The organism is Uliginosibacterium sp. 31-16, from assembly GCF_030730865.1.
Taxonomy (GTDB): Bacteria; Pseudomonadota; Gammaproteobacteria; order Burkholderiales; family Rhodocyclaceae; genus Uliginosibacterium.
The window spans coordinates 342565-457907 of the sequence record NZ_JAVALZ010000001.1; the positions used below are offsets into that span (position 1 = coordinate 342565).

Sequence of the window (115343 nt, forward strand, 5' to 3'; positions counted from 1 at the left end):
CGCGGCATCATCTGGAGCACGGTGAAGTCGATCAGGCCAGGGCACTCTACGCCGAGGTGCTGGCCGGCGGCCAGTACGACAGCAGCACGCTGATGATGATTTCGGGCGACCTCGGTAACAACGGCCAGGTGCCGCTGATCCTCGAGCTTGTTGGCCCGGCCTTCGACGAGAAGAAACACGACCCGATGGCAGGGCTGAACCTGCTGCGCGCTTACCAGCATCTGGGCAAGGCAGACGAAGGCGAAGCCCTGCTCGGCCGGATGTATGCGCTAGGCCACGCGCCGATCAAGCAGCATCTCAATCAATTCGCGCAGGCCTTTCAGGAAATGCGCAAGCAAGCCGCGCAAGGCACGCCCATCGATCCGGCCGAATTGAAGATCACCACACTGGCGATCACCCAACCGATCTGGCACTACGGCCTGCGCAATGCCGATTGGCTCTTCGCGCAGAAACCGGAAGGCGCGCCCGAAGTAGGCTTCTTCGCCCTCTCGAAAATGCCGGATGGCTCCGAGCGCGCGGAATCACAGCGCGAAGACGATCTGGGGCGCTACACCCGCGCCATTCCGCTGTATCTGGCAGAAGCCGCGCATTACTGGAGCGACTACGCGGCCTCGACCTACATCCTCGTAGTGGAAGGCGGCGGCCCGATCCTCACCGCCGGTGAAACGGATGGCAATGCGCTCTTCGACATCGTGCCGCCGACCATGAAGTATTTCGTGACCGGTGAGCTGGGTTGCCGCGGCGAAGGCGAAGCCGCCAGCTGGCAGATTTCCCTGAGCCTGTGGGACTGCGCAACGCGCAAGCAACAGGCAACGGAGAGCGGTCACGCTACGAACGCAGAACTGGGCTCACTGGTGCTGAAACTGGAGCAGCGCCTGATGGCGCGCATCGGCCTGAAACGCGAACAGCCCCTGGACGAGTTCTACCTGCACCCGACAGCGGAAGTGTTGGCGCCCTACCTCACAGAGCTGGGCCAGGCCTTCATGCTTACCCTGGCCGCCAACAAGCACATGCCCACCTCGGAAATGTGGGGCGAGCGCGCCATGCTGGAATGGCCACTCAACATGGCCCTGCACTGGCCCAGCGTCGAGGTGCCGAAGCTGATGTATCTCTCGGGGCTGGGCAAAGCGTTGGACTACGGCTCAGGCGTGCTGCCCGAATACAAGGAGCGCAGCCTGCAACTGCTCAAAGACGCACAAGAGGTCAGCAGCACTGCAGCCAGACTGGCCCCGCTGGTCTGGCGGGTCTTCGGCATGCAGGATGAGCTCGACACCCACCGGAAGACGCTGCCAGCCGATACTACCCCCGCGTATCGAGCATGGCTTGAGCGCGTCATGGAAATATGATCATGAGCGAATTGCTGAAAATCGGGTTGGGCGGCCTGTTTTCTTTCGCCGGAGCGCTTCTCGCCGTTGTGGTTGGGCGAAGCTTGAGCGCGGATTAGAACTGATACTGGACAAAGCCGCTGCCGGTGACTTGAAAGCCATAAAATTCATTGCGGAAACGCTGGACGGCAAGCCCGGCTAACAAACAGAAAGCAAGCCTCGACCGCTCAACACCGCCCCACAGCGCGCGCTAGATTAGCGCACCCGGAGTTTTCGGACGCCTTAAAGGCGCCCCCCAGCGCAGCAATGCCGCCTCCGGATAACTACCGAAATTCCCCGAATTTGCTTACAAAGTGCTTACACGAGCCCAGAAAAGCAAAAGGCCAACTCCGAAGAATTGGCCTAAGTGCTTGAATCAGTTGGTGGTGATGGGCGGAGTCGAACCGCCGACCTATGGGTTATGAATCCATCGCTCTAACCATCTGAGCTACATCACCTCCGAAGAGCCGGCGATTATAGTGAGGCTTTGATGGCGGGTCAATCTCTTCGAAGCAGAATTTCCTTGCCCCCAACAAGGCCAAAGCACCGTCAATTCATGCACTTGGGCGGCTTTGAATTGACTTTGAAAGGTTGATCATCGACCATGCAGGCCTTCCCTGATCCCTTGGTTTTTCTGGAAAACACCATGAAAACACTGCTGCGCATCGTGTTGAGTCTGGCTTTTCTGCTGGTTTCGTCGGTTTACGCTCAGTATTCCGGTCCGGTACGCCCGATCCCGGCCAATGCCCCCAAGGCCAAGATGTATGTGGAAAGCGAGCGCGTGCTGAACCTGAATGGCCGCGCGTTTTCGCTGGCGCCCGGCGGACAGATCCTCAACGAGAAGAACATGATCACGCTTACTTCGGCGTTGAGCGATACCTACACCGTGCGCGTGAAGTTCGATAACCAGTTGCAGATCCAGCGGGTGTGGATCCTCACCGTGGCCGAAAACGAGGTGGATGCACCGAAGCTGTCGGGCGATCCGTCATTCTGGGACTGGCTGTTCTCCTGGTTCTGATCCTCCCATTCCCCGTTTCCCGCAAGGAAACGGGGTGTTTCAAGAAGCGACAATTTGATGAAGAAGCTGTACATCCGCACCTTCGGGTGCCAGATGAACGAGTACGACTCGGACAAGATGGCCGACGTGCTCGCCGCCGGTGAAGAACTGGTCAAGACCGACAATCCCGAAGAAGCCGACGTGATCCTCTTCAACACCTGCTCGGTGCGCGAGAAGGCGCAGGAGAAGGTGTTCCACGATCTCGGCCGTGTCAAGCACCTGAAGCAAATCAACCCGAAACTGATCATCGGCGTGGGCGGCTGCGTGGCCTCGCAGGAAGGCGAGGCGATCATCGCTCGCGCACCGTACGTCGACGTGGTCTTCGGCCCGCAGACCCTGCATCGCCTGCCCGAGCTGATCGCCGCCAAGCGCGAGTCCGGCAAGTCGCAGGTGGACATCAGCTTCCCCGAGAACGAGAAGTTCGACGCCCTGCCCCCGGCGCGCGTTGATGGCGCTTCGGCATTCGTGTCGATCATGGAAGGCTGCTCGAAGTTCTGCACCTACTGCATCGTGCCCTATACGCGCGGTGACGAAATTTACCGCCCGCTGGGCGATGTGCTGGCTGAAATCGCCGGCCTGACGGAGCAGGGCGTGCGCGAAATCACCCTGCTCGGGCAGAACGTGAATGCCTGGCGCGCGCCGGTGGAGCCGGGTTCGGACGAGATGGCGGACTTTGCCTTCCTGCTCGAATGCGTACATGAAATTCCGGGCGTGGAGCGCATCCGCTACACCACCTCGCATCCGCGCGAAATGACTCAGCGCGTGTTCGATGCCTACGCGAAGCTGCCCAAGCTGGTCTCGCACCTGCATCTGCCGGTGCAGTCCGGTTCGGATCGCGTGCTGGCGGCCATGAAACGGGGCTACACGATCCTCGAATACAAGTCGGTGGTGCGCAAGCTGCGCGCGGCGCGGCCGGATCTGTCGCTGTCGACCGACTTCATCGTCGGCTTCCCCGGCGAGACCGAGGCCGATTTCGAGGCCACCATGAAGCTCATCGACGAGATCGGTTTCGACGCATCCTTCAGCTTCGTATTCAGCCGCCGCCCCGGCACCCCGGCGGCGGAAATGCATGACGACACGCAGGAGAAGCTCAAGCTGGAACGCCTCGCCCGCCTGCAGAAACGCATCGACGAACTGGCCTCGGAAGTCAGCGCCAGCATGGTCGGTAGCACCCAGCGCGTGCTGGTCGAAGGCCGCTCGAAGAAGGATCCGGGCGAGCTGGCCGCGCGCACCGACAACAATCGCGTGGTGAACTTCAAGGGCAACCCGCGCCAGATCGGTCACTTCATCAACGTGAAGATCACCGCGGCGCTGCCGCATTCGCTACGAGGCGAGGTGGAGATTGCTGAATAGGATGCCTGTAGACCTGCGCCCGGTGGCCATCTTCGGGCTATGTGCCCTGCTGGCCGCTTGCGCAGCCGCTCCGCAACAGCCCTCCCTGAAGAAGCCCGCGGCAAGCGGCTCTACGAGCAGCGCCCAGATGGTGGCGATGCCGGCACCGGCCGCCAGTGCATCCGCTCCGGCAACACCGGCCCCCGCCAATCCGAACCTCAAGCCCTACGCCGAAGTCATCAAGGACTTCACCCGCCTGCCTGGCTACCTGACGGTGTACAAGAAGGATGAGCGCTACCTCCTGGAACTGAAGGAAAGCGACTTCGGGCGCCCCTTCTTCTTCACCACCCAGCGCACTCACGGCATCGGCGAACGCGGCCTGTGGGGCGGGCTGATGCTGGAATCCGGCGTGGGCAGCTTCGTGCGCTACTCGGATCGCGTCCACTGGATTGAACGCAACACCGCTTACGTGGCTCCGCACAATGCGCCGCTGCAACACGCACTGGCCAGCGCATTCTCGGACAGCCTGCGCGGCAGCGCCGCCATCCTCAGCCAGCCACACCCTGCAAGCCGCGCGATTCTGGTGGACCTGAACACACTCGTCCTTACCGACTTTTCCGGCACCGCCACCCTGCTGCAGGGGGCCTATCGCCAGCCTTACCAGTTTGATCGCAGCAACACGCTGATCCAGCAAGCGCGCAGCGAACCGGCTGAAACCAGTGTAGAGATCCGTGCCCACTACGCGGCCGGAGCACTGGCCATTCCGACGCCGGGCCAGCCCGTGCAGCCCGGTGTGCCGAGCACGCTGCCCGACCCGCGCAGCATGTTCTTCGGCTTCACCCTGAGCTTCTCGCCCCTGCCGGAGCCGATGGCCGCGCGCAATGCCGACCCGCGCGTGGGCTACTTCAACACCCCGCGGCGCAACTTCGACAACGACTTTGATGCCTCGAACCGCGAGCACCTGATCCACCGCTGGCGCCTGGAAAAGCAAGACCCGGAAGCCGCCTTGTCGGAGCCAAAACAGCCGATCACCTACTGGCTGGATCGCAACGTGCCCGAACGCTACCGCGAATCCGTCCAGCGCGGCATCCTGGCCTGGAACCCGGCCTTCGAACGCATCGGTTTCAAGAACGCCATCGTCGTGAAACAGCAGCCGGACGACGCCCCCTGGCAAGGTAGCGAACGCAGCTACGCCACCGTCAAATGGTATCTGGGCACCGACAACGGCGTGGCCATCGGCCCGTCACTGGTTGACCCGCGCAGCGGCGAGATTCTGGATGCCGATGTCGTGATCAGCGATTTCTGGACCCGCGGTCCGCGTCATCAGGCCGTGCACGACATCCTGCCGCGCAGCCAGGCTCACGGCACCGAAGCAGACGACTGCCAGTTTGCCGCCAGCGCTTTTGCTGAAATGCAGCAGGCGCTGGATCTGCGCGTGGCACGTGGCGAAATCGCCCCGGACGGCCCCGAAGCGGAAGCCTTCGTGCAGGATGCACTGGCCGCCGTGGTCACCCACGAGATCGGCCACACCCTGGGCCTGACTCACAACTTCCGCGCCTCCTCGGCCTACAGCCTGGCCCAGCTGCGCGACCCGGCCTTCGTGGCCAAGAACGGCATCGCCGCCTCGGTGATGGATTACGTCCCCTACAACGTGCCGGCCAAGGGGCAGACCACCACCGACTACATGCAGAAGCTGATTGGCCCCTACGACTACTGGGCCATCGAGTATGGCTACAAGCCACTGCCCGCCGATACCGAACGTGCGGCACTGGGCGAGATCGCCTCTCGCGCCACAAACGACCCCTTCCTCGCCTACGGCAATGATGGCGACGCCGGCAGTCAGGACGGCAACCTGCTCACCGCCGGCATCGACCCGGCCACCGGCCGCTTCGACCTTGGCAACGACCCGGTCGCCTATTTCCAGCAACGCCTGCAGCTGAGTCATGAACTGTGGGCCGCTCTGGCACAGCGCCCGCCGAGCGGGCGCAGCGACGAAGCAGCCGATGCCCGCGCCACCGTGGTCCGCAGTCTGAGCATGCTGGCGGGCGCTGCGGGCAACGCCGCGCGCAATATCGGCGGTGTTCGCGTCACCCGTCACACCTCGCCAGCCAGCCGCGCGGTGTTCAGCCCGCTGCCGGCAAGCACCCAGCGCGCCACGCTGGCAGCCCTGTCGCAGGGCTTCTTCCAGCCTTCCAGCTTCCGTCTGGACCCGGCCTTGCTGCGCCGCCTCGCCCCCAACGCGCTGGATGGCAGCAGCCTCGAGCCCCAGCTGCCAATGCTCGGGCTGGTCCTGCAAAGCCAGAGCAGCGTGCTGGATCTGCTGTTCTCCGACCGCATCAGCGCCCGCCTGCTGGAAGCCGAGCTGACCACCCCTGCCGCCGAGCGCTTCCGCCTCGCCGAACTGACCAGCACGCTGCGTCAGGATGTGTGGGCCGAACTCAGGAGTGGCGCGGACATCCCGCTGATGCGTCGCAACCTGCAGCGCGCTTACCTGACGCGGATGACCGGGCAGATCCTGCGTGCCAACCCGGCCACCCCTGCAGACGCGCGCGCACTGGCCCGCTTCGAGGCATCTGCCCTGCAAGCCTCGCTGCGCGCGGCTCTCCAGAAGGGGGGGCTGGAAACCGAGACCCGCGCCCACCTGCAGGAGAGTCTCGCCACCCTGGACGAAGCCCTGCGCGCCCCGCTGCTGCGCCAGACCCCCTGAGGCAGCAGCGCGACGGCTCCGGGCCGGCAGCATGATTTTGCGGCTTGCTCCGCGCAGCGCGGAGGGTGACAATCGGCGCCTTGCCGGCTCCGCCATGCGGGGGCGTACCGAATCCTGTAGCGCTGTTTTCAATTCCGGGGACTCTCATGACCATGAAAAAACTGACTGCCGTGCTGGCCGCCTCGCTCGCTGCCGGCCTCCTGCTCACCGCCTGTGGCAAGAAGGACGAAGCTGCGCCCGAAGCCGCCGCCTCCGCGCCTGTTGCCGCCAGCAAGATCATCATCGGCCTGGACGACAACTTCCCGCCCATGGGCTTCCGTGACGAGAAGAACGAACTGGTCGGTTTCGACATCGATCTGGCCCGCGAAGCGGCCAAACGCATCGGCGCCGAAGTGGAATTCAAGCCCATCGACTGGAATGCCAAGGAAGCCGAACTCTCCGGCCACCGCATCGATGCGCTGTGGAACGGTCTGACCATCACCGAAGAGCGCAAGGCCAACATCGCCTTCACCACGCCCTATCTGGAAAACCGTCAGATCATCGTCGTCACCGCCAAGTCGCCGATCAAGACCAAGGCCGATCTGAAGGGCAAGGTTGTCGGCGTGCAGGATGGCAGCAGCGCCGTGGAAGCCGTCGGCAAGGACGAAGCCACCGCCAAGTCACTCAAGGAACTGAAGAAATTCGGCGACAACGTGACCGCCCTGATGGATCTGACCGCAGGCCGTCTGGATGCACTGGTGGTCGACGAAGTCACGGGCCGCTACTACACCACCAAGAAGCCCGGCGAGTATGTCGTGCTCGAAGAACACTTCGGCACCGAAGAATATGGCGTCGGCGTGCGCAAGGACGATGCCGATCTGCTCGCAAAACTGAACAAGGCGCTCGCCGACATGAAGCAGGACGGCAGCGCCGCGAAGATCGCCACCCAGTGGTTTGGCGCCAATATCGTCAAATAATCAGGGCCTTGCCCACCCTCCATTCGCGCTGAATGCAGCATCTGCACCCAGCGCGAACGACTTGCCAGCCGACCCTTAGCGGTCGGCTGTGTTTTGCAGACTGAACCAAACGGAACAATGGATTACATCTTCTCCATCCTCGGCCCGCTTATTACCGGTACCGGTGTCACGCTCAAGATGTTTCTGGTGACCATCGTGCTCGCCGTACCGCTGGGCCTGGCCCTGGCGCTCGCCCGCATCTCGCACTGGCCCTTGCTCAGCGGGCTGGTCAATGCCTACATCTGGCTCATGCGCGGCACGCCGCTGATGCTGCAGATGCTGTTCATCTACTTCGCCCTGCCCTTTGTGCCGGTGGTCGGCATCCGCCTGCCGGACTTCCCGGCGGCCGTGGTGGCCTTCGTGCTGAACTACGCAGCTTACTTCGCCGAGATCTTCCGCGCCGGCATCCAGTCCATCGACCGCGGCCAGTACGAAGGCGCCAAGGTGCTGGGGCTGACCTACGCCCAGACCATGCGCCGCATCGTGCTGCCACAAATGGTCCGGCGCATCCTGCCACCGGTGTCCAACGAAACCATCACGCTGGTCAAGGACACCTCGCTGATCTACGTGCTGGCCATGAACGATCTGCTGCGCGCCGCGCGCGGCATCGTCCAGCGCGATTTCACCACTACCCCCTTCATCGTGGCCGCCGCCTTCTATCTAGCCATGACCCTGGTTCTCACCTGGGGCTTCCAGTACCTCGAAAAGCGCTACGACGTTCATGATCAATAATCCGCCCATGATGAATAAGCCGATGATCAAGGCCGAAGGCCTGCACAAGCGCTTCGGTCACAACGAAGTGCTCAAGGGCGTGTCTCTGGAAATGGGCAAGGGCGAAGTCATCGCCGTGATCGGCCCGTCCGGCTCCGGCAAGAGCACCTTCCTGCGCTGCCTGAACCATCTGGAAACCATCAACAGCGGGCGCATCGAGATCGAGGGAGAAGTCCTCGCCAGCACCGACACTGCGGGTCATTGCCAGTACGCCCCGGATGCTGACGTACGCCGCATCTGCCGCAAGATGGGCATGGTGTTCCAGCACTTCAACCTGTTCCCGCACCTCACCGTGCTGCAGAACATCATTGAGGCGCCAATCACCGTGAAGGGCGTGAAGCGCGAGGAAATCGTGCCGGTAGCTGAAGAGCTGCTGCGCAAGGTAGGCCTGCTTGCCAAACGCGACAGCTACCCGGCGCGCCTCTCCGGCGGACAGAAGCAGCGCGTGGCGATTGCTCGTGCGCTGGCGATGGAGCCGGACATCATGCTCTTCGACGAGCCGACCTCGGCACTCGACCCGGAGCTCACCGGTGAAGTGCTGCGCAGCATGCGCCAGCTGGCCGAGGAACACATGACCATGCTGGTCGTCACCCACGAAATGGGCTTCGCCCGTGAAGTCGCCCAGCGCGTGATCTTCATGGACCACGGCGAGATTGTGGAAGAACGCCCGGCAGCCGAGTTTTTCGCCAGTCCGGCGCATCCCCGCAGTCGCGCGTTTCTGGATAACATGCTCTAGATTCGCCGTTCCGGCACTCACGCCCATTCCGCTATCGTGGCCACTTCCGACAAGATATCGCCTGCAAAACCGCGCTCCCTGCAATTGTCGCTGGAGCCGGTCGACAATACCCGCCTTGCCAATCTGTGCGGCACCCTGGACGAAAACCTGCGCCAGATCGAAGCCGCCTACGACGTGGCCATCTCCCGCCGCGGCGAGCACCTGACCGTGCGCGGCGATGCGGCCCAGATCAACATTGCCCGCAACGCCCTGCAGGCGTTCTACAAGCGCGCCGAGCAGCACCTCACGGTGGAAGACATCCAGCTTGGCCTGATCGAACTCGCCAAGCGCGACGAGACCAGCCCGGCCGCACCCACGCTGCTCACCCGCCGCGCCGACCTGCACGGCCGCACGCCGCGCCAGAACGAATACCTGCGCGCCATCCAGTCGCACGACATCACCTTCGGCCTCGGCCCTGCCGGCACCGGCAAGACCTATCTGGCGGTGGCCTGCGCGGTGGATGCGTTCGAGCGCGAGCAGGTGCAGCGCATCATCCTGACGCGCCCGGCGGTGGAGGCCGGTGAGCGTCTGGGGTTCCTGCCCGGTGATCTGGCGCAGAAGGTCGACCCCTACCTGCGCCCGCTCTACGACGCGCTCTACGATCTGATGGGCTTCGACCGCGTGGCCAAGATGTTCGAGCGCCAGTGCATCGAAATCGCCCCGCTGGCCTTCATGCGCGGCCGCACCCTGTCGAATGCTTTCATCATTCTCGACGAAGCACAGAACACCACACCGGAACAGATGAAGATGTTCCTCACCCGCATCGGCATCGGCTCACGCGCCGTGGTTACCGGCGATCTGACCCAGATCGACCTGCCGCGCGGCCACAAGAGCGGCTTGCTCGACGCCGTACGCACCCTGGGTGATGTGCGCGGCATCGCCTACACCCGCTTCGCCAAGGAAGACGTGGTGCGCCACCCGCTGGTCGCGCGCATCGTCGACGCTTACGAACGTGCCGCTTCCGGCCTGAGCGGCGCCAGCAACAACGAGGAGTCCTGAACGATGAAAGCCATGATTCTCGCCGCCGGCCGCGGCGAACGCATGCGCCCGCTGACCGATCTGTGCCCCAAACCATTGCTCAGCGTGGGCGGAAAACCCCTGATCGTGTGGCACATCGAACGCCTGGCACGCGCCGGCATCCACGAAATCGTGATCAACCATGCGCATCTGGGCCACAAGATCGAAGAGACTCTCGGCCGGGGCGCCGAGTGGGGCGTACAGATCGATTACTCGGCAGAGGACAAAGCCCTGGAAACCGCCGGCGGCATCGCCAACGCCCTCCCGCTGCTCGGCGACGCACCTTTCCTGGTGGTCAATGGTGACGTGTATTGCGAACTGGATTACGGCATCTTCTGTGCCCGCGCGGTCACCCGCATGACCCAGGGCAACCTCGCCCATCTGGCGCTGGTCGACAACCCGCCACACCACCCGCAGGGCGATTTCGTGCTGGACGCCAGCGGCCGCATCTCGCGCGACGGCGGCTCGCTGCTGACCTTCTCCGGCATTGGTGCTTACCGTCCCGAAATGTTCCGCAACATCGAGCCCGGCAGCAAGGCCAGACTGGCGCCCCTGCTGTTTGGTGCCATCGATGCCGGACGTCTGACCGGTCAGCACTATCAGGGGCGCTGGGAAGACGTTGGCACGCCTGAACGTCTGAGCGCACTGGATGTCGAATTGAAGACCAAGGCCTGAACGCCAGCCAGCAAGAGCCGCGTCTGTCACTCCTGCGAAAAAAACCTGACACACAATATTCCGATGACATTCGACCCGAAACCTTTCGCCGCCCGCCGTGCCCGTCTCGCTGAACAGCTTCGTTCAGCAGGGGGTGGCGTCGCCGTCATCCCTACCGCGCCTGAACGCGTCCGCAACCGCGACAGTGACTACCCCTATCGCCATGACAGCTACTTCCATTACCTCACCGGCTTCACCGAGCCGGAAGCGGTGCTGGTGCTGATTGCCGGCGAAGCGGAAACGAAAAGCATCCTGTTTTGCCGCGCCAAGCACGAAGAACGCGAGGTCTGGGACGGCTTCCGTTACGGTCCTGCCGCAGCCGGCGAACGCATCGGCGCCGACGAAGCCTGGCCCAACGAAGAGCTCGCAGAACGCCTGCCCAAACTGCTCGGCGACCAGCCCGCGTTGTGGTACTCGCTGGGCCACGACTCCGGCTGGGATGCTCGCATCATGGAGGCACTGAATTCCGTACGTGCCAGCGTGCGCAGCGGCATTGCCGCGCCCGCCGACATTCGCGACGTGCGTGTGCCGCTCGATGAGATGCGCATCTTCAAGGACGCCAGCGAGATCGCCCTGATGCGTCGCGCCGCGGAAATCACCGCCGCCGCCCACCGCCGCGCCATGCAGGCCACCCGGCCGGGGCGCATGGAATACGAGATCGAGGCCGAACTGCTGCACGAATTCCGCCGCAGCGGCAGCCAGTTTCCAGCCTACACCAGCATCGTCGCAGGTGGCACGAATGCCTGTGTGCTGCACTACAACGACAACAACCAGCTCCTGCGCGATGGCGAACTGCTATTGATCGACGCTGGCTGCGAACTCGACAGCTACGCCGCCGACATCACCCGCACATTTCCGGTCAATGGCCGCTTCGAAGGCGCCGCCCGCGAGGTGTACGCACTGGTGCTCGCCGCGCAGAAAGCAGCCATCGCGGCTTGCCACATCGGCAGCAATTTCAACTCCCCGCACGACGCGGCCGTACAGATCCTGGCGCAGGGCATGCTGGATCTGAAGCTGCTCAGCGGCAGCCTCGACGAAGTCATCGAAACCGGAGCCTTCCGCCGCTTCTACATGCACCGCACCAGCCATTGGCTGGGGCTGGACGTACACGATGCCGGTGAATACAAGCACATGGGGCGCTGGCGCGATCTGGAGCCCGGCATGGTGCTGACCATCGAGCCCGGCTGCTACATCCGCCCGGCCGATGACGTACCTGAAGCCTTCTGGAATATCGGCGTGCGCATTGAAGACGACGTGCTGATCACCGCCAACCGTCCAGACGTACTGACCAGCGCAGCGCCGAAGTGCATCAAGGACATCGAGGCCTGCATGGCCGAGGCCCAAGGCTGAATGCCATGAACCATCCGGCCGACGACATCGCCATCATCGGCGCCGGTCCGCTCGGGCTGGCCACGGCGCTGGCACTCGCCCGTCGCGGCCACACACCGCAAATTTTCGACGCCCGGTCCGCCGCAGCCAGCCAGACCGACAGCCGCATCCTCGCGCTCTCGCAAGGCAGTCGCGACCTGCTCGAACTGCTCGGCGCCTGGCCGGCTGCACAGGCCACGCCAATCCGGCGTATCCTCGTCTCGCAGCAGGGTCACTTCGGCCAGACCCATCTGGACGTCACCGAGCAGCGCGTGGCCGCGCTCGGCTACGTCGTTCCAGCCCGCCATCTGACCGCAGCCTTGCAGGCAAGCGCCCGCGCCTGGGGCCTCCGCGTAGCTTATGACACACGCGCCAAGCTGCAGCACGCAGACTCCACTCAGGCCAGTCTGCAAATCACCCATGCCGACGCCAGCCTGCACGAAGTGCGGACCAGCCTGATCGCCCACTGCGAAGGCCACATTCCGGATGCCGAAGTCGCGCTCAGCCGCGACTACGACCAGCACGCCCTGCTCTGCCGCGCCACCCCCGCCACACCCCACGAAAACCTCGCACACGAACGCTTCACTCCCCAAGGGCCTCTGGCCCTGCTGCCCCACGGCAGCGACTACGCCGTCGTGTGGACCGTGTCCGCCGCCCGCGCTGACGCCCTGATGAGCGCGCCGGACACCGAATGGCTGGCACAGATCCAGGCCGCCATCGGCCCGCATATCCAGCTCACGAACATCAGCGAGCGTGCGCGCCACCCGCTCGGCCTGCGCATGCGCAGTCAGACCACCGGACCGCGTTGCGTATGGCTGGGCAACGCTGCCCAGACCCTCCACCCCGTAGCCGGCCAGGGTTTCAATCTGGCGCTGCGCGACGCCTGGGAACTCGCCGACACCCTGACCGGCGCCGCCGACCCTGGCGCGCCGGATCTGCTCGCCCGCTACGCCCGGCGCCGCCAGCCCGACCGCCAGGGAGCAGCCCGCTTCACCGACCTGCTCGTCCGCAGCTTCTCCAACGACCAGCCCCTGCTCGCTGCTGCACGCGGCGCAGGCCTGCTGGCCCTGGACGCCCTGCCGCCCTTGCGCGGTTTTGTGGCGCGACGGATGATTTACGGAGCACGAAACTTTTAAGGATTGAGCGCATCACGTGTCGCAGGAGCGACCTCTGGCCGCGCGCGCTTGGCACTCCTTGCCAAGCCAACGCGTGTATCCATAGCACTTAGACAACATTCAGCATGATCAGCCAGCGCTCACTCCATTTTTTTGCTCTCGGAATCCTTTTGGTTTTTCATGTGCTTGCTGCAAAGGCCACCAGCACACAGTCAGACTTGATCGGCGTCTGGCACAGCTCGCTTGGCAAACAGCGCATCGTTGCTTGCTGGGATAGCTCAGGGGGTATTTATTACCCCCTGAACAAACCCGTCGGTGTTTCTTTCTCTGCCTCAGATGAAACTGACCGGATCTGGGTGGAGAACAGCAGCGCGCAAACCCCGGACGGGGCAGGAATTTCGTGGGAATTCGAAAAGATCGCAAATGGCAGGATTTCCGGCGCCCGCAAGATCCAGGGCAAGACAGAAGCCATCCACCTGACCCGTGTGCAAACCACCATCAAGGGCAAAGAGACTCAAGAGGACTGCAGATTTCCCGGCAGCAGCACCAGACTGTACGACGCCTTCAACGCGCCACGCCTGAATGCCGCGGTCATTAAATCGGGGGGATTAGCCACTTTCATGGGGAAGCCCTACAAAGCAATCACTGCACTAAACGGCGAAGTTGCCTCGGTCGAGTTGCTCGGTGGCGATAGCACCGTGAACACGGGCAACGAGGCTCTACGCAAGGAATTCATGAATAACATTGTTTTAAGCTTCGCTTGTCGTGATGACGGCTCAGATCGTTCTTACTCTCAGAGCAAGGTTCGTCTGCGCTTCTGGAATGCAGATTGGCTATCCTGGTCATCACACGGCGCAGACTATTGTGGTGGCCCTCATCCTTCTTTTGGTTTTGTCACCAAAACAATCGATTTGCACACTGGGCAAGAAATCAACCTCTGGAACTGGCTTCGTCTGGTCAAGAAGCAAGACAGACACCCCGGCCAGATCTGCGAGTTTTTGAAAAATCGCTGCCTTCCAGAAAAGCTTGGCAGACTTGTCAGAAGAGCAAAGGGATCTTACGAAGACAGGTCCTGCAAGGACGGGGACTTTCACGACATGGTGGATGGTGGTTACACGATCGGGATCAACGAGCGTGGCCTCGCCTTCATCCCGGATCTGGCCGAGCCGGACCGCGGCATGCGTCCCTGCTATGCCCGCTACACCATCCCGTTTTCAGACTTGCAGCCATACCTGACCGAAGCCGGACTGGCAGCAGTCGGCCGAATCCTTAATCTTTGATCACATAACCATACAAGGTGCGCACGACGCCCCCTACCAACCATGAACCTCCACCTCCTGCGCATCTTCGCCGCCGTCGTCGAACAGAAAAGCTTCTCGCGTGCCGCCGAGGTGCAGGGCGTGAGCCAGCCGGCAGTCTCCAAGGCGGTGCGCGAACTGGAAGACCAGTTGCAGGTGGTGCTGCTGGAGCGCGGCGGGCGTTCATTCCGCCCCTCGGAAGCCGGGCAGATGCTCTACAAGTACGCGCGCGGGATCTTCGCGATGGAACGCGCGGCAGTCGAGGCAGTGCAGGCCTACTCCGAACTGGAGCGCGGCAACCTGACCATCGGCGCCTCGACAACGATTGCCGCATACTGGTTGCCGAAGTACATCGCAGAGTTTTCCGGCCAGCATCCGGGCGTGACGGTGCGCCTGCTCTCGGGCAACACGAAGCAGGTGGCGCAATGGCTGCTTGATTGCGACGTGGATGTGGCACTGGTTGAAGGCAGCATTGATGACGAACGCCTGGAAATCCGTCCCTGGCGTCGTGAGCGCATGCTCATCGTGGCTGCAGCCAAGACCTTCCCCGCCGGCCGCAAGCAGCGCGCGGCCGATCTGTCTTCGCAGCTTTGGCTGCTGCGCGAGCCCGGTTCGGGCAGCCGCTCGGTCGTCGAACGCGAAATGGAGCGGCTGGAGATCAAACCCGTCCGCACGCTGGAGGCCGGCAGCAACGAGATCATCGTGCAGATGGCTGCTGCCGGGCTGGGGCTGGGGCTGGTGCCCGAAGTCGCCGCCGCTGACGCTCTGGCGCTGGGCCGGATACAGATCATTGAACTCGCCGAAGGCGAAATCAGCCGCGAACTGTATCGTCTGCGCCTGCCGCGCCGTCCGATCAGTCAGGGCGCCCTGGCCTTTGAAGCGATGATTGGCTGAAAAAACAGGCCCCGTCAGCCCACCGCGACAAAGCAATACTCGTTCGGAGACGGGATTCAGTTCCTGGATGCAGGCTCAGACGGCCTGCGACAAATTGCTTGTCGCTCCGCGACTTTCCATTCGACCAAAAGGGCGAATTGCCCCTGCTGTGTTGCGACGCGTATGCTTGCAGCAATACTCCACATCCTTGATGCCGAAGCCACTTTTTCTCTTGGCTTGCAGGTAAAAACCAAAGCCATGGATAGATCATGCAGGAGGGTTCCAGCATGCAGGACAACAGCACACCCAGCGACACCGAGCACACTCAATACATGCAAGCCAAGGACCTCCTCGCCAGAGGATGTCTCGCGGATGCTGCTGATGTTCTCGCTTCACTGGTCCTAGCCGGTACGGAGCTACCTGATCCTTACTATGAACTGGGGCTGCTCGCCGCCGACCAGAACGACGACGAAACAGCGACTTCGCTCCTTGCCATCTGCCTGGAGAAATCGCCCCAGCACTTCCCGGCCAGACGCATCCTCGCCCGCATCCATGCCCGACAGCAGCGCTTCGATGCTGCGCTTGCTGCAATGAGCCCGATATTGCGATCTCCGCCTGTCGCCTCCGAGGACTACAACCTTGTTCGCGAGCTATTGGGTGACGCGCCAGAAATCACTCCCGTCACCTGGATCCGGCTAGTGCAGGACCTGAAGACGCTTTCACCCAAGCAGCGCCAGGCGCTTGATGAAGCCAGCAACCTGCAGGCCCGGATCGCCACACTGACCGAAGAAAATGACCGGGCGCTGAGCACGCTGGATTCGGTCAGGAACCTGCTGAGCGCGTCTGCCAGCGAAAATACAGGTCACGAGTCCTTTGATTCCATCAGATCGCTCCTGGACAGCAGCCCCCCTGACAGGAATGCAACGGATAGATTTGCACCACATTTCTGCATTCTTCCCTGGAGACATCTGAATCTGAAAGAAAACGGAAGTGTCCGGATTTGCTGTCAGGGCCCAGAACTGAAAGACGCACACGGCAACGCGCTGACGCTCTACGAACACTCGGTCATGGAAATATGGAACTCGCCAAGCATGAGGCTCGTCCGCAGCGCCATGCTCTCGGGAATCCGCGTTCCGGAATGCCGGAAATGCTGGGTCGTGGAAGATCATGGGGGGATCAGCAGGCGGATCGAAACGAATAACACCATTCCGGATCCCGGCGTGGTCTTTCGACAATTGAAACAGCAATCAGAAGCCAGCATGTTCCAATGCAGCGAGCCTCCATCGGAATATCAACTCGACATGGGAACAGCCTGCAACCTGAAATGCAGAACGTGCTCCAGCATTTCGAGCTCGAAGATCGCCTCGGATCCTGTCAATCGCAAATGGGAGGAAAGCGGTAATTTCAATACGGAACTGATCGGCCCAAACGGATACACGCTGATTCAATTGCCGGAAGATCACCCTCGTGATCCGGTTCGTTTTGGAACACAACGTGCCTGGTACGAAGACGACAAGTTCCTGTTTGATGAATTGCTGGCACAACCGGAAAAAATCAGATGCCTGCACGTGATTGGCGGCGAACCGCTGGCCGTAAAGAAATTCCTGCCGGTCATCCAGCATCTGAAGAACAAAGGGGCCCCGAGAAACACCACGATCGCCATCACGACCAATGGAACAATCCTCAACAAGCCTCTGATCGAAGCCATGGAGGGTTTTGGATTGACGTCGGTCTCCCTGAGTTTTGACGGGATTGGTGATCAATTCGAATACATACGCTATCCCGGCAAATGGCATGACTTCGTCAGTAATCTCGACCAGTACAAGAAGATGAACGTACTCCTGTCGGCCATTCCAACATTTCATGCCTATAACGCACTGAACTTTGCTGATCTTCTGCGCTTTTGCGACACTCATGGCATCCGGTCGATTTTCAACCCTCTGCGAAATCCAGGCTTCCTCGCGGCAACGGTACTCCCCCCCACTGCACGTAAAGTGGCGGCCCAAAGACTGCGAGACTATGCAGGAGAAACCTGCGTTGCAACCAGCCGGAGTCAGGCGGAAATGCTGATCAATGAACTCGAATCAGCGGGCGAGGCATTTGATCCAGCCAGATTCCGGAAATTCATGTTGTTCACCAACGATCTGGACGCCGCAAGGCGCAACCGCTTCGAAGATACCTATGCCGAGTTGATCGGCTTGTTTGCGCAGGACAGCATTACATGGACACAAGAAACACTTCACGCGAGCTCGTGTGAAATCGACCCGGCTTCAGGTCACATGGCATAGGCAGGCCTGAGGCGCGCACATACCCGGAGACGCCATCCCCGGCTTACCATTTCCGGCAGATCATCGCCGAGACTGCTTCCCTGAATAATCGGCCAGAAAGACGCCTGCTGAGCCGCGCCCAGCCTGCATCTCCAGCCGGCCTTGCCGGAGAGCGCCGGTGCACGCGACTCCGCACGCAGCTTCATGTTTCTTTACACAACAGAAAAAGTAGCGCAACCCATGACGCCTAAAGTCCACCCTGCCAGATCCGGCACAGACCAAGGAAACATCATGGAAAACAATCAGGACTCCTCCGGCAAATCCTGCTGCAACTCTGAAAAATCGCGTTGCGGCAGCAAACGTTGCTGCGTCGGCAAGGCACTGGGCGCACTCGTCGTGCTCGGGCTGGTCGCCAGTGTCGCTTACTGCGCAGGCTCCCGTCAGGCGTCTGCCCGCGTCAGCGCAGTGCCCGGTACAACACTGGCGGCGCAAGCAGATCAGGACAACGTGCCGACGCTGAAACCCTGATGACGCCAATGCTGCTCTTCGGGCACCATGCGCTCTTGCGGAACACCCCCGACCGGACCGAGAGCATGAGCGAACAGATATTGGTGATCGACGACGACAGCGCGCTGGCTGCCATGCTTGGCGAGTACCTCGGACAGCGCGGGCTTGCCGTCAGCGTGGCCAGCACGCTGGCGCAAGGCGAGGCACTGCTGGCTACGCAGCATTTCGATGCGCTGATCCTGGATGGCATGCTGCCGGATGGCGATGGCTTCGACCTGTGTCGCAGCTTGCGCCAGCGCAGCAGCCTGCCGATCCTGATGCTCACCGCACGCGGTGAGGAGATCGATCGCATCGTGGGTCTGGAGCTGGGAGCCGATGACTATCTGCCCAAACCCTTCAATCCGCGCGAACTGCTGGCCCGCCTGCGCTCTCTGCTGCGCCGCTCGCAGCTTGGTGCCATGGCGCCCGGCGAAAGCCTGCGCTTCGGCCGGCTGGAACTGGATCGTGGCGCGGTCGAGGCGCGTCTGGACGGTCACCCCCTCACCCTGACAGCCCATCAGTTCGCCCTGCTGTGGGCGCTCGCCAGCCACGCCGGACGCGTACTCAGTCGCGAGACGCTGCTTGAGCTGGCTCGTGGCGATGCGCTGGAAAATTTCGACCGTTCCATCGACGTGCATATCTCACGCATCCGCGCCGAGATTGAAGATGATCCGCGTGAGCCCCGCCGCATCGTTACCGTGCGCGGCGCCGGCTATGTGTTTGCCCAGCGTCAGGACGACAGCGCATGAAGAAGCCCTGGCCCTGGAAAAGCAGCCTCTGTGACACACAGGACCTGAAGAACCGCTGCGACTGGCGGGCACGTCACCGCGAATGGCATGAGCATCGCAAGCAGCATCGCCATTACATGCACAACCGCCTGTACCGGCAGATCTATCTGAGCTTCATGGCGGTGGTGTTGCTGGTCGGCATCCTCGCTGCGGCAACGGGCTGGCTGGCTGGCGACCGTGGCTCGCGCCCGCTGGATCAGAACACCCGGGCCCTGCTTATCCGCTTGCTGCCTGCCGAGGCCACAGCACAGACACTGAGCGCGACGCTGGGCGAAATCGCCAGCATCATGCATGGCGCGGTGGGGCTCTATACGCCGACAGGCGTTGCCATCGCACGCTCCGGCGACGCCCTGCCGCTGCATCTGGAGGCAGCGCAACTCGCCACCCCCAGCCTCACCCTGCCAGACGGACGCCTGCTGCTGCTGGAATGGGGGCAACGCGCTCACGTTCTTTTCGTGGCCTGGCTGCTGATCTGCTCACTGCTGATTGCGCTGGCCACCTGGCCGGTGGCACGTCGCCTGTCCCGACGCATCGAGCGTTTGCAGCAGCAGGCGGATGTATGGGGTGAAGGGCATTTGTCCGTACGCATGGAGATTGATGGCTGCGACGAAATCGCCGAACTGGCGATCCGCTTCAACCAGGCAGCCGAACGCGTCGAAGCACTGGTGAACGGGCAGCGCGCCATGCTCGCGTCGGCCTCGCACGAGTTGCGCTCGCCGCTGGCGCGCATCCGCATGGCCACCAGCCTGCTCGGTGACGAGCGCCCGGACCTGCAGGATCAGATCGCACGCGACATTGCCGAGCTGGATGCCCTGATCAGTGAACTGCTGCTCGCCAGCCGCCTGTCCAGCGACGCCCCGGCGCTGCGCCGGGAAGATGTCGACCTGCTCGGTCTGGCTGCCGAGGAAGCCCGCCGGGTCGGCGCGGAAGTGTCGGGCGAAGCCATCCTGCTGCAGGCCGATGCACGCCTGCTGCGCCACCTGCTGCGCAATCTGCTGGAGAACGCTCGCCGCCATGGCGCGGGCACGCCCATCCAGATCACGCTGCAACGCAGTGGCGACACGGTGGTGCTGCAGGTCTGCGATCACGGTCCCGGGGTACCCGAGAGCGAGCGCGAGAAAATCTTTGAGCCCTTCTACCGCCTGCCCGGCAGCGCCGAGACCGGTGAGGGCGCAGGCTACGGTCTGGCACTGGTGCGGCGCATCGCCCGCCTGCATGGCGGCGACGTCGCATGCCTGCCGCGCGACACAAACGGCGCCTGCTTCGAGACCCGGCTTCCGCTGCACTGACTCTCCGCAAAGCCGCTTCTGGCGGACATCTGCAGCAAGCATGCGCGCTCAGCCAATACTGTAGCGCTTCTCCGGCACGCCTTCTTGCAGCGCCAATATCCACGCCCCTGAGCACCTTGCTAGCACAAATGCGCACCCTTGGCCTGCGGTTTTCCCCGAATCGACCGTTAACAAGTCAAGGACCATGCTCCACCTGAGCACGCCTCGCTAGTCCGGCGCCAAGCTCTGCGCCCTGCAACAAGGAGAAAATCAATGGCGTCCCCGACAAAACCGGTTGCTTACCTGACGCGTGAGCTGGCAGGCGGCAATACACCGGAACTGATGTTCGAGGGCATCCAGGAGGCCACCCGCAAGCACGGCCAGAATCTGGTCGTGTTCCGTGGCGGCCAGCTGGGCAAGGACCCCGGCTCGGTCATCTATGATCTGATCAATGCCAGCTACCACGGGGTCATCACCTGGGCCTCGTCTGACAATGATGAATTCACCAGCCGGTATTACACGCGTTACGGCAAGGTGCCCGTCGTCACGCTGACCCTGCAGATCCCGCCGCTCCCGGTCGTGACCACCGACAGCTACGCCGGCATGCGTGCGCTGATCGAGCACATGATCACGGTGCATCACAAGAAGAAGATCGCCTTCGTGCGCGGCCCGGAAAGCCATGTGCTGGCGCGGGAGCGCGTGCAGGCCTATCTCGACGTGTTGAAGGAGAATGGCCTGCCGGTCAACGAGCAGCTCCTTTCGCCCTGCGGCAGTTGGGACAAGGGGCGCGGCAGCGAGATGGTGACACTGTTCCTGGACGAACGCCGGCTCGTGCCCGGCCAGGACATCGACGCGCTGATCTGCGTGAATGACAACATCGCCATCGGCGCACTGGATGCGCTGCAGAAACGCGGCGTCCGCGTGCCCGAAGATCTGGCCGTCACCGGTTGCAATGACAGCATCGACGCCAGAGCCACGATGCCCCCCATCACCACCATCGGCTTCCCCAACGACGAGCAGATCGCCGCAGCGCTGGATCTGGTCAATCAGACAGCGTCGGGACAAAAACCGGCAGAGATGACGAAGCTGTCAGGTCGGATCGTCATCGGCCAATCCTGCGGCTGCCCCTCGCATCGCGTCGGGCTGGCAACTTCCGGTCCGACCTCGACGGGCCAGGTGCCCCGTCTGGGCCAACGCTTGGGGCAGACCCTGCAGGCGTTCCTGCCCACCAGCAGAAAGGGCATCGCACTCGCGATGCGGGACGCAATTCTCGAACATCTGGATGGATCACGGCTGCGGCAGGATGTATTGCTGGCTGTCGCAGAAAAGATGCTCGCCGCGTTTCACGAAGAGCTTGGCTGGGGCGGTCAGCGCGGTGCGTTCAAGGCTGCGATGACAGAGGCCGTCAAGACCTTCAGCGCAGAGCGGGTAACGATCGACTTTCTGCATGATTACATCTCGATCATGCGCCGGCGCAGCCTGCCCTCGCTGCGCCGTCGGGCACGTCTGCTCAAGGCCGAGGACATCTGGGCACAAGGCCGCGTCATGCTGAGCGAAGAGGCCAGCCGGCTGCGCCTGGCGTCCAACCTGAAATCCGCCGCACAGGAACGTGCCGTCAGCCAGCTCGGCGCCAAACTCGTCACCACACAGGACACGGCCTCGATCATCAAGCTCGTGCAACAGGATCTGCCCAAGCTGGGCATACCATTGTTCTATCTGGCGCTGTACGACTATGAGCAGGGCGGCGACCGCAAGAAGATCCCGGAACGCCTCAAGGTGCTCACGGCCTACGATGCCACAGGAACCCTGAAATTCGACGGCAAGCAGGCACTCTTCGCGGCAGACGCGCTGATCCCGGCCATCGTCTCGAAGGGTAACAACTGCCCGACCCTTGTGGTGCAGCCCCTCCACTCCAACGACACCCAGCTCGGGCTGGCCATCTTCGGGGTTGGTCCGAGCGATGGCGCCGTGTATGACTCGATCAAGATCCAGCTCTCCAGCGCGCTGTACGGCATGCTGCTGCGCGAGACCCTGCGCGACACGCTGCTCGTCATGGAGGAGAAGGTGGCCGAAGTGGCCGTCAATTCCGAGAAGATCAACCTGAGCGTGCAGGGTGGCTCCACGGCGATGGAGGGTGTGGCGATCAACATCCGCGCGATCTCGCACAACATCCGCGAGGTCCTGCAGGTTGTCAGCAGCGCAGTCACGCTGACCCAGGAAGCCAGCAGCGAAATAGCCACCCTGAACGCGCAGTCGCTCGAAATCAGCAAGATCCTCGGGCTGATCGGCGAGATCGCCAAACGCACCAACCTGCTGGCCCTGAATGCCTCCATTGAGGCCGCCCGTGCAGGGGATGCCGGGCGCGGCTTTGCCGTCGTCGCCGACGAAGTCAAATCGCTGGCGCTGACCACCGCCCAGTCCTCCGAAAGCATCCGCAGCATGATCGGCAACGTGCAGGAGAACACGAAACTGGTGGCATCTTCGATGAACGGAATCAACGAGATCATGAAGAATATCTCCCGTCTCTCGGAAGCCACCTCTGAGGCTGTCGCCGAACAGGAAACCTCGACCAACGACGTGTCCAACACCCTGATCGAATCCGCCCGCGGCACCAGCATGATCGCCGGCGTGCTGGCGGAGATCGACCTGATCGGCAGGAGCGCTGCAAACATCTGAACACCGGACCACTCTGCATGCCACACGGGCAGGACGTTCTTCAGACGCCTGCCCGGCAAGCCTTGCCGTTACAATCGCGGCATGTCATCGCCCCTTCTCCGCCTCATCCTGGCTAGCTTCGCCAGCCTGACACTCTGCGCTCACGCCGCCCTGCCCGACCCCGTCGCCCGCGCAGTGCGCGAAGCCGGTCTGCCGCCGGAATCCGTCGGCCTGTGGATCGCACCAGCCGCCGGGGGTGAGCCCACCCTGCTGCACAACGCCAATACGCTGATGAACCCGGCCTCGGTGATGAAACTCATCACCAGCTATGCCGCGCTCGATCAGCTCGGCCCGGCCTACACCTGGAAAACCGGCGCAGTGCTGCGCGGCCCGCTGCAGGATGGAGTGCTCGATGGCGATCTGGCGATAATCGGCAGCGGCGACCCGTCGCTCACCTGGGATCGTCTCGGTCAGTGGCTACGCGACTGGCGTTCGCGCGGGTTGCGGCAGATCCGCGGCAATATCGTCATCGATGCCAGCCTGATCCCCGCCGCGCCCGTCAGCGCGCCTTTCGATGAAGCCCAGCACCGCGCCTACAATGCCCAGCCGGACGCCTTCCTCGTCAATTTCGGCGCCCTCTCCCTGCGCCTCACACCAACGTTCATCAACGGCCCCGTCGGCGCCGAAGTGCTCACGCCCGCAGCCCCGCTGCGCATCGTCAACCGCCTGCGCAGCAGCAACGGTGCCTGCACCGACTGGCGCTCCGCACTGCGCGGCAGCTTCGTGCCGGAAAGCAACGGCAAGGACAAAGGCATGGTTCTCACGCTGGACGGCCGCCTCTCAGTCAGCTGCGGCGAGCGCCAGCTCAACCTCAAGGTCGACGACAGCCTGCGCTGGGCCAGCCTCGTGATCCGTGCTCAATGGCAGGAGCTCGGCGGATCGTGGTCCGGCGACGCCGTGCGCGGCAGCGTGCCGGTCGGCCTTGTGCCTTTCTCCACCTGGGAGTCGCAAACCCTGCCCGAAGTGCTGCGCGACATGAACAAATGGTCCAACAACGTCATGGCGCGCCAGATTTTCCTAGCCCTTGGCGCCGACGGCGGAGCACAGGGCAGTGACAAGAGCCTCGCCCGCCTGCAGGCATGGATGCCCGCCCAGGGTCTGGACGCCACGCAATGGATCGTCGAGAACGGCTCCGGGCTTTCGCGCAACGAGCGCAGCACCGCCGCCCAGCTCGGCACGCTATTGAGAAGCGCCTGGCGCAGCCCGCGCATGCCCGAATTCGTTATGGGCCTGCCGGTGATCGGCAAGGACGGCACCATGCGCTCGCGCCTGATCGACACCCCGCTTGCCGGACGCGGCTACGTCAAAACCGGCACCCTCGACGGCGTGAAAAGTGCCGCCGGCTATGTGCTCGACGCGCAAGGCAACTGGCAGGCCTTCGCCCTGATCCTCAACCATCCGAAAGCGCCGGGCGCCGAAGCGGTGGTGGAAGCCGTGCTGCGCGGAATCTACGGGATGCAATAGGCCCGGCCCCAGCATCGGCCAGGAGAGCCTGAAGATCCGCGCCCCGCCTTGCTCTCCAGCCAGCATCCCGAAGAGCCTTGCTGCGCGCGGCTCTTCAGAGCACTCCGACACACGTTCCGTCAGCCACATTTGCCCTGCGCCGTGCCACATGCGATCCTGCTCACCACACGGCCAGACCGGCCCCAACACGCGAAAGACACCGCCATGACCCACAACCCGTATCAGGCCCCGGATGCCCGCCTTGATGATCCGGTCATCGTCGCGCAACCCCGGCCCGCAGCGATCTCGCTGGCCTGCCGGATTTTCTGGGTAGTGCTGGCGCTCGGGCTGGTGTCGCTGCTGCCCGCGATCCGCGGCGAATGGTGGCTGGTGCCGGAGGTGGAAGAAACCGGCGTAGAAGGAGCCGCCGAGATGATGCTGATCGGCATGAGCGTATTCGTCCTGATCGCCTCGGCAAGCTACGCGCTCCTCACCTGGCTGATCAGCCGGCGCCACAACTGGGCCCGCTGGACCATGCTCGCCTATCTGGCCTTCGGCTGGTATGTCACGACCGGCGAGCTGTCGCACACCTTCTCCACGGCGCCACTGGCGGGTGCGCTGGACCTGCTGTGCCTGCTGGCCGAAGTCTGGGCCGCCGGCCTGCTGTTCTTCGGCACCGGCGCACGCTGGTTCAAACCCTCCGGCGCGCCCTGAACGGCGGCGGCCAGGCCTGCAGGGCGTGGCCGCGATCACTCGCCTGTCCTCACCGTCACCTCATTGCGCCACGCCCCCGATGCCCTTCACCAATCTTGGTCTTGCCCCCGCCCTGCTGAACGCGCTCGCCGAGCGTGAATTCACCGCCCCCACCGCCATCCAGGCCGCCGCCATTCCAGCCGCCCTGCGCGGGGAGGACATTCTCGGCTCCGCGCCCACCGGCTCGGGCAAGAGCCTCGCCTTTGCCCTGCCCATCCTGCAGCAGCTCGCCGGCCTCAAACGTAAATCCATTTACGGCGCGGCACGCCGCACGCATGCCCTGATCCTCGCCCCGACCCGCGAACTGGCCATCCAGACCGGTGAAGTGCTCAAGGAATTTTCCGCGCATCTGGCCGAACCGGTGAAGGTCGTCGTCGCCTTCGGCGGTGTCTCGCTCAACCCGCAAATGATGGCGCTGCGCGGTGGCGCGGATATTGTCGTGGCCACACCCGGCCGCCTGCTGGATCTCATCGACCACAATGCCCTCAGCATCAGTACGATTGCCACGCTGGTGCTGGACGAAGCCGACCGCCTGCTCGACGCCGGTTTTGCCGACGAGCTGCAGCGCCTTCTGGCCCTGCTCCCCGCCCAACGCCAGACCCTGCTCTTCTCCGCCACCCTGCCGCCCGCCGTCGAAGCACTGGCCGACGCCTTGCAGCGCACACCGACGCGCATCGCCCAGGCTGCGGACGCACCGGAAATCGACCAGCACGCCCTCACCGTCGACGCCCGCACGCGCACCCAGCTTTTGCTGCACCTGATTAAACAAGAAGGCTGGACCCGCGTGCTGGTTTTCGTTGCCACCAAATATGCCTGCGAACTCGTCGCCGACAAGCTCGCCCGGCGCGGCATCCATGCAGCCCCGCTACACGGCGAACTGAGCCAGGGTACCCGCAGCGAAACCCTGGCCGCCTTCAAGGCCGGGCACCTGCATGTACTCGTCGCCACCGACGTGGCCGCACGCGGGCTGGACATCGCCCGCCTGCCAGTGGTCATCAACTACGACCTGCCGCGCGCCGCCGCCGACTACGCCCACCGCATCGGCCGCACCGGCCGCGCCGGCGAACCGGGGCTTGCCATCAGCTTCATCAGCGCCGACACCGAAGCCCACTTCCGCCTGATCGAAAAGCGCATGGGCATCCAGCTGGAACGCGAATACATCGACGGCTTCGAACCCACCGAGCACCCCCAGCCCGGCGCAGCGACCGGCGGCGTGAAAGGCAAACGCAAGAGCAAGAAGGACAAGCTGCGCGAGGCGGCCGCTGCAGCCCGCGACGTAGCGTAGTGTTTTGAGGGCCGATGGCTGAGGAACGGCTCCCGGCGCGGCTCTTCGGACAGGCCCTCTGCAGGGCAAGGCGGGAAGAGGCTCTGCAGGCAATGCCTTGCACAGGATGCGTTGCCGATGTCGAATGCGTACAATCGGCCAGGAACGGCCCCTTAGGGGATGCGCCGAAAGCGGACATTCGTAGGGTGCAATAACCGAAGGGCATTGCACCGAATGGTTACGGAAAACAAACTTGCGCACCGGAAATCGCACCAATATCCGGTGCAATGCGCTAACGCTTATTGCACCCTACGTGCTGAGCGAAGCGAACTGCGCCGAATGAATACTCGCCGCAAGATAATGATTGTTTGGGTTGCTGTCCGGCCCCACGAAGGGAGGCGGGCCTGTTGTTTCGAGTTTTGACATGCGGCGCAGTTCGCTTCGCTCAGTGCGCCCTACTTTTTATTACGCCGTACGCGGTGAGGAACGGCTCCCGGCGCGGCTCTTCGGGCAGGCACTCTGCAGGGCAAGGCGGGAAGCGACTCTGCAGGCAATGTCTTGCGCAGGATGCGTTGCCCATGTCGAATGCGTACAATCGGCCAAGGACCAACGATCACGGATGTGCAACCAGAAGCGACGTTCGTAGGGTGCAATAACCGAAGGGGATTGCACCGAATGGTTACGGCAAACAAACTTGCGCACCGAAAATCGCACCAATATCCGGTGCAATGCGCTAACGCTTATTGCACCCTACGTGCTTGTTGTTTCGAGTTTTGGCATGCGGCGCAGTTCGCTTCGCTCAGTGTGCCCTACTTTTTATTACGCCGTACGCGGTGACTCTTTAGGCACCTACAGCGACAACTACAATGCGTATACCAATAGCAGCACTCATTATCTTTGGAATAATAGTATTCCTCATCACAGGCTTCTGGCCCACGGTGGTAAGTCACACTTTTGGCCAAACAACCTGGGGTCTTTATTCAAGGGAATTCTTTGAGAACGTACTCGTCGAAGCTCATGGCGCAGCCATAGATCTTTTCGTAGTTGGCGTTGTTATGTATTGGTTTGAGAAGCGCAGAGCCGAGGCGGACACAATCAAATCACACATGAATGCGCTGGCAGACCTTCGCTTCTACCGAGGCGCTGACGCTTCGTATCGCCTCCTGGGTGAAATGAAACGTCTTATTGAACTTGGCGTCAGCTCATTTCAGCTCCCCGAAGCAGCGCTCAATAACGTGGAAATTTCAGACCTAACCTTGAAAGGCTCAAACCTTCGCGCTGCCAATTTTGCCAACACTACGTTGACCAGAGTTACGGTTGAGAACTGCGAATGTGATGCAGCCATATTCGCTGGCTCGCGCTTTCAGCACGTAACGCTTCGGAACGTAAAGATTCGCCGCGCGAAATTTCAGGATGCCCGACTCAACGGGTGCGACTTTTCAAATTGCGAACTCCAAAGAGCCGACTTCACTAACGCCGATCTGCGTAGCGCAATTTTCCGGGGAGTTGACTGCCAAGGAGTTACGTTCAAGAACGCTGATCTTCGCAGCGCAAACTTCATCGGAGCAAAAAACCTCAGCCCGGAAGCATTTAAAGACGCGAGAAACAACAAGCATGTCAAGCTGTGACATCCACTTGGCTCAGCGTATAACGGCAGGGGAATCGAACCACCTGTCCAGGTTGCCCCGTTTCATCAAGAGGTTGCCCTCCATCAACAGCACCAGCCCGTTGACTTACAAGCTTAGCACGCCTGCAGAGTGCTCAGACAGCGAACAGAAGGCATGCTTGTTCTCGCACACCTTCGAACCTGTCCCCAGCCTAACTGGGCTGGTCAAGCGGACGCTGCTTACCTTGGGCGTTAAATCGTCCGATTTCCAAAAGTCTGACCGTCCGCTCTGGGTCAAATTCAGACTGTCCCATAAGCACGCCAGACAACAAAAAGCCCGCTACAAAGAGCGGGCTTTTTGTTGTCCAGATCAGGTAGAAATCACGAGCGGTAATCCGCATTGATCTTCACGTAGTCATACGAAAAGTCACAGGTCCACACCGTCGCCGCTGCGGCGCCGCGCGCAAGATCGGCACGCACGGTGATTTCGGCGCTCTTCATGATGCGCGCGCCGGCTTCTTCGACGTAGCTGGCAGCACGGCCACCCTTTTCGGCGACCAGCACCTCTTCCTTGCCATCGCCCAGCCACACGCGCAAGGCGCTCACGTCCAGATCCATCACGCCGGCATAGCCGATGGCGGCGAGGATGCGGCCGAGGTTGGGGTCGGAGGCGAAGAAGGCGGTCTTGACCAGCGGCGAGTGCGCCACGGCGTAGGCGATCTGGCGGCATTCGTCGCGGCTCTTGCCGCCTTCGATGACGATGCTCATGAACTTGGTAGCGCCTTCGCCGTCGCGCACGATGGCCTGGGCCAGCCAGATCGACAGATCGACCACGGCAGCGCGCAACGCTTTGTAATCGGCGGAAGCGGCATCGGTGATGGCCGGCGCACCGGAAGCGCCCGTGGCGATCAGGATGAAACTGTCATTGGTGGAGGTATCGCCATCGACGGTGATGCTATTGAAAGACAAGTCAGCCGCTTCCTTCACCAGCGCATTCAACAGCGGCTGGGCCACGTCGGCATCGGTGGCGAGGAAACCAAGCATGGTCGCCATGTTCGGCTTGATCATGCCGGCGCCCTTGCTCATGCCGGTCAGCGTCACGGTCCTGCCACCGATCTGGACCTGGCGCGAGGCGCACTTGGGCTGGGTGTCGGTGGTCATGATGGCGTGGCAGGCCTCATACCAGCCATCGCTCTTCAACGCGGCTTTGGCAGCGGGCAAGCCCGCCACGAGTTTGTCGACGGTGAGGTGTTCGAGAATCACGCCGGTGGAAAACGGCAGCACCTCGCTGGCCGACACGCCGAGCGCTGCAGCCACTGCGTCGCAGCTGGCACGTGCGTTGGCAATGCCCAGCTGGCCGGTGCCGGCGTTCGCAATGCCGGTATTGATAACCAGTGCGCGGATCGGGCTGGCCGCCAGATGTTCCTTGCAGACCGTAACGGGAGCGGCACAGAAACGGTTCTGCGTGAACACGCCCGCCACGCGGCTGCCGGGGGCGAGCTCGATCAGCGTAAGGTCGCGCCGGTTGAGCTTGCGGATCGCCGCCTCGGCCGTACCCAGACGCACGCCGGCAACCGGCAGGAGTTGATCGGCAAGAGGCAGGGGCAGATTCACGGGCATGGCGCTTCCTTGAGAGGCTTGGAGGGAAGCGCGGATTTTACGGCATTGGCGCGATCACGATGTGGTCTACATGCCCGACGCGAAACAGCCCCGCTCAAGGCCGACCGGTTTTGCGGCAAGCGATGCTACTTCTTGAGTCCCGTCCCACCGGCAGCCACGTACTCGAAGCACAAGGTGGCTTGCTGGACGAAGTGGAGAAAGCCTTGCCAGGTTTCCTCATCGGGAGGATTGCTCGGCTGACGGTCGGCGTAGAAGAAACCGATGACCCGCCCGCCGGCACGCACGGGAGCGAGCATGCCGTCGTACCGGCCGGTCACGGCCACCAGCCGGTCGATGCGGATGCCCTCCGGCGCCTCTCCACGCAGCCAGAAGGTCGCGGATTTTGCGAACATCACGCCAACGATGTCGCCCGCGCGGTTATCCAGTGCGAAACTGAAATGGGCGGCAAGCTTTTCCGCATCGCGCCCGAGCGCGAGTTTGCCGAGAACCTTCGTACGGTCTGCGCTTTGCAAGGCGAACACCGCCCGGCTCATGCCCAGCCCGCGATAGATGCCTTCGAGCACAAGCTGCAGCACTTCGTTGAGGCTGGGCTTGGTAGCCAGCAGCATCGAGAGGTCGCGCAGGATCTTGAGTTGCAACAAGGGGTCGGGCGTCGGATCGGCGACCTCGGCGACCTCGGCGTCGATATCCACCAGCCCGCCTTCCGGTGGCACCGGAATCAGGCGCGCAGCAGCCTCGGCACCAAAATGCGCGGCCACGCGCGCGGCTTCCGCCGCGTTATGTGTCAGCTCTCCGGTGATTTCCTTGAGTGGCCTACCGGTGAAATCGGCGTAGGTTTCCAGCGCAATGCGTGCCTCGGGCGTGTCCCAGCCCCCCTCCACCGCTTTGGCCAGGCGGTAGCCCTGCAGGATGGCCAGTTCGTCATCACTGGGGTGAGCGTGTCCCTCTGCGGCGGCGATCACCATCGGCCCCAGCTGCCACTCCTTGGCCAGAGCGGCGGTCAGATGGCGCAGGCGGAAACCGATGATTTCCATCTGCAGGTCTTCGGGCTTTTCGTCAGGTCGTTCGCACATGGCCTTATCCAGTGCGATGGCCTGTTTGCCACCAAAGCACCAGAAAGCCATCTCGCCCACCTGACCGAGCAGGGTGGCTATGAACACTTCTTCGGCGGCCTTGCTACCTTTGGCAATGGCGGCAGTGCGGGCCTGCACGGCGGCATGGAAGCAACGCGCCATCTCCGCCACCACGCGCTCGCGCAGGCCGCTGGCCAGCAGGGCGTCAACGAGATGGATGGACAGCACGATCTGGCCGACCAGATCGAAACCCAGCACCACGATTGCACGGCTGACCGTGCTGACATGCTGGCGGCCGGGGTTGAAAACCACGCTGTTGGCGAGCTTGAGGACTTTCGCAGTCAGCGCGGCATCCTGCAGGATGACGCGCGAGAGACGACTGGCAGAGGCGGAGTCGTCCTCGGTCACGCTGCGCACCTCCTGCACGGTGCGGCCGAAAACCGGCATGTCGCGGTCCCGGATGCGCGCAATCCAGTCCTGCAAATCTGCCCGTCCCTGCTCGTCTGCCACGCTGTGCTCCCGCTCGTTTAGCTGTACTGCAGGTTCTACGGCGGATTCAGGGCCGCCTTGAGGCTTCAGGTCCCCCTGAATTGCAGCGTTTTGTGTCGTGCGTCACACATGCTCTCCGGCCAGCACGCATGCCCGGAGAGCCGCACCCGGCAACCCTCTTCAGGCAGGCATGCTGCAGATCAGCCATGGTAGAGGCTCTTCACGGAGGCATCCCGCAGACATCCGCCAGATGCGGCTCTCCAGCCCCCTGCCGGGCAACAATCAGATCACCACCCGGCTACCCATTTCCACCACGCGAGCCGTCGGCAGATGGAAGAAATTCGCCGCGCTGGAGGCGTTGCGGAACAGGAACTCGAACAGACGTTCGCGCCACAGCGCCATGCCGCGCACCTCGCTGGCCGGCAGGATGGTTTCGCGATTAAGGAAGTAGGACACCTGCTGTGGGTCAAACGCCAGCCCCTGCTCGGCGCAGCGGGTCAGCGCGGTCGGCAGGTCAGGCTCCTCCATGAAGCCGAAACGCACGAAGACACGCGAGAAGGAGTTGCCCAGACGCTGGACTTCGACCCGGTCCTCGATGGGCACACGCGGCACCGATTCGATGATCACGCTGACGAAAACCGTACGCTCATGCAGCACCAGATTGTGTTTCAGGTTGTGCAGCAAGGAGCTGGGCATCTGCTCGGCACGCGGGTTGAGAAACAGGGCGGTGTGCGGGACCCGGTGGATCGGTTCGGAATCGAGGATGCGGGCAAAGGTTTCCAGCGGCACCGTATCGGCCCGCTGCGCCTCGGCCAGCAACTGGCGCCCGCGTCGCCAGGTGAACAGGGTCACGCTGAGCAGCCCGCCAAAGACCAGCGGGAACCAGCCGCCATCGGCGATTTTCAGGCCGTTTGAGGCGAGAAAGACCAGCTCGATGCCGAACAGGGGAATGAAGATCAGCCCGCAAACCAGCGGCGGCCACTGCCAGTCGCGCAGCGCCACCGAGAAGGCCAGCGCGCTGGTGACCAGCATGGTCAGGGTTACGGCAATCCCGTAGGCCGCCGCCAGACTGCTGGAAGAGCGGAAGCCGATCACGGTCAGCAGCACGAAGACCAGCAGCATCCAGTTCACGAACGGCAGGTAGATCTGGCCCATCTGCGCGCCGGAGGTGTGCTTCACGGCCATGCGCGGGCAGAAGCCGAGCTGGATCAGCTGCAGCGAAACCGAATACGCGCCGGTAATCAGGGCCTGCGAGGCAATCACCGTCGCCAGGGTCGCAATCGCCACCATCGGATAAAGCGCCCAGCCCGGCACCGCCAGGTAGAAGGGATTCGCGGCGGCCGCCGGATCGCTGATCAGCAGGGCACCCTGCCCCAGATAGTTGAGCAGCAGACTCGGCAAGACGAGGCCGAGCCAGCCGTAGCGGATCGGCTTGACGCCGAAGTGCCCCATGTCGGCGTACAGCGCCTCGCCCCCGGTCATGGTCAGGAACACCGCCCCCATGGCGAAGAAGGCCAGCTTCGGGCTGTGCAGCGCAAAGCTGATCGCATGGTGCGGCGAGAGTGCCTCCAGCACCTGCGGATGCGCCACGATGCTGCGCACGCCGATTGCCGCCAGACACAGGAACCAGACAATCACGAAGTAGCCGAAGAAGCCGCCGATGCGCGCCGTGCCATGGTGCTGCACGAGGAACAGGGCGATCAGGATGCCCAGCGTGATCGGCACGACATAGGGCTGGAAGGCGGGGGTGGCCACCTCCAGCCCTTCGACCGCAGAGAGCACCGAAATCGCCGGCGTGATGATGCCGTCACCATAGAACAGCGAGGCGCCGAAGATCCCCAGCGCGATCGCCACGGTTTTCTTGCGCGGCGTATCGGCTGCGCGGGAGAGCACGCGCGCCATCAGCGCCACCACGCCGCCCTCGCCGTGATTGTCGGCACGCAGCACGATCAGCACATACTTGAAGGTCACGATGATCAAGAGGCTCCACACGATCAGCGAGAGCACGCCGAACACGTTCTCCGGCGTCACTGGCAGGGCGTGATGACTGGCGGGATTGAAGGCCTCCTTCAGCGCGTACAGCGGGCTGGTGCCGATATCACCATACACCACGCCGAGCGCGGCCAGCATGAGTTTCGGAAGCGCTTGCGCCGAGGCGCCGTGGGAACTGCTCATGGAATTCTCCGCAAGGGATCAGATCACGAACCGGTAGCCCGTACCGGTTTCGGTGACGAAGTGGCGCGGGCGCGCCGGATCGATTTCCAGCTTGTGTCGCAGATGGCCGACGTAGATGCGCAGGTAATGGGCGCTGTCCACAAAGCTCGGCCCCCATACCTCGCGCAACAGCTGGCGGTGCGTCAGCACCTTGCCCTGCCCGGCAATCATGGCGCAGAGCAGGCGGTATTCAATCGGCGTGAGATGCAGCGCCTCGCCCGCCCGACTGACCCGCCGATGCGCAAAATCCACCTCGACATCACCGAAGCGCAGTACCGGCGTTTCAATGCGCCCGCCCCGGCGCAACAGGGCACGCACCCGCGCCAGCAACTCGCCGCGGGAAAAGGGTTTGATCAGGTAATCATCCGCGCCGGCGTCCAGCGCCTCGATCTTGTCGCGCTCCTGGCTGCGCGCCGAGAGCACCAGCACCGGCAGGCTGCTCCAGGCACGCAGCTCACCGATGAACTGTTTGCCATCGCCATCCGGCAGGCCGAGGTCCAGCACGATCAGCTGCGGGCATTCCGCTGCCAGCAGCTCGCGAGCCTCCGCCATCGAGCCCGCCGCCACGCTGCGCAAGGGCAAGCTGTGCAAGGCATCACAGAGCAGGCTGCGGATCTGCGGCTCATCCTCCAGCACCAGAGCCAGCGGCAACTCATTCATGTGCATCTCCTTCGCCATCCAGCTGCGGAGGTTCTCCGCGTGGCAGGGTGAAAGCAAAGCAGGCGCCGCCTTCCTCACGGTTGGCCGCACTGAGCACGCCACCATGTGCCTCGACGATGATCCTGCAGATCGACAGCCCCAGCCCGAGCCCCGGCACCGAAGCCACGCCCTCGCCGCGCACGAATGGCTCGAACAGCTGCGCCACGGCGGCGGCCGGCAGGCCGGCACCAGCATCCGTCACGCTGACCCGCACGGCATCCGCCTGCAGGGCGGCTTCAATCCGGATCGGTCCGTCTGGCGGGCTGAACTTGGCAGCGTTTTCAAGCAGATTGCAGAGCACCCGCTCGATCAGCACGGCATCGAACTCCAGCAAGGGCAGCTCAGCCGGCAGGTCGATCTCCAGCCGGTGCGTGGCCAGCCGCTCGCCCAGATGGGCGATGGCGGCACCGACGATTTCTTCCAGCGATTGCCAGTCGCGCCGCAAGGCCAGGCGGCTCGATTGCAGGCGCGCCATGTCGAGCAGATTGTTGACCAACTCGCTCATGCGCATGGCCTGCTCGCGCAGCGCGAGGGTCAGCGTGCGAGCCGCCTCGCCCTGTGCATCGAGCAAGGCATCCGCCTGACCGACCATGATCGTCAGAGGAGTGCGCACGTCATGCGACAGGGCCGAGAGAATAGTGCTGCGCAAACGCTCACGCTCCATGTCCAGCGTGGCCTGCTGGGCAACCCTGACGTAATGCAGACGCTCCAGGGCAATCGCCACCAGCAAGGCCACCGCGCCCAGCTGGCGTCGCAGCGCCCTGCCAAGGCTCGCCTCGGGCAGCGAAACCGCCAGCACCCCGCGCCGGCGCATCGGCGCATCCAGCGGCAGGAGCAGCAAACGATGGCCACTGCGCAGCAGGTCTTCCTGTTCATGCACCTGACCGTCGCGCAGCACGGTTTCGACCAGCGCCGGAATCAGGCATTGCCCGGCTGCTGGCAGCACGGCCGCTGCCGCTTCACTGGCCGGACTCAGGCAGCGCACTTGCTCGCTGGAGCTGACCCACCACAACTCGGCCAGCCCGCCAACCTCCTCGCGCATGAAAGCGGCCAGCAGTGTCTGCACCTGGCTCATGTCGATGGCACCGGCCAGCTCACGGGCCAGTTCGTACTGGCGCGTGGCATTGCGCTCTCCCGCCGCAGCCTCTTCGGCCTGCTGCCGCAGCCGGGCCATCAGCTCGGCCAGCAGCAGCCCGACCAGCAGCATCACCGCAAAGGTCAGCAGGTACTGCACATCGCCTACGGCGAAGGACAGGCGCGGCGGCACATGGAAATAATCAAAGGCCAGCACCCCGAGCAGGGCACACCAGGCGGCCGGTCCGCGCGCAAAACGCAGGGCCACGCCCACCACCAGCAGAAGGTAGAGCATGACCAGATTGGAAGGCTCGACCCAGGCCAGCAGCGGGCCCGCCAGCGCCGTGAGCAACGCCACCCCGAGGGTGGCGGTCAGATAGCCGGTGAGTGCGCCGGACCAGTGATTGGCGGGAGAAGGAACGCGAGTATCCATGCCCGGCAGCTTAGCCGCCGGGATGTAAAAAAGTTGCAGAAATTCAGCGCTGCAAATGTGCCAGCTCGCGCCTCGCGTATCCCGCCGCAGACTCGTAGCCCACATCGAAGAGGCGTTCGAGGTTGCTGCGCGACCAGTCGAACACATCAGGCAACTCTTCCGCCGGAATGCCCTCGATGAGCGGCACCGGGTGCACGCAGTTGAGCTTCGGATACTTCTCCATGTGCTCGGCGATGAAGAGCTTGAGGTCGTCGCGCGCAATCTCGATCAGCGGCGTGAGGATGGACATGACCCAGGCGTCGTAAAGGTCGCGCGGCGGGCGCAGGAGTTCTTCGGCACCGAGAATGTCGAGCACCACGATCTCTTCCAGATCGGCGTGGTGACTCAGCAGGCTCTTGAAGTTGAGGCAATCCAGCGCAGCGCCTTCGATGTAGAGCCCGTCATCAATCTCGGTCGGCGGGTACAGGAAGGGGAAGGACAGCGCAGCCTGCAGATGCTTCGCAGTGAGCTGCGCCTTGCCGAAATCCTCCATGTGCTGCGTGCGCAGGTTGAAGGCGTTGACGTAGAACTCGGGGGCTATCGCCGGAATCGCCGCAAAGTCGATGACCTGCTCGGCAAAGGGCAGGTGGGCGCACAGCCCCAGCGACTCGGCCGTCAGGTCGCTCGGGCAGGCCGTGGCGAGCACCAGCTCCGCCGAATCCTTGACGAACTGGCTCACCGGATCAGTGGCCTGCCAGTTCATCAACTGCTGGATGAAGGGGTTAAGCCCCAGCGCGCGACGATACAGGTCGGCCATCGCGCCAGGCTTGTTGAACACCTTGTAGTTGACCGGGAACTGATCGTAGAGCGGATCAGCGATGCCCATTTCCTTGAGCCCGATCAGCGTGGCTACCGGATCGCCATTCTTCGGGGCGCAATACATCAGCCCCAGCAGAGCACCAGCGCCGGCGGTGGAGATCACGTCGAACTCCAGGCCCAGCTCGTGAAAGGCGACCAGCGCGCCTGCAATGAGGGTGGCGTTCGGCGCGCCACCGCTGATGATCAGTGCGTTGCGGGGCGCATCAGGCTTCTTCGCGCGGGTGACCATGGCTGAACCTCCTGCGTTACACTCAGACTGGCAGCATAGAAGAATATCCTGCCCCTGTTCCGGCGCCTGCCCCATCGTTCGGGCGCCCTCTCCGAACTCGATCTGGAAACACCCCGCATGCAGTGGCCCGCCGATTTCAGCCCCGTGTTTGCCCCGCCCGTTGCCGATGCCGGACTCCTGTTCGCCTTCATCGGCGAGGAGTTACTGCTCTGCCCGGAGAGCCGCCTGCCATCTGCCTCACAGCTCACCCCTCTTGGCGAGCCGCACGCAGCTTTCGTCTTCGGGCAGCTTGCCGGCAAACCCTGTGTGCTGGCGGCTTGGCAGGCAGGCACAGAGCCGCCGCCGGACCTGCACGTCATCAGCGTGCGGCATGTCTTCGATCTGCTGCCGGCTGGCCACTGGAGTCTGGCGGCACGCGCCAAACAGATGCTGGGCTGGGATCTGGCCACCCGCTTTTGCGGCGCCTGCGGCAGCCCGACCCAGGCCATGGACGGCGAGCCGGCCAAACTGTGTCCGGCCTGCGGCCAGCGCAGCTACCCGCAGATTGCGCCGGCAATCATGTGTCTGGTCCGTCGCGACAGGCAACTGCTGCTGGCGCGCTCGGCGCATTTTCGCCCCGGCATGTACAGTGCGCTGGCCGGTTTCGTGGAGGCTGGCGAAAGTGTGGAAGCCTGTGTGCACCGCGAGGTTTTCGAGGAAACCGGCATCCGGGTGCACAACCTGCGCTGGTTCGCCAGCCAGCCCTGGCCTTTCCCGCAATCGCTGATGCTGGCATTTCACGCCGACTACGCCAGTGGCGAGATCGTGCCGCAACCCGGGGAAATCGAAGACGCACAGTGGTTCAGCCTCGACGCCTTGCCAGAGCTGCCTTCCGCCGTCAGCATCGCTTCGCGCCTGATCGCCGCCGGCATCGCCGAACTGCGCCAGACACCGGATTAATTTGAGCCGACCGCACAACTTTGTTGCAGATTGACAGCACCAGGACTTGCCGACCAGCGGTAGCCAGTGCATTCTGCGCGCTATTGCCCGAAAACCTGAGGGCGCTTCCTACTGTCGATTTTGCGAGAGCTGTCATGCCAATCCGAACCCTGCTGTCTCTGCTGACCACCCTTGCCCTGTGCTGCGCCAGCCTGTCCGTTCAGGCTGTAGAGCTCAAGGGCTGGCTGCGCGAATCCGCCGAATACCCGCAACATCAAGGCCTGCTGCATTTCTTCGAGCGCCTCAAGGCCAACACCCAGGGTCGCTACACCGGCCGGGTGCTGTGCTGCGAAGAGCTCGGTCAGCAGAAAGATGTCATTCCCAAGTTCAAGAACGGCGAGGTCGACGTCGTACTGTTTTTCTCATCGGCACTGACTGCTGATGTACCTGAAATGGCCGTATTCAGCCTGCCGTTCATCTTCCGCAACCCGGAGCACATGATGTCGGTGCTCAACGGCGAGGCCGGTCAGGACATGCAGGAACTGCTGCAGAAAAAAGGCTACACCGTACTCGCCTGGTATGACGGCGGCTCCCGCTCGTTCTACTCGCGCAACAAGACGCTGGCTTACGCCTCGGACTTCAAGGGTCAGAAGATCCGCGTCCCCAACAAGCAGGACATGATCTCGATGGTCAAGGCACTCGGGGCGGAGCCTTCGACGCTGGCCTTCGACAAGCTGCCGACCGCCCTCAAGAGCGGCGAGCTGGACATCGCTGAAAACGATTTCACCTCTTACTACACTTCCGAGCACTACAAGGTGGCGCCCTACTACACCTTCAGCCACCACACCGTGCAGCCAATCGCCGTGCTCATCTCAGCCAAGCGCTGGGCCAGCCTGAGCGATGCGGACAAGTCCGCATTCCGCCTCTCGGCTCAGGAATCCGCCGTGCAGGCGGCCAAGATCCGCGCCCAGCGCGATGCCGAGATCCGCGCCAAACTGGACAAGGCCGGCGTGAAATTCAGCGAATTCCGGGGAGCGACCACCACCATTTCGCTGATGAAGTCGACCTACGAGCCTGTCATCGTCAGCCCGAAGGCCACCGAACTGATGGTCAAGATCATGACCGGCACGCGCAGCAAGGCCGCCGACTGATCATTCCTCCACCGCCCGGTGCCCGGAAATCGCGGCACCGGCGGTTTTCGCCAGCCGGCTCAGCCACAGCAAGGAACTGGCGGAAACCAGCGCGATCACAATGAATGCCGGCGGGAAATCTGCCGCCACAACGGCCGTATGCCCCTGCAGGAAATTCGAGCCCTGCAGGGCGAAAGCCCCCACAGTCACCCCCATCCCCGCCGCCAGTTGCTGGATCACGCTGGCCAGACTGGTCGCCTGACTCATCTGCGGCTTGTCGATATCCGCATACGCCAACGCATTCAGGCTGGTGAATTGCAGTGAGCGGAAACAGCCGCCGATCAGCAGCGCCGCAATGATCAGGGCATGCGGCGTATGCGCCGTGAACAGGCCGATCAGCAGTAGTGACAAGGCGGCGGCCACTGCATTCCAGATCAGTACACGACGAAAGCCATAGCGCTGCAGGATGTTCGCCGCAATGGTTTTCATGAACAGCGCGCCAGCCGCCGAAGCGCAGGTCAGCAGGCCGGATTCAAACGAGTTCAGGCCGAAGCCCAGCTGCAGGAACAGCGGCAGCAGGAAGGGAATCGCGCCGATACCGATGCGGAAAAAGAAACCCGCCACCACACCCGTGCTGAAAGTCTGGATCTGCAGCAAATTCAGGTTCAGCAGCGGATGGAGCTTGTCCCGCGCGGTCCACACATAGGCGCCGACCATTGCGGCGCCCGCCACTATGCACACCAGCGAGACAGGCAGTGAAACCAGATGCCGCCCGGCCGTGGCCAGCCCGAGCATCAGCGAAGACAGCCCCAGCGCAGAGAGAAGAAAGCCGCTCCAGTCCAGCGGCAGCGCCACGTCCTCGCGCAGGTTCTCGATGTGCCGCCCCGCCATCACCAGGCCAATGATGCTGATCGGGATGTTGATGAAGAAGATCCAGCGCCAGTGAAAATAGGTGCTGATGAAGCCACCCAGTGGCGGTCCGATCACCGGCCCGATCAGCGCGGGGATCGTCAGGTAGCTGAGAGCTCGCACCATCTCGGCCTTGCTGGTGCTGCGCAAGACCACCAGCCGCCCCACCGGCACCATCATCGCCCCGCCCATCCCCTGCACGAAACGCGCCGCAACGAAACCGGTCAGCGAGCCCGACAGCGCGCACAGGATCGAGCCCCCCATGAATACGCAGATGGCCGAGCGAAACACCGTGCGCGAGCCGAAACGATCCGACATCCAGCCACTGATCGGAATGAATACGGCCAGGCTCAAGAGGTAGGAGGTCAGCGCCAGCTTCAGTGCAATCGGGTCTTCATGCAGATCGCGTGCAATCGTTGGCAAGGAAGTGGCAATCACCGTCGAGTCCATGTTCTCCATGAACAGGGCACAGGCAACAATCAACGGGATGAGGATGTGTTTCGGAATGCGCGGCAGCACGGACGGAGCGAAAGCGGCAAAGACCACAGTGTGCCGCAGAACACTGGGTGGCGGCTCAAGGTTTAACCCAGGCTTACGAAATACCGCCCCTCTCCTCCGTCCTTCTCCCATTGCACAGGCGACGGGAGTCATCGTGCCGGTGACGCTTTGCGGAGGTCAGCACCACTGCACACGTAACGGGGGTGGTCGATTCCAGCACCATCGAGACCGTCTTTGCAGTTGGCATCAATGCCAATCCGGGCACCGATGGTACATGTCACAATTACCGGCAATTTTATTGTCGTGGTTTGGCTGACTCTGCAGGAGACGAGCGCTCAATGGAAACACGCAAGGGGAATTTCTGGAGACCTCGCTGGCAGCACGTGTGGCGTACGGCCCTGATTGGCTTGCTGGGAATGCTGTGTGCGAGTCATGCCTTCGGTGCCGCGCCGATGGCAAGGCATGGCGAAATCGATCTGCGTGCCCTGGAGACGGACCAAGGCGCAGTTGCTCCGCTCAGCGGAGAGTGGGAGTTCTACTGGCAGCAGCTACTCACGCCGGAGGATTTTTCTGCAGACCGGACACCACCCAGCGCAAGCAAGCTGCACGTACCGCAGCGGTGGAGCAAGACAACGCTCCAGGATCAGGCCGGCTCCGGGCGCGGTCATGCAACCTACCGTCTGCGCATCTTGCCACCGCCGGAGGCACAGGCCCTGACGCTGCAATTGCCGGAAATACAGGAGGCCTATGCGCTGTGGGTAGACGGACGAATGCTGGCGCAGGCCGGAACGGTGGGCGTCGACATGGCATCGGAAAAGGTCGGCAGCCCCGAGATACGGATGGTCACGTTTGCCAGCCACGGCACACCGGTCGAACTCGTACTGCAGACATCCAGCCATCATTACTCTGACGGTGGCATGGGCTCGGCCATCCGGCTCGGTGCGCCAGAAGTTCTGGCGAAATCCCAGATGCTGCACTGGGGTGCGGGGCTGGCGGTCGCGGCAGCTCTGCTGGTGATGTTCCTGTATCACCTGGCCTTGTTCATCTCACGTCGCAGCAACCCGGCGCCACTTTTTCTGGGCATCTATTGCCTGCTGCGGGCGATCAATACGCTGTGCTCCGGCACCAGTGACTGGAGCATCTGGCTGCTGTTCCCGGAGGCGGACGGCGCGCTGATCGACACGCTTGGCATGGCCTGCCTGCTAGGCTCCATGCCGTTGCTGCAAGCCTTCTTCAACAGCCTGTTTCCTGCCGAATTCCCGCGCAAGTGGATGCTCGTCCTTGTCGTCACAGGCATGATCCTTACCGGCTTTGGCGCATACACCGACTTCAACTCTGCAAGCATGCTGGGGATGGCTGTCTATATGGCCATCGTGGTGGGGTACTCCATCTTCAACCTGATTCGGGCCTGGCGTGTAAAGCGTGTCGGCGCCCTGCTTTTGCTGAGTGGCTATGTGCTGCTAGGCCTGAGCGCCGTGAATGATTTCCTGAACGGTTATCACATCATCCAGTCAATGCCGATGGCGCCGATTGCGACTCTGGCGTTCATCCTCTGCCAGTCGTTTGCATTGGCACGCTGGTTTTCGATGGCGCTCACCTCGGTGGAAAAACTGTCAGGCCAACTGGAACTGCAGAACACGGCCTTGCAGGACGAAATGGCCGAGCGCGCCCGTCTGGAACGGGAAATCGAGCGGGTGAGCGACGAAGAGCGGCGCGCAATCAGTCGGGCGCTGCATGACGGTCTGTGCCAGGAACTGACCGCTGCCCGCCTGCATTGCAGCTTGTTGCAGCCATCGGACAATGCGCAAACCGCCCGGATTGAACTCGGCCGCCTGTCTGCATTGCTGGGCCGCGCTGTTGATCAGGCTTATGAACTGTCGCGTGGTCTGTGGCCCGTGGAAAACGATACTCACAATCTGGCTCACGCGCTGGAGGAGTTGGCTGAAAAGGCTCGGGCCCTGCACCGTCTGGAGATATCGGTTCGCTGCGAAGCGGCCTGCGTAGCCTGCAGCAACGACAAAGCCACAAACATCTATCACATCGCGAAAGAAGCACTCCAGAACATCACCAAACACGCGCATGCGCACAAGGTAAATATCGTGCTTGAAGGCTCTCTCGCGACACGTAGCCTGACCCTGCAGATCGAGGATGACGGCATCGGTCCAAATACACGAAAATCTTCACCCGGCGGGCTGGGTACCCGGATCATGGCGCACCGCGCCAGCATGATGGGCGGACACCTGACGGTTTCTGAGCGCCCCGGAGGGGGCACGCTGGTACGCCTGAGCATCGCCTGCGCTACAGGCAACATTCAACAGGAAGAAATTTGCTGCCCATGCCGGCCTGCCGTCGAATACACCTGAGTCCCTGAGGCGACGTACGCATCTTCGTTGCCTATACCCTTCTTTCGATCCAACCGTGTTTGCGCCTGGCGCGGAAGCACCAGGCGGAGCGATCTGTCCCCAGGAGTTCCGCTGCGGCTGCGCACTTCCGCCTCTACAATCCCATCCATGCGACGCTCACACTCCAGCACCCTGCCCGAACCGGCCAAGCCCGGCGAACTCCACGCCCTGAATACCTTGCGCAGCCTGTTGCCCTATCTGTGGCAATGGCGCATGCGGATTGCACTGGCGCTGAGTTGCCTGATCGCGGCGAAGATCGCCAATGTGTGGGTACCGCTGATCTTCAAGCACATCGTTGATGCCCTGGCGATCACGCCGGCGCAGGCGGTGATCGTCGTGCCGGCAGCACTGTTGCTGGCCTACGGTGTGCTGCGCTTTTCGACCTCGCTGTTTACCGAGTTGCGCGAAATCCTGTTCGCCCGTGTCACTCAGGAGTGTGTACGGCGCATCGCGCTGGGCGTGTTCGAACACCTGCATGCGCTATCCCTGCGTTTTCATCTGGAGCGCCAGACCGGTGGCTTGTCGCGCGACATCGAGCGTGGCACACGCTCGGTCAATTCACTGATCAACTTCGCCATCTACAGCATCCTGCCGACGCTGGTGGAAATCTCGCTGGTGATGGGCGTGCTGCTGGTGAAATACGAGGCGATCTACGCGCTGATCACCGCCATCACGCTCAGCGCCTACATCGTCTTTACCTTCAAGGTCACCAACTGGCGTACCGCCCTGCGGCGCGAGGCCAATGAGCTGGACTCGTCCGCCAACGCGCGCGCCATCGATGCGCTGATCAATTACGAGACGGTGAAGTACTTCAACAATGAGAGCTGGGAGGCTCATCGTTACGACGAGAAGCTGCAGGCCTGGAGCAAGGCTCAGGTGCGCAACCAGATTTCCTTGTCACTGCTGAACATGGGTCAGGCCGCGATCATCGCCGCCGGCGTCACCGCCATGATGTGGCAGGCCGCCAGTGGCGTGGCCAGCGGCAAGATGAGCCTGGGCGACATCGTGCTGGTGAATGCCTTCCTGATTCAGCTCTACGCGCCGCTGAATTTCCTCGGTGTGCTCTATCGCGAAATCCGCCAGTCGCTGACCGATATCGAGCGCATGTTCGGCCTGATGCGCACCGAACGCGAAGTGGCCGATGCGGCCGACGCCCGCGAGCTCACCGCCGGGCCGATGAGCCTCAGCTTCGACGCGGTCAGTTTCGCCTACGATCAGCGCCGGCAGGTGCTGACCGATGTTTCACTGAGCGTACCGCCGGGCCATACGCTCGCCGTGGTCGGCCATTCCGGCGGCGGCAAATCGACGCTGGCCCGCCTCGTCTTCCGTTTCTACGACGTCAGCACTGGCGCAATCCGCATCAACGGCACGGATATCCGCCAGATCAGCCAGCACAGTCTGCGCCGGGCGATCGGCATCGTGCCGCAGGACACCGTGCTGTTCAACGACAGCATTTACTACAACATCCTCTACGGCCGCCCGGACGCGAGCCACGCAGAGGTGATCGCCGCCGCTCAGGCCGCCCAGCTGCACGACTTCATCAGCCGCCTGCCGGATGGCTACGACACCAAGGTCGGCGAGCGCGGGCTGAAGCTATCCGGCGGCGAGAAGCAGCGCGTGGCGATTGCCCGTACCCTGCTCAAGAACCCGAGCATCCTGGTTTTCGACGAGGCGACCTCGGCTCTCGACTCGCGCACCGAGCAAGCCATCCAGGCCCAGCTCGAAGCCGCCGCGCGCGGGCGCACCGCACTGATCATCGCCCACCGCCTGTCGACAGTAATGAACGCCGACGAGATTGTGGTGCTGGAACAAGGCCGCGTCATCGAGCGCGGCAGTCACGCCGCCCTGCTCGCCGCAGAGGGCGCTTATGCGCAGATGTGGCGGCTGCAGCAGCAGGAACGCGCGGAGGACTGAAGGCGGCAAGAGGGCCCCGATTTTTCAGTCCGGATGCCGGCCATGAGCCGCGCCCATAAAGGGTTTTCAGCCCCCTCGCCTCAAAACCATTGCCAGACAAGGCGCTACAGCATGTCTGCCTGAAGAGGCCCGCCAGATGCGGGTCTCCACGACACGCCACTCTGCATCCGGAACGCAGGACTGCCGCCACAGGCGGTCCGGATGCTATCCTGCTCCCCACTTTTCAAGCTTTCCTTGACGCCATGACAGCCTATTCCCGCCCCGAATTCGAGTCCCGCATTGTCGCCCCGCAGGATCTCGCCCGCCGCATCGCCGAATTGCCCCGCCCGCTGGTGTTCACCAACGGCTGCTTCGACATCATCCATCGCGGCCACGTGACCTATCTGGCCCAGGCCCGCGCGCTGGGTGCCTCGATGATCGTGGCCTTGAATACCGATGCATCAGTGAAGCGCCAGGGCAAGGGCGACGACCGTCCGATCAACACGCAGGAAGATCGTGCCGCCGTGATGGCCGCGCTGCGCTGCGCGGACATGGTGACCTGGTTCGACGAAGACACGCCCATCGAACGCATCCTCGAATGCAGGCCGGATATTCTGGTCAAGGGAGGCGACTGGCCAGTAGAGAAGATCGTTGGCTACACCGAAGTGCTCGGCTGGGGTGGCAGCGTTCATTCGATTCCCTTCGAGGTGGATCGCTCGACCACCGCTCTGCTCGGCAAGATCCGCTCGCTGTAACCATGCGGGCGCGGCTCGCGCCCCCGGCTCCCTGGAAAAACAGACACGCGTTGCGCCCTGCCAACACGAAAAACAATCGAACTTGGCAGGGCCGTGCGAGCAGCGTAGATTCGTGTTTCCGGTTACATCCACATGGGTTACACCATGGTCCAAAGGAGGAGTCGCGTGAAGATACAACAATCGAGTCTGGCTATCGCCGTCCTGTCCACCATCCTGCTGGCAGGCTGCGCCACGTCGCTGGAAGGCCCGATCGCCGCCAGCACCGCCAAGCGCCCGCAACTGAGTGCAGATCAGGCCGCCGGCCACACCATGGCTGCCTATTTCGCCAAGGGCGGCAATATCGAGGCGCTGGAAGCGGACCCGTGGGATCCGGTCAAGAACGGCATTGGCGACGTCGCCAAACTCAAACCCACCTTCACCGTTGCCGCAGACGGCAGTGGCACCCACAAGACCGTGCAGGCCGCGATTGACGCGGTGGGCAAGGCCGGCGGTGAGCGCGTTTATATCCTCGTCAAACCGGGCATCTACCGCGAACAGGTGTGCATGAAAGACACCGCTCCGGTCACCCTGTATGGCCTGAGCAGCGACCCGACCAAGGTCGTGATCGTCAATAACATCGGCGCCGGCACCAAGAAGGACAAGGATGTCACCGCCAATGCCTGCGAAGGCCGCAAGGGCGCAGACACCTACGGCACCAGCGGCAGCACCACCTTCCTCGCCTACGCGGATGGGTTCCAGGCAAAGAACCTGACGTTCTCGAACGACTACGACGAGAGCGTCAACCCGAAGAGCGGCACCCAGGCCGTCGCCCTGAATACGCGTGGCGACAAGGTGATCCTGGAAAACGTGCGTCTGCTCGGCAATCAGGACACGCTGATGATGAAGTCGCTGAACGTAGGGGCCATTGCCCGCGCCTATGTGACCAACAGCTACATCGAGGGTGATGTGGACTTCGTGTTCAGCCGCGCACTGGCCGTGTTTGACAAGGTGGAGTTCAAATCCCTGACCAACCGCGAAGGTTCGGAAGGCGGCTTCGTCTTCGCTCCCAGCCACCCGCAGAATTACGCATACGGCTTCCTGGTGACCAACTCGAAATTCACCTCGGACGCCAACAAGGATGGCAAGAAAATCAGCCTCGGCCGCGCCTGGGATGATAGCGGTGGTGTCTACACCGCCAAGGATGGCAGCAAGTTCATGCCCAACGGCATGGTCGTGATCCGCAGTTCGTACATTGGCGCTCACATTGATACCGAGTCGCCATGGAACAAAGCCGCCTCGACCAACCGTCCGTTTGATTCGGAAAAGGCCCAGACCGTGAAGTTCGGCAAGGAAGACGCCACCTTCCCGGCCAACCGCCTGTTCGAGTTCCGCAACTCGGGCCCGGGGGCTGCAGCAAAGTAAAGATCAGTTGCATCCGGAAGGGGCCTGCGGGCCCCTTTTTCATGCCCATTCGTTTTTTCCTTATTCCCGATCACAGCACATACAATTCAGCCATATTCCACTCAAGGAGAGCCCGCATGAAGATCGCTGCCAATGTCACCGACCTGATCGGCAACACCCCGCTGGTTCAGTTGAACCGCCTCACCGCTGGCATTGATGGCCGCGTGCTGGCCAAGCTGGAGTTCTTCAACCCGGCACACAGCGTGAAGGACCGCATCGCGGCCGCCATGATCGAAGCCGCCGAGAAGGCCGGCAAGATCGGTCCGGATACGATTGTGCTGGAGCCCACCTCAGGGAACACCGGCATCGGACTGGCCATGGTCTGTGCTGCCAAGGGCTACAAGTGCGCCTTCGTCATGCCCGAGACCATGAGTCGCGAGCGCCGCCTGCTGCTGAAAGCCTACGGCGCCGAACTGATTCTGACCCCCGGTCCGGAAGGCATGCCCGGCGCCATCAAGCGTGCAAATGATCTGGCCGCCAGCGATGCGCGCTACTTCATCCCGCAGCAATTCGAGAACCCGGCCAATCCGGAAATCCACCGCCACACCACGGCCGAGGAAATCTGGCGCGACACCGACGGCACGGTCGACCTCTTTGTGGCCGGCGTCGGCACCGGCGGCACGGTAACCGGAGTGGGTGAAGCGCTCAAGGCCAGGAAGCCCGGGCTGAAAGTTTTTGCCGTCGAGCCCGAGTCCAGTCCGGTACTGTCTGGCGGCGCACGCGGTCCGCACCCGATCCAGGGGATCGGCGCAGGCTTCGTGCCGGCAATCCTGAACACTACGATCTATGACGAAGTGATCCGCGTGAGCAACGCCGAAACCTTCGACATCGCCCGTCGCATGGCGACCGAAGAAGGTCTGCTGGTCGGCATTTCCAGCGGTGCGGCAGTTGCGGCCGCGCTGGCCATCGCGCGTCGCCCCGAGAATGCCGGCAAGACGACGGTGGTCATCATCCCGAGCTTTGGCGAACGCTATCTTTCAACACCGCTGTTCGAGCACCTCGCGGTCTGATCTGCCGCAAGCACGAAGAACGAGGGCGCTGCGGCGCCCTCTTCTTTTTTGCTCAGGCAGCCTACAATTCCGCATCGTTTCAGGAATCCTGCCTCATGCCTTTCGACTTTGACACTCCGCCCGACCGCAGCCAGTCCGACAGCATCAAATGGCGCCGCTATGCCAATCAGGATGTGCTTCCCCTGTGGGTTGCCGACATGGATTTCGCAGCCCCGCCCGCCGTACTGGCAGCGCTGCAGGAGCGCATCGCTCACGGCGTGCTGGGCTACGCTCACCCTTGGCCCTCCTTGCTGGATGCGGTAGTGGAAGGAATTGCCCGTGATCACGCCTGGCATATTGAGAAGGAGTGGATCGTCTGGCTGCCAGGCGTGGTGCAGGGCTTCAACCTCGCCTGCCGGCTGGCGGGGGAGCCCGGCGATGGCGTGCTGACCTTCCCGCCGATCTATCCGCCGATGCTGCTGGCGCCGGACAACCAGCAGCGTCGTCTGGTGCGCAGCAATCTGGTCCTCGCCGGTGGTCGCTGGGAATATGACTGGGACGGGCTGGATGCCTTGCTCGAAACCCAGCGCGCGCGCCTGCTCCTGCTGTGCAACCCGCACAATCCGGTCGGCCGGACCTGGTCGCGTGAAGAGCTCACGCGGCTGGCCTGGCATGCCGAGAAGCACGACTGGCTGATCTGCTCGGATGACATTCACTGCGGTCTGGTCATCGACCCGACCCAGCGCTATGTGCCGATAGCCTCTCTCGACGAGGCGGTGGCCCAGCGCACCATCACCCTGATGGCGCCCTCTAAAACCTGGAACATTCCGGCCCTCAGCAGCGCCTTCGCCATCATCCCGAACGCCAGTCTGCGCAAGCAGTATGTTGCCGCCGGGCGCGGGCTGTTGCCGGATGTGAACGTTCTGGGTCTGACCGCGACCGAGGCCGCCTACCGCAGCGGAGCCCCCTGGCGCGATGCCCTGCTGCCCTACCTGCTCGGCAATGCCCGGCGTGTTCAGGAAGTCATCAACGCGCTGCCTGGCCTGAGTTGCACGGCCGTGGAGGCCACCTATCTGGCCTGGATTGATTGCCGCAGCCTGAATCAGGCCAGCCCGCAGAAGTTTTTCGAGCAGCACGGTGTCGGCCTCTCGGATGGCCGCGATTTCGGCATGGACGGCTTCGTGCGTCTGAATTTCGGCTGCAGCCGTGAGTTGCTTGAGGAAGCCTTGCGCCGCATCAGCCTGGCAGTACTCGCCGCGCAGGCGGGCTGAACCACCCTCCCTGAAGAGCCTCACCCAGCCTTACTCTTCAAGGCGTCACGGCGCTCAGGCAATCCGGATGAGGCTTACGCCACGGGCAGGCTGAAGAGGCACGCCACACGCGGCTCTTCAGGCAAGGGGCAGAAAAAAACGGCGACCCAAGTCGCCGTTCGTTTCCACTGCATACCCCCGGATCAGGCGCGCACGCGTCGCTGCATCTGCATCAGGCGGGCCTGGATATACCCCTTGAGCTCGCGGAAGGGAATCGGTTTCCCGTAGATCAGTACATCTTCCGGCAAACCGCCCTGCTCTTCGATGTCATCCACCGACAAGCCGGTCACCACGATGATGTCCATGTGTGCAAGCTGCGGATCAGCACGCAGGCGGCGGATCATCGCAAACCCATCCAGATCCGGCATCATCAGGTCAGCCACGAGCAGATCCGGTGCGCTGCGGCCAATTTCCATCAAGCCTTCAAAACCGGAGGACACGATCTTCACCTGGATCGGCATGTCCCAGGTTGCCACGGTCTTCTCGTAGAGCGCCTGCATCAGGCGATCATCTTCAGCAATCAGCACACGCAAGGTCGTGGGTGCCGGCTGAGCGGGCGCGGGCGTTCCGGTCTGGCGCTTGCGCAGGAAGGACTCGACGGAACTGACACGAATGCGGCGATGACCGCCGGTGGTTTTCCAGGCATCCAGCAGACCGTTTTCCACCATCTGCTGCACAGTGCCCAGCGAAACGCCGAGCATTTGCGCGGCATCGCTGGTGCTACAGAATTCACGATCCGGCTTGGCGCCGGCCAGGACTGCGTCAGACATGCAAGAACCCCGTAGTTTGAAAACTGACGCCACGGCAGGACGCCACCTTTCCCATCATGGCGCAGTCATGCGCTGAGCCTTTGGTTTTACACATTGTAACGCATGGCTGACACGCACAGGCGGGCGATTGGCCCAACGGAACCGGAGCCGGCCACTCATGAGAGATCGGCTCCGGCAGAGTCGAGAGGGGTCAGAACGGGATGTCGTCGTCGAAATCACCAAAGCCGCCGGAGGCCGGAGCGGACTGCGGCTGAGACTGTGCCGGGGCTTGCTGTGGCCGGCTACGCGGAGCCTGTTGCTGGAAGTCCCCGCCGCGTGACTGGTTGTAGTCATCACCGCCACGCGCACCGCCGCCGTCGCCCCCTTCACGCGAACCCAGCATCTGCATCTGGTCCGCACGGATTTCAGTCGTGTACTGCTCGACACCCTCCTTGTTGGTCCACTTGCGGGTCCGCAGGCTGCCCTCGATGTAGACCGGACGGCCTTTCTTCAGGTACTGCCCGGCGATTTCTGCCAGACGGCCATTGAAGACCACACGATGCCATTCAGTAGCCTCTTTTTTCTCGCCGGTCTGCTTGTCCTTCCACGTATCCGTGGTGGCTACAGTGATCGTGCAGAACGCATCACCGCTCGGGGCATAACGCGTTTCCGGGTCCTTGCCGAGATTGCCGACGATGATGACTTTATTGACAGAGGCCATGCTCTTGCTCCTAGATGAAAGTTGCAGCGCTGCTCTTGCGATATGTTCAGCGCCGATTCGGGTACGAGCCGCCACCCGACAGGGGAACGGCAGGCGTGATGCTACCTTGCGCCGGCCATTTGCGTAAGACGGCTGCAGACGAATAGTCTGGTTGCAGCGCCACAAAAAAGGCTTGGCCGGGGAGGCTCGGCCCCGTATATTGGCTGGTTTTCCTGTCGGCACATCAGGTCATGGAATGGATTCGTATTCGTGGGGCACGCACCCACAACCTGAAAAACATCAACCTCGACATCCCGCGTAACCGCCTGACGGTGATTACCGGCCTGTCCGGTTCCGGCAAGAGTTCGCTGGCGTTCGACACCCTCTATGCAGAAGGGCAGCGCCGCTACGTGGAGAGCCTGTCGGCCTACGCGCGCCAGTTCCTGCAATTGATGGAAAAGCCGGACGTGGACCTGATTGAAGGTTTGTCGCCAGCTATCTCCATTGAACAGAAGGCCACCAGCCACAACCCGCGCTCGACCGTCGGCACCATCACCGAGATCCACGACTATCTGCGCCTGCTATACGCCCGCGCCGGTACTCCGCACTGTCCGGATCACCATCTGCCACTCGAGTCTCAGACCGTCTCGCAAATGGTTGATCATGCGCTGGCCCTGCCGGAAGGCACGCCGCTGATGATCCTGGCTCCCTTGCTCACTGAACGCAAAGGCAGCCACGAAGAGCTGATCGCCGAGCTGCGCTCGCAAGGTTTTGTCCGCCTGCGCATTGACGGCACAATTTGCGAAATCGACAACGTGCCGCCACTTGGCAAGACCAGCAAGCACAGCATCGATCTGGTTGTGGACCGCGTCAAAATCCGCCCGGACTCGCGCCAACGCTTGGCCGAGAGCTTTGAGACCGCACTGGCACATGCCGAAGGCCGTGCCATCGCACTGGAAATGGAAAGCGGCAAGGAGCACCCATTCTCCGCCCGCTATGCCTGTCCGATATGCGGTTTCGCAGTACAGGAACTGGAGCCTCGCCTGTTCTCATTCAACAATCCGGTTGGCGCCTGTCCGAGCTGCGACGGGCTGGGCTCGCACGATTTTTTTGACCCGGCCCGGGTTGTTGCTCACCCGGAACTGTCACTGGCCTCAGGTGCAATTCGTGGCTGGGATCGACGTAATCAGTTCTACTTCCAGATGCTGTCGAGTCTGGCGGCATTCTATGAATTCGATACCGACACGGCTTTCAGCGAACTGCCTGAAGACATCCGTGAAGTCGTGTTACACGGTTCAGGGCAGCGCAAGATTCCTTTCAAATACATGTCCGAGTCTGGCCGGATGGTCAGCAAAGAACACAGTTTTGAAGGCATCATCCCGAATCTTGAACGTCGTTACCACGAAACCGACTCCATTGCCGTACGCGAGGAACTGACCAAGTATCGCTCTTCCCGCCCTTGCCCAGCCTGCGGTGGCAGCCGCCTGCGGCGTGAAGCACGCTTTGTCCTGATCGGTGACAAGTCCCTGCCGGAAGTCGGTGCGATGCCCATCGGGCAATGCCAGGCATTTTTTGCCACGACGCGACTTGATGGCCACAAAGCCCAGATTGCCGAGAAGGTCATGAAGGAAATTGCCGCGCGCCTGCAATTCCTTATTGATGTGGGGCTCGACTACCTGAGCTTGAATCGTTCGGCGGACACCCTCTCGGGCGGTGAAGCCCAGCGCATTCGTCTGGCCTCACAGATCGGCTCCGGCCTGACCGGTGTCATGTATGTGCTCGACGAGCCCTCCATTGGACTGCATCAGCGTGACAATGATCGCTTGCTTGGCACCCTGCGCCGCCTGCGCGATATCGGCAATACCGTTATCGTCGTCGAACACGACGAAGACGCCGTGCGCATGGCCGACTACGTGATTGACATGGGGCTTGGCGCAGGAGAGCACGGTGGTGAAGTCATCGCTCATGGCACGCCTGCCGATATCTCCGCCAATCCGATGTCGATCACTGGTGCGTTTTTGAGTGGGCGCCGCGCCATCGCAGTGCCGCAAACGCGCATCCCGCCTGATCCGGACAAGATGCTGCGATTGGTCGGAGCCTCGGGTAACAACCTCAAGAACGTCACCCTGGAACTGCCGGTCGGCTTGATGACCTGCGTCACCGGGGTGTCTGGCTCGGGGAAGTCCACCCTCATCAACGACACCCTATACGCCATTGCAGCGCGCGATATACACCATAGTTCGATCGAACCCGCTCCTTACGAAAGCGTCAAGGGGATGGAGCATTTCGACAAAATCATCAGCGTCGACCAGGCCCCCATTGGCCGGACTCCGCGCTCCAATCCCGCCACCTATACGGGTCTGCTCACTCCTATACGTGAATTGTTCTCAGGAGTTCCAGAGTCTCGCGCACGCGGCTATGGGCCGGGCCGCTTCTCCTTCAACGTCAAAGGTGGACGTTGCGAGGCCTGCCAAGGTGACGGCATGCTGCGCGTCGAAATGCACTTTCTGCCCGATGTATTTGTCCCCTGTGATGTCTGTCACGGCAAACGCTATAACCGTGAAACGCTGGAGGTCCGCTACAAAGGCAAAACCATCGCTGACGTACTGGACATGACGGTTGAAGATGCGCAGCGCTTCTTCGACGCCGTACCAACAGTCGCGCGCAAGCTTGATACCCTGATGGAAGTCGGGCTAGGCTACATCCGCCTCGGCCAGAGCGCCACCACACTTTCCGGTGGAGAAGCGCAACGCGTCAAACTGGCGCTGGAGCTTTCCAAACGGGACACTGGCCGAACCCTCTATATCCTTGACGAGCCAACGACTGGCCTGCATTTTCACGACATTGAAATGCTGTTGAAGGTCCTGCAACGCCTGCGCGAGCATGGCAATACAATCGTAGTCATCGAACACAATCTGGACGTCATCAAAACAGCCGACTGGCTGGTCGATCTTGGCCCTGAAGGCGGGGACCTAGGGGGGCAAATTATTGTCGCAGGCCCCCCGGAGGCGATCGCAAAAGAACCTGAAAGCCATACGGGGAACTATCTACTCAAGCTACTGCCTCAGCCGTAACAAGCTGGCAGCAGAAGCGCAGGCGCACTTATCTGAATGACGGAACGCAAGGGGCGAGCCTCTTGCCTGCTCCAATAACGACTCCTGCCAGACGGAGCCTTCTTTCCTCCTCAAAACGCTATTGCTGAGTGCTTACAAAAGCACCGCAAAAAAAAACAAAAAAGCCTGCTTGAAGCAGGCTTTTTTGTTCACATCTTGAAGGCTTATTCAGCAGCAACAGCCTCAGTGCCTTCCGGCCGATCAAGCAATTCAACAATTGCCATCGGAGCGTTGTCACCAACACGGAAGCCGCATTTCAGGATGCGCAGGTAACCGCCGTTACGGGTAGCAAAACGCGGGCCCAGCTCATTGAAAACCTTGAGCACCATCTCGCGATCACGCAGACGAGTAAACGCCAGACGATGATTCGCCAAAGACGGAGTCTTGCCCATGGTGATCAGCGGCTCAACCACACGGCGCAATTCCTTGGCCTTGGGCAGAGTCGTCTTGATGACTTCGTGACGCAGCAGTGCGTTCGAAAGGTTTTGCAGCAGAGCCTTGCGATGGGCGCTGGTGCGATTCAGCTTACGGAGACCGTTACCGTGACGCATTTTTTCTATTCCCTATTGCTTGCAGCTCAGCTGATCTTTTCAAGACCTGCGGGCGGCCAGTTTTCCAGTTTCATGCCCAGCGTGAGGCCACGCGAAGCAAGCACATCCTTGATTTCGTTCAGCGACTTGCGACCCAGATTCGGGGTCTTGAGCAATTCGGTTTCAGTGCGCTGAATCAGATCGCCGATGTAATAAATGTTTTCCGCCTTCAGGCAGTTGGCCGAGCGAACAGTCAGTTCGAGGTCATCCACCGGACGCATCAAGATCGGATCGATCTGTGGTGCCTTGGCTTCAACAGCGGCAACCGGCGTACCTTCCAGGTCGGCGAAAACGGACAGTTGATCCATCAGCACACGTGCTGCAAAACGGATCGACTCTTCCGGCTCAACCGCACCGTTAGTTTCGATATCGATCACCAGACGATCCAGATCGGTACGCTGTTCAACGCGAGCGCTTTCGACCTGATAGCTGACGCGGCGCACCGGGCTGAACGAAGCATCCAGAACGATACGGCCAATGACCTTGTTGTCGCCATTCAAAGGACGAACATTACCGGGAACATATCCGCGGCCCTGCTCAACCTTGATCTGCATATCGATCTTTCCGCCCGGAGCCAAATGAGCAATCACATGCTCCGGATTGATGATCTCGACATCATGAGTCGTTTCGATATCGCCGGCCTTGACCACGCCTTCGCCTGATTTTGACAGACGCAAGGTGGCTTCGGAACGATTGTGCAACTTGAGCACGACACCCTTCAAATTCAGCAGGATGTCGACCACATCTTCACGCACCCCATCGAGGGTGGAGTACTCATGGAGCACACCATCAATCGACACCTCAGTGACGGCATAACCCGGCAGCGAGGAAAGCAGGATGCGGCGCAGCGCGTTGCCCAGAGTGTGTCCATAACCGCGCTCAAACGGCTCCATCACCACTACGGCATGAACCGGGGAGATGCTCTGGACATCGATAATGCGAGGCTTCAAAAGGCTATTACTCTGCATGTCCTATCCTTGTCACGAGTGATCTGGTTATGCCCGCATTAACGCGAGTACAGTTCGACAACCAGACTCTCGTTAATCGTCGAGGGAAGCTCAGCGCGTTGCGGGTAGGCCTTGAACGTGCCCTTGCCAGCTTTGGCATCAACATCAAGCCATTCCGGGAAGCCACGACCTTCAGCAGCCTCAAGGGCAGCCTTGGTACGCAAATGTGCGCGAGCAACATCCGTCAGTTGCACTACATCACCAGGACGCAGCGTATAGGACGGGATATTCACACGCTTGCCATTGACCAGCACGCCATTGTGCCGAACCACTTGACGAGCTTCTGCACGCGAACCACCAAAGCCCATACGAAAAGCAACAGCATCAAGACGACCTTCCAGCAACTGCAGGAGGTTTTCACCTGTCTGCCCCTTGCGACGATCCGCCTCAAAATAAGTCTTGCGGAATTGACGCTCAAGCACGCCGTAAATACGACGGATCTTTTGCTTTTCGCGCAGCTGCTGGCCATAGCCAGACAAACGCTGACCAGACTTCTGGCCATGCTGACCAGGCGCATACGAGCGGCGCTCAATAGCACACTTGTCGGTAAAACACTTCTCAGCCTTCAGAAACAGCTTTTCACCTTCACGGCGACACTGACGGCACTTCGGATCGAGATTGCGAGCCACGTTCTTTTGCTCCTGATTAGATGCGGCGACGCTTCGGCGGACGGCAGCCGTTATGCGGCACTGGGGTGATATCGGTAATCGACGTGATCTTGAGACCCAGTGCGTTCAGAGCGCGCACAGCAGACTCACGACCCGGACCCGGACCCTTGATGCGGACTTCCAGATTCTTCACGCCACATTCTTGAGCAGCCTTGCCCGCAGCCTCAGCTGCGACCTGGGCGGCAAAAGGAGTGCTCTTACGCGAGCCCTTGAAGCCTGCACCACCCGAGGTTGCCCACGAGAGTGCGTTGCCCTGACGATCAGTAATCGTCACGATGGTGTTATTGAAGGACGCATGAATATGCGCAATACCTTCAGCAACGTTCTTTTTTACTTTTTTGCGAATTTTCGCAACGGTCTTTGCCATGATCTACCCCAGATTACTTCTTGCCGGCCATGGTCTTGCGCGGCCCCTTGCGGGTACGAGCATTGGTACGGGTACGTTGACCACGAACCGGAAGACCACGACGATGACGAACGCCACGATAGCAACCAAGGTCCATCAGACGCTTGATATTCATGGTGATCTCGCGGCGCAGATCACCTTCAACGGTGAACTTGCCGACTTCCTCGCGCAGACGATCCATCTGATCTTCAGTCAGATCTTTCATCTTGGCGCTACGGGAAACCCCCGCAACGTCACAGATTTTCTGAGCACGAGTGCGACCAATGCCATAAATCGCAGTGAGAGCGATTTCGGCATGCTTGTGATTCGGAATATTGACACCAGCAATACGGGCCATGAACTTACCCTTTTACCGCGAAAAAGCGAAGCGCGAAAGTTTATAGAAAACGGGACTCAAAATCAACCCTGACGTTGTTTGTGACGCGGATCTTCACAGATCACACGAACTACGCCTTTGCGGCGAACGATCTTGCATTTACGGCAGATCGGCTTGACAGAAGCTTGCACTCTCATTTTTTTACTCCTAATAACCGTTCCAGCTTATTTCGAGCGGAATACGATGCGTCCCTTGCTCAGATCGTACGGCGTTAGCTGTACAGTGACCTTGTCACCGGGAAGAATCCGGATGTAGTGCATCCGCATTTTCCCGGAGATATGGCCAAGGACGACATGACCATTTTCCAACTTGACCTTGAAAGTTGCATTTGGAAGAGTCTCAAGAATTTCCCCCTGAAACTCAATGGCATCTTCCTTCGACATATAGCAGACTTTATCGAGACAACCCTGGACCGCCCTTGAAATTCGCCTTCTTAAGAAGACTCTCGTACTGGTGAGACATCACATAAGCCTGGACTTGAGCCATGAAATCCATCGTCACCACAACGATGATCAACAACGAAGTTCCGCCAAAATAAAACGGAACCTGCCACCGAAGGATAAGAAACTCAGGCAACAGACAGACCAGCGTCACATAAACAGCTCCGATCAGCGTCAAACGCATCAGGATCTTGTCAATGTATCGAGCGGTCTGATCGCCGGGACGAATCCCGGGGACAAACGCTCCGCTCTTCTTAAGATTGTCTGCCGTCTCTTTCGAGTTGAAGACAAGAGCCGTATAGAAGAAGCAGAAAAAAACGATCGCGGCGGCATACAACATGATGTATATCGGCTGACCTGGCGACAAGGTCGCAGAAAGATCCTTAAGCCAAAGCATCCCATCACTTGACCCAAACCATTGCGCTGCAGTGGCAGGGAACAAAATAATCGATGACGCAAAAATCGGCGGGATCACGCCTGACATATTAAGCTTCAGGGGCAAGTGTGAACTTTGTCCTCCGTAAAGCTTGTTCCCAACCTGACGTTTTGCGTAATTGACAAGAATCTTGCGCTGACCACGTTCGACAAACACCACAAACGCAGTGACAAGCACAGCCAAAGTACAAATAAACAGCGCAGCTACCGGATGAATTGCACCAGTACGGACAAGCTCAAGCAGGCCTCCGATAGAATGAGGCAAACCAGATGCTATACCTGCAAAAATCAGGATCGAAATACCATTCCCGATTCCACGCTCCGTAATCTGTTCACCGAGCCACATCATGAACATAGTCCCGGTAACCAGCGTAGAGATCGCAGTCAAACGGAACAGAAACCCAGGGTCCAGCACAAGATTCGGCTGCTGTTCAAGCATCATTGAGATGCCGAAAGCCTGGAAAAGCGCCAGCCCGACTGTCCCATAACGGGTGTACTGCGTAATCTTGCGCCGCCCGGCCTCTCCCTCTTTCTTAAGAGCCTCCAGTTGCGGCGAAGCAATGGCCAACAACTGCATGACGATCGATGCCGAAATATAAGGCATGATCCCGAGGGCAAAAATCGTAAAGCGAGAGAGCGCTCCACCGGAAAACAGGTTGAACACGCCAAGAATGCCATTCTTCTGAGTATCGAAGAGTTTGGCAAGTTCTGCCGGGTCAATACCTGGAACCGGTATATGCGCACCGATTCGATACACCACCAAGGCTCCAAGAAGGAACCATAGGCGGCGTTTCAAATCAGCGAACTTTCCGCTATTACCAAGGACTGATGGAGTAGCCACGCCGATGCCCTGTCTCTTGATTACTCAGCAACCGAACCGCCAGCAGCTTCAATTGCAGCGCGAGCACCTTTTGTGGCGCCAATGCCACGCAACGTTACTTTGCGCTCAATCGCGCCTGACAGAATAACCTTGGCAGACAGCGCTTCAATTGCAACAATGCCAGCCTGCTTCAGCGACAGAAGGTCAATGTCATCAATAGGCAAAGCGGCAATTTCGCTCAGACGAACTTCCACATTCCGGCTAGCAGTAAGGGACACGAAGCCCCGCTTCGGAAGGCGGCGCTGAAGCGGCATCTGACCGCCCTCAAAGCCAACCTTATGGAAGCCGCCAGCGCGAGACTTTTGCCCCTTGTGACCACGACCGCACGTCTTGCCCAAGCCGCTACCAATACCACGACCTACACGGCGACGAGCTTTTTTGGAACCCTCAGCGGGTTGCAACTTATTGAGTTCCATTTATCCCTCGCACTTAACCAGATAAGAAACCTTGTTGATCATGCCACGTACTGCGGCCGTATCCTCAAGTTCCACAGAGTGATTCATACGACGCAGGCCGAGACCGCGCACAGTGGCGCGGTGTGGCTGCTTGGTACCGATCAGGCTCTTGACGAGCGTGACGCGAATCTTCTTTTCAGCCATGATTACCCCAGAATCTCTTCAACGGTCTTGCCACGCTTAGCGGCAATTTGAGCTGCCGTACTGGTAGCAAAAAGACCGTTCAGCGTTGCACGTACAACGTTGTATGGATTGGTCGAGCCGAGGCATTTGCAAATCACGTCAGTTACACCCATGACTTCAAATACCGCGCGCATTGCGCCACCAGCAATGATACCCGTACCGCTTGGGGCCGGCTGCATCAGAACAACTGCTGCACCATGCTTGCCCACAACGGAATGCTGAAGCGTACCGTTGCGCAAGTTGACCTTGGCCATCTTGGCACGCGCTTCATTCATCGCCTTCTGCACGGCAACCGGAACCTCACGTGATTTGCCCTTGCCCATGCCAATGGCGCCATCACCATCACCTACCACGGTCAGTGCGGCGAAGCCGAGAATGCGGCCGCCTTTTACAACCTTGGTGACTCGATTGACTGCGACCATTTTTTCGCGCAGGCCATCATCGCGCTCTTCGGAAGCCTGAACCTTCTTTGTCTGTTGCTTAGCCATGACTCTCTCGCTCAGAACTTCAGTCCGCTTTCACGCGCCGCTTCGGCGAGCGCCTTCACGCGACCGTGATACATGTAACCCGCGCGATCGAATGCAACCGATAGCACACCCGCTGCTGCTGCACGCTCGGCGATCAGCTTGCCAACGGCCGTAGCCGCACTGACATTGCCGCCATTGGGTGCAACCCCTTTTACTGCCGCCTCAGCCGTAGAAGCTGCTGCCAGCACGCGCGAACCACATTCTGAAATGATTTGCGCATAGATATGGCAGTTCGAACGGAAGACCGTCAGCCGAGCGACTTTTTGCTCCGCAATCCGAGCCCGGGTTTTGCGAGCCCTGCGCAAACGCGCTTCTTTCTTGTTCATATTCGTCCGCCCTTACTTCTTCTTGGTTTCCTTCAGGAGCACCACCTCGTCAGCGTAACGCACACCCTTGCCCTTATAGGGCTCCGGGGAACGATATGCGCGGACTTCGGCGGCAACCTGACCGACCTGTTGCTTATCGACACCTTTAATGACGATCTCTGTCTGCGTCGGCGTTTCTACCTTCACACCAGCAGGCATTTGATGCACAACTGGATGAGAGAAACCCAAAGTCAGATTGAGTTTGTCACCTTGCGCCTGGGCACGATAACCCACGCCAACCAGATTCAGTTTGCGTTCGAACCCTTTGCTGACACCAACAACCATATTGTTAAGCAGCGCACGAGTGGTGCCGGACATGGCATTGCCATTCTCTCCGCCTGCGACAGCCTTAGCCGTCAGTACATTGCCCTCCCGCTCAAGGACAACAGAGGAGTGCAAGCGCTGCGTCAATGCGCCCAAGGGCCCCTTGACCGTGAACTCGCCCGAAGTAATGCTGACTTCAACGCCGGCAGGCAGAACAACTGGATTTTTTGCTACGCGTGACATGGTTTTCTCCTTACGCCACAACGCAGAGCACTTCGCCACCGACCTTGGTAGCACGCGCACGACGATCTGTCATGACGCCCCCAGGAGTGGAAACGATCGCTACGCCAAGACCATTCATGACCTTCGGCAAGTCATCACAGCCTCGATACACACGCAGGCCAGGCTTGCTTACCCGCTCAATACGCTCGATGACTGGACGACCAGCATAATACTTAAGAGCAATCGTCAATTCACGCGAAGAACCTTCGCCGCGGACAACGAAATCCTCAACATAACCTTCGTCCTTCAATACTTGGGCGATCGCAACTTTCAGCTTCGAAGACGGCATGGAAACCGAACTCTTCTGAGACTGCTGAGCATTACGAATGCGCGTCAGCATATCGGCGACCGGATCAGACATACTCATCTCGATCTCCTTACCAGCTAGCCTTGGTCATGCCGGGCACTTCACCCTTGAAAGCCACTTCACGCAGCTTATTACGGCACAAACCAAATTTACGGAACACACCACGGGGACGTCCAGTCAGTTCGCAACGATTACGTTGACGACTTGGGCTGGAATTGCGCGGCAGCTTTTGCAGTTTCAGGCGCGCCTCCATGCGCTCCTCTTCGGAGCGGGAAGTATCGCCAATCACGGCCTGGAGAGCAGCACGCTTTTCAGCGAACTTCTCCACCGTTTTGCGGCGTTTTTCTTCGCGATTGATCAGAGCCAGTTTCGCCATGTCACCCTCAGTTCTTGAACGGGAATTTGAACGCAGCCAGAAGCGCACGCGCCTCTTCATCCGTCTTCGCCGTCGTGGTAATGCTGATATTCAAGCCGCGCAGTGCATCAATCTTGTCGTACTCAATCTCAGGAAAGATGATCTGCTCTTTTACACCGAGGTTGTAATTGCCACGACCGTCAAAACCTTTGGCAACCACACCACGAAAATCGCGAATACGCGGCATTGCAACGGCAATCAAACGATCCAGGAACTCGAACATCTGCGGCCCACGCAGGGTAACCATGCAGCCAATAGGATACCCTTCGCGAATCTTGAATCCCGCGATCGACTTCTTGGCCTTGGTCACCACAGGCTTCTGACCGGCAATCTTGGTCATATCGCCAACGGCATTATCCAACACCTTTTTGTCACCAACCGCCTCACCAACCCCCATATTCAGGGTCACCTTGGTGATACGCGGAACTTCCATAATCGACTTGTAGCCGAACTGCTTACTCAGCAGCGCCACAACATCAGACTTGTAAAACTCTTGAAGACGAGCCATGACTGTTCCTTACGCCCCGACCAGTTCGCCATTGGATTTGAAGAAGCGAACCTTCTTGCCATCCTCAAGCTGCTTGAAACCGACACGATCGGCTTTTTGCGTTACAGGGTTAAAAAGAGCCACATTCGAGACATGAACCGGCATTTCTTTTTCCACAATACCGCCAACCTGACCCTTGACCGGATTCGGCTTGGTGTGCTTCTTGACCCGATTCACACCCTCAACCACAACACGCTCAGCGTCAACGCAGCGCACGACAGCGCCACGCTTACCCTTATCTTTACCAGCCAGGACGACCACTTCGTCCCCTTTGCGAATCTTGTTCATCTTCGCTCCTTAGAGGACCTCAGGGGCCAACGAAACAATTTTCATGAAACGCTCGGTACGCAACTCACGCGTAACCGGCCCAAAAATACGCGTCCCGATCGGCTCAAGCTTTGCATTCAGCAGCACAGCCGCATTCTTGTCAAACTTGATCAACGAGCCATCGTTGCGACGAACGCCCTTGGCGGTACGAACCACCACCGCATTGTAAACGTCGCCTTTTTTGACACGGCCACGAGGGGCCGCATCCTTGATACTTACCTTGATGATGTCGCCAACGCCGGCGTAGCGGCGCTTGGAACCACCCAAAACCTTGATACACATTACAGCCCGTGCACCGGTATTGTCGGCGACCTCAAGAATCGTCTGCATTTGGATCATTTTTTAACTCCATCCAACTTGAACACACAAAGTGCCCAGTCTTGGATCCCGTTCGGGAAAAGACCCCGCATAAAGCGGGAAATCGAGCCAAGCATTCTAGCCTAGCTCGAGATCTTGATGCAAGTGCTTTGCGAGAATATTTCGATTAAGCCTGCGCTTTTTCGATCACGCGCGTCACACGCCATGCCTTGGTTTTGGAAATCGGAGCGCACTCCTCAATTTCAACCAGGTCGCCTTCGGCTGCGACGCCATTGGCTACATCAGCGTGATACTTTTTCGACTGCACCATCACCTTGCCGTAAAGCGGATGCTTGACGCGACGCTCAACCAGAACCGTCACCGTCTTGTTCATCTTGTCGCTCACGACTCGGCCGCTCAGAGTGCGGCGCACGACTACTTTTTGATCACTCATTACGCCACCGCCTTTTCACGCTGAATTGTACGAACGCGCGCAATGTCGCGACGCACGCGCAACAACTGAGACGTGTTGTTCAGTTGCTGCGTAGCGATCTGCATGCGCAGGGAGAACTGCTCCTTGAGCAAAGCAACCAGTTCTTCCTGAAGCTCGGTAGCGCCCTTGGAGCGCAACTCATTCGCTTTCATTTTCCTTACCCCACAAGCCGCGTGACAAACGCGGTCTCAATCGGAAGCTTGGCGGCAGCCAGGCGGAACGCCTCGCGCGCCAGCACTTCGTCTACGCCATCCATCTCATACAGCACCTTGCCGGGCTGGATCTCTGCAACCCAGTATTCCGGATTGCCCTTACCGTTACCCATACGGACTTCAGCAGGTTTTTTGGAGATGGGCTTGTCCGGGAAAATACGAATCCAGATACGACCACCACGCTTGATGTGGCGAGTCATGGCACGACGGGCAGATTCGATTTGGCGAGCAGTCAAACGACCGCGGCCAATGGCCTTCAGGCCGTATTCACCGAAGCTGACCTTGGCGCCACGAGTCGCAACACCCGTGTTACGGCCCTTCTGCTCCTTACGGTACTTCCTTCTATTCGGCTGCAGCATCGCTTGCTCCTGCGTTCTTCACAACGCCCGTTTTGCGAACAGCACGGCGGGGCGCGGGCTTGGTAGCATCGCCATCGTTACGCGCTGGGCGGCGGGTCTTGCGACCTTCGTTTTCATTGGCTTCCACGGCGGCAGGCTGTTCGCCCTTGCCAACCATCTCGCCCTTGTATACCCAGACCTTGATCCCGATGATGCCGTAGGTTGTGCTGGCTTCAGCAAACCCGTAATCGATATCGGCACGCAAGGTATGCAGCGGCACGCGACCTTCGCGATACCACTCGGTACGAGCAATTTCAGCCCCATTAAGGCGGCCCGCGCTCATGATCTTGATACCCTGTGCACCGAGACGCATGGCGTTTTGCATTGCGCGCTTCATTGCACGGCGGAACATGATGCGCTTTTCGAGCTGCTGAGCAATCGAATCAGCAATCAGTTGAGCATCCGTTTCCGGCTTGCGGATCTCTTCGATATTGACGTGAACCGGCACGCCCATGATCTTCTGGAGATCAGCCTTCAGCTGCTCAATGTCTTCACCTTTCTTGCCGATCACAACACCCGGACGGGCGCTGAAAACGGTAATGCGGGCATTTTTCGCCGGGCGCTCGATCAGAACACGACCAACTGATGCATGTGCCAGCTTCTTCTTCAGGTGCTCACGAACCTTGATGTCTTCATGGAGCATCTTGGCGTAGCTCTGGCTGTTGGCGTACCAACGAGAGCTCCAGTTCCGGGTTACCGCAAGGCGGAATCCGGTCGGATGGATTTTCTGTCCCATATGCTCCCCTTACTCCCCGACAGTCAGATAGATGTGGCAGGTCTGCTTCTCGATACGATTACCGCGGCCCTTGGCACGAGCGGTAAAACGCTTGAGAGACGTTCCCTTTTCCACGTGAATGGTTTTGACCTTCAGCGCATCAATGTCAGCACCATCGTTATGCTCAGCGTTGGCTATAGCCGACTCCAGCACTTTCTTGATGATGGTTGCGCCCTTTTTCGGGCAGAAAGTCAAAATATTAAGTGCCTGATCCACCGGCTTGCCACGTACCAGGTCAGCCACAAGGCGACCCTTCTGGGCGGAGAGGCGGACACCGCGCAAACTTGCATTGGTTTCCATGATCACCCCTTACTTCTTCGCCTTCTTGCTGGCAGCGTGACCCTTGAAGGTACGCGTCAGCGCGAACTCGCCCAGCTTGTGACCAACCATATTTTCAGTCACATACACCGGAATGTGTTGCTTGCCATTGTGGACAGCGATTGTCAGACCAACGAATTCGGGCAGAATCGTCGAACGACGCGACCAAGTTTTGATCGGACGCTTGTCAGTGGAATTGCCGGCAGCTTCGACCTTCTTGCTCAGATGGTCGTCTACAAACGGCCCTTTTTTAACGGAACGTGCCATGACTACCTCTTATCGCTTGTGACGACGCTGAACGATCATGCTGTCAGTACGCTTGTTACTACGCGTACGATAGCCCTTGGCCGGCTGACCCCACGGACTGACAGGCACACGGCCTTCGCCAGTCTTGCCTTCACCACCACCATGCGGGTGATCCACCGGGTTCATCACCGTACCGCGAACTGTCGGGCGAATACCACGCCAACGCTGAGCACCGGCCTTGCCGATCTTGCGCAGATTGTTCTCTTCGTTGCCAACTTCGCCGATGGTCGCGCGGCACTCAATGTGCACACGGCGAATTTCACCGGACCGCAGGCGCAACTGGGCATAAATGCCTTCGCGAGCCAGCAGCTGAACCGAAGTACCGGCAGCGCGAGCCAACTGAGCACCCTTGCCCGGCAGCATTTCGACACAGTGAATCGTGCTACCCACGGGAATGTTGCGAATCGGCAACGCATTGCCCGACTTGATCGGAGCCTCGGAGCCACTCAGGATTTCCTGACCAACAACCAAGCCCTTCGGGGCAATGATGTAGCGACGCTCGCCGTCGGCATAACACAACAACGCGATATTTGCGGTGCGATTCGGATCGTATTCAATGCGCTCAACTTTGGCGATGATGCCATCCTTGTTGCGCTTGAAATCAATCATGCGGTAGTGCTGCTTATGACCACCACCCTGATGACGCACGGTAATGCGGCCATCAGTATTACGGCCAGCATGCTTCGATTGACTCTCCACCAGGCCAGCAAACGGCTTGCCCTTGTGAAGGTTCGGATTGACCACCTTGACAAGGCCGCGACGACCCGCAGAGGTAGGTTTAACTTTAACCAACATTATGCGGCCCCTCCCTCAACGAAGTTGATCTCTTGACCCGGCTTCAGGCAGACGAACGCCTTTTTCCAGCCCTTACGCTGACCTGTCGAACGGCCAAAGCGCTTAACTTTGCCCTTCACGTTCAGGATCTGGACAGAATCCACCTGAACCTTGAAAAGCATCTCCACAGCAGCTTTCACTTCCGGCTTGGTCGCATCTGATGCAACACGAAAAACCACTTGCTCATTCTTTTCAGCAACCTGGGTCGCTTTTTCGGAAATCTGCGGGGCGAGCAGCACCTGCAGGAGCCGTTCCTGGCTATAGCTCATTGCCACATCTCCTCGATCTTCGCGACTGCCGCACGGGTCATGATGACGCGCGGATAGCGCACCAGCGACACCGGATCAGCCTCGTGAGCTTCCAGCACCAGAACGTTGTGCAGGTTGCGCGACGAAAGCCACAGGTTTTCATCCATTGCATCGGTGATTACCAACGCGGACTCAGCACCAAAACCCTTGAGCTTCTGAGCCAGAAGACGGGTCTTGGGAGCATCAAGAGCCACGCTCTCAACCACAACCAGACGATCTTCGCGAACCAGTTGCGACAGGATCGATGCGATACCCGCACGAAACTGCTTGCGATTCACCTTCTGGGAGAAATTCTCATCAGGACGATTCGGAAAAATCCGACCACCCCCACGCCACAGCGGCGAAGAAGTCATACCGGCACGAGCATTACCCGTACCTTTTTGACGGAAAGGCTTCTTGGTGGAGTGCTTGACTTCACCACGATCCTTTTGCGCGCGATTGCCTGAACGGCCATTCGCTTGATAGGCCACCACCAATTGATGGATGAGCGCTTCGCTGTACTCGCGACCGAAAAGAGCATCGGAAGCTTGAATAGTTGCGGACGCCTGACCCTGATCATTAATCAGCTTGAGTTCCATGACGCCCCCGATCAGTTAGCCTTGACAGCAGGACGCACAATTACGTCGCCACCATCATGACCCGGCACTGCACCCTTGATGAGGAGCAGACCACGCTCAACATCCACACGCACAACCTCGAGATTCTGAACGGTCGACTTGACCGCACCCAGATGCCCCGCCATGCGCTTACCCGGAAAAACACGGCCGGGATCCTGGGCCATACCAATGGAACCAGGAGCGTTATGGCTAACAGAGTTGCCGTGGGAAGCGCGCTGAGAGCTGAAGTTGTGACGCTTGATCGCGCCAGCAAAACCCTTACCAATCGAGGTTCCGGTCACATCGACCTTTTGCCCGACAGCAAAAATCTCAACACTGATCACATCACCAGCCTTGTAGCTGGTGAGTTGCTCGGCACCGATGCGAAACTCGCGCATCACGCTACCGGCCTCGGCCCCTGCTTTGGCCATATGACCAGCAAGAGCCTTACTTACGCGACTGGCACGCCGCTGACCAAAAGCGACCTGAATGGCGGAATAACCGTCCACATCAGCCGTCTTGATCTGGGCCACTCGATTGTTCGACACGTCAAGCACCGTAACCGGAACGGAAGCACCGTCCTCAGCAAAGATGCGAGTCATGCCGACCTTGCGACCTACAAGGCCTAGACTCATGTTTTTCTCCTATGACCCGGTTTCGATTGACCGGGTCGCAATTGATGTCGCAACTGACAAACCTCGCGCTCAAAACGCGAAGCGCGAGATTCTAGCCTGAAACAACAAGACTATGCAAGCGCAGGGTTACTGCAGCTTGATTTCGACGTCCACACCTGCCGGCAGATCCAGCTTCATCAATGCATCGACTGTTTTATCAGTCGGATCAATGATGTCCATCAGGCGCAGATGGGTACGGATTTCGAACTGGTCGCGTGACGTCTTGTTAACGTGAGGCGAACGCAGAATGTTGAACCGCTCGATCTTGGTCGGCATCGGCACCGGACCACGCACCACGGCGCCCGTGCGCTTGGCAGTTTCAACAATTTCCTGAGCCGACTGATCGATCAAGCGATAGTCAAAGGCCTTCAGACGAATACGGATTTTTTGGTTTGCCATTTTGATTCCTAAAGAGCACAAAGAACAAAACGGCACACCCCGAAGGATGTGCCGCATTTACACGAGTATTACTCGATGATCTTGGCCACCACGCCGGCGCCAACGGTACGGCCACCTTCGCGAATTGCGAAGCGCAGACCTTCTTCCATGGCGATCGGAGCGATCAGCTTGACGGTCATCTGGATGTTGTCACCCGGCATGACCATTTCGGTGCCTTCCGGCAGGGAGATGGCGCCCGTCACGTCCGTGGTACGGAAGTAGAACTGGGGACGGTAGTTGTTGAAGAACGGGGTGTGACGACCACCTTCGTCCTTGCTCAGCACATACACTTCACCGGTGAAGTGGGTATGCGGCTTGATGGAGCCCGGCTTGCACAGCACCTGACCGCGCTCAACGTCTTCACGCTTGGTGCCGCGCAGCAGCACGCCGACGTTGTCGCCCGCCTGACCTTGGTCGAGCAGCTTGCGGAACATTTCAACACCGGTACAGATGGTCTTGACCGTATCCTTGATGCCGACGATTTCGATTTCTTCGCCGACCTTGACGATGCCGCGCTCAACGCGACCGGTCACCACCGTGCCACGACCCGAGATCGAGAATACGTCTTCGATCGGCAGCAGGAAGGGCTTGTCGATGGCGCGCTCAGGCGTCGGGATATAGGAGTCCAGTGCCTCAGCCAGGGCCATGATAGCCACTTCGCCCAGCTCGCCCTTGTCGCCTTCCAGCGCCTTCAGTGCGGAACCCTTGACGATTGGCACGTCATCACCCGGGAAGTCGTACTTGGAAAGCAGTTCGCGCACTTCCATTTCGACGAGTTCGAGCAGCTCGGCATCATCCACCATGTCGCATTTGTTCAGGAACACGATGATGTAAGGCACGCCGACCTGACGAGCCAGCAGGATGTGCTCGCGCGTCTGGGGCATGGGGCCGTCAGCAGCCGAACAGACCAGAATGGCGCCGTCCATCTGGGCAGCACCGGTAATCATGTTCTTGACGTAGTCGGCGTGACCCGGGCAATCAACGTGAGCGTAGTGACGATTGGCTGTCTCGTATTCGACGTGTGCTGTATTGATCGTAATACCGCGAGCCTTTTCTTCCGGCGCCGCATCAATCTGGTCATACGCCTTGGCTGCACCGCCAAACTTGGATGCCAGCACCGTGGTGATAGCTGCCGTCAGCGTGGTCTTGCCATGGTCAACGTGACCAATCGTGCCCACGTTTACGTGCGGCTTCGTACGTTCAAACTTTTCCTTTGCCATTTCTAGCTCCTTGGATCTGAATTAGGGATTACTTCTTGTTGATGATGGCGTCAGCGACGTTCTTCGGCGCTTCGGTGTAGTGCTTGAACTCCATGGAGTAGGTAGCACGCCCCTGCGACAGCGAACGCATAGTGGTCGAATAGCCGAACATCTCTGCCAGCGGCACTTCGGCCTTGATCGCCTTGATCTGACCAGGCAGATCTTCCATACCCAGCACGATACCGCGACGACCCGAAAGATCGCCCATGATGTTGCCCATGAAGTCTTCCGGAGTTTCCACTTCCACAGCCATCATCGGCTCGAGGATGACCGGGCTGGCACGGCGACAACCTTCCTTGAAGGCCATCGAAGCGGCCATTTTGAACGCGTTTTCGTTTGAGTCCACGTCGTGGTAGGAACCAAAGTGCAGCGTGCACTTCACATCCACAACGGGGAAGCCAGCCAAAACACCGTTCGGAATACTGTCGATCAGCCCCTTTTCAACTGCCGGAATAAATTCGCGAGGCACAACACCGCCCTTGATTGCATCCACGAATGTGAAGCCCTTGCCCGGCTCGTTCGGCTCAATCTTGAGTACAACGTGACCATACTGGCCGCGGCCACCGGACTGCTTGACGAACTTGCCTTCCGCGTCTTCGACAACCTTGCGAATGGTTTCACGATAGGCCACTTGCGGCGCACCGACGTTGGCTTCCACACCGAACTCGCGCTTCATGCGATCAACCAGAATCTCCAGGTGGAGCTCGCCCATCCCGGAAATGATGGTCTGACCGGACTCTTCATCGGTACGCACACGGAAGGAAGGATCCTCCTGAGCCAGACGGCCCAGAGCAATACCCATTTTTTCCTGGTCGCCCTTGGTTTTCGGCTCCACGGCAACGTGAATCACCGGATCCGGGAACACCATGCGCTCAAGCGTCACGATGCTGTCCGGCGGACACAGGGTTTCACCCGTCGTCACCGAAGACAGACCGATCGCGGCGGCGATGTCGCCAGCGCGAACTTCATCAATTTCCTTGCGATCGTTGGCGTGCATCTGCACCAGACGGCCGATACGCTCTTTCTTGCCCTTGATCGGGTTGTACACGGTATCGCCAGACTTCAGCACACCCGAATACACACGAATAAAGGTCAGCTGACCAACATACTTGTCGGTCATCAGTTTGAATGCCAGAGCGGAGAACTTTTCGTCATCCGAAGCACGCCGCTCGGTTTCCTTCTCGTCGTCGTCAACGCCCTTGACTGGCGGGATGTCTACCGGCGACGGCATAAATTCGATCACAGCATCCAGCATGCGCTGCACACCCTTGTTCTTGAAGGCAGTGCCACACAGCATCGGCTGAATTTCGCAGGCGATCGTACGGTCACGCAAGCCCTTGATGATGTCTTCTTCAGACAGATCACCCGACTCGAGGTACTTGTCCATCATGGCTTCAGACGATTCGGCCGCCGCCTCAACCATCTTCTCGCGCCATTCGGCAGCAGAAGCAGCCATGTCCGCAGGAATGTCTTCGTAGCTGAACTTGGTCCCTTGGCTCGCCTCATCCCAGATGATGGCTTTCATCTTGATCAGATCGATGACGCCAGTGAAGTTCTCTTCAGCACCAATCGGCAACACCACAGGAACCGGATTGGCGTTCAGGCGGGTGCGCAACTGATCGTAGACCTTGAAGAAGTTGGCGCCAGTGCGATCCATCTTGTTCACGAACGACAGGCGCGGCACCTTGTACTTGTTGGCTTGGCGCCATACGGTTTCGGACTGAGGCTGAACGCCGCCCACGGCGCAATACACCATACAAGCACCATCCAGCACACGCATGGAACGCTCCACCTCAATAGTGAAGTCCACGTGTCCCGGGGTGTCGATGATGTTGATCCGGTGATCGGCAAAATTACCGCCCATACCCTTCCAGAAGCAGGTCGTTGCCGCCGAAGTAATGGTAATACCGCGCTCTTGCTCCTGCTCCATCCAGTCCATGGTGGCCGCGCCATCATGCACTTCACCGATCTTGTGATTAACACCGGTGTAGAAAAGGATTCGCTCGGTGGTGGTAGTCTTGCCGGCGTCAATGTGTGCCGAGATACCGATATTGCGATATCTCTCGATGGGGGTAGTGCGTGCCACGGTTTCAGCCTTTTTAAGTTGAATCGGGGTGAAAAAACAGAATATTCAAAGCATTTCAGACGCTGATTAAAATAAATCGAGCCCTTTTCAGGGCCCGACCTACGTCTGTAACACTTAAGATCAGAACCTGAAGTGCGAGAACGCCTTATTGGCGTCCGCCATACGATGGACTTCGTCGCGCTTCTTCATTGCAGCACCACGACCTTCGGAAGCCTCGAGCAACTCGCCAGCCAGACGCTGAGCCATGGTCTTCTCGGAACGCTTGCGAGCAGCCTCGCGCAGCCAGCGCATCGACAAAGCCATGCGCCGACTCGGCCGAACCTCAACCGGAACCTGATAGTTTGCACCACCAACGCGACGGCTCTTCACCTCAACCACAGGCTTCACATTCGCAACAGCGGCCATAAAGACCTCCAGTGGGTCCTTGCCAGATTTGGTGGAAATATTGGAAAACGCGCCATACACGATACCTTCGGCAACTGACTTCTTGCCACTATCCATGATGACGTTAATGAACTTTGAAACATCCTGCGAACCGAATTTCGGGTCCGGCAAAATTTCACGCTTCGGTACTTCGCGACGACGGGGCATGTCTATCTCCTTTCGTCAGTGATCAGGATTTCTTCGGGCGCTTGGCGCCGTACTTGGAGCGGGATTGCTTGCGATCCTTGACGCCTTGCAGGTCAAGCGAACCGCGCACGATGTGATAACGCACACCCGGCAAATCCTTTACACGACCGCCGCGGATCAGCACAACCGAGTGCTCCTGCAGGTTGTGACCTTCGCCGCCGATGTAAGAAATGACCTCAAACCCGTTGGTCAGACGCACCTTGGCGACCTTACGAAGCGCCGAGTTTGGCTTCTTCGGAGTCGTGGTGTAAACACGGGTACACACGCCACGCTTTTGCGGACAAGCATCCAGCGCAGGCACCTTGCTTTTCGTCACTTGAGCCTCACGGCCCTTGCGAACGAGTTGATTAATGGTTGGCATTACATTTCCTCGGATCTCACCACCAGCCAGGACACTCCTGGCACGGGCCGCGATCAAACAGTTCGGGCCAGCAACAAGCCGGCCCTCCTAAAGACGCGGGAGTATATGCGACTCCCGCAATCCACGTCAAGCAGCCTCGGGCGAATCGCCTTCCACTGCCGTCACAACTTCTTCCGTACCGCCCAGGATCGGCCCACCGAAATCAAGGCCGGCAGATTGAGCACGACGAGTCCGGTGATAAGCCAAACCGGTACCCGCCGGGATCAAACGTCCAACAATGACGTTTTCTTTCAAGCCACGCAACTCATCCTTTTTGCCCATGATCGCAGCTTCGGTCAGAACACGCGTAGTTTCCTGGAAGGAGGCCGCTGAAATGAACGAATCGGTAGACAGAGATGCCTTGGTAATGCCCAGCAGCATGTACTCGAACGTAGCGGGCAACTTGCCCTCTGCGTTGATCTTGTCATTTTCATCCAGGAATTCCGAACGTTCGACCTGCTCTTCGCGGATGAACTTGCTATTGCCGGGATCATTGATAACCACTCGACGCAACATCTGCCGAACAATCACTTCAATATGCTTGTCATTGATTTTCACGCCCTGCAAACGGTACACGTCTTGGACTTCGTCAATGATATAACGGGCCAGCGCCTCAACCCCTTGCAGCCGCAGGATGTCATGCGGATCAGCCGGACCATCGACGATCAGTTCGCCACGTTGCACAACCTGACCATCATGCACCAGCACATGCTTGTCCTTCGGAATCAGGAACTCGTGCACTTGACCGTCCGGTTCGGTAATAACCAGTCGCTGCTTGCCTTTCGTATCCTTACCGAATGACAAGGTCCCGGTGACCTCCGCCAGCATGCCCGCGTCTTTCGGAGCGCGAGCTTCAAACAGCTCGGCAACGCGCGGCAGACCCCCGGTAATATCACGGGTTTTGGCTGACTCTTGCGGAATCTTGGCCAGCACATCCCCCACCGACACCTCCTGCCCATCCTTCACTGTAATCAGCGAACCGACCTGGAAAGTAATGGTCACAGCATGGTCTGTACCGGCAATCTTGACCTCTTCACCGACGGCATTCAGCAGCTTGACCTGAGGGCGAACACCCTTCGTATTACTGGAACTGCGGCGCTTGGCGTCGATAACCACCAAGGTCGACAAGCCGGTAACTTCGTCAATCTGTTTGGCAACCGTCGCGCCTTCTTCGACGTTTTCGAATTTGATGGTGCCGGAATATTCGGTGATGATCGGACGAGTATGCGGGTCCCACACAGCCAGCTGCGTACCAGCCTTGACAGACTTGCCATCGTCGACCAACAGCGTACCACCGTAGGTCAGTTTGTGACGCTCGCGCTCACGACCGGCATCATCTGCCACAACAACTTCAGCCGAACGTGAGATCACAATCTTCTCACCCTTGGCATTCGTCACGTAGCGCATGTTGCCGGCAAAACGCACGGTACCTGCCGATTTGGCCTCTACGGAACTGGCTACCGCGGAACGGGATGCTGCGCCGCCAACGTGGAAGGTCCGCATGGTCAACTGGGTGCCAGGCTCGCCAATTGATTGAGCAGCGATCACGCCCACTGCTTCGCCAACATTGACCAAGTTGCCACGCCCCAAGTCACGGCCATAGCATTTTGCGCACAAGCCGTAGCGCGTGTCACACGTAAGCGGCGTACGCACTCGGACCTCGTCGATGCCCAACGAGTCAATCAGATCACAAGCGTCTTCATCCAACAGGCTGCCTGCGTAAATGACCGTTTCCTGACTTTCCGGATTGACTACGTCATCGGCGGCGACACGCCCAAGAATGCGCTCGCGCAGCGGTTCGACCACTTCACCGCCTTCGATCATGGCCTTCATCACAAAGCCGCTGGTCGTTCCGCAATCATCTTCAATCACGACCAGATCCTGGGTCACGTCAACCAGACGACGTGTCAGGTAACCGGAGTTCGCAGTCTTCAATGCCGTATCCGCCAGACCCTTACGAGCGCCGTGAGTGGAGATGAAGTACTGGAGAACGTTCAGGCCTTCGCGGAAGTTGGTGGTAATCGGGGTCTCGATAATCGAGCCGTCCGGCTTGGCCATCAGGCCGCGCATGCCGGCCAGCTGACGAATCTGCGCAGCGGAACCCCGTGCGCCCGAGTCGGCCATCATGTAGATCGAGTTGAAAGACTCCTGCTTGGTGTCCTTGCCTTCGCGATCAACCACCGGCTCCTGACCCAACTGCTCCATCATGGCCTTGGCCACCTGGTCACCAGTACGGCCCCAGATATCCACCACCTTGTTGTAGCGCTCGCCATCGGTCACCAGACCCGAAGCGTATTGCTGGGCAATTTCCTTAACCTCGTGCTCAGATGCGGCAATGATGGACTCCTTGGTGCTCGGCACCAGCATGTCCTTCACTGCAATCGAGATACCGGCACGCGTGGCCAAGCGGAAACCGAACTGCATCAGGCGGTCGGCAAAGATCACCGTTTCGCGCAGACCACAGCGACGGAACGAGGTGTTGATCAGACGCGAGATTTCCTTCTTCTTGAGCGCCTTGTCGATCACCGAAAACGGCAAACCAGCCGGCAATATCTCTGACAGCAATGCACGGCCAGCAGTCGTGTGATAGCGCGTAATCTTTTCGGTCTTGTTACCATCGGCATCAACTTCGACTTCACGGATGCGCACGGTCACCTTGGCGTGCAGCGAAATCTGACCAGACTCGTAGGCGCGCTTGACTTCCGAGATATCGGTAAACAGCATGCCTTCGCCCTTGCTGTTCACGCCAGCACGGGTTGCGTAGTACAGACCCAGCACCACGTCTTGCGACGGGACGATGATCGGCTCGCCATTCGCGGGCGACAGCACGTTGTTGGAGGCCAGCATCAGGGTGCGGGCTTCCATCTGTGCTTCCAGCGACAGCGGCACGTGGACGGCCATCTGGTCACCGTCGAAGTCGGCGTTAAACGCCGCACACACCAGCGGGTGCAGCTGAATGGCTTTACCTTCGATCAGGGTCGGCTCGAAAGCCTGGATACCCAGACGGTGCAGCGTCGGTGCGCGGTTGAGCATCACAGGGTGTTCACGAATGACTTCTTCGAGAATATCCCACACCACCGGCTCTTGCGATTCAACGAGCTTCTTGGCTTGCTTGATGGTCGTGGCCAGCCCCATCAGTTCCAGCTTGTTGAAAATGAAGGGCTTGAACAGTTCCAGCGCCATCAGCTTGGGCAGACCGCACTGGTGCAGCTTGAGCTGCGGACCCACGGTAATCACGGAACGACCGGAGTAGTCCACGCGCTTACCCAGCAGGTTTTGACGGAAGCGACCGCCCTTACCCTTGATCATGTCAGCCAAGGACTTCAGCGGACGCTTGTTGGCGCCAGTCATGGCCTTGCCGCGACGGCCGTTGTCGAGCAGCGAGTCAACAGCTTCCTGCAGCATGCGCTTTTCGTTGCGCACGATAATTTCAGGAGCCTTAAGCTCAAGCAGACGCTTCAGTCGGTTGTTACGGTTGATGACGCGACGATACAGATCGTTCAGATCGGAAGTGGCGAAACGACCACCATCCAGCGGCACCAGCGGACGCAGGTCCGGCGGCAACACAGGCAGCACCTCCATGATCATCCAGTCGGGCTTGATGCCTGACTGGGTGAAGGCCTCCAGCACCTTGAGGCGCTTGACGATCTTCTTGATCTTGGCTTCCGAGCCAGTGGTCTCGAGCTCCGAGCGCAGGCGATCGATTTCCTTGTAGATATCGATGTTGCGCAGCAGGCCGCGGATACCCTCCGCGCCCATCATGGCCACGAATTCGTCACCATATTCTTCCGTCTTGGCGAGGAAGTCGTCTTCGGTGAGCAGTTGGCCACGGGTCAGCGGAGTCATCCCCGGCTCGACCACCACGAAGGCTTCGAAATACAGCACGCGTTCGATATCGCGCAGGGTCATGTCGAGCACCATGCCGAGACGACTCGGCAGGCTCTTCAGGAACCAGATGTGGGCAACCACCGAGGCCAGCTCGATGTGGCCCATGCGCTCACGACGAACCTTGGAGAGCGTGACTTCAACGCCACACTTCTCGCAGATCACGCCACGATGCTTGAGGCGCTTGTACTTGCCGCACAGACACTCGTAATCCTTCACCGGGCCGAAAATCTTGGCACAGAACAGGCCGTCGCGCTCCGGCTTGAAGGTACGGTAGTTGATGGTCTCAGGCTTCTTGACTTCACCGTAGGACCAAGAACGGATCTTGTCCGGCGAAGCGAGTCCGATGGTAATTGCATCGAACTCTTCTTCGTTGGGCAGGCTTTGCTTGAACAGGTCAGCGAGCAGGCTTTTCATCTATCTTTACTCCATTCCAGTCGCGGTTCAGTAGCGCTCGAGATCGATATCGATCGCCAGCGAACGGATTTCCTTCACCAGCACATTGAAGGATTCCGGCATGCCGGCATCAATCTTGTGCTCGCCCTTGACGATGTTTTCGTACACTTTGGTACGACCGGTCACGTCATCGGACTTCACGGTGAGCATTTCCTGCAGCGTGTAAGCAGCGCCGTAAGCTTCCAGTGCCCACACTTCCATTTCACCGAAACGCTGACCACCGAACTGCGCCTTACCGCCCAACGGCTGCTGAGTCACCAGCGAGTACGGACCGGTCGAACGGGCGTGCATCTTGTCATCGACCAAGTGGTGCAGCTTCAGGACATGCTTGTAGCCTACCGTCACTTTGCGTTCGAAAGCTTCGCCGTTGCGGCCATCGAACAGGGTCACTTGACCACCAACATCCATGCCAGCCAGCTTGAGCATGCCAACGATGTCCTCTTCTGCAGCACCGTCGAAAACGGGGGTTGCGAAAGGCACGCCCTTGCGCAGGTTGCTCGCAAGATCAAAGACCTCGGCGTCATTCAGCTCACCCAGGCTCTCGGGCTTGCCGCTACCGTTGTAGATCTCATCCAGCAGCCCACGTACTTCCTTGGCAGTAGCCTGAGCACGCAGCATCGCGTCGATCTTGTTGCCCAAGCCCTTGGCGGCCCAGCCCAAGTGGGTTTCGAGAATCTGTCCGATGTTCATCCGTGAAGGTACGCCCAGCGGGTTCAGCACGATATCAACGGAGGTGCCATCTTCCATGTACGGCATGTCTTCGACGGGCAGAATCTTGGAGACCACACCCTTGTTACCGTGACGACCAGCCATCTTGTCACCCGGCTGCAAGCGACGCTTCACCGCCAGATAGACCTTGACCATCTTCTGCACACCCGGGGGCAACTCGTCGCCTTGGGTCAGCTTCTTGCGCTTGGCTTCGAATGCGAGATCGAAGTCCTTGCGGGTCTTTTCCAGACCTTCACGCAGCTGTTCCAGCTGAACAGCCACGGCGTCGTCGGCCATGCGAATGTCAAAGCGGTTGTAAGGCTCGATCTCGGCAAGGTATTCCTTGGTTATCTTGCTGCCCTTGGCCAGCTTCTTCGGACCTCCATTGGCAGTCTGACCCACGATCAGGCGCTCGATACGCTCAAAGGTGTCGCGTTCCACGATACGCATTTGATCAGCCAAGTCGAGACGGAAGCTCTTGAGCATGTCGTCGATAATGGACTGGGCGCGTTTGTCACGCTCAATGCCTTCGCGGGTGAACACCTGCACGTCGATGACCGTACCGTTCATGCCGGACGGCACGCGCAGCGAGGTGTCCTTCACGTCGGAAGCCTTCTCACCGAAGATCGCACGCAGCAGCTTCTCTTCCGGCGTCAGCTGGGTTTCGCCCTTGGGCGTTACCTTGCCGACCAGTACATCACCGGCTTCGACTTCTGCGCCGATGTACACGATACCGGCTTCATCCAGACGCCCCAGTTGGGCTTCGCCCAGCGAAGCGATATCGCGGGTGATGTCCTCTGCCCCCAGCTTGGTATCACGCGCCACCACCGTCAGCTCTTCGATGTGGATCGAAGTGAAGCGGTCGTCGGCCACCACGCGTTCGGAGATCAGAATCGAATCTTCGAAGTTGTAGCCGTTCCAAGTCATGAAGGCGACCAACATGTTCTGGCCCAGAGCGAGTTCGCCCAAGTCAGTCGATGCGCCGTCAGCAATCACGTCACCCTTGGCCAGACGATCACCGATCTTAACGATCGGACGCTGGTTGATGTTGGTGTTCTGATTGGAACGGGTGTACTTGATCAGGTTGTAGATATCGACACCGACTTCGCCCGGCACGGTTTCGTCGTCATTGACGCGAATCACCACGCGGTTGGCGTCGATGTAATCCACCACACCGCCACGCAACGCCTGCACGGTCGTACCCGAGTCAACCGCCACAGTACGCTCGATACCGGTGCCGACCAGCGGCTTTTCCGGACGCAGGCAAGGCACGGCCTGACGTTGCATGTTGGCGCCCATCAATGCGCGGTTTGCATCGTCGTGCTCAAGAAACGGAATCAGCGAAGCAGCGACCGACACAATCTGCGACGGCGACACATCCATGTACTGAACCTGGCCCGGTTCGACCAGCATGGCTTCACCCTTGTAACGAGCGGAAACCAGCTCGCCTTCGAGGCTGCCATCTTCACCCATTTGGGCATTCGCCTGAGCGATGATGTACTGACCTTCTTCGATGGCCGACAGGTAATCGATCTGGTCGGTCACCTTGTTGTCGATCACGCGGCGATACGGCGTCTCGAGGAAGCCGTGGCGGTTGGTCGTGCCATACACTGCCAGCGAGTTGATCAGGCCGATGTTCGGGCCTTCCGGCGTTTCGATCGGGCACACACGGCCATAGTGAGTCGGGTGCACATCGCGCACTTCAAAGCCGGCACGCTCACGCGTCAAACCGCCCGGTCCAAGAGCCGACACGCGGCGCTTGTGGGTGATTTCGGACAACGGATTGGTCTGGTCCATGAACTGCGACAGTTGCGAGGAGCCGAAGAACTCCTTGATCGCTGCCGAAATTGGCTTGGCATTGATCAGGTCGTGCGGCATCAAGTTGTCGCTTTCGGCTTGGCCCAAGCGTTCCTTGACAGCGCGCTCAACACGCACCAGACCAGCACGGAACTGGTTCTCAGCCAACTCGCCAACGCAACGCACACGACGATTACCCAAATGATCGATATCGTCGATTTCGCCACGGCCATTGCGCAGTTCAAGCAGAACCCCGATCACAGCCAGAATATCGTCGTTGGCCAATACGCCAGAGCCCTCTTCGCCCTGCGGGCCGACCTTGGCGTAGAAGCGTTTGATCCACTCCGGAGACTTATCGTCGATTTTTTCCGGGTAGGCGCGACGGTTGAACTTCATGCGGCCGACAGCCGAGAGATCGTAACGATCTTCAGAATAGAACAGGCTATTGAACAGCGACTCAACCGCGTCTTCGGTGGGCGGCTCGCCCGGGCGCATCATGCGATAAATCGCCACGCGTGCCTGCCACTGATCCAGCGTCTCGTCCGCGCGCAACGTCTGTGAAATATAACCACCGCGATCCAGATCGTTGATGTAAAGGGTCTTGAAACTCTTGACTCCAGCTGTCGACAACTTGGCAATCAGGTCTTCGGTCAACTCGTCATTTGCCCGAGACAGAACCTCCCCTGTTTCGGGATCAACAACGTCATGAGCCAATGCACGGCCCAACACAAAGTCTTCGGGCACAACCACAGAGGTGATACCGGCCGCAGCTATGTCACGAGCGTGCTTGGCGTTGATGCGCTTGTCTTTTCCGACAATCAAGTTGCCCTTTGCATCCGCGATATCAAAGCGTGCAACCTCTCCACGCAGGCGATCGGGCACCACTTCAAACCGGATATCGTTACCGGAAAATTCAAAGGTCTCGAAATCATGGAAAGTCGCCAGGATTTCTTCATTGCTCATGCCGATGGCTTTGAGCAAAATGGTCACCGGCATCTTGCGACGACGGTCGACGCGGAAGAACAGGAGATCCTTGGGGTCAAATTCCAAGTCCAACCATGAGCCACGGTAAGGAATGATACGAGCAGAAAATAGCAGCTTGCCAGAGCTATGAGTTTTGCCACGATCGTGCTCGAAGAACACGCCGGGGGAGCGATGCAACTGCGACACGATAACGCGCTCAGTGCCATTGATGACGAAGGAACCGGTAGTGGTCATGAGCGGAATTTCGCCCATATACACTTCCTGTTCCTTCACTTCCTTGATGGTCTCCTTCGGCGCTTCACGGTCCATGATGACCAAACGCACGCGGGCACGCAGGGGCGAAGCAAACGTCAAGCCACGCTGCTGACATTCTTTCACGTCAAATGCCGGCTCGCCGAGAATGAAATGGACGAACTCCAGCCTGGCGTTGCCAGAGTGTGAGCTGATCGGGAATATTGAGGTAAAAGCTGCTTGCAAGCCATCATTGCGCCGCGACTGGGGCGGCACGTCCGCTTGCAAAAACGAGGTGTAAGACTCCAGTTGGGTTGCCAACAGGAAGGGAACATCCAGAACAGCTGCGCGCTTGGCAAAGCTTTTACGGATGCGTTTTTTCTCGGTGTAGGAGTACGCCATGGAAGCTCCGGGTCAAGAGTCCAGAAACAGAGGACACAAGACAGCGTTGAGGGCGGGGGATTCCGCTAGGTCAGTGCTGTATTCTGGCCACTGAAAATCTTGCATCTTCGCGCTTTCACGGAGATGCCACAAAACGACAAAAGGGCTGGCGGCCGTAGCCACCAACCCTGCGTGCGAAAAGCGAGATTACTTGATCTCGACCTTTGCGCCAGCCTCTTCCAGTTGCTTCTTCAGTGCTTCGGCATCAGCCTTGGCAATACCTTCCTTGACAGCCTTCGGAGCGCCATCGACGACGTCCTTGGCTTCCTTCAGGCCCAAGCCGGTCGCAGCGCGAACAACCTTGATGACTTCAACCTTCTTGTCGCCAGCTGCAACCAGCATGACGGTGAATTCGGTTTGCTCTTCAGCTGCTGCAGCGGCAACACCGCCACCAGCGGCCGGAGCAGCCATCGCTGCGGCGGACACGCCGAATTTTTCTTCAACAGCCTTGACCAGTTCGTTCAGTTCCAGCACGGACATGGTGTCGAGGGCCGCCAGGAATGCGTCTTTATCGAATGCCATTTTGATTTCCTAAATTTGAATGTTTTAACGTCGATTCGGCGTGTAATCAGGCAGCAGCAACTTCGCCCTTTTTCTCGGCAACTGCGGCAATGACGCGCGCGAAGCCGGAAATCGGGGCTTGCATGACACCCAACAGTTGCGCCAGCAGCACTTCACGGCTCGGAACAGAAGCCAGCGCTTGCACGCCTGCTTTGTCCAGCACCTTGCCACCGTACGAACCTGCACGAAGAACCAGCTTGTCGTTGGTTTTAGCGAAGTCGTTCAGAACCCGCGCCGGGGCAACTGCATCGGCACTGATCGAATAGATCAGCGGGCCAGTCAGTTGGTCGGCGAGGCCGGCGAAAGCAGTGTCAGCCACTGCACGCCGTGCCAGGGTGTTCTTCAGCACACGCAAGTAAACGCCCTGCTCGCGGGCTTTGGCACGCAGCACTGTGAGGTGTCCCACCTCAATGCCACGGTACTCGGCAACCACGATCGTTTGAGCGTTCGCAACCTGTGCAGACACCTCGGCAACTACGGCCTTCTTGTCATCTAGATTGAGACTCAAGGTCAGCTCCTAACTCTAACGAACACCACGGCGAAATGCCTGGCATCCAACAACGGCGACCTCAAATTCAGGGGCTGCTTCAAAAGCTGAAACAGCGAAAATCCTGTTTTCGGGTAACGCCATCTGCGCTGGGCAGCAGGCCAGAAACCTGTCGATTAAGCCAGACCCTGCGATCCAGCCCCAACGGTCTTTGATAACCCTGCCCGATCACATCCAAAAATGCGACAAGACAGGCCCAAAGTTCAAAAGGGACGAAGCCAAAGCTCCGTCCCTGCAATACTTACTGTGCGCTAACCGAAGAAGGCTCGACGCGAACACCTGCACCCATCGTGGATGACAATGCGATCTTGCGCAGATACACACCCTTAGACGCAGCAGGCTTGGCCTTGACCAATGCGCCGATCAGCGCGCCAAGGTTTTGCTGCAGGGCCTCCACGGAGAACGACGCACGGCCGATCGTAGCGTGAATGATGCCGGCCTTATCGGTACGGTATTGAACCTGACCGGCCTTGGCGTTCTTCACCGCGGTCGTCACGTCCATAGTGACCGTTCCAACCTTCGGGTTCGGCATCAGACCACGCGGGCCAAGGATCTGACCCAGCGCGCCGACAACGCGCATTGCATCGGGTGTTGCGATGCACAGATCGAAATCGATGCTGCCAGACTTGACTTGCTCAGCCAGATCATCAAAACCAACCACATCTGCACCTGCAGCCTTGGCTTCTTCAGCCTTCGGGCCTTGAGCAAACACGGCAACACGAACCGACTTACCCGTACCGGCAGGCAGCACAACAGAGCCGCGCACAACCTGATCCGACTTCTTCGCATCCACACCCAGATTCACCGAGACATCAACCGACTCGTCGAACTTGGCGTTGGCGTTTTGCTTGACCAGATTCAGGGCTTCTTCGGTCACGTAGAGCTTGTTGCGATCAACCGAGGCGCGCAGCGCCTTCACTCGCTTGGACTGGTTTGCCATGTCACACCCCCTCCGTGGTAATGCCCATGCTGCGGGCAGAGCCAGCGATGGTGCGAACAGCCGCATCCAGATCGGCTGCAGTCAGATCTTTCATCTTGGCCTTGGCAATTTCTTCAAGCTGGGCGCGCGTCACCTTACCGACCTTGTCGGTATGGGGCTTGGCAGAACCCTTTTGCACACCAGCAGCCTTCTTGATCAGAACGGTTGCGGGCGGGGTCTTGATGATGAACGTGAAGCTCTTGTCCGCGAACGCGGTAATCACCACCGGCAGGGGCAGGCCCGGCTCGTAAGACTGAGTCTGCGCGTTGAAAGCCTTGCAGAACTCCATGATATTCAGGCCGCGCTGACCAAGAGCGGGGCCAATTGGGGGCGAAGGGTTTGCCTTGCCCGCCGGCACTTGCAGCTTTACGTAGCCAACGATCTTCTTTGCCATGACGGCTCCTTGAAGTGAGTAATAGCGCAACCGGAAACCGGATTGCTCCTCGCGCCGGAGATTGAAACGGGAGGCTCCGACCCCCTCCCTGAGCTATCAGGTCTTTTCAACCTGGCTGAACTCCAGTTCAACCGGCGTCGAACGACCGAAAATTGTTACCGAAACGTGCAAGCGGCTCTTTTCATAATTCACGCTCTCCACGGAACCATTGAAATCCGTGAACGGGCCATCCTTGACTCGAACGTACTCACCAACCTCAAACAACACCTTCGGCTTCGGCTTCTCGACACCCTCTTGCATTTGATGCAAGATTTTTTCAACTTCCTTTTCAGAAATGGGTGTCGGTTTGTTGGCTGTCCCGCCGACAAACCCAGTCACCTTGGAGGTGCTCTTCACCAAGTGCCATGTGTCGTCATCCATCTCCATCTCGACAAGCACATAACCCGGGAAAAACTTGCGCTCCGTCACGCTCTTCTGGCCGCCCTTCATTTCCACAACTTCTTCAACGGGAACAAGGATCTGACCAAACTTATCCTGCATACCGGAACGGGCTACGCGCTCCACAAGAGCGCGCTGAACCGACTTCTCAAATCCGGAATAGGCATGCACCACGAACCAGCGCTTGCTCATTGCTGCCACCCCAGAATCACTGCGATCAACTTGCCTACAGCCAAATCAACCACCCACAGAACAAGTGCCATAACCACCACAAAAGCGAATACGGCCAGAGTGGTCTGCGTAGTTTCCTTGCGGGTCGGCCAAACCACTTTTTTGGCTTCGACAACAGCTTCGCTACCAAACGCAGCAAGGCGACGCCCCGGCTCGGTAAACCAGCCAACCGCAACACAGGCAGCAACCCCTGCGAGGACACACAGGACGCGGAAGATCATCGCCTGCCCGGAGAGCAGGTAATAACCCGCCAGACCAGCGGCGAGCAATAGCACCGCGAGCGCGAACTTCAGTTTATCCGCCATGGAAGACTTGCCTTTGTATTTTATTGGCAGGGGCAGAGGGTCTCGAACCCCCAACCTTCGGTTTTGGAGACCGACGCTCTGCCAATTGAGCTATGCCCCTGCAGCAGAGACCACAAAGCGCCCTGAAGAACCCTTCAGAGCGCCCATCAAAATCCGGCAAAAACCCGCCGGATTTTCTAGTCAGCAATTACTCGATGATTTTAGCCACCACGCCGGCGCCAACGGTACGGCCACCTTCGCGAATTGCGAAGCGCAGACCTTCTTCCATGGCGATCGGAGCGATCAGCTTGACGGTCATCTGGATGTTGTCACCCGGCATGACCATTTCGGTGCCTTCCGGCAGGGAGATGGCGCCCGTCACGTCCGTGGTACGGAAGTAGAACTGGGGACGGTAGTTGTTGAAGAACGGGGTGTGACGACCACCTTCGTCCTTGCTCAGCACATACACTTCACCGGTGAAGTGGGTATGCGGCTTGATGGAGCCCGGCTTGCACAGCACCTGACCGCGCTCAACGTCTTCACGCTTGGTGCCGCGCAGCAGCACGCCGACGTTGTCGCCCGCCTGACCTTGGTCGAGCAGCTTGCGGAACATTTCAACACCGGTACAGATGGTCTTGACCGTATCCTTGATGCCGACGATTTCGATTTCTTCGCCGACCTTGACGATGCCGCGCTCAACGCGACCGGTCACCACCGTGCCACGACCCGAGATCGAGAATACGTCTTCGATCGGCAGCAGGAAGGGCTTGTCGATGGCGCGCTCAGGCGTCGGGATATAGGAGTCCAGTGCCTCAGCCAGGGCCATGATAGCCACTTCGCCCAGCTCGCCCTTGTCGCCTTCCAGCGCCTTCAGTGCGGAACCCTTGACGATTGGCACGTCATCACCCGGGAAGTCGTACTTGGAAAGCAGTTCGCGCACTTCCATTTCGACGAGTTCGAGCAGCTCGGCATCATCCACCATGTCGCATTTGTTCAGGAACACGATGATGTAAGGCACGCCGACCTGACGAGCCAGCAGGATGTGCTCGCGCGTCTGGGGCATGGGGCCGTCAGCAGCCGAACAGACCAGAATGGCGCCGTCCATCTGGGCAGCACCGGTAATCATGTTCTTGACGTAGTCGGCGTGACCCGGGCAATCAACGTGAGCGTAGTGACGATTGGCTGTCTCGTATTCGACGTGTGCTGTATTGATCGTAATACCGCGAGCCTTTTCTTCCGGCGCCGCATCAATCTGGTCATACGCCTTGGCTGCACCGCCAAACTTGGATGCCAGCACCGTGGTGATAGCTGCCGTCAGCGTGGTCTTGCCATGGTCAACGTGACCAATCGTACCCACGTTTACGTGCGGCTTCGTACGTTCAAACTTTTCCTTGGCCATGATTTACCCCAATCAACCCGAGCAAAAACAGTTAAAGAAATAAAAAAAGAATGGTGCCCTTGACGTGGATTGAACACGTGGCCTCTCCCTTACCAAGGGAGTGCTCTACCACTGAGCTACAAGGGCACTGAAAAACATGGAGCGGGTGAAGGGAATCGAACCCTCGTCATAAGCTTGGAAGGCTTCTGCTCTACCATTGAGCTACACCCGCTCAATGACGAACCACCTCACGGCAATCCGCCTCTTCGATCACTCAACCCGCAATACAACCGAACACCAGCACCACACAAACCACTGCAATGCCTTAAAACTGTCTGATGGAGGAGGTTGGATTCGAACCAACGTAGGCGTAAGCCAACAGATTTACAGTCTGCCCCCTTTAGCCACTCGGGCACCCCTCCGTAAGGAACGCAAGACTATAGAGACAGAAAGAACCCAAGTCAAGCACTGTTTCAAATCCATTCGCCAAATACCTTTCACACGGCGACAAGGCCTGTCACTTCTCTTTGCGCAATCCAGTAACATGCCTCTTCATTTTGCCTTGCACCAAGACTATCTCCATGCACCGTCCTCTGACCAAGGCGCTGGCAGCGCAGACGGCCGGCCTCATTCTGGTTTATGCCCTGAGCCGCAACGGCATCCTGCCAAACATGGCCCTTGTATGGCTGGCTTGCCTGCAAGGCGCGCTCGCCGCCATTGTATCAATGCTGTTACTAGCCCCCTGCTGGTGGGGGGCCATTCATCTGGCCTTCATGCCGGCAATCATTCTGGCGAGCCTGCTACAGCAGCCAGTGGCAGTTTATGTCTGCGGTTTTTTTCTACTTCTTCTGACTTACTGGACGAGTTTTCGCACCCAGGTGCCATTATTTCTGTCTAACCACGTCACAGTACATCGCCTGGCGGCCTGGCTGTCGGACAACAAACCGCAGAAGGTTCTAGACGTCGGGAGCGGCACTGGCAGCTTTGCACTTCGACTGGCGAGGCTACGACCCGACTGGTCCGTGACAGGAATTGAATCCGCGCCAGCCCCATATGCCTTGTCCCGCTGGCTTGGACGCCAGACCCCGAATCTTTGTTTGCTGCGTGCAGATTTCTGGGAGCATTCACTATCCGGCTATGACGTTGTTTATGCCTTCCTCTCCCCCGTACCAATGCCTGCGCTCTGGGCCAAGGCTCTTCGCGAAATGCGGCCCGGCAGCCTGTTGATCAGCAACAGCTTCACCATCGAAAACGCAAGGGATGTTGAGATCCTGCGAATTGACGACCGACGCGCCACTCACCTGTTTGTCTATCGGATCCCCGAAATCAAAAGAAAATGAAATAGGCGGCGATAGCAGCACTTCTCCAGCTTTCCTCCGCGCCATGCCTGGCCCATCATGCAATAAACCATCATTCTCCGGGCACGCTTGCTCCGGACCCGGGAGCGCAGGACACCATGGCTGAGATCATTTGCCTGATTGGCACCAAAGGCGGTAGCGGCAAAACAACGCTCTCGCACATGCTGTGCTATGGCCTTGGCTTGCTCGGCCGGAACGCCGCCTGCGTCATGACGGATATCTGCCGCCAGCCGCCCCCCCACGGTGCGCTGCCCTATGTGTTTGCTGACGGGCGTACAGAACAGGCTCGAGCAAAAATCATCTCGGCCTTGCGTGCCCGTAATGACTGGATAGGCGTCATTGACGGCGGAGCCAACCGCATGGAGACGGACTCGGCCCTGTACGCCGAGTCTGATCTGGTGCTACTTCCCTTTCGCGATTCACAAGAAGACCTGCGCGTCGTCTGCAGCGATCTCGCCCGCCTCCCGCGCGCCTACGCCCTGCCATCACAATGGCCAACCAATCCATGGCAATACAAGGCATCGCTGCGTTTGCTCGAATCGATTCCGGAAGAGTTTCGCGGGCGCATACTGGCCCCCGTATTCTCGATCTCGTCATCCAAGCTCCTGTTGCAAACGCAGCCTGCAGGCGAATTCCCTACGCCACTGAACAACACATGCAGAGCGGTTGCACGCTACCTGCTTGGCGTCCTGGAAAACGGAGCATCTGCACTCCCGGCAGCACAAACGGCCATCGGAGCCTCAGTGCGCATTCAGCGCGTACTGGCCACGCGCGAAGCGGAAACCTACAAACAGATGGATCAGGCGCGCAGACCTTGACGCGCAAGCACGACCAGCGCCTGAGCACGATTCGGCACCCCCAGAGCACGCAGGATCGCTGAGCAATGGACTTTGATCGTCCCTTCCGCCAAGCCCAGCAGATCAGCGATTTCACGATTGGTGCGCCCTTCGACCATCAGCTCCATCACCCGGGTCTGGGCTGCCGTCAGTCCGTACTGCTCGGCCAGTGAGTCAATCCCCCGCCGCCGCCCGGTTCGCGGCTGAGCAGGCGCCGCGCTGAGATTGTCAGGCATGACCACGCCGCCCTCCAGCACTGCGCGGATTGCCCCCACAAGCTGCCCGGATGACATCGTCTTTGAAATAAAACCTGCCGCTCCGGCCTTCAGGGCTCGTTTGACGGAGGCTTCGTCTGCCAGCGCGGAGACCACAACGACCGGGATGGTCGGAAAACGGTGTGCCAGTACCGAGACCAGTGAAAACCCGCTCATGTCGGGCAGCATCAGGTCGGTCAGAATCAGGTCGTACTCGTTACCCGCCTCCACCAATGCCATGGCTTCCCCCGCACAGGCGGCCTGAGCGTGATGACAGGGAACATCCAGCTGGTCGAGTGCGCGCACCAGCGCTTCACGCACAAGAGCGTGATCTTCAATGACCAGTACGCGGCAGGATTCCATAAATAGTCTTGTTGCCCAACAAAATCGAAACGAGACCGCATCTTACGCTGCCACGGCCCCGACCGGCAGGACCGCGCCAGACGGACTACCCGAGTGGGCAGGATTTTGAGGGTGGATTTCCGATGCAGCACGCCCCGGATTCAAGCCCCCTCTTGTATGCTCTCATCCTTGCAACATACATCTTCCAACCCCCGCCACGGCTCCTGATGTCCCGCAAGGCGATTGCCTCCTTCCTGTCGTTCACCAGATTGCTTCGGCCGGTGCTTTTGTGCCTGCTGGCAACACCCGCAATGGCGGCGAACATCCTGGTGGTCCTCAGTGACTCAGGTACGGCATATCAGTCCTACGCCCAGGGACTCCGGACGCATATCGAGAAACGAAGCAATTCCACCGAAATCATCGTGCTGGAGAGCAGCAAGCTCAACGGACACCCCCTGCCTGAGGCAAGCCTGATCGTCGCCGTAGGCAGCCATGCGGCCGAAGCACTCACGGCCCGGGAACTCCGCCAGCCACTGCTGCTGACCATGCTGCCTCGAAGCAATCTTGAGCGCCTGCTGGTTCAGCACCCCAAAGCCGGGGGGATTTACATCGACCAACCTCCCTCCCGCTACATCGCGCTTGCCCGCGCTGCGCTGCCAGACGTCGAGCGCGTCGGCTTTCTGGCTGGTCGCGACAGCAAGGATGTGACCAACCGCCTGCTGGTGGCCGCCCGCGATGCGCGCCTGCGCGCGCAGATCGAAACCATCGGCAACGAAGCGGACATCTACCCTGCAATGCAGCGTCTCTTTGCAGAGGGCGGCGCGTTGATCGCCACTCCGGACTCCTCCGTCTTCAATGCCCAGACCATTCCCAGCATCCTGCTCAGCGCCTATCGGCGCAGCGTACCGGTAGTCGGCTTCTCGCCGGCCTATGTCAGTGCAGGTGCTGTCGTCGCGCTTTACTCCACCCCGGAGCAACTGGCTGTGCAATCCGCAGACATCTGCCTGCAGGTACTGGCGGGGGGCGTCATGCCCGGCCCGCAGGCCCCGCGTCATTACACGATCGGCGTCAATGAGCGGGTAGCCCGCTCGCTGGGGCTGACGATGGAGGGAGAGGCCTTGATCAGGGAACGCCTGGAACGTCTGGAGCGCCAACCATGAAACTGAACTGGGACATCCGCACCCGTGTACTGATCGTGGCACTGGTCCCCACCATTGTGCTTGGTCTGCTGCTGACCACCTTGCTGACCTTTTCGCGCCTCAATGATCTGGAGGAAGCCCTGAGCCAGCGTGGCCAGGCCACGGCACGCCAGCTTGCCTCGGCAGCCGAGTACGGGCTTTTTTCGGGAAATCGGGATGTCCTGCAACGCCTCGCTGCGTCAGCGCTGGAGTCGGCGGACATATACGGCGTCGCCATCTATGACCGCGACAGCAACCTGATGGCCGTTGCCGGGCTGCAGGTTCACTCCACCGCCACCGCCGGTCTGCCAAGCAAGGCCGATGTCATGGCGATCAGCAGCCAGATGCTGCGGATTGTCGAGCCGGTACGTCACGCCCCCTCGCTGGACGAGGACCCCTATACCCTGACCGGCGAAACACTCAACCAGTATCAGCCACTGGGGGAAGTGGTTGTCTTGATCTCGCGCGAGACCCTTGATACCCGCAAGCGCAACCAGATCGTCACGGCAATGCTCATGCTGGTTCTGGTGCTCGCCGGCAGTATCGGTCTGGCCGTGCTGATGAGCCGCTCGGTCAGCACGCCGATCCAGCGCATTGCCGCAGCAATGTCAGATATCGGCAGTGGCGATCTGGCCACCCGGGTGCCGATCGAAGGGCGTGGTTCACTGCGCCAGCTGGCCGAGGGCGTCAATGAAATGGCCGCCCACCTGTCGGTCGCCCGCGGCAACATGGAGCAGCGCATCGCCGCAGCCACCCTGCAATTGCGCGAGCGCACCGAGGAGGCCGAACGCGCCAACCTGGCCAAGTCGCGCTTCCTGGCTGCGGCCAGCCACGATTTGCGCCAACCCATGCATGCGCTGGGTCTGTTCATTGCCGATCTGTCCCGCAAGGAGCACACCGAAGATACGCGCATGCTCATCGAGCGTATCGCCGCCTCGGCCGAGGCCATGGAAAACCTGCTCGACAGCCTGCTCGACATCTCCAAGCTCGATGCCGGCGTGGTCAATTCCAATCCGCGCTCCTTTGCCCTCGGCCCGCTGTTTGAACGCATCGGCGCCGACTACGGTCACGCCGCCAAGGAACGCGGTCTGCGCCTGCGCGTGCGTCCGACCAAGCTGTGGATCCACAGTGACCCGATGCTGTTCGAGCGCATCCTCATCAATCTGGTTGGCAATGCCCTGCGCTACACCCTGCGCGGCGCGATCATGCTCACTGCGCGCCGTCGTGGCGACCACGTACTGGTCGAAGTACGCGACAGCGGCATCGGCATCGCACCGGAAAACCAGGCCAGCATCTTTGTCGAATTCGTCCAGCTCGAAAACCCGGCGCGCGACCGCAGCAAGGGCCTCGGCCTCGGTCTGGCCATCGTGCGCCGCCTCGCCGACCTGCTGTATCACCCGATCACCCTGCGCTCGGAGCCCGGGCGCGGTTCGGTCTTTGGTGTCGTGGCGCCCATCGCGCCTGCCGAAGCTTCGCAGGAACCGGTTCTGCTCCATGAACAGAACTTCATCGGCCGTATCGTGGCAATGGTGGACGACGATGCTCTCGCCCAGGAAAGCCTCGCGGGCCTGCTGCGCGCCTGGGGCTGCTTCGTCGTGGCCAGCGACAGCCTGCCCGATCTGCTCGCCGCACTGGAGGAGCTCGAAGTCGAGCCCGAAATCATGGTCAGCGATTTCCGTCTGCCCGGCGAGCATACCGGTCTGGACATCATTGCCGAGATGCGCAACCGCTTCGGCGCTGACCTGCCGGCCCTGCTTCTGTCTGGCGATACCGGGCCGGACACCCTGCGCCTGGCGACAGCTCAGCGCGTACCTTTGCTGCACAAGCCGGTGCGCCCGGCCAAACTGCGCGCTGCACTGGCGCATTTGCTCCAGCACGCCGCCGAACGCAGCGTATGATTGAAGTGCCCGCTTGAAAAGGATGTCTCTCATGTCCAGCAATCAACAGGAAGACGGCTTCGACTTTGTCCGCAAGATGTGGGGCAACATGGGTTTCGGCCTGCCCGGCATGGTGACCCCCACGCTGGATGTCGATGAACTCGAACGCCGCATCAAGGATCTGAAGGCCGTCGAAGGCTGGCTGAAGATCAACCTCGGCACCCTGCAGATGACCATTCAGGGGCTGGAGGTCCAGCGCTCCACGCTGGCCGCCATGCAGGCCATGGGCAAGGCCGGTGCTGAAGGCGACAACCCCTTCGCCAACCCGGCGCTGTGGGCCTGGCCTTTCGGCAACCCCGAGCAACAGGCCACCGCCCCGGCCACCCCGCCGGCAGAGTCCCCCGCTGCCCCCACCGCGGACAGCGCTGACCCCGCCGACGCTCCGCAACCCAAACCCAAGGCAACACCCCGGAAGTCATGAATTCACCCCGCTTTGCCAGTGCATGGGCCTCAGCCGCCGGCTGGGAAGATGCGCTGCACGCCATCATCGCCGAATTGCCGCGCCTGCCTCAGGCCAACCTCGGTTTCCTGTACGTATCCGATCATTTCGCCTTCGCGCTTGAACCCATCCTGACCCGCCTGCGCCAGCACACCGGCGTGCTTGAATGGGTCGGCGCCACCGGTGTCGGCGTGCTAGGCACGCACGGCGCGGCCCTTGATGCACCGGGTATCTCGGTGATGCTGGGCGCCTTCCCGCTCGACAGCTTCCGCGTCTTTTCCGGGCGCAAGCCCCTGCCGCGCGACTTCGCGCCTTACGCGGCGCTGGTGCATGCCGATCCGCTGACCCCGGACATGAGCGAGCTGGTGCAGGACATGGCCCTCAAGGTGCGTGGCGGGCGGCTGGCCGGCGGACTTGCCAGCGCCCGCCAGCAAGCCTTCCAGATCGCCGGCGAGGCGCTCACCGGCGGGCTCTCCGGCGTCGCTTTCAATGACCAGATCCAGACCCTGACCGGAGTCAGTCAGGGTTGTTCGCCGCTGCCCGGCAGCTGGCGCATCACCAAGGCGCAGGACACGCTGATCGAGGCCATCAACGGCCGCCCCGCCGTTGATGTCTTCCGCGAAGCCGCCGGCCCGGCACTCGGCGCCGATCTGCGGCGCGCCGTCAGCAGCCTGCTGGTGGGGCTGACCGATGACGACGAAGACCGCCGCCGCTTCGCCGCCCGCCGCATCGTGGCGCTGGACGTGCGCACCGGCCGCATCGCCATCAACGAATCCGTGGAGAAAGGCCAGAGCATGGTCTTCCTGCAGCGCGACGAAGCGGCGGCCCGCGCCGATCTGGCGCGCATGCTCGGCGAACTCAAGGCCGCCTGCCCGCACCCGCCCAAGGGCGGCATTTACGTCAGTTGCGCCTCGCGCGGCGGGGTGATGTTCGAGCGCGACGACAGCGAGCTGGAGATGATCCGCGAAGTGTTCGGCGACATCCCGCTGGCCGGCTTCTTCGCCGCAGGCGAGATTGCCGGCGACCACCTCTTTGGTCAGACCGGCACCCTCACGCTTTTCGTTTGAGCCTGCCTGCAGAGCGGCCCCTGGCGGGCCTCTGCAAACACCTACTCGCAAGACTCGCTCCCGTCTTAGTTCTTGCGGCATGTCTGCCGAAGAAGGCCGCTGCATGCGGCTCTTCAGGCGATGCTTCACATCGCCGCGTTCTGCCCGCGATTGGCCCAGCCGGTGATGTGCCGCTCCAGACGGGCGAACACCTCGTACATCATCACCCCCATCACTCCGATCACGAACAGCCCGGCGAACACCAGCGGCATGTTCATCGAGGAGCTGGCGCTCATCATCAGGTAGCCGATGCCGACGTTGGAAGCCACCGTCTCGGACATCACCGAGCCGACGAAAGCCAGGGTGATCGCCACCTTCAGCGAGGCAAAGAAGAAGGGCATGGAGCGCGGCAGACCGACCTTGATCAGGATGTCCAGCTTCGAGGCGCCGAGCGAGCGCAGCACATCTTCCAGCTCCGGCTCCAGCGTGGACAGGCCCGCCGCCACGTTCACCACCACCGGGAAGAACGAAATCAGGAAGGCGGTGAGGATCGCCGGCACCGTGCCGATGCCGAACCACACCACCAGCACCGGCACGAAGGCCACCTTGGGAATGCTGTTGAAGCCGACCAGCATCGGGTAGAGCGCCTTGTAGATGATCGGCGAAGAGCCGACCAGCATGCCCAGCAGCGCGCCTACCGCCACCGCCACGGCAAAACCGATCAGGGTGGTCATCAGGGTATGCGTGGCGTGCTCCATGATCGGGCCGGCCAGTTCGAGGCCGACCTTGAAAATCAGCGTCGGCGCGGGCATCAGGAAGGGCTGGATCGAGAAGCCCTGACAGATGGCCTCCCAGCACACCAGCACCAGCAGGGTCAACAGCCAGGGAGCCAGACGATCCCGAACCTTGGGGGACAGTTTCATTTCAATTCTCCCGCACACGGCCGATGGCTTCGCGCAACACATGCACGTGGGCCGCAAAGGCGTCGGTGTAAGTCACTTCCAGATCCCGCGGGCGTGGCAGATCAATCTCGCGTTTGACGAGGATGCGCCCCGGGCGCTTGCTCATCACGTACACCGTGTCGGCGAGGAACACCGCCTCGCGCAGATCGTGAGTCACCAGGATCACGGTGAAGGGCTGTTGCTGCCACAGGTCGCGCAACATGCACCACAGCTCTTCGCGGGTGAAGGCATCGAGCGCGCCGAAAGGCTCGTCCAGCATCAAGAGACGCGGCTTGTGAATCAGCGCCCGACAGATCGAAGCACGCTGCTGCATGCCGCCGGAGAGTTCCCACGGAAACTTGTCCTCGCAGCCGGCGAGGCCTACGCGGGCCAGCTGCGCACGGGCCATCTCCTCATACTCGGCGCGCTTGCTGCGCAAGCTGCTGCGCCAGGGCTCGACGATTTCCATCGGCAGCATCACGTTTTCCAGCGTGGTACGCCAGGGCAGGAGGTTGGCGGCCTGGAAGGCCATGCCGACAATCGACAGCGGCCCCCCGACCTGGCGGCCATTCACGTAAACATAACCATCGGACGGCGGCTTGAGGCCCGAGATCAGCTTCATCAGGGTGGACTTGCCGCAGCCCGACGGCCCGACCACCGAGATGAACTCCCCTTCCTCGATCTGCAGACTCACGTCCTCGATCGCCATCGGGCCACCTTCGCTGTAGCGCAGGCTGACCTTCTCGAATTCCACGAAACTCATGATCGGGCTCTCTGTTGTGGGGGCGGGCCGCGTTGCTGCGCAGCCCGCCCGGATCGTGACTGTTATTTCACCAGGCGATCAGCTTTGGCCGGCAGGAAGGCCGCGTTGAACAGCTCCTTGCCGCTCGGCACCGTCTTCAGGTTGTAAGCGGCGGCGGTTTCGGCGATGGAGCGCTGCATGCGCTCATCCGTCACGCTGCCCAAACCATTGGCCTTGGCTTCCGGCGTCACCACGACCTCCTTGAGGGCCATCTTCAGGCGACGGGTTTCCAGCGTCAGATCGACCAGCGCATCCTGCTTCTTGACGTAGGTCGCGGCTTCATCCGGATTGGCAATGGTTTCCTTGAGCGCCTTGTTGAAGGCGCGCAGGAAACCCTCGACAGCCTTGGGCTTCTCGGCGATCAGCTTCGGCGAAGCGATGATGGCGTTGCCATACAGCTCGACGCCGAAATCATTGAAGAGCATCACCGTCAGATCGGATTCCTTGACCCCGCGCGCTTCCATGTTGAGCACGCTGGTAAAGGAGAAGCCGGTGATGCCATCCACCTCACCCTTGGCCAGCAAAGTCTCGCGGATCGCCGGATCGACGGTCTGCCATTTCACGCCGGCCGGATCGAACTTGTTGGATTTGGCAAAGGCCGGGAAGGCCTTGCGACCCGCATCGAAGACCGGCGCAGCCAAGGTCTTGCCAAGCACATCGGCAGGTTTGGTGACGCCGCTCTTCTTGAGCAGCACGACTGCCGCCGGCGTGTAGTTGTAGACCATGTATACCGCCTGGATCTTCGAGCCGGGGTTGTTGGCGTCGTATTCCACCAGCGCATTGAAATCGGCGAAGGCCATTTCATAGGCACCGGTAGCCACCCGCGTCACCGCGCCGGCCGAGCCCGCGCCGGTATCGATGGTGACATCCAGACCTTCAGCGGCGAAGTAGCCTTTGGCCTTGGCCAGCAGGAAGGGGGCGGCCGGGCCTTCAAAGCGCCAGTCGAGCGTGAACTTGAGCTTGGTGAGTTCCTGGGCAAAGCTCGAACCGGCCGCACAGGCAAGGGTCAGGGCCAACGCTGCGTGGCGGGCCAGGCGAGAGAAATTCTTGGTCATGGGGCACTCCGTCGGATTGAGGTGACTACACGGAGAGTCCAGCAATCGCTGTGCCACGCAATTCACGGCGGAATCCCGCGGTCTGCTGTCCGCGACCGCCCTGCTTTGGTGCATTCCGGCACGGGATGGTTGGAGAAGCCCGTCAGACAGGGCTTGCGAAGCGCCGCCTTGGTGCCCTCTGCGGCCCCCGACAGGCAATCGGACATGATCACTATATGTGCCGGCTTATGAGCTGACGCGCCCTGCCAGCAAGGGTTTGTCGCGCTTCCACCGCGCTGCCCGGCCGGCGTGGCACGCTCGTTGCGTAGGCAGCTCATGCTCCTTCGGGGCGTCTGGAGAAAATCATGGCCAATGTCTGCAATTGGGATTCCATCGACGTGCACCTGCTGCGCGTCCTGCACATGCTGCTCACCGAGTGCAGCGTATCGCGCGCCGCACGTCGTCTGAACCAATCCCAACCCGCCATCAGCACGGCGCTGCGCCGCCTGCGCGAGCTGACCGGCGACCCGCTGCTGGTGCGCAGCAAGAACGGCATGACCCCGACCGAACGCGGGGTCGCTCTGCTTGAGCCGGTCAAACAGGCTCTCGCCAACATCGAGAACATCGTGATCGGTCAGCCGCGCTTCGAGCCGGCCAGCTCGCGTCGCGTCTTCAACGTGGCCACGCCCGACTATCTGGCGCCGGCCCTGCTCGGACGCATCCTGGCGCGCTTTCACAGCCTCGCCCCGCACGCCCAGATCATCTTTCACTCCTTCAGCCCGGAACAGGATTTCGCCGGCCTGCTCGCCGACGGCACGCTGGACGTGGTAATCGGCAACTGGCCGCACCCGCCGGAGCAGTTGCGCCTGTCGCCGCTGTTCGACGACGAAGTGGTGTGCATGATGCGCGAAGATCATCCACTGGCTGGCCGGCCGCTGACCATGAAGAATTATCTGGATGCCGAGCATCTGGCCCCCACGCCCTACGCCGTGGGCCAGCGTGGCGTGGTGGATCTGCATCTGGCACGCGAACGCCTCAAGCGCGACGTGGTGGCCTGGGTGCCTTATTTCAGCCTCGCCCCCTACATGCTGATGGAATCGAACATGCTGTTCACCTGTCCGCGCGCGTTCGCCGAGCATTTCGCGCGCCTGCTGCCGGTGGCCCTGGCGCGCTCGCCGATCGAGTATCCACCAATGTCCTTTTATCTTTTGTGGCACGACCGCGCCCACTACGCCGAAGACTGCCGCTGGTTCCGCGAACAGATCGTGGCGGTGGCACGCGCCAGCGGCGCCCAGAATGCCCGGCCGATGCCCAGTACGCCCACCGACTTCAGGATGCCGGCCTTTGTCAGCTGACGGATCAGCCCGGAAAGCGCTCGCGCAGGCGCAGCGAAGCAATCCGCGCAATCTGGCGCAGGGCCTCGGCGAACTCCTGCGCGGGCGTGTTACTCAGGCGTGCGGCGAAGCATTCGATGATTGCAGCCCGGTCAAAACCCCGCACGGCAAGAATGAAGGGAAAGCCGAAGCGCGCGACATAGGCCGCATTCAGTTCCTGCAGGCGCGCGAACTCGGCCGGGCTGCAGGCATCCAGCCGCGCACCGGCCTGCTCGCGGCTCGACTCGGCGGTCAGCTCGCCGGCCACCGCCGCCTTGCCTGCCAGCTCGGGGTGCGCGCGGATCAGCCTCAGCTGCTCGTCGGCCGAAGCCGCCAGCATGCTGTTGATCAAGGCGATCTCCAGCGCCGGCAGATCCGCAAACGGCCGCTGCACCCAGGCACGCTCGGCCACCCAGGGCGAATGCTCGAATACGCCCTCCAGCATGGCCACGAAGGTCACGCGATCAAGGTTCGACAAGGTCTGGACGGGCACGAGCGACATGGGGCAAGGGATGCGGGCTTGGGTCAGTCCAGATTAAGCGCCGGGCTTTCCACCCGGCAAGGCGCGCTGGCTTATAAGCAGCCTGCGTGCAGCGATATAAGCCTGCAGTGGCGGGCGGGCGCGACCCAGATGCGTTCTGACGCATAGTCTGTATGCCGCTCTTGCATCCGCGTCCTCCCTACAATCGAGACGAAGCTTTCAGGAGACAAGCATGGGCCGACTCAGCACACACGTCCTCGACACCGCCCACGGCTGCCCCGCCGCCGGCATGGCCTTCGCATTGCACCGTGCCGGTGAAGCGCGGCCGCTGTTTGCCGGCATGACCAATGCCGACGGGCGCTGTGACGCACCGCTGCTGAGTGCCGAAGAGATGGCCGCCGGCGCGTATGAGCTGGTGTTCGCGGTGGCGGACTATTTCCGCGCGCGCGGCGTCACCCTGCCCGAGCCACCGTTTCTGGACAAGGTCACGCTGGCCTTTGGCATTGCCGACCCGGCTGGGCATTACCACGTACCGCTGCTGGTTTCGCCCTGGAGTTACAGCACTTACCGGGGGAGTTGAGTTTTTTGAACATAGCCTGTCTGAAGAGCCGCATCTGAGAAGGCTCTTCAGGCACACATATTGAAGACGCTCGCGCAGCGCAGATCTTCAGGCACTGGGCCTGAAGATCAAGGCCAGAAGCGGCTCTTCAGACAGATAAGTAATAAACCCGCAAAGGGAGCGGGAAGCGTAGCGAGCGGTTCAAGGCTGAGAGGAGACGCGCAGACGTACTCAAGCACGTCGAGCATCGCAGGCGCAGGATTGAATCGCGCAGTCGCTTCACGCCCCTTTGCAAACGTGCACGACGAAATCGGGTTGAGCCGGGTCGTGCGGAGGCCGCGTCAAAAGGCGTCCGGATTCACTGGAGCATCACCATGGAGCTTTCATACCTGATCGACGCGAGCAGCCTGCTGCTGCGCTGGTTGCACCTGATCGTAGGCATTGCCTGGATCGGTTCGTCCTTCTACTTCGTCTGGCTGGATAACAGCCTGAAAGAACCAACCGACCCGAAACTCAAGGAAGACGGCGTCGGCGGCGAGCTGTGGGCCATGCACGGCGGTGGCTTCTACAACCCGCAGAAGTACGCCGTGGCGCCGAAGCAGCTGCCGGACGATCTGCACTTCTTCTTCTGGCCCAGCTACACCACCTGGATCACCGGCTTCCTGCTGATCTCGATGCTGTACTACTTCCAGGCTGCCACCTACATGATCGACCCGACGATTTCGTCGGTCACGCCGGCGCAATCGGTCGGCATCGGTCTGGCCACGCTGGCGCTGGGCTGGGTCGTCTATGACCAGCTTGCGCGCCTGCTGATCGAGCGCAGCCAGCTGCTCTTCGCCGTGATCTACGTCGCCTTCGTGGCCGCCGTCACCTACGCGCTGTGTCACCTGATTGCCGGACGCGCGGCCTACATCCACGTCGGTGCGATGATCGCCACGACGATGAGCGCCAACGTGTTCTTCTGGATCATCCCGGCGCAGCGCAAGCAGGTCGCCGCCATGCAGCGCGGCGAGGCCGTCAATCCGCTGTGGGGCAAGCGGGCCAAGCAGCGCAGCTACCACAACAACTACCTGACCCTGCCGGTGCTGTTCGCAATGATCAGCAACCACTACGCCAGCACCTACAATCACCCGCAAGCCTGGCTGGTTCTGCTGCTGATCATGCTCGGTTCAGTGCTGATCCGCCACTTCTTCAACCTGCGCCACAAGAAGATCGTGCGCTGGGAGTACCCGATTGCCGGTCTGGCGATCATTTTCGCCACGCTGGTGTGGATTGCTCCCAAGCCCCTGCCCGCGCCGGCATCCAACGCCGCACCAACACCCACGCTGGCGGAGATCACCGCCATCGCGCAGGCGCGCTGCGCAGGCTGTCACGCCGAAAAACCCACGATCATGCCGGTGGCGCAGATGGGCGTGATGCTGGATACCCCTGAACGCGTCAAGCAGTTCGCCCAGCGCATTCATGAGCGCAGCGTGCAGCTCAAGAACATGCCGCTGGCCAACATGACCCAGATGACGGACGAGGAACGCGCCAGGATCGGCGCCTGGTATGCGGCGGGAGCGAAATAGGCAAATGAGAAGGGAGCTGAGAACATGACCGCGAACTACCCGCGCGACCTGATCGGCTACGGCCGCAACCCGCCCCACGCCGACTGGCCGGGGCGAGCGAAGATTGCCGTGCAGTTCGTCCTCAACTACGAGGAAGGCGGCGAGAACTCGGTGCTGCATGGTGATGCCGGCAGCGAACAGTTCCTCTCCGAGATGTTCGCGCCGCCGGCCTTCCCGGCTCGCCACATGAGCATGGAATCGATCTACGAATACGGCTCACGCGCCGGCGTGTGGCGCATCCTGCGCGAGTTCGAAAAGCGCGGCCTGCCGCTCACCGTGTTCGGCGTGGCCATGGCGCTCGAACGCCACCCCGAGCTCACCGCCGCCTTCCGTGATCTCGGCCACGAAATCGCCTGCCATGGCTGGCGCTGGATCAGCTACCAGAACATCGACGAAGCCACCGAACGCGAGCACATGCAGATCGGCATGGCGATCATCGAGCGCCTCACCGGCGAGCGCGCGCTGGGCTGGTACACCGGCCGCGATTCGCCCGACACCCGCCGGCTGGTCGCCGACCATGGCGGCTTTCTGTATGACAGCGACTACTACGGTGACGACCTGCCGTTCTGGCTGCCGGTACAGAAAACGAATGGCGACACGGTGCCGCAGCTGATCGTGCCCTACACCCTGGACGTGAATGACATGCGCTTCGCCCTGCCCCAGGGCTACTCACAGGCCGAAGACTTCTTCACCTATCTGCGTGACACGTTTGACGTGCTCTACGCCGAAGGCGAAGACCGCCCCAGAATGATGAGCGTCGGCATGCACTGTCGCCTGCTCGGCCGCCCGGGCCGGATGAAAGCCTTGATCAACTTTCTCGACCACATCGAAAAACACGATCGCGTGTGGGTCACGCGGCGCGTGGATATCGCCCGCCACTGGCGCGAGAAATTTCCGGCGCCGCGCTGAGGCGCGGTAATTTCGTAGGAATCCGGGGCTTGAGGGCGCAAGGTGGCGATTCCCGGATTCCGTCGGGCGCAGCCCGGTTTATCCTGAGCGTGTCGAAGGACTGCATCCGGGCTACATGGCGATCAAGCCCGCCCTTCCTCCACGATCACCGCCAGCCGGCGGATCGCCGCCTCCACCTCGGGAGTGAAGGGGATGCCGCAGTTGATGCGCAGGTAGTTGTCGTAGCGATCAGAGTTGCTGAAGATCCAGCCCGGAGCAAAGCGGATACCTTCGCGCAAGGCAGTATCAAAGACCGCACGCGGATCTCGCAGCACCGGCAGTTGCACCCACAGCAGCATGCCGCCCTGAGGCATGGAAAGCCGGGTTTCTTCCGGAAAATGCGTGGCGATCGCCTCGGCCACCGCAGTACGCCGCGCCCGCAGCACACGGCGCAGCCTGTTCAGATGGCGGTCGAAGGCCGGGCTGGCCATGAACTCGCTGGCGGTCAGTTGCAGGAAAGTATCGTTGGGGCGGCTCTGCGCGTACTTGAGCATCTTCACGCGTGCATGCCAGCGTCCGCCACTGATCCAGCCCAGGCGCATGCCCGGGGCCAGCGTCTTGTGCAGCGAGGCACAGTGGATCACGCCCCCCTCCTCATCCCAGGATTTGAGCGCCCGCAGGGTCTGATCCTCGTCGCCCAGCGCAGCATAAGTATCGTCCTCGATCAGGGCCACGCCATACTGCGCGCACAGCGCCGCCATGGCGGCCTTCTTCGCATCCGGCATCACGCTGCCGAGCGGATTCTGAAAGTTCGGAATCACCACCACGGCCTTGATCGACTGGGTCTGCAGCGCCAGTTCGAGGGCCTCGACCGACATCCCGGTCTGCGGACTGGTGGGGATCTCGATGCTGCGCAAGCCGAGACTCTGGATGATCTGCAGCAGGCCGAAGTAGCACGGCGACTCGACCGCCACCGTGTCGCCAGATTGCGTGACCGCACGCAGCGCGAGGTTCATCGCCTCGGTACAGCCGTGGGTGACCACGATGTCGTCGGCCGTGAGACGCATGCCGCTCTCCAGCGCGCGCCGCGCCAGCACCGTGCGGAAACCCTGCTCTCCATGCCAGGGCGTGGGGTTGACCAGCACGTCAGGATGCAGGCGTAGCGCCCGCGTCGCGGCATTCTTCAGCGCCGCCGCAGGGTAGGCATCCGGCGAGCCGAAGGCCTGGGCCAGATTCAGGCGCAGGGAGTGCTGCTCACAGCGGGCGAGAAAGTCCGACACGCGTTCGTGAATGCCGAGAAATTGCGCGGCATCGATGCGGGCCGGCAAAGCGGGCTCGCTGCTGGGCTGCAGGGCCAGACGACGCGGCCGGCAGACGTAATAGCCGGAGCGCGCCCGCGCCTCCAGCCAGCCTTTCTCTTCAAGGTGACGGCAGGCCTGCAGCACCGTGCTCAGGCTGACCTGATGCAGTTTGGTCAGCGAACGCACCGAGGGCATGCGGTCCCCCGGTGACAGCGCACCCGATTCGATGGCGCCGAGATAGTGGCCGGCAAGCTGGAGGTAGAGCAAGGAGGGGTTGTTGGCATCCATGAGCAATGCTGCTCCTTTCCGGCGCAAACAGAACAGATACAGAAAGCGCGTTCTGTAACCATAACAGATCATTCTCGACACTTCTGATCTGCTTCACAAAACAGCCCCCTGTGCCTGCCGTCCCGGTTCCCGGACGCCTAGGATTCAGTCAAGGAACAAACAGGAGCAGATCATGCGCAGCACCACTCGAAAAACAGCCCCCATCGCCCGCGAAATTCAGCTGGACCGCGGCATGAGTCAATCGATCCATGCCTGCCGGCAGACCCGCATCATATGCATTGAGGGCCGCATGGAAATCAGCCAGACCATCATGTGGGTGGGTACCCTGCCCTTGCGTATCACCCGTCATCTGTGCGCTGGCGACACCTGCCTGGTGGAAGAAAGCGGCTGGCTTCTCCTGCGCGCCGAAAACCCCGGTTCCCGACTCCAGCTGGAAGCCCCGCAACGCACCGCCTTGTCAGCTTTCCTGGCCCCCTTGCGCAGCTGGCTCGGCAGCCACCTGCACCTGCCCGGCGGCACGGCACAGGCGCACTGACCCTCGTCAGCTCACTCCAGAGCCCTGTCTGGAGAGCCGCGCCCCGCCTGCCTCTGCAGCAAGGCTGCCTGAAGAGCTTCACCACACCTGCCTCTACAGCAAGCCTGCCGGAAGAGGCACACCCCATGCGGGTCTTCAGGCCTACCCGTTTTTCAATGCAAACAGCCCGGCGCACCCAAGGTGCACCGGGCTGTTTTCGCCTTCTGCCGGATCAGAGCTTGGCCGGCATGCCGGTCAGGTAGCCGATGGCGGCGCCAAAACGATCCTTGTAGTTGGCGCGCACCAGCGGGTCCAGCGTGGTCTTCACCGTGCCGTGGATCGAGCCCCAGTCGCCCGGATGCTGGAAGTTGCTCATGATGTAGGTCCAGCCATTGATGCTGTCCACCGCGTGCAGCCCGGTCGCCTCACCACCGGACGGCATCGACATGATGCGCGACAGCGCCTTGGTATCAATGTTGTAGGCCCACAGGAAGTTGTTGACGTGCTGGCCGCTGTCTTCGCCGATGAACAGGGTGCGCAACTTCTCGGAGAACTTGAGGTTGTCCGGATTGGCGATCTTGTCCGGATTGGCCGTATTGCCCAGCGCGTCGGCGGCAATGTCTTCCCCCACCATCAGGCAGCGGGTCTGCGCCGGCACCCATTCGCTGTTGATCGCGGTCCCCGCCGTATCCTGCTGTCCGCCCGCAAGCGTGTGCGCCATGATGCCGCCGGCGACGATGGCCTTGTCCAGAGCGATCCCCGTGGCGGCGTTGTTGGCGGCATTGCCCTTGATCATCGACGACTGGATGTTCTGCAGCGCGGAGTAGGCAATCTTGTCCTTGATGTTGACCGTGGTGCCTTCCATCTTGGTGAAGGACATGGTCGCGCCCATCAGGTTGGCATAGCGGTGGGTTTCAAGGAACGCGGCGGCTTTCTCCATGCCCGGCTTGAGCTTGACCCACTGGGCGCCGCCGTCCAGATACATCTTGGTATAGCTGGCGTCGACCGGATCAACCTTGACCGAGGTGAGGATGTCGGCCGGCTTGAGTGTATTGGCCAGCGCTTCGATCTCGGCGCTGGTGGCATGGCCCAGATTGATCCAGGTGAGCGCGGCGCCAGCAGCCGTCGGATCGACCGAGAAACCGGCGCCGACCTTGGCCACGTACAGGGTGCCTGCGGACAGATCCTTGGCAGTGTCGGCAACAAACATGAAGAAACCGCCGTTGGTGTAGTCGTCGCCCATCAACACGGTGCGGTTGTCCGGCATCACCTGGATCAGCTCGTGCGAGATGCGCCCCAGGCAGTAGTGCTTCTTGATGCTGCCCGTACCGTCCGGATTCACCGTTACTTCCGGCAGGTGGCCATAGTGATACGGATTGGCGGCCGTCGCGTCACCGAACAGATTTTTGCTATAGGCCTGGAACATGGTGTTGCTGGCGATGAACTGGGCGTCCGGCTCGTATTCCTCGCTCGACAGATGCGTATTCCACGGCGACAGGCTGGCGCCGCAGGTGATCCACAAGCCGTGTGCGCCAGAGGTGTCGACGTTGTGATATTTCACCAGCGTCAGGGCGCCGGTGGCCGGGTCCTGATCGAGGGTCAGCACCGCGATCGGCGAAGGCAGCGTACCGTAGGCCGAGACCAGCGCCTGATCACGCGTGGTGTATTCAAACTGCACCACCGCGAACACGGTATTGCCCTTGACGCCGGCCACCGTCGGGTTAGCCAGGGTCAGCAACGAGGAACCGTCCGGGCTGTCAGAGAAGAACTGACGCTCCTTGCCAGCCACCGATTTGTCGATGATCGGCTGGTTGTTGATGTCGTAATAAGCGCCGGCCAGGGTCGTACCGCCTTTGCCATCCGGCACCAGATCGCCTGTTACGAAGAAGGGCTGATACTTCAGCGCGAAACTCTGCTTGCTGCCGTTGCTGTAAGTCACTTCCATGCTGGATTTGACCAGGGTCGTGGCCATCTCGGCGGCGACGGCCAGACTCGGGGCAGCCATGCCGGTGAAGGCGACAGCGGTCACGCTGGGTGCTTCTGCCGCCGGGCCGGCCGCAGGGCTACCGCCACTGCTGCTGCCCCCGCCACCACAGGCACTCAGCAGACCGGCAGCACCACCTGCCAGAGGCAGCAGCGGCAAACCAGCAAGGAATTTCAGGCTATGGCGACGGGACAGATCAAAATTCTGGGTCATGGAAATGGCTCTCTGTTTGTGGGTTTTTTGAATGCATGAGGCACGCGCGTGCGTGACCTGGCCCGTCATCCTGACCTGCGAACATGACAGCACTGTGATGGCCGACTGCCGCAAAGCCTAACTGTCGATCCTGTGAGCCTGAATCGGTGCGCCAGGCGCAGGCATGGTGCAGCGCGCATGCCGCCGGGCGCGTCCGGCCCTTCCAAAGCCGATCGCAAGCAGCCCGAAGAAGCCCGCCAGTACTCGCTCTACAGCCATCCTTGAGCAGCAGGTCTGCGGTTGGCACAGCTCATGCATTAACTGGTCAGACCAGTTCGACCAGAGCCCCAGCCGTGACCCGACTCTCCAGTTTTGCTGCGCAGACCCTGCAGCGCCAGATCCACGAAGGCCATTACCCTGACGGCAGCGCCCTGCCCGGCCAGCGGGATCTCGCCGCCAGCCTGGGCATCAGCCGCACAGCCCTGCGCGAAGCCGTGTCGACGCTGGAAGCGCTGGGCATGCTGCGCTCACAGCCGGGCAAGGGCGTCTTCGTCACGACGGGCAAGGGCCGCACAGCGAACGATGTGCCACCGGGCCCGCTGGCCATGTCACCGCAGGATGTTTTCCAGTTTCGCGCCATCGTCGAACCTGCCGCCGCTGCATTGGCCGCCTGCCACGCCGACGCGGCGGGGCGCGAAGCCCTGCAGGCGATCCAGACCCGCATGGATGCCGCGCTGCACGCGCTGGATCTGGTCGGCGCCTCGGAGGCCGATCTGGACTTTCATCTGGCGATTGCCGACTACGCGGCCAACCCGCTGCTCAGTTCAGCCATCCGCTCGCTCGAAGAACCGATTGCCTACAGCCTGCGCCTGCCCTTCGCCGACCCCGGCGGGGTGTGGGCTCCCGCCGACGAACATCACGCCGTGCTCGCCGCGATCTGCGCGGGTGACGCAGCCGCCGCCCATGCCGCCATGCGCCAGCACCTGATCCACGCCGCCGCGCGCATCGGCATTGCCTTCACCAACCTTTCCTTTATTGACCTGTCTTTCGCCACGCCCTGACCGGGCACCCGCCACAAGGAGCATCCCCATGAACCGCCGCACCGTCCTCCGCTTCCTCTCCACCTCGGCCCTCGCCCTTGGCCTGCTGGCCAACCTGCCCGCACTGGCTGACGGCCTCGACAGCATCAAGAAGGCCGGCACGCTGCGGGTCGCCGTGCCGCAGGATTTCCCGCCTTTCGGCACCATCGGCGCCGACATGAAACCGGTCGGCTACGACATCGACGCAGCCGCACTGATCGCCAGGGAAATGGGCGTCAAGCTGGAGCTGATCCCGGTTTCTTCCACCAACCGCATCCCCTACCTGACCACCGGCAAGGCCGATCTGGTGATCTCCAGCCTGGGCAAGAATCCGGACCGCGAAAAGGTCATCGACTTCACCAACGCGTACGCGCCCTTCTTCAATGGCGTATTCGGCCCGGCCGATGTCAAGGTGAGCAGTGCGGCAGATCTGGCAGGCAAGACCATCGCCGTGACCCGTGGCTCGGTCGAAGATCTGGAACTCAGCAAGATCGCGCCGACCACGGCTACCATCAAGCGCTTCGAGGACAACAACACCACCCTCTCGGCCTATCTCTCCGGCCAGACCCAGCTGGCCGCGACCGGCAACGTGGTGGCCGCCGCGCTGAACGAACGCACCAAGCTGCGCCCGCTGACGCCGAAATTCCTGATCAAGAACTCGCCCTGTTTCGTCGGTGTAAACAAGGGAGAAACAGCCCTGATTGCACGCATCAACGAGATCCTGGCCAAGGCCAAGAAGGACGGCTCGCTGAACCAGATCGCCGTGAAGTGGCTGCATAACCCGCTGCCAGCAGACCTGTAAACACCCTGCGTCGTTCCCGCCGCCGCGGGAACGACGGTCTTCTGTTTTGCTGATGGAGAGTCGCCAGGATGGCCTACTCATTTGACTTCACTGCCGTTGCTCAATACCACACCCAGCTCGCCGTCGGCGTGGGCTACACGCTCATGCTCACCGCACTGGGCGCAGTGCTGGGCGTGACCCTCGGCACACTCGGCGCAGTCGTGCGAGCCTGGCGCATCCGCCCCTTCGCCCAGCTGTTCGGGCTGTACGTGGAGCTGATCCGCAATACGCCCTTCATCGTCCAGCTGTTCTTCATCTTCTTCGGTCTGCCAGCACTGGGCCTGCGCCTTGGCGAATGGCAGGCCGCCATCATTGCGGTGGTGATCAACCTCGGCGCGTATTCCACCGAGATCATCCGCGCCGGCATCCAGGCCATCCCGCGCGGTCAGATCGAGGCGGCGGGATCGCTGGCCATGACGCGCACCCAGATATTCCGCCACGTCGTGCTCCAGCCGGCCTTGCAGAAAGTGTGGCCGGCGCTGTCCAGCCAGATCGTGATCGTCATGCTCGGCACCTCGGTGTGCTCGCAGATTGCCGCCGAGGAGCTGACCTTCGCCGCCAACTTCATCCAGTCGCGCAACTTCCGCGCGTTCGAAACCTACATCGTCGTGGCCCTGATCTATCTGGCCCTGTCCGTCGGCGTGCGCGCCCTGCTCAACCAGATCGGCCAGCGCTTCGTCGTAAAGAGGAGGCCCGCGTGATGAACGAATTTTCGACTTGGGACATCCTGCGCAACCTCGGTTTCGGTGCGCTATGGACCATCGGTCTATCCCTCACCGCCTTTGTGCTCGGCGGCAGCGCCGGCCTCCTGCTGCTCACCGCGCGCATGTCAAAAAAGGTCTGGCTGCAGCGCGCAGCCCGTGCCTACATCGAGTTCTTCCAGGGCACGCCGCTGCTGATGCAGCTCTTCATGGTGTTCTTCGGCATCGCCCTGCTGGGCGTGGATGTGCCGCCCTGGCTGGCTGCCGCACTGGGTCTGACGCTGTTCTCCAGTGCTTATCTCGCCGAGATCTGGCGCGGCTGTGTCGAGGCGATTCCGAAAGGCCAGTGGGAAGCCTCGGCCAGCCTGGCCATGACCTGGCTCGAACAGATGCGCCACGTGATCCTGCCACAGGCCCTGCGCATCGCGGTGGCACCCACCGTGGGCTTCTCCGTGCAGATCGTCAAGGGCACCGCAGTCACCTCGATCATCGGCTTTGCCGAGCTGACCAAGACCGGCTCCATGCTCGCCAACGCCACCTTCCAGCCCTTCATGGTCTTCGGCTTCGTTGCCCTGGGCTATTTCATCCTGTGTTATCCGCTGTCGCATTTCGCGGCGCACCTGGAAAGGAAATTTCATGCTCCTGCGCATTGATGGTCTGCATAAACACTTCGGCGCCAACCACGTGCTCAAAGGCATCGACCTGCGCATCGACGAAGGTCAGGTGGTGGCCATCATCGGCCGCAGCGGCTCGGGCAAGAGCACCCTGCTGCGCTCGATCAACGGGCTGGAAACTTTTGATGATGGCCTCATCGAAGTCGACGGCGAGCGCCTCTACGCAGGCCAGACCGACCTGCGCGCACTTCGCCAGAAAGTCGGCATGGTCTTCCAGCAGTTCAACCTGTTTCCACATTTGAGCGCCGGGCAGAACGTGATGCTCGCCCCACAGGTCGTCAAGAAAACGCCGGTGGCAGAGTGCGAAACAATTGCCCGCGCCATGCTCGCCAAGGTGGGCCTGGCAGAGAAGTTCGACGCCTATCCGGACCAGCTCTCCGGCGGCCAGCAGCAGCGCGTGGCAATCGCCCGTGCGCTGGCCATGCAGCCGAAAGTGCTGCTGTGCGACGAGATCACCTCGGCGCTGGACCCGGAACTGGTCAACGAAGTACTCGCTGTGGTGAAGCAACTCGCCAGCGAAGGCATGACCCTGATCATGGTCACCCACGAGATGCGCTTCGCCCGCGAGGTAGGCGATAAACTGGTCTTCATGTACCAGGGCCGCGTGCATGAGAGCGGGCATCCAAAAGATCTGTTTGCCAGTCCTCAGACCCCGGAACTGCAAAACTTCATTGGCGCCATCAACTGACGCACTGCTTCAAAGGAATCCCGACATGGCTCTTGTCACCCTCGACCTGGATGCTCCGGCCTTCGCCCGCCGCAGCACCAATCTGGCCGACCCTCGTCTGGGCGCGGCAACCGTGGCCTGCAGCGACGACTTCTTCGCCGACATGCAGCGCATGCTCGACCCGGCCGAACCGGTATTCATCCCCGGCAAGTACGACACGCACGGCAAGTGGATGGATGGCTGGGAATCGCGCCGCAAGCGCGGACCCGGCAACGACTGGTGCATCGTCAAACTGGCCCGCGCCGGGCAGATTTACGGCGTGGAGATCGACACCCGCCATTTCACCGGCAACTACCCGCCCGGGGCCTCACTGGAAGCCTGCTGCAGCGAGGCCGACATTCCCGGCGCTGACAGCGAATGGGCTCCGCTGCTACCCGCCATGCCCCTCGCCGGCAACAGCCGCCACTACCACGCCATCGACAACAGCCAGGCGTGGACGCATGTGCGCCTGTCCATCTACCCGGACGGCGGCATTGCCCGCCTGCGCGTGTATGGTCGCCCGAGCGTGGATTTCTCCCGACATGGGGCGGAGGTGGATTTTGCTGCCGCCATCAATGGCGCCAGCATCGTTGCCGCCAACAACGAACATTTCGGTCTGGCCAACAGCCTGCTGCTGCCCGGGCGCGGCGCGAACATGGGGGACGGCTGGGAAACCCGCCGCCGGCGCGAGCCCGGCAACGACTGGGTCATCATCGCGCTGGCCGCACCGGCCCTCATCGAACGGGTGGAAGTCGACACCGCCCACTTCAAGGGCAATTACCCGGACAGCTGCTCCCTGCAGGCCGCACGCATGTCTGGCGGCACCGAACAATCGCTGATCACGCAGAGCATGTTCTGGCCCGAACTGCTCGCCCCGCAGAAGCTGCACATGGATGCCGAACACCACTTCGCGAGCATCGCCATGGGGCCGATCACGCATGTGCGCTTCAACATTTTCCCGGACGGCGGCGTGAGCCGCCTGCGCCTCTTCGGCAAGGCGGCGACATGACCAATCTGCGCGTCGAGGCACTGACATGCGAGAGCTTTGCTCCGTTCGGCGAGGTCATCGAGGCCAGTGAAGCCGTGCGCCATTTCCCCATCAATGGCGGCAACACCGAGCGCTATCACGATCTCGCCCGGCTTGATGCCGGGCCGGATGGACAACTGATCGTCAGCATCTTCCGTGGCCAGCCGCGCGCCTTGCCTTTCACCATCAGGATGATGGAACGTCACCCGCTCGGCTCGCAGGCCTTCATGCCACTCTCCGGTCAGCCTTATCTGGTCGTCGTTGCCCCGCCGGGTGCCGCCCCCGGAGCACAGGATCTCAGGTGCTTCCTGGCAGGCCCGCAGCAAGGCGTGAATTACGCGCCCGGCACCTGGCATCACCCCTTGCTGGCGCTTGATACCGTGAGCGACTTCCTCGTCCTTGACCGCAGCGGCAGCACCCCCAACTGCGACGAAACGCTGCTCGAGCCCGTCGCCATCATTCCTGCTGAAACCCTGCCGCGCTGAGTCTGCGTCCGGTCCGCACATACGCCGCGTTCTGGGCGGGGATGACACCAGCCCGCCGGCAGACCAGCAAGCCCGATTACCCGGTGGCAGTTCATGCTTTTTACCTGCCATTGCCCCCTCCCCACCCCTTTTCTTGACTGGGAAGGGCGCCCGCAGCGGTCCGACTTGGGTTGTACCTCCCTTGGCAAGGGGAGATCGGGAGGGATTTGGGCTGCAGACTATTGATCCGGCCCGATGAAGTTTGAACTTTGTACCCTAAAAACCGTTCGTGCCGAGTGCCGGCCGCAGGCCGGTGTATCGAGGCGTGGGCCCCACCCTCGATACACGCCCTGCGGGCGCACTCGGGTCGAACGGACTTCAAACAAAACCGGGCCGGATCAATAATCGGAGGCACGCCGGGCTGATGCCATTCACATGCATTCGGCGGCCACAAGCACCTCGACTTCCTGACCCGCCCGGGAGCAACCCACGTCTGCAGCCATTATCACTTTTGATATAAGCAAACTCACTGTTCGCACATGATCCGTCGGCCCCATGAACTGTGCCGGTGCATCCCCAGCCAGGCGTCCTGGCCCTCAAAATTAAGTCAATTCAATCAAAAACTTGCACGACCTGCGCAAACCCATGCTGGGGCATGCAACAAGCCTTTCCGCACCCTGAAAAGGCATTCTTTTTCGCATATGAAGGGCATGTCTGGCAGCACGAGGAACTTCACTTACGATGGCCCCAACAGCCCGAGCAGGACTGTCCCATTTCATGATCAGGAGCCTCGAATGAACCCCCGCCTCACCCAACTTGGCAGCGCCCTCCTTCTCGCCCTCGGCTGTGCTGGTGTGCAAGCCGCAGACTGGAGCGACACCTATATCGGTTACCGCTATGGCAGAGATTTCGCCGAGCCCTTCGGCGCATCCGACATCACCAAGAACATCGTCAATCTCGGACACTCCAGTGGCTACAAATACGGCACCAACTTCCTGAATGTTGATCTGCTGCTGTCCGACAGCAAGGACCCCTCTGCGCCAGACAGCAGCTCGGGCGCCCAGGAAATCTACATGGTCTATCGCCACACGCTGGACCTCTCCAAGGTCGTGGGCAAGAACCTCGGCTGGGGCCCGTTCCGCAGCTACGGCATCACCGCCGGCTTCGACGCCAACAGCAAGAACGACGCCGGCTACAACTCCAAGAAACGCATGGTCGTGGCGGGTCCGACCGTCATGTTCGATGTGCCGGGCTTCCTGAACGTCAGCGTGCTGGAACTCTGGGAGAGCAATGCACCGTACAGCAAGTTCTCCAACGTGCAGACCTCGCGCTATTCCTATGATCCGCATCCGATGCTGACGGCGGCCTGGGGCATCCCCTTCAACGTGGGTCCGGTCGTCGGCCTGTCCTTCGAAGGCTTTGCCAACTACATCGCCGCCAAAGGCAAGAATGAATTTGGTGACAGCACTGCGCCTGAAACCAATATCGACGCCCAGATCATGTACGACGTGGCACAGATCACCGGTCTGGCCAAGAACACCCTCAAGGTCGGCATCGAATACCAGTTCTGGAAGAACAAGTTCGGCAACAACCACCATGGCGCGGCCGGTGCAGGCGCGTTCGCCAAGACCCCGATGCTGCGCGCCGAATATCACTTCTGATCACGCTCAAGCCGATCGGCATGATGAAGGCGGCCTCTGCGGAGGCCGCCTTTTTTCGTAGCGACGCTTACCTGGCATGCCTTATCACGCGCGGCACTGCCAATCGGAGAAAGAACACTTCCGACCCTGAGCGATCAGTTAGCAACGTGCAAAGCGATCATTCAACGTTTGAATTCACCGGACTGCACGGCTTTTCGCGCAGGTCCGGCGGAATGATGGGTTAGCCGGATGGATATCACAGTGCATCACCGTGAGGAAACGGCGGCTCGGTATCCCCAATATAAAAAGTACGGAGTTCCACCGGCACTTGTTCCTGCTGTATCGGATAGAGAGCACCACTCGCCACAATACGCTCCAGATATTCGACGGTGTTCGCAGTCTTTTGGCGCACAGACGGAACCGAACTCTGAGGCAAGAGAGACCGAGAACCGTATTTCGCAACAAGGTTCCAGCGCCAATTGATAACAACAAGTGACTGCTTCTTGTAGCGAGTAAAGGGAAACAACTTCAGTATCCTTCCGAGGAAGCTCTGCTCCGTGCGCTTAAGCAACACCATTTGCCGAACAAGGAAGGAGGGCTGCCCATTCTTCGGCGACGCGACCTCATCTACGATTTCGGCATATCTGGCACAGGCAGAAGGGGCAAGCGCGACGCCAACCCAATCCTGAATTTGTTCTAGCTCATACGCTTCTGCCAAAGCCTTCCCTAGAAATATATTGGCTGTTTCGTTTACGTGCATTTCGCCGAATGCGATAGCACCGCGAGGATGCATACCTGTTGCGAGAAGCGCTTGAACTACCCTCCATGAATAGACGACAAGCTTCAAGAAGCTTTCGTCACTTTCATCGAGGGCAAAGAGCATGATTGAGTCGGAGAAGACATGCTGAATGCACCATCGATCTTCTGGCTTGGCAGTTGGGAATAGCGATGGCATGCCAGAAGATGAAACCAGAGGGCGATTGAGCCCTCGAATCATCGCGATCGCTGACTCGTAATTTGCGGCCAAAGTATCCAGCGGAAGCGTGGATAGCTTTTCGCGAAAACCAAGAACGTCAATGAAGGTAACGGCCCGCTGTGATGCCATGGAGTGAATCCGGCTAACTGGTAGTAGACGGACCCACGGGTCCGTCTACTGTTAATAGTGCGGACAGACAAAATCCGCGTTAAATGTTTGATTCATAAAGAGCAAGCCTTCAGCCCGTCCGTATGCGCATATCAATAGTACGGACAGATGAGCCAAGGCCATCAGTGCCTCAACGTCCGCTTTCGGTGCTAGATGTCGAAGGTCCGCAATTGGCCGATTGTACGCATTCAGCATCCCCGGCGCAGCCCGGGAGAGATCAGGACAGGAAGAAGCCCGCCAGACCGGGTCTGACGGGCTTCTTCAGAGAGCGTGCCCGAAGAGCCGCATCCCGCCTGCTTGCGCAAGCACCCTTTCCGCACAGGCAAGCGGGATGTGGCTCTTCAGGCAGCTGCTCAGGCGGAGGCGAAGTGCGCGTCGACCTGCGCGATCCACGCCGCGCGTTGCGCGGCGCTGACGAAGCTGGCGCGGAAGCTGTTGGCGATCAACGTCTGCCAGGTCGGCGCATCAAACCCGAACGCGGCATGCACGGCGCGGATGTTGGCGCCGAGATAACCGCCGAAGTAGGCCGGGTCGTCACTGTTCAGCGTGACCACCAGCCCTTGCGCGAGCAGCGCGGGCAGGCTGTGCTGGCGCATGTCAGCGAAAACCCGCAAGCGCACATTGGACAGCGGGCAGACCGTGAGCGGCATGCCTTCGCGCGCGAGCCGCTGCATCAGGGCGGGATCTTCGCTGGCGCGTACGCCGTGGTCGATGCGCCCGACCTTGAGCAGGTCGAGGGCTTCGTAGATGTAGGCGGGCGGGCCTTCTTCGCCGGCATGGGCAACCACCGGTTTGCCGAGCTCCCGGCAGCGAGCGAAAACGCGTTCGAACTTTGAGGGGGGATGGCCGCGCTCGGAGGAATCCAGGCCGAAGCCATCGATCTGATCGATGAAGGGCATGGCCTGCTCCAGCGTGGCAAACGCATCCTCTTCGGACAGATGGCGCAGGAAGCTCATGATGAGCTGCGTGCTCATGCCCCACTCGCTGCGCGCTGCTTCGGCCCCGGCACGCAGGCCGCGCAACACGGTCTCGAACGGAATGCCACGCGCGGTGTGGGTCTGCGGATCGAAGAAGACCTCGGCATGGATGATCTGGTCTTCACGCGCGCGACGCAGGTAGGCGAGCATCAGGTCGTGAAAGTCTGCTTCGGTGCGCAGCACATCGGCGCAGGCGTAGTAGAGATCGAGAAAGCTTTGCAGATCCGCAAAGTCATAGGCGGCACGCAAGGCCTCCACGCTGGCATAGGGAAAATCGATGCCGTTCCGGGCCGCCAGCGCAAACGCCAGTTCGGGCTCCAGCGAGCCTTCGATATGCAGGTGCAATTCTGCCTTGGGGCAACTCAAGGCCAGTTCAAGTGGGCTCATGTTCATTCCTCAAAAAAGCATCGGGGCGCAAGGCGCCCCGATGTTGCAATACGGATGACGCGACGGACTTATTTCGGCACGCTGCCTTCCACGCCTTCTACGTACACGCTCATCTTGCGCAGATCGACATCCGCCAGGGTCTTGCCAGCCGCCACCAGTTCCTTGCCGGCATTATCCTTGAGCGGGCCGGTAAAGGGGTGCAGTTTGCCTGCCTTGATCGCATCACGGCGTTCTTCGGCAAGCTTCTTCACATCCGCCGGGGTGGCCGTGCCGAAGCTTTCGATGTTCACCGCACCGTCCTTCACACCGGCCCAGATGTCGGTGGTCTTCCATTCACCCTTCTGCACTTTTTCGATCTGTTCGTTATAGATCACGCCCCAGTTCAGCACCGAAGCGGCGAGTTGGGCCTTGCCGCCGAACTTGCTCATGTCCGAATCCCAGCCGAAAGCGTAGACACCTTTTTCCTGCGCGGTCTGCACCACGGCCGGCGAGTCGGTGTTCTGCATCAGCACGTCCGCGCCCTGTGAAATCAGGGTCAGCGCAGCTTCACGCTCCTTGCCCGGGTCGAACCAGCTGTTCACCCAGATCACCTTGGTGGTGGCCTTGGGATTGATGCTGCGTGCGCCAATGGTGAAGGCATTGATGTTGCGGATCACTTCCGGGATGGCGATCGAGCCGACCACGCCGAGCTGGCCGCTCTTGCTCATCTTGCCGGCCACCACGCCGAGCATGTAGGCACCTTCATAGGTGCGCACATCGTAGATGCCCAGATTCTTGCCGGTCTTGTAACCGGTGGCGTGCATGAACACGGTCTTCGGGAACTGCTTGGCCACCTTGTCCATCGCATTCATGTATCCGAAGGAAGTGGCAAAGATCACCTTGTGGCCCTTGCTGGCGAGGTCGCGGATGACGCGTTCGGCGTCGGCGGTTTCCGGCACGTTTTCAACGAAGGTGGTCTTGACCTTGTCGCCCTGCTTGGCCTCGACGGCCTTGCGGCCGACATCGT

Annotated in this window: 111 protein-coding genes and 5 tRNA genes (2 of these 116 only partly in view); 50 read left to right on the top strand and 66 right to left on the bottom strand. The window is 60.6% G+C overall.

Annotated features, from left to right (window positions below; translation table 11 throughout):
• Window positions 1-1346: the 3' portion of a lipopolysaccharide assembly protein LapB gene (locus Q9Q94_RS01615; RefSeq protein ID WP_305978274.1), read on the top strand. It extends 619 nt beyond the left edge of the window; only the last 1346 of its 1965 coding nucleotides appear in the window; its start codon lies beyond the left edge, outside the window; its stop codon occupies window positions 1344-1346.
• 399 nt (window positions 1347-1745) lie between these two features.
• Here the strand turns inward: Q9Q94_RS01615 and Q9Q94_RS01620 are convergent.
• Window positions 1746-1822 (bottom strand) — tRNA-Met (locus tag Q9Q94_RS01620).
• A gap of 188 nt (window positions 1823-2010) precedes the next feature.
• Here Q9Q94_RS01620 and Q9Q94_RS01625 point away from each other — a divergent pair.
• The 21 genes from Q9Q94_RS01625 (at window position 2011) to Q9Q94_RS01725 (ending at window position 28058) form a co-directional block, all read left to right on the top strand.
• Window positions 2011-2382, top strand: coding sequence for a hypothetical protein (locus Q9Q94_RS01625; RefSeq protein WP_305978275.1), 372 nt, complete (start codon window positions 2011-2013; stop codon window positions 2380-2382).
• Between the two features lie 57 nt (window positions 2383-2439).
• Window positions 2440-3774, top strand: a complete 1335-nt coding sequence (gene miaB, locus Q9Q94_RS01630; RefSeq protein ID WP_305978276.1) for a tRNA (N6-isopentenyl adenosine(37)-C2)-methylthiotransferase MiaB — start codon at window positions 2440-2442, stop codon at window positions 3772-3774.
• Between the two features lies 1 nt (window position 3775).
• Window positions 3776-6460, top strand: coding sequence for a zinc-dependent metalloprotease (locus tag Q9Q94_RS01635; RefSeq protein ID WP_305978277.1), 2685 nt, complete (start codon window positions 3776-3778; stop codon window positions 6458-6460).
• A gap of 146 nt (window positions 6461-6606) precedes the next feature.
• Window positions 6607-7416, top strand: a complete 810-nt coding sequence (locus Q9Q94_RS01640; protein WP_305978278.1) for an amino acid ABC transporter substrate-binding protein — start codon at window positions 6607-6609, stop codon at window positions 7414-7416.
• A gap of 117 nt (window positions 7417-7533) precedes the next feature.
• Window positions 7534-8187, top strand: a complete 654-nt coding sequence (locus Q9Q94_RS01645) for an amino acid ABC transporter permease (RefSeq protein WP_305978279.1) — start codon at window positions 7534-7536, stop codon at window positions 8185-8187.
• A 22-nt stretch (window positions 8188-8209) separates the two neighbouring features.
• Entirely contained in the window at window positions 8210-8962 is a 753-nt protein-coding gene (locus Q9Q94_RS01650) for an amino acid ABC transporter ATP-binding protein (protein ID WP_305979464.1), read from the top strand.
• A gap of 36 nt (window positions 8963-8998) precedes the next feature.
• Entirely contained in the window at window positions 8999-10000 is a 1002-nt protein-coding gene (locus tag Q9Q94_RS01655) for a PhoH family protein (RefSeq protein WP_305978280.1), read from the top strand.
• 12 nt (window positions 10001-10012) lie between these two features.
• Window positions 10013-10693 (top strand): N-acetylmuramate alpha-1-phosphate uridylyltransferase MurU, encoded by a 681-nt coding sequence (murU, locus tag Q9Q94_RS01660; protein ID WP_305979465.1) that lies wholly within the window; start codon window positions 10013-10015, stop codon window positions 10691-10693.
• Window positions 10694-10756: 63 nt separating this feature from the next.
• Window positions 10757-12082: a Xaa-Pro aminopeptidase gene (gene pepP, locus Q9Q94_RS01665; RefSeq protein WP_305978281.1), complete on the top strand. Its 1326-nt coding sequence runs from the start codon at window positions 10757-10759 to the stop codon at window positions 12080-12082.
• A gap of 5 nt (window positions 12083-12087) precedes the next feature.
• Entirely contained in the window at window positions 12088-13236 is a 1149-nt protein-coding gene (locus tag Q9Q94_RS01670) for an FAD-dependent oxidoreductase (RefSeq protein ID WP_305978282.1), read from the top strand.
• Between the two features lie 104 nt (window positions 13237-13340).
• Window positions 13341-14495, top strand: coding sequence for a hypothetical protein (locus Q9Q94_RS01675; RefSeq protein ID WP_305978283.1), 1155 nt, complete (start codon window positions 13341-13343; stop codon window positions 14493-14495).
• A gap of 42 nt (window positions 14496-14537) precedes the next feature.
• Window positions 14538-15407, top strand: coding sequence for a LysR family transcriptional regulator (locus Q9Q94_RS01680; RefSeq protein ID WP_305978284.1), 870 nt, complete (start codon window positions 14538-14540; stop codon window positions 15405-15407).
• A gap of 266 nt (window positions 15408-15673) precedes the next feature.
• Window positions 15674-17674, top strand: a complete 2001-nt coding sequence (locus Q9Q94_RS01685) for a twitch domain-containing radical SAM protein (RefSeq protein ID WP_305978285.1) — start codon at window positions 15674-15676, stop codon at window positions 17672-17674.
• 270 nt (window positions 17675-17944) lie between these two features.
• Entirely contained in the window at window positions 17945-18181 is a 237-nt protein-coding gene (locus tag Q9Q94_RS01690) for a hypothetical protein (protein WP_305978286.1), read from the top strand.
• A gap of 65 nt (window positions 18182-18246) precedes the next feature.
• Window positions 18247-18948 carry a response regulator gene (locus tag Q9Q94_RS01695; RefSeq protein WP_305978287.1) on the top strand — a complete coding sequence of 234 codons (702 nt, stop codon included), beginning with the start codon at window positions 18247-18249 and terminating at the stop codon, window positions 18946-18948.
• The gene (locus Q9Q94_RS01700; protein ID WP_305978288.1) at window positions 18945-20276 is read left to right on the top strand and encodes an ATP-binding protein; all 1332 of its coding nucleotides are present in this window, start codon (window positions 18945-18947) and stop codon (window positions 20274-20276) included. Before Q9Q94_RS01695 ends, Q9Q94_RS01700 begins: the two co-directional genes overlap by 4 nt.
• Window positions 20277-20528: 252 nt before the next feature.
• On the top strand, window positions 20529-22931 hold the full coding sequence (locus tag Q9Q94_RS01705; RefSeq protein WP_305978289.1) for a methyl-accepting chemotaxis protein: 2403 nt from the start codon (window positions 20529-20531) through the stop codon (window positions 22929-22931).
• Between the two features lie 81 nt (window positions 22932-23012).
• Window positions 23013-24434 carry a D-alanyl-D-alanine carboxypeptidase/D-alanyl-D-alanine-endopeptidase gene (gene dacB / locus Q9Q94_RS01710; protein ID WP_305978290.1) on the top strand — a complete coding sequence of 474 codons (1422 nt, stop codon included), beginning with the start codon at window positions 23013-23015 and terminating at the stop codon, window positions 24432-24434.
• A gap of 204 nt (window positions 24435-24638) precedes the next feature.
• On the top strand, window positions 24639-25127 hold the full coding sequence (locus Q9Q94_RS01715) for a hypothetical protein (RefSeq protein ID WP_305978291.1): 489 nt from the start codon (window positions 24639-24641) through the stop codon (window positions 25125-25127).
• Between the two features lie 79 nt (window positions 25128-25206).
• The gene (locus Q9Q94_RS01720) at window positions 25207-26451 is read left to right on the top strand and encodes a DEAD/DEAH box helicase (protein WP_305978292.1); all 1245 of its coding nucleotides are present in this window, start codon (window positions 25207-25209) and stop codon (window positions 26449-26451) included.
• Between the two features lie 1085 nt (window positions 26452-27536).
• Complete coding sequence (locus Q9Q94_RS01725; RefSeq protein WP_305978293.1) at window positions 27537-28058, top strand: pentapeptide repeat-containing protein; 522 nt, start codon at window positions 27537-27539, stop codon at window positions 28056-28058.
• A 359-nt stretch (window positions 28059-28417) separates the two neighbouring features.
• Here Q9Q94_RS01725 and argJ read toward each other — a convergent pair whose 3' ends face one another.
• The 6 genes from argJ to Q9Q94_RS01755 all read right to left on the bottom strand — a co-directional run bounded on the left by argJ (window position 28418) and on the right by Q9Q94_RS01755 (window position 36725).
• On the bottom strand, window positions 28418-29656 hold the full coding sequence (gene argJ / locus Q9Q94_RS01730) for a bifunctional glutamate N-acetyltransferase/amino-acid acetyltransferase ArgJ (RefSeq protein ID WP_305978294.1): 1239 nt from the start codon (window positions 29654-29656) through the stop codon (window positions 28418-28420).
• 125 nt (window positions 29657-29781) lie between these two features.
• A complete protein-coding gene (locus tag Q9Q94_RS01735; protein WP_305978295.1) occupies window positions 29782-31239 on the bottom strand; it encodes an HDOD domain-containing protein in 1458 nt (485 codons plus the stop codon).
• Between the two features lie 261 nt (window positions 31240-31500).
• Entirely contained in the window at window positions 31501-33393 is a 1893-nt protein-coding gene (locus Q9Q94_RS01740; protein ID WP_305978296.1) for a potassium transporter Kup, read from the bottom strand.
• Between the two features lie 18 nt (window positions 33394-33411).
• Window positions 33412-34092, bottom strand: coding sequence for a response regulator (locus Q9Q94_RS01745; protein WP_305978297.1), 681 nt, complete (start codon window positions 34090-34092; stop codon window positions 33412-33414).
• Complete coding sequence (locus Q9Q94_RS01750; protein ID WP_305978298.1) at window positions 34085-35638, bottom strand: DUF4118 domain-containing protein; 1554 nt, start codon at window positions 35636-35638, stop codon at window positions 34085-34087. The genes Q9Q94_RS01745 and Q9Q94_RS01750 overlap by 8 nt, the downstream gene beginning before the upstream one ends.
• Before the next feature lie 43 nt (window positions 35639-35681).
• The gene (locus Q9Q94_RS01755; RefSeq protein ID WP_305978299.1) at window positions 35682-36725 is read right to left on the bottom strand and encodes a patatin-like phospholipase family protein; all 1044 of its coding nucleotides are present in this window, start codon (window positions 36723-36725) and stop codon (window positions 35682-35684) included.
• A gap of 117 nt (window positions 36726-36842) precedes the next feature.
• Between Q9Q94_RS01755 and nudC the strand changes: the two genes are divergently transcribed.
• Entirely contained in the window at window positions 36843-37664 is an 822-nt protein-coding gene (nudC, locus tag Q9Q94_RS01760) for an NAD(+) diphosphatase (RefSeq protein WP_305978300.1), read from the top strand.
• A gap of 134 nt (window positions 37665-37798) precedes the next feature.
• Window positions 37799-38794 carry a TRAP transporter substrate-binding protein DctP gene (dctP, locus tag Q9Q94_RS01765; RefSeq protein WP_305978301.1) on the top strand — a complete coding sequence of 332 codons (996 nt, stop codon included), beginning with the start codon at window positions 37799-37801 and terminating at the stop codon, window positions 38792-38794.
• Here the strand turns inward: dctP and Q9Q94_RS01770 are convergent, their stop codons facing one another.
• Window positions 38795-40201 carry an MFS transporter gene (locus tag Q9Q94_RS01770; RefSeq protein WP_305978302.1) on the bottom strand — a complete coding sequence of 469 codons (1407 nt, stop codon included), beginning with the start codon at window positions 40199-40201 and terminating at the stop codon, window positions 38795-38797. It abuts the gene before it with no gap.
• A 317-nt stretch (window positions 40202-40518) separates the two neighbouring features.
• Between Q9Q94_RS01770 and Q9Q94_RS01775 the strand changes: the two genes are divergently transcribed.
• From Q9Q94_RS01775 to Q9Q94_RS01800, 6 genes are all read left to right on the top strand, one after another.
• On the top strand, window positions 40519-42543 hold the full coding sequence (locus tag Q9Q94_RS01775; RefSeq protein ID WP_305978303.1) for a 7TM diverse intracellular signaling domain-containing protein: 2025 nt from the start codon (window positions 40519-40521) through the stop codon (window positions 42541-42543).
• Between the two features lie 147 nt (window positions 42544-42690).
• Window positions 42691-44496 (top strand): ABC transporter ATP-binding protein/permease, encoded by a 1806-nt coding sequence (locus Q9Q94_RS01780; RefSeq protein WP_305978304.1) that lies wholly within the window; start codon window positions 42691-42693, stop codon window positions 44494-44496.
• 242 nt (window positions 44497-44738) lie between these two features.
• Window positions 44739-45230, top strand: coding sequence for a D-glycero-beta-D-manno-heptose 1-phosphate adenylyltransferase (rfaE2, locus tag Q9Q94_RS01785; protein ID WP_305978305.1), 492 nt, complete (start codon window positions 44739-44741; stop codon window positions 45228-45230).
• A gap of 165 nt (window positions 45231-45395) precedes the next feature.
• The gene (locus Q9Q94_RS01790; protein WP_305978306.1) at window positions 45396-46631 is read left to right on the top strand and encodes a pectinesterase family protein; all 1236 of its coding nucleotides are present in this window, start codon (window positions 45396-45398) and stop codon (window positions 46629-46631) included.
• A gap of 116 nt (window positions 46632-46747) precedes the next feature.
• The gene (gene cysK / locus Q9Q94_RS01795; RefSeq protein WP_305978307.1) at window positions 46748-47680 is read left to right on the top strand and encodes a cysteine synthase A; all 933 of its coding nucleotides are present in this window, start codon (window positions 46748-46750) and stop codon (window positions 47678-47680) included.
• Between the two features lie 95 nt (window positions 47681-47775).
• A complete protein-coding gene (locus Q9Q94_RS01800) occupies window positions 47776-48930 on the top strand; it encodes a MalY/PatB family protein (RefSeq protein WP_305978308.1) in 1155 nt (384 codons plus the stop codon).
• A gap of 182 nt (window positions 48931-49112) precedes the next feature.
• Here the strand turns inward: Q9Q94_RS01800 and Q9Q94_RS01805 are convergent, their stop codons facing one another.
• A complete protein-coding gene (locus Q9Q94_RS01805) occupies window positions 49113-49739 on the bottom strand; it encodes a response regulator (protein ID WP_305978309.1) in 627 nt (208 codons plus the stop codon).
• 190 nt (window positions 49740-49929) lie between these two features.
• Window positions 49930-50439 (bottom strand): single-stranded DNA-binding protein, encoded by a 510-nt coding sequence (gene ssb, locus Q9Q94_RS01810; RefSeq protein ID WP_305978310.1) that lies wholly within the window; start codon window positions 50437-50439, stop codon window positions 49930-49932.
• A gap of 230 nt (window positions 50440-50669) precedes the next feature.
• On the opposite strand from ssb, the gene uvrA reads away from it, so the two are divergent.
• Entirely contained in the window at window positions 50670-53492 is a 2823-nt protein-coding gene (uvrA, locus tag Q9Q94_RS01815) for an excinuclease ABC subunit UvrA (RefSeq protein ID WP_305978311.1), read from the top strand.
• A 203-nt stretch (window positions 53493-53695) separates the two neighbouring features.
• Here uvrA and rplQ read toward each other — a convergent pair whose 3' ends face one another.
• The 46 genes from rplQ to Q9Q94_RS02045 form a co-directional block, all read right to left on the bottom strand.
• Window positions 53696-54082, bottom strand: coding sequence for a 50S ribosomal protein L17 (gene rplQ, locus Q9Q94_RS01820; protein ID WP_305978312.1), 387 nt, complete (start codon window positions 54080-54082; stop codon window positions 53696-53698).
• A 26-nt stretch (window positions 54083-54108) separates the two neighbouring features.
• Entirely contained in the window at window positions 54109-55089 is a 981-nt protein-coding gene (rpoA, locus tag Q9Q94_RS01825) for a DNA-directed RNA polymerase subunit alpha (protein WP_305978313.1), read from the bottom strand.
• 38 nt (window positions 55090-55127) lie between these two features.
• On the bottom strand, window positions 55128-55757 hold the full coding sequence (rpsD, locus tag Q9Q94_RS01830) for a 30S ribosomal protein S4 (RefSeq protein WP_305978314.1): 630 nt from the start codon (window positions 55755-55757) through the stop codon (window positions 55128-55130).
• Window positions 55758-55773: 16 nt separating this feature from the next.
• A complete protein-coding gene (gene rpsK / locus Q9Q94_RS01835; RefSeq protein WP_101941749.1) occupies window positions 55774-56163 on the bottom strand; it encodes a 30S ribosomal protein S11 in 390 nt (129 codons plus the stop codon).
• Between the two features lie 13 nt (window positions 56164-56176).
• Window positions 56177-56539, bottom strand: coding sequence for a 30S ribosomal protein S13 (gene rpsM / locus Q9Q94_RS01840; RefSeq protein ID WP_305978315.1), 363 nt, complete (start codon window positions 56537-56539; stop codon window positions 56177-56179).
• A 62-nt stretch (window positions 56540-56601) separates the two neighbouring features.
• Window positions 56602-56715: a 50S ribosomal protein L36 gene (gene rpmJ, locus Q9Q94_RS01845; protein ID WP_305978316.1), complete on the bottom strand. Its 114-nt coding sequence runs from the start codon at window positions 56713-56715 to the stop codon at window positions 56602-56604.
• Window positions 56716-56742: 27 nt separating this feature from the next.
• Entirely contained in the window at window positions 56743-56961 is a 219-nt protein-coding gene (gene infA, locus Q9Q94_RS01850) for a translation initiation factor IF-1 (RefSeq protein WP_305978317.1), read from the bottom strand.
• 10 nt (window positions 56962-56971) lie between these two features.
• The gene (secY, locus tag Q9Q94_RS01855) at window positions 56972-58294 is read right to left on the bottom strand and encodes a preprotein translocase subunit SecY (RefSeq protein ID WP_305978318.1); all 1323 of its coding nucleotides are present in this window, start codon (window positions 58292-58294) and stop codon (window positions 56972-56974) included.
• Window positions 58295-58314: 20 nt separating this feature from the next.
• A complete protein-coding gene (gene rplO, locus Q9Q94_RS01860) occupies window positions 58315-58749 on the bottom strand; it encodes a 50S ribosomal protein L15 (RefSeq protein ID WP_305978319.1) in 435 nt (144 codons plus the stop codon).
• A complete protein-coding gene (gene rpmD / locus Q9Q94_RS01865) occupies window positions 58750-58932 on the bottom strand; it encodes a 50S ribosomal protein L30 (protein ID WP_305978320.1) in 183 nt (60 codons plus the stop codon).
• 2 nt (window positions 58933-58934) lie between these two features.
• Window positions 58935-59459: a 30S ribosomal protein S5 gene (gene rpsE / locus Q9Q94_RS01870; protein ID WP_305978321.1), complete on the bottom strand. Its 525-nt coding sequence runs from the start codon at window positions 59457-59459 to the stop codon at window positions 58935-58937.
• Window positions 59460-59470: 11 nt separating this feature from the next.
• Entirely contained in the window at window positions 59471-59824 is a 354-nt protein-coding gene (gene rplR, locus Q9Q94_RS01875) for a 50S ribosomal protein L18 (RefSeq protein ID WP_305978322.1), read from the bottom strand.
• A 12-nt stretch (window positions 59825-59836) separates the two neighbouring features.
• A complete protein-coding gene (gene rplF, locus Q9Q94_RS01880; RefSeq protein ID WP_305978323.1) occupies window positions 59837-60370 on the bottom strand; it encodes a 50S ribosomal protein L6 in 534 nt (177 codons plus the stop codon).
• Between the two features lie 10 nt (window positions 60371-60380).
• A complete protein-coding gene (gene rpsH, locus Q9Q94_RS01885; RefSeq protein ID WP_305978324.1) occupies window positions 60381-60776 on the bottom strand; it encodes a 30S ribosomal protein S8 in 396 nt (131 codons plus the stop codon).
• A gap of 10 nt (window positions 60777-60786) precedes the next feature.
• Window positions 60787-61092, bottom strand: a complete 306-nt coding sequence (gene rpsN, locus Q9Q94_RS01890; protein ID WP_305978325.1) for a 30S ribosomal protein S14 — start codon at window positions 61090-61092, stop codon at window positions 60787-60789.
• A 7-nt stretch (window positions 61093-61099) separates the two neighbouring features.
• On the bottom strand, window positions 61100-61639 hold the full coding sequence (gene rplE / locus Q9Q94_RS01895; RefSeq protein WP_305978326.1) for a 50S ribosomal protein L5: 540 nt from the start codon (window positions 61637-61639) through the stop codon (window positions 61100-61102).
• A 9-nt stretch (window positions 61640-61648) separates the two neighbouring features.
• Window positions 61649-61966, bottom strand: coding sequence for a 50S ribosomal protein L24 (gene rplX, locus Q9Q94_RS01900; protein ID WP_305978327.1), 318 nt, complete (start codon window positions 61964-61966; stop codon window positions 61649-61651).
• Between the two features lie 9 nt (window positions 61967-61975).
• Entirely contained in the window at window positions 61976-62344 is a 369-nt protein-coding gene (gene rplN / locus Q9Q94_RS01905; RefSeq protein WP_305978328.1) for a 50S ribosomal protein L14, read from the bottom strand.
• A 145-nt stretch (window positions 62345-62489) separates the two neighbouring features.
• On the bottom strand, window positions 62490-62756 hold the full coding sequence (rpsQ, locus tag Q9Q94_RS01910; protein ID WP_305978329.1) for a 30S ribosomal protein S17: 267 nt from the start codon (window positions 62754-62756) through the stop codon (window positions 62490-62492).
• Window positions 62756-62947 carry a 50S ribosomal protein L29 gene (rpmC, locus tag Q9Q94_RS01915; protein ID WP_305978330.1) on the bottom strand — a complete coding sequence of 64 codons (192 nt, stop codon included), beginning with the start codon at window positions 62945-62947 and terminating at the stop codon, window positions 62756-62758. Before rpmC ends, rpsQ begins: the two co-directional genes overlap by 1 nt.
• A gap of 5 nt (window positions 62948-62952) precedes the next feature.
• The gene (gene rplP, locus Q9Q94_RS01920) at window positions 62953-63366 is read right to left on the bottom strand and encodes a 50S ribosomal protein L16 (protein ID WP_305978331.1); all 414 of its coding nucleotides are present in this window, start codon (window positions 63364-63366) and stop codon (window positions 62953-62955) included.
• The gene (gene rpsC / locus Q9Q94_RS01925; RefSeq protein ID WP_305978332.1) at window positions 63350-64141 is read right to left on the bottom strand and encodes a 30S ribosomal protein S3; all 792 of its coding nucleotides are present in this window, start codon (window positions 64139-64141) and stop codon (window positions 63350-63352) included. The genes rplP and rpsC overlap by 17 nt, the downstream gene beginning before the upstream one ends.
• Before the next feature lie 9 nt (window positions 64142-64150).
• Window positions 64151-64480 (bottom strand): 50S ribosomal protein L22, encoded by a 330-nt coding sequence (gene rplV / locus Q9Q94_RS01930; RefSeq protein ID WP_305978333.1) that lies wholly within the window; start codon window positions 64478-64480, stop codon window positions 64151-64153.
• A gap of 9 nt (window positions 64481-64489) precedes the next feature.
• Complete coding sequence (rpsS, locus tag Q9Q94_RS01935) at window positions 64490-64765, bottom strand: 30S ribosomal protein S19 (RefSeq protein ID WP_305978334.1); 276 nt, start codon at window positions 64763-64765, stop codon at window positions 64490-64492.
• 9 nt (window positions 64766-64774) lie between these two features.
• The gene (gene rplB, locus Q9Q94_RS01940; RefSeq protein ID WP_305979466.1) at window positions 64775-65602 is read right to left on the bottom strand and encodes a 50S ribosomal protein L2; all 828 of its coding nucleotides are present in this window, start codon (window positions 65600-65602) and stop codon (window positions 64775-64777) included.
• Window positions 65599-65907, bottom strand: a complete 309-nt coding sequence (gene rplW, locus Q9Q94_RS01945; protein ID WP_305978335.1) for a 50S ribosomal protein L23 — start codon at window positions 65905-65907, stop codon at window positions 65599-65601. Before rplW ends, rplB begins: the two co-directional genes overlap by 4 nt.
• Window positions 65904-66524: a 50S ribosomal protein L4 gene (rplD, locus tag Q9Q94_RS01950; protein WP_305978336.1), complete on the bottom strand. Its 621-nt coding sequence runs from the start codon at window positions 66522-66524 to the stop codon at window positions 65904-65906. The genes rplW and rplD overlap by 4 nt, the downstream gene beginning before the upstream one ends.
• 11 nt (window positions 66525-66535) lie before the next feature.
• On the bottom strand, window positions 66536-67177 hold the full coding sequence (gene rplC / locus Q9Q94_RS01955) for a 50S ribosomal protein L3 (protein ID WP_305978337.1): 642 nt from the start codon (window positions 67175-67177) through the stop codon (window positions 66536-66538).
• A gap of 126 nt (window positions 67178-67303) precedes the next feature.
• The gene (rpsJ, locus tag Q9Q94_RS01960; RefSeq protein ID WP_305978338.1) at window positions 67304-67615 is read right to left on the bottom strand and encodes a 30S ribosomal protein S10; all 312 of its coding nucleotides are present in this window, start codon (window positions 67613-67615) and stop codon (window positions 67304-67306) included.
• A gap of 68 nt (window positions 67616-67683) precedes the next feature.
• On the bottom strand, window positions 67684-68874 hold the full coding sequence (gene tuf, locus Q9Q94_RS01965) for an elongation factor Tu (protein WP_305978339.1): 1191 nt from the start codon (window positions 68872-68874) through the stop codon (window positions 67684-67686).
• A 28-nt stretch (window positions 68875-68902) separates the two neighbouring features.
• Entirely contained in the window at window positions 68903-70999 is a 2097-nt protein-coding gene (gene fusA / locus Q9Q94_RS01970) for an elongation factor G (RefSeq protein ID WP_305978340.1), read from the bottom strand.
• A gap of 120 nt (window positions 71000-71119) precedes the next feature.
• Window positions 71120-71590, bottom strand: a complete 471-nt coding sequence (rpsG, locus tag Q9Q94_RS01975) for a 30S ribosomal protein S7 (protein ID WP_305978341.1) — start codon at window positions 71588-71590, stop codon at window positions 71120-71122.
• 22 nt (window positions 71591-71612) lie between these two features.
• Window positions 71613-71990, bottom strand: a complete 378-nt coding sequence (gene rpsL / locus Q9Q94_RS01980) for a 30S ribosomal protein S12 (protein ID WP_305978342.1) — start codon at window positions 71988-71990, stop codon at window positions 71613-71615.
• 126 nt (window positions 71991-72116) lie between these two features.
• Window positions 72117-76331, bottom strand: coding sequence for a DNA-directed RNA polymerase subunit beta' (gene rpoC, locus Q9Q94_RS01985; protein ID WP_305978343.1), 4215 nt, complete (start codon window positions 76329-76331; stop codon window positions 72117-72119).
• Between the two features lie 27 nt (window positions 76332-76358).
• Entirely contained in the window at window positions 76359-80492 is a 4134-nt protein-coding gene (gene rpoB, locus Q9Q94_RS01990; protein WP_305978344.1) for a DNA-directed RNA polymerase subunit beta, read from the bottom strand.
• Window positions 80493-80678: 186 nt separating this feature from the next.
• On the bottom strand, window positions 80679-81053 hold the full coding sequence (gene rplL / locus Q9Q94_RS01995) for a 50S ribosomal protein L7/L12 (RefSeq protein WP_305978345.1): 375 nt from the start codon (window positions 81051-81053) through the stop codon (window positions 80679-80681).
• A 46-nt stretch (window positions 81054-81099) separates the two neighbouring features.
• Entirely contained in the window at window positions 81100-81600 is a 501-nt protein-coding gene (gene rplJ, locus Q9Q94_RS02000; protein WP_305978346.1) for a 50S ribosomal protein L10, read from the bottom strand.
• A gap of 280 nt (window positions 81601-81880) precedes the next feature.
• Complete coding sequence (rplA, locus tag Q9Q94_RS02005) at window positions 81881-82579, bottom strand: 50S ribosomal protein L1 (protein WP_305978347.1); 699 nt, start codon at window positions 82577-82579, stop codon at window positions 81881-81883.
• Window position 82580: 1 nt separating this feature from the next.
• Entirely contained in the window at window positions 82581-83012 is a 432-nt protein-coding gene (rplK, locus tag Q9Q94_RS02010) for a 50S ribosomal protein L11 (RefSeq protein ID WP_305978348.1), read from the bottom strand.
• 96 nt (window positions 83013-83108) lie between these two features.
• Window positions 83109-83642, bottom strand: a complete 534-nt coding sequence (nusG, locus tag Q9Q94_RS02015) for a transcription termination/antitermination protein NusG (protein WP_305978349.1) — start codon at window positions 83640-83642, stop codon at window positions 83109-83111.
• On the bottom strand, window positions 83639-83986 hold the full coding sequence (secE, locus tag Q9Q94_RS02020; protein ID WP_305978350.1) for a preprotein translocase subunit SecE: 348 nt from the start codon (window positions 83984-83986) through the stop codon (window positions 83639-83641). The genes nusG and secE overlap by 4 nt, the downstream gene beginning before the upstream one ends.
• A gap of 24 nt (window positions 83987-84010) precedes the next feature.
• Window positions 84011-84086: transfer RNA gene (locus Q9Q94_RS02025), tRNA-Trp, on the bottom strand.
• An 87-nt stretch (window positions 84087-84173) separates the two neighbouring features.
• A complete protein-coding gene (tuf, locus tag Q9Q94_RS02030; protein WP_305978339.1) occupies window positions 84174-85364 on the bottom strand; it encodes an elongation factor Tu in 1191 nt (396 codons plus the stop codon).
• A gap of 51 nt (window positions 85365-85415) precedes the next feature.
• Window positions 85416-85490, bottom strand: a tRNA-Thr gene (locus Q9Q94_RS02035).
• An 11-nt stretch (window positions 85491-85501) separates the two neighbouring features.
• Window positions 85502-85575: transfer RNA gene (locus tag Q9Q94_RS02040), tRNA-Gly, on the bottom strand.
• Window positions 85576-85682: 107 nt separating this feature from the next.
• A tRNA-Tyr gene (locus Q9Q94_RS02045) sits at window positions 85683-85765 on the bottom strand.
• Window positions 85766-85924: 159 nt separating this feature from the next.
• Here Q9Q94_RS02045 and Q9Q94_RS02050 point away from each other — a divergent pair.
• Window positions 85925-86683, top strand: a complete 759-nt coding sequence (locus Q9Q94_RS02050; RefSeq protein WP_305978351.1) for a trans-aconitate 2-methyltransferase — start codon at window positions 85925-85927, stop codon at window positions 86681-86683.
• 116 nt (window positions 86684-86799) lie between these two features.
• On the top strand, window positions 86800-87519 hold the full coding sequence (locus Q9Q94_RS02055; protein ID WP_305978352.1) for a ParA family protein: 720 nt from the start codon (window positions 86800-86802) through the stop codon (window positions 87517-87519).
• On the opposite strand, the gene Q9Q94_RS02060 is transcribed toward Q9Q94_RS02055, so the two are convergent.
• The gene (locus Q9Q94_RS02060) at window positions 87501-88154 is read right to left on the bottom strand and encodes a response regulator transcription factor (RefSeq protein ID WP_305978353.1); all 654 of its coding nucleotides are present in this window, start codon (window positions 88152-88154) and stop codon (window positions 87501-87503) included. The two genes, Q9Q94_RS02055 and Q9Q94_RS02060, sit on opposite strands and share 19 nt — an antisense overlap.
• 290 nt (window positions 88155-88444) lie before the next feature.
• On the opposite strand from Q9Q94_RS02060, the gene Q9Q94_RS02065 reads away from it, so the two are divergent.
• From Q9Q94_RS02065 to Q9Q94_RS02080, 4 genes are read left to right on the top strand one after another with little or no spacing between them, the layout of a single operon-like run.
• Complete coding sequence (locus Q9Q94_RS02065; protein ID WP_305978354.1) at window positions 88445-89293, top strand: ABC transporter substrate-binding protein; 849 nt, start codon at window positions 88445-88447, stop codon at window positions 89291-89293.
• Entirely contained in the window at window positions 89290-91209 is a 1920-nt protein-coding gene (locus tag Q9Q94_RS02070) for an ATP-binding protein (protein ID WP_305978355.1), read from the top strand. Before Q9Q94_RS02065 ends, Q9Q94_RS02070 begins: the two co-directional genes overlap by 4 nt.
• Window positions 91210-91240: 31 nt before the next feature.
• Complete coding sequence (locus Q9Q94_RS02075) at window positions 91241-91669, top strand: PhaM family polyhydroxyalkanoate granule multifunctional regulatory protein (RefSeq protein ID WP_305978356.1); 429 nt, start codon at window positions 91241-91243, stop codon at window positions 91667-91669.
• Window positions 91666-92754 carry an FIST N-terminal domain-containing protein gene (locus Q9Q94_RS02080; RefSeq protein WP_305978357.1) on the top strand — a complete coding sequence of 363 codons (1089 nt, stop codon included), beginning with the start codon at window positions 91666-91668 and terminating at the stop codon, window positions 92752-92754. The genes Q9Q94_RS02075 and Q9Q94_RS02080 overlap by 4 nt, the downstream gene beginning before the upstream one ends.
• 125 nt (window positions 92755-92879) lie before the next feature.
• Here Q9Q94_RS02080 and Q9Q94_RS02085 read toward each other — a convergent pair whose 3' ends face one another.
• From Q9Q94_RS02085 to Q9Q94_RS02095, 3 genes are all read right to left on the bottom strand, one after another.
• Window positions 92880-93656, bottom strand: coding sequence for an ABC transporter permease (locus tag Q9Q94_RS02085; protein WP_305978358.1), 777 nt, complete (start codon window positions 93654-93656; stop codon window positions 92880-92882).
• Between the two features lies 1 nt (window position 93657).
• Window positions 93658-94437: an ABC transporter ATP-binding protein gene (locus Q9Q94_RS02090; RefSeq protein ID WP_305978359.1), complete on the bottom strand. Its 780-nt coding sequence runs from the start codon at window positions 94435-94437 to the stop codon at window positions 93658-93660.
• Window positions 94438-94499: 62 nt separating this feature from the next.
• A complete protein-coding gene (locus tag Q9Q94_RS02095) occupies window positions 94500-95531 on the bottom strand; it encodes an ABC transporter substrate-binding protein (protein ID WP_305978360.1) in 1032 nt (343 codons plus the stop codon).
• A 344-nt stretch (window positions 95532-95875) separates the two neighbouring features.
• Between Q9Q94_RS02095 and Q9Q94_RS02100 the strand changes: the two genes are divergently transcribed.
• Window positions 95876-96865, top strand: a complete 990-nt coding sequence (locus Q9Q94_RS02100; protein WP_305978361.1) for a LysR family transcriptional regulator — start codon at window positions 95876-95878, stop codon at window positions 96863-96865.
• Window positions 96866-96869: 4 nt separating this feature from the next.
• Here Q9Q94_RS02100 and uraD read toward each other — a convergent pair whose 3' ends face one another.
• A complete protein-coding gene (gene uraD / locus Q9Q94_RS02105; protein WP_305978362.1) occupies window positions 96870-97385 on the bottom strand; it encodes a 2-oxo-4-hydroxy-4-carboxy-5-ureidoimidazoline decarboxylase in 516 nt (171 codons plus the stop codon).
• Window positions 97386-97596: 211 nt separating this feature from the next.
• Between uraD and uraH the strand changes: the two genes are divergently transcribed.
• From uraH to puuE, 3 genes are all read left to right on the top strand, one after another.
• On the top strand, window positions 97597-97944 hold the full coding sequence (uraH, locus tag Q9Q94_RS02110; protein WP_305978363.1) for a hydroxyisourate hydrolase: 348 nt from the start codon (window positions 97597-97599) through the stop codon (window positions 97942-97944).
• Between the two features lie 353 nt (window positions 97945-98297).
• Complete coding sequence (locus Q9Q94_RS02115; protein ID WP_305978364.1) at window positions 98298-99491, top strand: urate hydroxylase PuuD; 1194 nt, start codon at window positions 98298-98300, stop codon at window positions 99489-99491.
• A 24-nt stretch (window positions 99492-99515) separates the two neighbouring features.
• On the top strand, window positions 99516-100439 hold the full coding sequence (puuE, locus tag Q9Q94_RS02120) for an allantoinase PuuE (RefSeq protein ID WP_305978365.1): 924 nt from the start codon (window positions 99516-99518) through the stop codon (window positions 100437-100439).
• Window positions 100440-100561: 122 nt separating this feature from the next.
• Here puuE and Q9Q94_RS02125 read toward each other — a convergent pair whose 3' ends face one another.
• Window positions 100562-102007 carry a PLP-dependent aminotransferase family protein gene (locus Q9Q94_RS02125; RefSeq protein ID WP_305978366.1) on the bottom strand — a complete coding sequence of 482 codons (1446 nt, stop codon included), beginning with the start codon at window positions 102005-102007 and terminating at the stop codon, window positions 100562-100564.
• Between the two features lie 172 nt (window positions 102008-102179).
• Here Q9Q94_RS02125 and Q9Q94_RS02130 point away from each other — a divergent pair, with 172 nt between their 5' ends.
• Window positions 102180-102542 (top strand): hypothetical protein, encoded by a 363-nt coding sequence (locus Q9Q94_RS02130; RefSeq protein WP_305978367.1) that lies wholly within the window; start codon window positions 102180-102182, stop codon window positions 102540-102542.
• A 211-nt stretch (window positions 102543-102753) separates the two neighbouring features.
• On the opposite strand, the gene Q9Q94_RS02135 is transcribed toward Q9Q94_RS02130, so the two are convergent.
• Window positions 102754-104718: a PhoX family phosphatase gene (locus Q9Q94_RS02135; protein ID WP_305978368.1), complete on the bottom strand. Its 1965-nt coding sequence runs from the start codon at window positions 104716-104718 to the stop codon at window positions 102754-102756.
• 332 nt (window positions 104719-105050) lie between these two features.
• On the opposite strand from Q9Q94_RS02135, the gene Q9Q94_RS02140 reads away from it, so the two are divergent.
• From Q9Q94_RS02140 to Q9Q94_RS02175, 8 genes are all read left to right on the top strand, one after another.
• Window positions 105051-105758, top strand: a complete 708-nt coding sequence (locus tag Q9Q94_RS02140) for a FadR/GntR family transcriptional regulator (RefSeq protein ID WP_305978369.1) — start codon at window positions 105051-105053, stop codon at window positions 105756-105758.
• A gap of 28 nt (window positions 105759-105786) precedes the next feature.
• Entirely contained in the window at window positions 105787-106578 is a 792-nt protein-coding gene (locus tag Q9Q94_RS02145) for a transporter substrate-binding domain-containing protein (protein WP_305978370.1), read from the top strand.
• 68 nt (window positions 106579-106646) lie between these two features.
• Window positions 106647-107318: an amino acid ABC transporter permease gene (locus tag Q9Q94_RS02150; protein WP_305978371.1), complete on the top strand. Its 672-nt coding sequence runs from the start codon at window positions 106647-106649 to the stop codon at window positions 107316-107318.
• Window positions 107318-107971 (top strand): amino acid ABC transporter permease, encoded by a 654-nt coding sequence (locus tag Q9Q94_RS02155; RefSeq protein ID WP_305979467.1) that lies wholly within the window; start codon window positions 107318-107320, stop codon window positions 107969-107971. Before Q9Q94_RS02150 ends, Q9Q94_RS02155 begins: the two co-directional genes overlap by 1 nt.
• Complete coding sequence (locus Q9Q94_RS02160; RefSeq protein ID WP_305978372.1) at window positions 107955-108680, top strand: amino acid ABC transporter ATP-binding protein; 726 nt, start codon at window positions 107955-107957, stop codon at window positions 108678-108680. The genes Q9Q94_RS02155 and Q9Q94_RS02160 overlap by 17 nt, the downstream gene beginning before the upstream one ends.
• Window positions 108681-108705: 25 nt before the next feature.
• Entirely contained in the window at window positions 108706-109707 is a 1002-nt protein-coding gene (gene alc, locus Q9Q94_RS02165; RefSeq protein ID WP_305978373.1) for an allantoicase, read from the top strand.
• Window positions 109704-110210 carry an ureidoglycolate lyase gene (locus tag Q9Q94_RS02170; protein WP_305978374.1) on the top strand — a complete coding sequence of 169 codons (507 nt, stop codon included), beginning with the start codon at window positions 109704-109706 and terminating at the stop codon, window positions 110208-110210. Before alc ends, Q9Q94_RS02170 begins: the two co-directional genes overlap by 4 nt.
• A gap of 773 nt (window positions 110211-110983) precedes the next feature.
• On the top strand, window positions 110984-111850 hold the full coding sequence (locus Q9Q94_RS02175; protein WP_305978375.1) for a hypothetical protein: 867 nt from the start codon (window positions 110984-110986) through the stop codon (window positions 111848-111850).
• 235 nt (window positions 111851-112085) lie between these two features.
• On the opposite strand, the gene Q9Q94_RS02180 is transcribed toward Q9Q94_RS02175, so the two are convergent.
• The 3 genes from Q9Q94_RS02180 to Q9Q94_RS02190 all read right to left on the bottom strand — a co-directional run.
• Window positions 112086-112934, bottom strand: coding sequence for a hypothetical protein (locus tag Q9Q94_RS02180; protein WP_305978376.1), 849 nt, complete (start codon window positions 112932-112934; stop codon window positions 112086-112088).
• Window positions 112935-113326: 392 nt separating this feature from the next.
• The gene (locus Q9Q94_RS02185) at window positions 113327-114337 is read right to left on the bottom strand and encodes an adenosine deaminase (RefSeq protein ID WP_305978377.1); all 1011 of its coding nucleotides are present in this window, start codon (window positions 114335-114337) and stop codon (window positions 113327-113329) included.
• A gap of 68 nt (window positions 114338-114405) precedes the next feature.
• On the bottom strand, window positions 114406-115343 hold the 3' portion of the coding sequence (locus tag Q9Q94_RS02190) for a BMP family ABC transporter substrate-binding protein (RefSeq protein WP_305978378.1). The gene runs 148 nt beyond the window's last position; only the last 938 of its 1086 coding nucleotides appear in the window; its start codon lies beyond the right edge, outside the window; its stop codon occupies window positions 114406-114408.

Bases quoted from the DNA above. Each gene is read 5' to 3' on its own strand.
- Q9Q94_RS02135 (WP_305978368.1), bottom strand. From the start codon at position 104,718: ATGACCCAGAATTTTGATCTGTCCCGTCGCCATAGCCTGAAATTCCTT.
- rplX (WP_305978327.1), bottom strand. From the start codon at position 61,966: ATGAACAAGATTCGCAAAGGGGACGAAGTGGTCGTCCTGGCTGGTAAA.
- rplD (WP_305978336.1), bottom strand. From the start codon at position 66,524: ATGGAACTCAAGCTGATTAATGATCAGGGTCAGGCGTCCGCAACTATT.
- rfaE2 (WP_305978305.1), top strand. From the start codon at position 44,739: ATGACAGCCTATTCCCGCCCCGAATTCGAGTCCCGCATTGTCGCCCCG.
- Q9Q94_RS01645 (WP_305978279.1), top strand. From the start codon at position 7,534: ATGGATTACATCTTCTCCATCCTCGGCCCGCTTATTACCGGTACCGGT.
- Q9Q94_RS01640 (WP_305978278.1), top strand. From the start codon at position 6,607: ATGACCATGAAAAAACTGACTGCCGTGCTGGCCGCCTCGCTCGCTGCC.
- Q9Q94_RS01745 (WP_305978297.1), bottom strand. From the start codon at position 34,092: ATGAATGAGTTGCCGCTGGCTCTGGTGCTGGAGGATGAGCCGCAGATC.
- nusG (WP_305978349.1), bottom strand. From the start codon at position 83,642: ATGAGCAAGCGCTGGTTCGTGGTGCATGCCTATTCCGGATTTGAGAAG.
- rplL (WP_305978345.1), bottom strand. From the start codon at position 81,053: ATGGCATTCGATAAAGACGCATTCCTGGCGGCCCTCGACACCATGTCC.
- rpsC (WP_305978332.1), bottom strand. From the start codon at position 64,141: ATGGGACAGAAAATCCATCCGACCGGATTCCGCCTTGCGGTAACCCGG.
- rplV (WP_305978333.1), bottom strand. From the start codon at position 64,480: ATGGAAACCAATGCAAGTTTGCGCGGTGTCCGCCTCTCCGCCCAGAAG.
- dacB (WP_305978290.1), top strand. From the start codon at position 23,013: ATGTCATCGCCCCTTCTCCGCCTCATCCTGGCTAGCTTCGCCAGCCTG.
- rpsQ (WP_305978329.1), bottom strand. From the start codon at position 62,756: ATGAGTGATCAAAAAGTAGTCGTGCGCCGCACTCTGAGCGGCCGAGTC.
- nudC (WP_305978300.1), top strand. From the start codon at position 36,843: ATGCAGTGGCCCGCCGATTTCAGCCCCGTGTTTGCCCCGCCCGTTGCC.
- Q9Q94_RS01755 (WP_305978299.1), bottom strand. From the start codon at position 36,725: ATGGTCACCCGCGCGAAGAAGCCTGATGCGCCCCGCAACGCACTGATC.
- Q9Q94_RS01750 (WP_305978298.1), bottom strand. From the start codon at position 35,638: ATGGATACTCGCGTTCCTTCTCCCGCCAATCACTGGTCCGGCGCACTC.
- rplQ (WP_305978312.1), bottom strand. From the start codon at position 54,082: ATGCGTCACGGTAACGGTCTCCGTAAGCTGAATCGCACCAGCGCCCAT.
- Q9Q94_RS01680 (WP_305978284.1), top strand. From the start codon at position 14,538: ATGAACCTCCACCTCCTGCGCATCTTCGCCGCCGTCGTCGAACAGAAA.
- rplR (WP_305978322.1), bottom strand. From the start codon at position 59,824: ATGAACAAGAAAGAAGCGCGTTTGCGCAGGGCTCGCAAAACCCGGGCT.
- Q9Q94_RS02175 (WP_305978375.1), top strand. From the start codon at position 110,984: ATGAACCCCCGCCTCACCCAACTTGGCAGCGCCCTCCTTCTCGCCCTC.
- Q9Q94_RS01775 (WP_305978303.1), top strand. From the start codon at position 40,519: ATGGAAACACGCAAGGGGAATTTCTGGAGACCTCGCTGGCAGCACGTG.
- Q9Q94_RS01675 (WP_305978283.1), top strand. From the start codon at position 13,341: ATGATCAGCCAGCGCTCACTCCATTTTTTTGCTCTCGGAATCCTTTTG.
- rplN (WP_305978328.1), bottom strand. From the start codon at position 62,344: ATGATCCAAATGCAGACGATTCTTGAGGTCGCCGACAATACCGGTGCA.
- rpoA (WP_305978313.1), bottom strand. From the start codon at position 55,089: ATGCAGAGTAATAGCCTTTTGAAGCCTCGCATTATCGATGTCCAGAGC.
- Q9Q94_RS02185 (WP_305978377.1), bottom strand. From the start codon at position 114,337: ATGAGCCCACTTGAACTGGCCTTGAGTTGCCCCAAGGCAGAATTGCAC.
- Q9Q94_RS01725 (WP_305978293.1), top strand. From the start codon at position 27,537: ATGAATGCGCTGGCAGACCTTCGCTTCTACCGAGGCGCTGACGCTTCG.
- rpsS (WP_305978334.1), bottom strand. From the start codon at position 64,765: ATGGCACGTTCCGTTAAAAAAGGGCCGTTTGTAGACGACCATCTGAGC.
- Q9Q94_RS02170 (WP_305978374.1), top strand. From the start codon at position 109,704: ATGACCAATCTGCGCGTCGAGGCACTGACATGCGAGAGCTTTGCTCCG.
- Q9Q94_RS01700 (WP_305978288.1), top strand. From the start codon at position 18,945: ATGAAGAAGCCCTGGCCCTGGAAAAGCAGCCTCTGTGACACACAGGAC.
- cysK (WP_305978307.1), top strand. From the start codon at position 46,748: ATGAAGATCGCTGCCAATGTCACCGACCTGATCGGCAACACCCCGCTG.
- uvrA (WP_305978311.1), top strand. From the start codon at position 50,670: ATGGAATGGATTCGTATTCGTGGGGCACGCACCCACAACCTGAAAAAC.
- rpsN (WP_305978325.1), bottom strand. From the start codon at position 61,092: ATGGCGAAACTGGCTCTGATCAATCGCGAAGAAAAACGCCGCAAAACG.
- Q9Q94_RS02145 (WP_305978370.1), top strand. From the start codon at position 105,787: ATGAACCGCCGCACCGTCCTCCGCTTCCTCTCCACCTCGGCCCTCGCC.
- rplC (WP_305978337.1), bottom strand. From the start codon at position 67,177: ATGAGTCTAGGCCTTGTAGGTCGCAAGGTCGGCATGACTCGCATCTTT.
- Q9Q94_RS02125 (WP_305978366.1), bottom strand. From the start codon at position 102,007: ATGGATGCCAACAACCCCTCCTTGCTCTACCTCCAGCTTGCCGGCCAC.
- rpsL (WP_305978342.1), bottom strand. From the start codon at position 71,990: ATGCCAACCATTAATCAACTCGTTCGCAAGGGCCGTGAGGCTCAAGTG.
- Q9Q94_RS01800 (WP_305978308.1), top strand. From the start codon at position 47,776: ATGCCTTTCGACTTTGACACTCCGCCCGACCGCAGCCAGTCCGACAGC.
- Q9Q94_RS02160 (WP_305978372.1), top strand. From the start codon at position 107,955: ATGCTCCTGCGCATTGATGGTCTGCATAAACACTTCGGCGCCAACCAC.
- rpmD (WP_305978320.1), bottom strand. From the start codon at position 58,932: ATGGCTGAAAAGAAGATTCGCGTCACGCTCGTCAAGAGCCTGATCGGT.
- Q9Q94_RS02080 (WP_305978357.1), top strand. From the start codon at position 91,666: ATGAATTCACCCCGCTTTGCCAGTGCATGGGCCTCAGCCGCCGGCTGG.
- Q9Q94_RS02100 (WP_305978361.1), top strand. From the start codon at position 95,876: ATGGCCAATGTCTGCAATTGGGATTCCATCGACGTGCACCTGCTGCGC.
- Q9Q94_RS02085 (WP_305978358.1), bottom strand. From the start codon at position 93,656: ATGAAACTGTCCCCCAAGGTTCGGGATCGTCTGGCTCCCTGGCTGTTG.
- rplO (WP_305978319.1), bottom strand. From the start codon at position 58,749: ATGGAACTCAATAAGTTGCAACCCGCTGAGGGTTCCAAAAAAGCTCGT.
- dctP (WP_305978301.1), top strand. From the start codon at position 37,799: ATGCCAATCCGAACCCTGCTGTCTCTGCTGACCACCCTTGCCCTGTGC.
- Q9Q94_RS02155 (WP_305979467.1), top strand. From the start codon at position 107,318: ATGAACGAATTTTCGACTTGGGACATCCTGCGCAACCTCGGTTTCGGT.
- rpsM (WP_305978315.1), bottom strand. From the start codon at position 56,539: ATGGCCCGTATTGCTGGTGTCAATATTCCGAATCACAAGCATGCCGAA.
- rplA (WP_305978347.1), bottom strand. From the start codon at position 82,579: ATGGCAAACCAGTCCAAGCGAGTGAAGGCGCTGCGCGCCTCGGTTGAT.
- Q9Q94_RS01705 (WP_305978289.1), top strand. From the start codon at position 20,529: ATGGCGTCCCCGACAAAACCGGTTGCTTACCTGACGCGTGAGCTGGCA.
- Q9Q94_RS01720 (WP_305978292.1), top strand. From the start codon at position 25,207: ATGCCCTTCACCAATCTTGGTCTTGCCCCCGCCCTGCTGAACGCGCTC.
- Q9Q94_RS02060 (WP_305978353.1), bottom strand. From the start codon at position 88,154: ATGGAATCCTGCCGCGTACTGGTCATTGAAGATCACGCTCTTGTGCGT.
- rpsH (WP_305978324.1), bottom strand. From the start codon at position 60,776: ATGAGTATGTCTGATCCGGTCGCCGATATGCTGACGCGCATTCGTAAT.
- Q9Q94_RS01670 (WP_305978282.1), top strand. From the start codon at position 12,088: ATGAACCATCCGGCCGACGACATCGCCATCATCGGCGCCGGTCCGCTC.
- Q9Q94_RS02065 (WP_305978354.1), top strand. From the start codon at position 88,445: ATGGCGGCGAACATCCTGGTGGTCCTCAGTGACTCAGGTACGGCATAT.
- tuf (WP_305978339.1), bottom strand. From the start codon at position 85,364: ATGGCCAAGGAAAAGTTTGAACGTACGAAGCCGCACGTAAACGTGGGT.
- ssb (WP_305978310.1), bottom strand. From the start codon at position 50,439: ATGGCCTCTGTCAATAAAGTCATCATCGTCGGCAATCTCGGCAAGGAC.
- Q9Q94_RS01625 (WP_305978275.1), top strand. From the start codon at position 2,011: ATGAAAACACTGCTGCGCATCGTGTTGAGTCTGGCTTTTCTGCTGGTT.
- rpoC (WP_305978343.1), bottom strand. From the start codon at position 76,331: ATGAAAAGCCTGCTCGCTGACCTGTTCAAGCAAAGCCTGCCCAACGAA.
- pepP (WP_305978281.1), top strand. From the start codon at position 10,757: ATGACATTCGACCCGAAACCTTTCGCCGCCCGCCGTGCCCGTCTCGCT.
- uraD (WP_305978362.1), bottom strand. From the start codon at position 97,385: ATGTCGCTCGTGCCCGTCCAGACCTTGTCGAACCTTGATCGCGTGACC.
- rpoB (WP_305978344.1), bottom strand. From the start codon at position 80,492: ATGGCGTACTCCTACACCGAGAAAAAACGCATCCGTAAAAGCTTTGCC.
- Q9Q94_RS02115 (WP_305978364.1), top strand. From the start codon at position 98,298: ATGGAGCTTTCATACCTGATCGACGCGAGCAGCCTGCTGCTGCGCTGG.
- Q9Q94_RS02075 (WP_305978356.1), top strand. From the start codon at position 91,241: ATGTCCAGCAATCAACAGGAAGACGGCTTCGACTTTGTCCGCAAGATG.
- Q9Q94_RS01780 (WP_305978304.1), top strand. From the start codon at position 42,691: ATGCGACGCTCACACTCCAGCACCCTGCCCGAACCGGCCAAGCCCGGC.
- rplW (WP_305978335.1), bottom strand. From the start codon at position 65,907: ATGAGCTATAGCCAGGAACGGCTCCTGCAGGTGCTGCTCGCCCCGCAG.
- Q9Q94_RS01690 (WP_305978286.1), top strand. From the start codon at position 17,945: ATGGAAAACAATCAGGACTCCTCCGGCAAATCCTGCTGCAACTCTGAA.
- Q9Q94_RS01685 (WP_305978285.1), top strand. From the start codon at position 15,674: ATGCAGGACAACAGCACACCCAGCGACACCGAGCACACTCAATACATG.
- Q9Q94_RS02130 (WP_305978367.1), top strand. From the start codon at position 102,180: ATGCGCAGCACCACTCGAAAAACAGCCCCCATCGCCCGCGAAATTCAG.
- rpmJ (WP_305978316.1), bottom strand. From the start codon at position 56,715: ATGAGAGTGCAAGCTTCTGTCAAGCCGATCTGCCGTAAATGCAAGATC.
- rpsK (WP_101941749.1), bottom strand. From the start codon at position 56,163: ATGGCAAAGACCGTTGCGAAAATTCGCAAAAAAGTAAAAAAGAACGTT.
- rplE (WP_305978326.1), bottom strand. From the start codon at position 61,639: ATGGCTCGTCTTCAAGAGTTTTACAAGTCTGATGTTGTGGCGCTGCTG.
- Q9Q94_RS02055 (WP_305978352.1), top strand. From the start codon at position 86,800: ATGGCTGAGATCATTTGCCTGATTGGCACCAAAGGCGGTAGCGGCAAA.
- Q9Q94_RS02150 (WP_305978371.1), top strand. From the start codon at position 106,647: ATGGCCTACTCATTTGACTTCACTGCCGTTGCTCAATACCACACCCAG.
- rpsJ (WP_305978338.1), bottom strand. From the start codon at position 67,615: ATGGCAAACCAAAAAATCCGTATTCGTCTGAAGGCCTTTGACTATCGC.
- Q9Q94_RS01715 (WP_305978291.1), top strand. From the start codon at position 24,639: ATGACCCACAACCCGTATCAGGCCCCGGATGCCCGCCTTGATGATCCG.
- Q9Q94_RS02095 (WP_305978360.1), bottom strand. From the start codon at position 95,531: ATGACCAAGAATTTCTCTCGCCTGGCCCGCCACGCAGCGTTGGCCCTG.
- Q9Q94_RS01635 (WP_305978277.1), top strand. From the start codon at position 3,776: ATGCCTGTAGACCTGCGCCCGGTGGCCATCTTCGGGCTATGTGCCCTG.
- rpmC (WP_305978330.1), bottom strand. From the start codon at position 62,947: ATGAAAGCGAATGAGTTGCGCTCCAAGGGCGCTACCGAGCTTCAGGAA.
- Q9Q94_RS01695 (WP_305978287.1), top strand. From the start codon at position 18,247: ATGAGCGAACAGATATTGGTGATCGACGACGACAGCGCGCTGGCTGCC.
- uraH (WP_305978363.1), top strand. From the start codon at position 97,597: ATGGGCCGACTCAGCACACACGTCCTCGACACCGCCCACGGCTGCCCC.
- rplK (WP_305978348.1), bottom strand. From the start codon at position 83,012: ATGGCAAAGAAGATCGTTGGCTACGTAAAGCTGCAAGTGCCGGCGGGC.
- rplF (WP_305978323.1), bottom strand. From the start codon at position 60,370: ATGTCACGCGTAGCAAAAAATCCAGTTGTTCTGCCTGCCGGCGTTGAA.
- puuE (WP_305978365.1), top strand. From the start codon at position 99,516: ATGACCGCGAACTACCCGCGCGACCTGATCGGCTACGGCCGCAACCCG.
- secE (WP_305978350.1), bottom strand. From the start codon at position 83,986: ATGGCGGATAAACTGAAGTTCGCGCTCGCGGTGCTATTGCTCGCCGCT.
- Q9Q94_RS02070 (WP_305978355.1), top strand. From the start codon at position 89,290: ATGAAACTGAACTGGGACATCCGCACCCGTGTACTGATCGTGGCACTG.
- Q9Q94_RS02090 (WP_305978359.1), bottom strand. From the start codon at position 94,437: ATGAGTTTCGTGGAATTCGAGAAGGTCAGCCTGCGCTACAGCGAAGGT.
- Q9Q94_RS01805 (WP_305978309.1), bottom strand. From the start codon at position 49,739: ATGTCTGACGCAGTCCTGGCCGGCGCCAAGCCGGATCGTGAATTCTGT.
- Q9Q94_RS01740 (WP_305978296.1), bottom strand. From the start codon at position 33,393: ATGAGCAGTTCCCACGGCGCCTCGGCGCAAGCGCTTCCGAAACTCATG.
- rplP (WP_305978331.1), bottom strand. From the start codon at position 63,366: ATGCTGCAGCCGAATAGAAGGAAGTACCGTAAGGAGCAGAAGGGCCGT.
- infA (WP_305978317.1), bottom strand. From the start codon at position 56,961: ATGTCGAAGGAAGATGCCATTGAGTTTCAGGGGGAAATTCTTGAGACT.
- Q9Q94_RS02050 (WP_305978351.1), top strand. From the start codon at position 85,925: ATGCACCGTCCTCTGACCAAGGCGCTGGCAGCGCAGACGGCCGGCCTC.
- alc (WP_305978373.1), top strand. From the start codon at position 108,706: ATGGCTCTTGTCACCCTCGACCTGGATGCTCCGGCCTTCGCCCGCCGC.
- Q9Q94_RS01650 (WP_305979464.1), top strand. From the start codon at position 8,210: ATGATCAAGGCCGAAGGCCTGCACAAGCGCTTCGGTCACAACGAAGTG.
- Q9Q94_RS02180 (WP_305978376.1), bottom strand. From the start codon at position 112,934: ATGGCATCACAGCGGGCCGTTACCTTCATTGACGTTCTTGGTTTTCGC.
- rpsG (WP_305978341.1), bottom strand. From the start codon at position 71,590: ATGCCCCGTCGTCGCGAAGTACCGAAGCGTGAAATTTTGCCGGACCCG.
- miaB (WP_305978276.1), top strand. From the start codon at position 2,440: ATGAAGAAGCTGTACATCCGCACCTTCGGGTGCCAGATGAACGAGTAC.
- argJ (WP_305978294.1), bottom strand. From the start codon at position 29,656: ATGCCCGTGAATCTGCCCCTGCCTCTTGCCGATCAACTCCTGCCGGTT.
- murU (WP_305979465.1), top strand. From the start codon at position 10,013: ATGATTCTCGCCGCCGGCCGCGGCGAACGCATGCGCCCGCTGACCGAT.
- rpsE (WP_305978321.1), bottom strand. From the start codon at position 59,459: ATGGCTAAGCAACAGACAAAGAAGGTTCAGGCTTCCGAAGAGCGCGAT.
- tuf (WP_305978339.1), bottom strand. From the start codon at position 68,874: ATGGCAAAGGAAAAGTTTGAACGTACGAAGCCGCACGTAAACGTGGGC.